Source organism: Bacillus sp. LUNF1 (genome assembly GCF_011008975.1).
Lineage (GTDB): Bacteria > Bacillota > Bacilli > Bacillales > Bacillaceae > Bacillus > Bacillus velezensis.
Map to the genome: position 1 here is coordinate 1264448 of NZ_CP048876.1, position 113833 is coordinate 1378280.

Annotated in this window: 118 protein-coding genes, 2 pseudogenes, 7 riboswitches and 1 other annotated feature (2 of these 128 cut by a window edge); of the genes and pseudogenes, 85 read left to right on the forward strand and 35 right to left on the reverse strand. The window is 45.5% G+C overall.

The window, feature by feature from the left end; genetic code table 11:
- On the reverse strand, positions 1-698 hold the 5' portion of the coding sequence (locus tag G4O42_RS06570) for a dimethylarginine dimethylaminohydrolase family protein (RefSeq protein WP_032874643.1). 163 nt of this gene lie to the left of the window's left edge; only the first 698 of its 861 coding nucleotides appear in the window; the start codon lies at positions 696-698; its stop codon lies beyond the left edge, outside the window.
- Between the two features lie 189 nt (positions 699-887).
- Here G4O42_RS06570 and G4O42_RS06575 point away from each other — a divergent pair, with 189 nt between their 5' ends.
- From G4O42_RS06575 to G4O42_RS06610, 8 genes are all read left to right on the forward strand, one after another.
- The gene (locus G4O42_RS06575) at positions 888-1406 is read left to right on the forward strand and encodes an acyl-CoA thioesterase (protein WP_021493808.1); all 519 of its coding nucleotides are present in this window, start codon (positions 888-890) and stop codon (positions 1404-1406) included.
- A gap of 99 nt (positions 1407-1505) precedes the next feature.
- A complete protein-coding gene (locus tag G4O42_RS06580; RefSeq protein ID WP_032874645.1) occupies positions 1506-2051 on the forward strand; it encodes a GNAT family N-acetyltransferase in 546 nt (181 codons plus the stop codon).
- A gap of 12 nt (positions 2052-2063) precedes the next feature.
- A riboswitch (guanidine-I (ykkC/yxkD leader) is annotated at positions 2064-2172 on the forward strand.
- Positions 2173-2238: 66 nt separating this feature from the next.
- Complete coding sequence (locus G4O42_RS06585; protein WP_032874647.1) at positions 2239-2577, forward strand: DMT family transporter; 339 nt, start codon at positions 2239-2241, stop codon at positions 2575-2577.
- Positions 2577-2891 carry a DMT family transporter gene (locus G4O42_RS06590; protein WP_032874649.1) on the forward strand — a complete coding sequence of 105 codons (315 nt, stop codon included), beginning with the start codon at positions 2577-2579 and terminating at the stop codon, positions 2889-2891. The genes G4O42_RS06585 and G4O42_RS06590 overlap by 1 nt, the downstream gene beginning before the upstream one ends.
- Positions 2892-2965: 74 nt before the next feature.
- Entirely contained in the window at positions 2966-3868 is a 903-nt protein-coding gene (purU, locus tag G4O42_RS06595) for a formyltetrahydrofolate deformylase (RefSeq protein ID WP_007407234.1), read from the forward strand.
- A gap of 86 nt (positions 3869-3954) precedes the next feature.
- Positions 3955-4168 (forward strand) — a binding site (T-box leader).
- A 69-nt stretch (positions 4169-4237) separates the two neighbouring features.
- Complete coding sequence (proB, locus tag G4O42_RS06600; RefSeq protein WP_032874651.1) at positions 4238-5350, forward strand: glutamate 5-kinase; 1113 nt, start codon at positions 4238-4240, stop codon at positions 5348-5350.
- Positions 5347-6594: a glutamate-5-semialdehyde dehydrogenase gene (gene proA / locus G4O42_RS06605; protein WP_015417313.1), complete on the forward strand. Its 1248-nt coding sequence runs from the start codon at positions 5347-5349 to the stop codon at positions 6592-6594. The genes proB and proA overlap by 4 nt, the downstream gene beginning before the upstream one ends.
- A 113-nt stretch (positions 6595-6707) precedes the next feature.
- Positions 6708-7133, forward strand: a complete 426-nt coding sequence (locus tag G4O42_RS06610; protein ID WP_007407231.1) for an organic hydroperoxide resistance protein — start codon at positions 6708-6710, stop codon at positions 7131-7133.
- A gap of 27 nt (positions 7134-7160) precedes the next feature.
- On the opposite strand, the gene G4O42_RS06615 is transcribed toward G4O42_RS06610, so the two are convergent.
- Positions 7161-7670, reverse strand: coding sequence for a MarR family winged helix-turn-helix transcriptional regulator (locus G4O42_RS06615; protein ID WP_032874653.1), 510 nt, complete (start codon positions 7668-7670; stop codon positions 7161-7163).
- A 75-nt stretch (positions 7671-7745) separates the two neighbouring features.
- Here G4O42_RS06615 and ohrB point away from each other — a divergent pair, with 75 nt between their 5' ends.
- The 4 genes from ohrB (at position 7746) to G4O42_RS06635 (ending at position 10496) form a co-directional block, all read left to right on the forward strand.
- Positions 7746-8156, forward strand: coding sequence for an organic hydroperoxide resistance protein OhrB (gene ohrB / locus G4O42_RS06620; RefSeq protein WP_029325869.1), 411 nt, complete (start codon positions 7746-7748; stop codon positions 8154-8156).
- A 140-nt stretch (positions 8157-8296) separates the two neighbouring features.
- Positions 8297-8881 carry an alpha-helical endospore appendage domain-containing protein gene (locus tag G4O42_RS19940; RefSeq protein WP_029325870.1) on the forward strand — a complete coding sequence of 195 codons (585 nt, stop codon included), beginning with the start codon at positions 8297-8299 and terminating at the stop codon, positions 8879-8881.
- 21 nt (positions 8882-8902) lie between these two features.
- Entirely contained in the window at positions 8903-9364 is a 462-nt protein-coding gene (locus G4O42_RS06630) for a hypothetical protein (RefSeq protein WP_032874655.1), read from the forward strand.
- Positions 9365-9368: 4 nt separating this feature from the next.
- The gene (locus G4O42_RS06635) at positions 9369-10496 is read left to right on the forward strand and encodes a glycosyltransferase (protein WP_032874657.1); all 1128 of its coding nucleotides are present in this window, start codon (positions 9369-9371) and stop codon (positions 10494-10496) included.
- 20 nt (positions 10497-10516) lie between these two features.
- Here the strand turns inward: G4O42_RS06635 and G4O42_RS06640 are convergent, their stop codons facing one another.
- A complete protein-coding gene (locus G4O42_RS06640) occupies positions 10517-11554 on the reverse strand; it encodes a BclA C-terminal domain-containing protein (RefSeq protein WP_032874659.1) in 1038 nt (345 codons plus the stop codon).
- A gap of 775 nt (positions 11555-12329) precedes the next feature.
- On the opposite strand from G4O42_RS06640, the gene G4O42_RS06645 reads away from it, so the two are divergent.
- Positions 12330-14108 carry an AAA family ATPase gene (locus G4O42_RS06645; RefSeq protein ID WP_032874661.1) on the forward strand — a complete coding sequence of 593 codons (1779 nt, stop codon included), beginning with the start codon at positions 12330-12332 and terminating at the stop codon, positions 14106-14108.
- Between the two features lie 260 nt (positions 14109-14368).
- Here G4O42_RS06645 and metE read toward each other — a convergent pair whose 3' ends face one another.
- Positions 14369-16657, reverse strand: coding sequence for a 5-methyltetrahydropteroyltriglutamate--homocysteine S-methyltransferase (metE, locus tag G4O42_RS06650; RefSeq protein WP_032874663.1), 2289 nt, complete (start codon positions 16655-16657; stop codon positions 14369-14371).
- Positions 16658-16740: 83 nt separating this feature from the next.
- Positions 16741-16895, reverse strand: a riboswitch (SAM riboswitch).
- 139 nt (positions 16896-17034) lie between these two features.
- Positions 17035-17994 carry a S8 family peptidase gene (locus G4O42_RS06655; RefSeq protein ID WP_032874666.1) on the reverse strand — a complete coding sequence of 320 codons (960 nt, stop codon included), beginning with the start codon at positions 17992-17994 and terminating at the stop codon, positions 17035-17037.
- A gap of 219 nt (positions 17995-18213) precedes the next feature.
- On the opposite strand from G4O42_RS06655, the gene G4O42_RS06660 reads away from it, so the two are divergent.
- Positions 18214-19047: an STAS domain-containing protein gene (locus G4O42_RS06660; RefSeq protein ID WP_032874668.1), complete on the forward strand. Its 834-nt coding sequence runs from the start codon at positions 18214-18216 to the stop codon at positions 19045-19047.
- A gap of 45 nt (positions 19048-19092) precedes the next feature.
- Here the strand turns inward: G4O42_RS06660 and G4O42_RS06665 are convergent, their stop codons facing one another.
- From G4O42_RS06665 to G4O42_RS06675, 3 genes are read right to left on the reverse strand one after another with little or no spacing between them, the layout of a single operon-like run.
- Entirely contained in the window at positions 19093-19854 is a 762-nt protein-coding gene (locus tag G4O42_RS06665) for an energy-coupling factor transporter transmembrane component T family protein (RefSeq protein ID WP_032874670.1), read from the reverse strand.
- The gene (locus tag G4O42_RS06670) at positions 19829-21466 is read right to left on the reverse strand and encodes an ABC transporter ATP-binding protein (RefSeq protein ID WP_032874672.1); all 1638 of its coding nucleotides are present in this window, start codon (positions 21464-21466) and stop codon (positions 19829-19831) included. The genes G4O42_RS06665 and G4O42_RS06670 overlap by 26 nt, the downstream gene beginning before the upstream one ends.
- On the reverse strand, positions 21453-22052 hold the full coding sequence (locus G4O42_RS06675; protein WP_032874674.1) for an ECF transporter S component: 600 nt from the start codon (positions 22050-22052) through the stop codon (positions 21453-21455). Before G4O42_RS06675 ends, G4O42_RS06670 begins: the two co-directional genes overlap by 14 nt.
- A gap of 179 nt (positions 22053-22231) precedes the next feature.
- A riboswitch (TPP riboswitch) is annotated at positions 22232-22345 on the reverse strand.
- A gap of 148 nt (positions 22346-22493) precedes the next feature.
- Between G4O42_RS06675 and G4O42_RS06680 the strand changes: the two genes are divergently transcribed.
- From G4O42_RS06680 to mgtE, 3 genes are all read left to right on the forward strand, one after another.
- Positions 22494-23756: a glycoside hydrolase family 18 protein gene (locus G4O42_RS06680; RefSeq protein WP_032874678.1), complete on the forward strand. Its 1263-nt coding sequence runs from the start codon at positions 22494-22496 to the stop codon at positions 23754-23756.
- Between the two features lie 87 nt (positions 23757-23843).
- Positions 23844-23981 (forward strand): transcriptional regulator SplA domain-containing protein, encoded by a 138-nt coding sequence (locus G4O42_RS06685; protein WP_003154740.1) that lies wholly within the window; start codon positions 23844-23846, stop codon positions 23979-23981.
- Positions 23982-24087: 106 nt separating this feature from the next.
- A riboswitch (M-box (ykoK) riboswitch) is annotated at positions 24088-24253 on the forward strand.
- Between the two features lie 234 nt (positions 24254-24487).
- Positions 24488-25843 carry a magnesium transporter gene (gene mgtE, locus G4O42_RS06695; RefSeq protein WP_032874679.1) on the forward strand — a complete coding sequence of 452 codons (1356 nt, stop codon included), beginning with the start codon at positions 24488-24490 and terminating at the stop codon, positions 25841-25843.
- A 35-nt stretch (positions 25844-25878) separates the two neighbouring features.
- On the opposite strand, the gene G4O42_RS06700 is transcribed toward mgtE, so the two are convergent.
- A complete protein-coding gene (locus G4O42_RS06700; protein WP_003154734.1) occupies positions 25879-26211 on the reverse strand; it encodes a MerR family transcriptional regulator in 333 nt (110 codons plus the stop codon).
- Between the two features lie 193 nt (positions 26212-26404).
- Between G4O42_RS06700 and G4O42_RS06705 the strand changes: the two genes are divergently transcribed.
- The 4 genes from G4O42_RS06705 to G4O42_RS06720 all read left to right on the forward strand — a co-directional run bounded on the left by G4O42_RS06705 (position 26405) and on the right by G4O42_RS06720 (position 28174).
- A complete protein-coding gene (locus G4O42_RS06705; RefSeq protein ID WP_003154733.1) occupies positions 26405-26560 on the forward strand; it encodes a hypothetical protein in 156 nt (51 codons plus the stop codon).
- Positions 26561-26648: 88 nt separating this feature from the next.
- Complete coding sequence (fbpA, locus tag G4O42_RS06710; RefSeq protein ID WP_003154731.1) at positions 26649-26831, forward strand: Fur-regulated basic protein FbpA; 183 nt, start codon at positions 26649-26651, stop codon at positions 26829-26831.
- Positions 26832-26973: 142 nt separating this feature from the next.
- Positions 26974-27438, forward strand: a complete 465-nt coding sequence (locus G4O42_RS06715; protein ID WP_007610911.1) for a MarR family winged helix-turn-helix transcriptional regulator — start codon at positions 26974-26976, stop codon at positions 27436-27438.
- A gap of 181 nt (positions 27439-27619) precedes the next feature.
- Entirely contained in the window at positions 27620-28174 is a 555-nt protein-coding gene (locus G4O42_RS06720) for a YkoP family protein (protein WP_007407215.1), read from the forward strand.
- A 9-nt stretch (positions 28175-28183) separates the two neighbouring features.
- Here the strand turns inward: G4O42_RS06720 and G4O42_RS06725 are convergent, their stop codons facing one another.
- The 3 genes from G4O42_RS06725 to G4O42_RS19815 all read right to left on the reverse strand — a co-directional run bounded on the left by G4O42_RS06725 (position 28184) and on the right by G4O42_RS19815 (position 31333).
- Positions 28184-30019 carry a DNA ligase D gene (locus tag G4O42_RS06725; RefSeq protein ID WP_032874681.1) on the reverse strand — a complete coding sequence of 612 codons (1836 nt, stop codon included), beginning with the start codon at positions 30017-30019 and terminating at the stop codon, positions 28184-28186.
- Positions 30020-30021: 2 nt separating this feature from the next.
- On the reverse strand, positions 30022-30903 hold the full coding sequence (ku, locus tag G4O42_RS06730; protein WP_007610913.1) for a non-homologous end joining protein Ku: 882 nt from the start codon (positions 30901-30903) through the stop codon (positions 30022-30024).
- Between the two features lie 214 nt (positions 30904-31117).
- Positions 31118-31333 carry a hypothetical protein gene (locus tag G4O42_RS19815; protein WP_032874683.1) on the reverse strand — a complete coding sequence of 72 codons (216 nt, stop codon included), beginning with the start codon at positions 31331-31333 and terminating at the stop codon, positions 31118-31120.
- Between the two features lie 131 nt (positions 31334-31464).
- Between G4O42_RS19815 and G4O42_RS06735 the strand changes: the two genes are divergently transcribed.
- The 4 genes from G4O42_RS06735 to G4O42_RS06750 all read left to right on the forward strand — a co-directional run bounded on the left by G4O42_RS06735 (position 31465) and on the right by G4O42_RS06750 (position 35326).
- Positions 31465-32100: a DedA family protein gene (locus tag G4O42_RS06735; protein WP_369878818.1), complete on the forward strand. Its 636-nt coding sequence runs from the start codon at positions 31465-31467 to the stop codon at positions 32098-32100.
- Between the two features lie 245 nt (positions 32101-32345).
- Entirely contained in the window at positions 32346-33128 is a 783-nt protein-coding gene (locus G4O42_RS06740) for a TerC family protein (protein WP_032874684.1), read from the forward strand.
- A gap of 276 nt (positions 33129-33404) precedes the next feature.
- The gene (gene sigI, locus G4O42_RS06745) at positions 33405-34160 is read left to right on the forward strand and encodes an RNA polymerase sigma factor SigI (RefSeq protein WP_003154719.1); all 756 of its coding nucleotides are present in this window, start codon (positions 33405-33407) and stop codon (positions 34158-34160) included.
- Complete coding sequence (locus G4O42_RS06750) at positions 34157-35326, forward strand: anti-sigma factor domain-containing protein (protein ID WP_014417566.1); 1170 nt, start codon at positions 34157-34159, stop codon at positions 35324-35326. The genes sigI and G4O42_RS06750 overlap by 4 nt, the downstream gene beginning before the upstream one ends.
- 6 nt (positions 35327-35332) lie before the next feature.
- Here the strand turns inward: G4O42_RS06750 and G4O42_RS06755 are convergent, their stop codons facing one another.
- Together G4O42_RS06755 and G4O42_RS06760 are read right to left on the reverse strand one after the other, a co-directional pair.
- Positions 35333-35527 (reverse strand): alpha/beta-type small acid-soluble spore protein, encoded by a 195-nt coding sequence (locus G4O42_RS06755; protein WP_003154717.1) that lies wholly within the window; start codon positions 35525-35527, stop codon positions 35333-35335.
- 134 nt (positions 35528-35661) lie between these two features.
- Complete coding sequence (locus G4O42_RS06760) at positions 35662-36363, reverse strand: DUF1836 domain-containing protein (RefSeq protein WP_032874687.1); 702 nt, start codon at positions 36361-36363, stop codon at positions 35662-35664.
- Between the two features lie 147 nt (positions 36364-36510).
- Between G4O42_RS06760 and htpX the strand changes: the two genes are divergently transcribed.
- The 4 genes from htpX to G4O42_RS06780 all read left to right on the forward strand — a co-directional run bounded on the left by htpX (position 36511) and on the right by G4O42_RS06780 (position 39856).
- Positions 36511-37404: a protease HtpX gene (gene htpX / locus G4O42_RS06765; RefSeq protein WP_007407207.1), complete on the forward strand. Its 894-nt coding sequence runs from the start codon at positions 36511-36513 to the stop codon at positions 37402-37404.
- Positions 37405-37562: 158 nt separating this feature from the next.
- The gene (locus tag G4O42_RS06770; protein ID WP_007610933.1) at positions 37563-38915 is read left to right on the forward strand and encodes a TrkH family potassium uptake protein; all 1353 of its coding nucleotides are present in this window, start codon (positions 37563-37565) and stop codon (positions 38913-38915) included.
- A 94-nt stretch (positions 38916-39009) separates the two neighbouring features.
- Entirely contained in the window at positions 39010-39684 is a 675-nt protein-coding gene (locus tag G4O42_RS06775) for a DUF421 domain-containing protein (RefSeq protein WP_032874689.1), read from the forward strand.
- 1 nt (position 39685) lies between these two features.
- Positions 39686-39856, forward strand: a complete 171-nt coding sequence (locus G4O42_RS06780; RefSeq protein ID WP_007610936.1) for a hypothetical protein — start codon at positions 39686-39688, stop codon at positions 39854-39856.
- A gap of 40 nt (positions 39857-39896) precedes the next feature.
- Here the strand turns inward: G4O42_RS06780 and G4O42_RS06785 are convergent, their stop codons facing one another.
- Positions 39897-40919, reverse strand: a complete 1023-nt coding sequence (locus G4O42_RS06785; RefSeq protein WP_032874691.1) for an acyltransferase family protein — start codon at positions 40917-40919, stop codon at positions 39897-39899.
- A 255-nt stretch (positions 40920-41174) separates the two neighbouring features.
- Between G4O42_RS06785 and G4O42_RS06790 the strand changes: the two genes are divergently transcribed.
- Both G4O42_RS06790 and G4O42_RS06795 read left to right on the forward strand, forming a co-directional pair.
- Positions 41175-43394 (forward strand): PAS domain-containing sensor histidine kinase, encoded by a 2220-nt coding sequence (locus tag G4O42_RS06790; protein ID WP_032874693.1) that lies wholly within the window; start codon positions 41175-41177, stop codon positions 43392-43394.
- Positions 43391-43888 (forward strand): methylated-DNA--[protein]-cysteine S-methyltransferase, encoded by a 498-nt coding sequence (locus G4O42_RS06795; RefSeq protein WP_032874695.1) that lies wholly within the window; start codon positions 43391-43393, stop codon positions 43886-43888. Before G4O42_RS06790 ends, G4O42_RS06795 begins: the two co-directional genes overlap by 4 nt.
- Positions 43889-44129: 241 nt before the next feature.
- Here G4O42_RS06795 and mtnA read toward each other — a convergent pair whose 3' ends face one another.
- The 3 genes from mtnA to G4O42_RS06810 form a co-directional block, all read right to left on the reverse strand.
- Positions 44130-45191 carry an S-methyl-5-thioribose-1-phosphate isomerase gene (mtnA, locus tag G4O42_RS06800; protein WP_007610944.1) on the reverse strand — a complete coding sequence of 354 codons (1062 nt, stop codon included), beginning with the start codon at positions 45189-45191 and terminating at the stop codon, positions 44130-44132.
- Positions 45192-45197: 6 nt separating this feature from the next.
- Complete coding sequence (gene mtnK / locus G4O42_RS06805) at positions 45198-46382, reverse strand: S-methyl-5-thioribose kinase (RefSeq protein ID WP_014417574.1); 1185 nt, start codon at positions 46380-46382, stop codon at positions 45198-45200.
- A gap of 109 nt (positions 46383-46491) precedes the next feature.
- Positions 46492-46646, reverse strand: a riboswitch (SAM riboswitch).
- Between the two features lie 92 nt (positions 46647-46738).
- Positions 46739-47518 (reverse strand): carbon-nitrogen family hydrolase, encoded by a 780-nt coding sequence (locus tag G4O42_RS06810; RefSeq protein ID WP_032874697.1) that lies wholly within the window; start codon positions 47516-47518, stop codon positions 46739-46741.
- 91 nt (positions 47519-47609) lie between these two features.
- Here G4O42_RS06810 and G4O42_RS06815 point away from each other — a divergent pair, with 91 nt between their 5' ends.
- From G4O42_RS06815 to spo0E, 6 genes are all read left to right on the forward strand, one after another.
- A complete protein-coding gene (locus G4O42_RS06815) occupies positions 47610-48806 on the forward strand; it encodes a pyridoxal phosphate-dependent aminotransferase (protein ID WP_014417575.1) in 1197 nt (398 codons plus the stop codon).
- Between the two features lie 36 nt (positions 48807-48842).
- Positions 48843-48942: riboswitch (SAM riboswitch) on the forward strand.
- Between the two features lie 81 nt (positions 48943-49023).
- On the forward strand, positions 49024-50238 hold the full coding sequence (gene mtnW / locus G4O42_RS06820) for a 2,3-diketo-5-methylthiopentyl-1-phosphate enolase (RefSeq protein WP_032874699.1): 1215 nt from the start codon (positions 49024-49026) through the stop codon (positions 50236-50238).
- Entirely contained in the window at positions 50235-50939 is a 705-nt protein-coding gene (gene mtnX / locus G4O42_RS06825; RefSeq protein ID WP_032874701.1) for a 2-hydroxy-3-keto-5-methylthiopentenyl-1-phosphate phosphatase, read from the forward strand. The genes mtnW and mtnX overlap by 4 nt, the downstream gene beginning before the upstream one ends.
- Complete coding sequence (locus G4O42_RS06830) at positions 50897-51526, forward strand: methylthioribulose 1-phosphate dehydratase (protein ID WP_032874703.1); 630 nt, start codon at positions 50897-50899, stop codon at positions 51524-51526. Before mtnX ends, G4O42_RS06830 begins: the two co-directional genes overlap by 43 nt.
- A gap of 15 nt (positions 51527-51541) precedes the next feature.
- On the forward strand, positions 51542-52078 hold the full coding sequence (locus G4O42_RS06835) for a 1,2-dihydroxy-3-keto-5-methylthiopentene dioxygenase (protein WP_032874705.1): 537 nt from the start codon (positions 51542-51544) through the stop codon (positions 52076-52078).
- Positions 52079-52357: 279 nt separating this feature from the next.
- Positions 52358-52618, forward strand: a complete 261-nt coding sequence (spo0E, locus tag G4O42_RS06840) for an aspartyl-phosphate phosphatase Spo0E (RefSeq protein WP_003154690.1) — start codon at positions 52358-52360, stop codon at positions 52616-52618.
- A gap of 210 nt (positions 52619-52828) precedes the next feature.
- Here spo0E and G4O42_RS06845 read toward each other — a convergent pair whose 3' ends face one another.
- Positions 52829-54346: a sporulation kinase KinD gene (locus G4O42_RS06845; RefSeq protein ID WP_046559543.1), complete on the reverse strand. Its 1518-nt coding sequence runs from the start codon at positions 54344-54346 to the stop codon at positions 52829-52831.
- A 198-nt stretch (positions 54347-54544) separates the two neighbouring features.
- On the opposite strand from G4O42_RS06845, the gene mhqR reads away from it, so the two are divergent.
- Positions 54545-54991: a MarR family transcriptional regulator MhqR gene (gene mhqR, locus G4O42_RS06850; protein WP_003154686.1), complete on the forward strand. Its 447-nt coding sequence runs from the start codon at positions 54545-54547 to the stop codon at positions 54989-54991.
- A 35-nt stretch (positions 54992-55026) separates the two neighbouring features.
- On the opposite strand, the gene motB is transcribed toward mhqR, so the two are convergent.
- The 3 genes from motB to clpE all read right to left on the reverse strand — a co-directional run bounded on the left by motB (position 55027) and on the right by clpE (position 58865).
- Entirely contained in the window at positions 55027-55812 is a 786-nt protein-coding gene (gene motB / locus G4O42_RS06855) for a flagellar motor protein MotB (RefSeq protein WP_003154685.1), read from the reverse strand.
- Positions 55784-56599, reverse strand: a complete 816-nt coding sequence (gene motA, locus G4O42_RS06860; protein WP_007408461.1) for a flagellar motor stator protein MotA — start codon at positions 56597-56599, stop codon at positions 55784-55786. Before motA ends, motB begins: the two co-directional genes overlap by 29 nt.
- A 169-nt stretch (positions 56600-56768) precedes the next feature.
- On the reverse strand, positions 56769-58865 hold the full coding sequence (gene clpE / locus G4O42_RS06865; protein ID WP_032874707.1) for an ATP-dependent protease ATP-binding subunit ClpE: 2097 nt from the start codon (positions 58863-58865) through the stop codon (positions 56769-56771).
- Positions 58866-59265: 400 nt separating this feature from the next.
- Here clpE and G4O42_RS06870 point away from each other — a divergent pair, with 400 nt between their 5' ends.
- The 6 genes from G4O42_RS06870 (at position 59266) to queF (ending at position 64108) form a co-directional block, all read left to right on the forward strand.
- On the forward strand, positions 59266-60303 hold the full coding sequence (locus G4O42_RS06870) for a YkvI family membrane protein (protein ID WP_032874708.1): 1038 nt from the start codon (positions 59266-59268) through the stop codon (positions 60301-60303).
- A gap of 97 nt (positions 60304-60400) precedes the next feature.
- Positions 60401-61522, forward strand: coding sequence for a hypothetical protein (locus G4O42_RS06875; protein ID WP_032874709.1), 1122 nt, complete (start codon positions 60401-60403; stop codon positions 61520-61522).
- 108 nt (positions 61523-61630) lie between these two features.
- A riboswitch (PreQ1 riboswitch) is annotated at positions 61631-61675 on the forward strand.
- Between the two features lie 96 nt (positions 61676-61771).
- Positions 61772-62431, forward strand: coding sequence for a 7-cyano-7-deazaguanine synthase QueC (gene queC / locus G4O42_RS06880; RefSeq protein ID WP_003154679.1), 660 nt, complete (start codon positions 61772-61774; stop codon positions 62429-62431).
- Positions 62432-62872 carry a 6-carboxytetrahydropterin synthase QueD gene (gene queD / locus G4O42_RS06885; protein ID WP_007611020.1) on the forward strand — a complete coding sequence of 147 codons (441 nt, stop codon included), beginning with the start codon at positions 62432-62434 and terminating at the stop codon, positions 62870-62872.
- Positions 62865-63596, forward strand: a complete 732-nt coding sequence (gene queE, locus G4O42_RS06890; RefSeq protein ID WP_003154676.1) for a 7-carboxy-7-deazaguanine synthase QueE — start codon at positions 62865-62867, stop codon at positions 63594-63596. The genes queD and queE overlap by 8 nt, the downstream gene beginning before the upstream one ends.
- Before the next feature lie 17 nt (positions 63597-63613).
- Entirely contained in the window at positions 63614-64108 is a 495-nt protein-coding gene (gene queF / locus G4O42_RS06895; RefSeq protein WP_003154673.1) for a preQ(1) synthase, read from the forward strand.
- Positions 64109-64374: 266 nt separating this feature from the next.
- Here the strand turns inward: queF and G4O42_RS06900 are convergent, their stop codons facing one another.
- Both G4O42_RS06900 and G4O42_RS06905 read right to left on the reverse strand, forming a co-directional pair.
- Positions 64375-64629 (reverse strand): hypothetical protein, encoded by a 255-nt coding sequence (locus G4O42_RS06900; RefSeq protein WP_032874710.1) that lies wholly within the window; start codon positions 64627-64629, stop codon positions 64375-64377.
- Positions 64613-64954, reverse strand: coding sequence for a winged helix-turn-helix transcriptional regulator (locus tag G4O42_RS06905; protein ID WP_007611023.1), 342 nt, complete (start codon positions 64952-64954; stop codon positions 64613-64615). Before G4O42_RS06905 ends, G4O42_RS06900 begins: the two co-directional genes overlap by 17 nt.
- A gap of 168 nt (positions 64955-65122) precedes the next feature.
- On the opposite strand from G4O42_RS06905, the gene G4O42_RS06910 reads away from it, so the two are divergent.
- The 3 genes and pseudogenes from G4O42_RS06910 (at position 65123) to G4O42_RS06920 (ending at position 66843) form a co-directional block, all read left to right on the forward strand.
- Positions 65123-65869: an SDR family NAD(P)-dependent oxidoreductase gene (locus G4O42_RS06910; protein WP_032874711.1), complete on the forward strand. Its 747-nt coding sequence runs from the start codon at positions 65123-65125 to the stop codon at positions 65867-65869.
- Positions 65870-66005: 136 nt separating this feature from the next.
- A pseudogene (locus G4O42_RS06915) lies at positions 66006-66218 on the forward strand (7-cyano-7-deazaguanine reductase); the annotation flags it as partial.
- 349 nt (positions 66219-66567) lie between these two features.
- On the forward strand, positions 66568-66843 hold the full coding sequence (locus tag G4O42_RS06920) for a DUF3219 family protein (RefSeq protein ID WP_032874712.1): 276 nt from the start codon (positions 66568-66570) through the stop codon (positions 66841-66843).
- Between the two features lie 73 nt (positions 66844-66916).
- Here G4O42_RS06920 and G4O42_RS06925 read toward each other — a convergent pair whose 3' ends face one another.
- Positions 66917-67102 carry a YkvS family protein gene (locus G4O42_RS06925; RefSeq protein ID WP_003154669.1) on the reverse strand — a complete coding sequence of 62 codons (186 nt, stop codon included), beginning with the start codon at positions 67100-67102 and terminating at the stop codon, positions 66917-66919.
- Between the two features lie 163 nt (positions 67103-67265).
- On the opposite strand from G4O42_RS06925, the gene G4O42_RS06930 reads away from it, so the two are divergent.
- The 6 genes from G4O42_RS06930 (at position 67266) to G4O42_RS06955 (ending at position 73736) form a co-directional block, all read left to right on the forward strand.
- Positions 67266-67460 (forward strand): hypothetical protein, encoded by a 195-nt coding sequence (locus tag G4O42_RS06930; RefSeq protein WP_014304905.1) that lies wholly within the window; start codon positions 67266-67268, stop codon positions 67458-67460.
- 275 nt (positions 67461-67735) lie between these two features.
- The gene (locus tag G4O42_RS06935; protein WP_032874713.1) at positions 67736-68359 is read left to right on the forward strand and encodes a cell wall hydrolase; all 624 of its coding nucleotides are present in this window, start codon (positions 67736-67738) and stop codon (positions 68357-68359) included.
- Positions 68360-68474: 115 nt separating this feature from the next.
- Positions 68475-69815, forward strand: a complete 1341-nt coding sequence (locus G4O42_RS06940) for a polysaccharide biosynthesis protein (protein ID WP_007409593.1) — start codon at positions 68475-68477, stop codon at positions 69813-69815.
- A gap of 62 nt (positions 69816-69877) precedes the next feature.
- Positions 69878-70372: an endospore biogenesis thiol-disulfide oxidoreductase StoA gene (gene stoA, locus G4O42_RS06945; protein WP_007611032.1), complete on the forward strand. Its 495-nt coding sequence runs from the start codon at positions 69878-69880 to the stop codon at positions 70370-70372.
- Between the two features lie 242 nt (positions 70373-70614).
- Positions 70615-72528: a heavy metal translocating P-type ATPase gene (locus G4O42_RS06950; protein WP_032874714.1), complete on the forward strand. Its 1914-nt coding sequence runs from the start codon at positions 70615-70617 to the stop codon at positions 72526-72528.
- A 113-nt stretch (positions 72529-72641) separates the two neighbouring features.
- Positions 72642-73736 carry a M24 family metallopeptidase gene (locus G4O42_RS06955; RefSeq protein WP_017417665.1) on the forward strand — a complete coding sequence of 365 codons (1095 nt, stop codon included), beginning with the start codon at positions 72642-72644 and terminating at the stop codon, positions 73734-73736.
- Between the two features lie 57 nt (positions 73737-73793).
- On the opposite strand, the gene G4O42_RS20085 is transcribed toward G4O42_RS06955, so the two are convergent.
- Positions 73794-73919, reverse strand: a complete 126-nt coding sequence (locus G4O42_RS20085; RefSeq protein WP_014721086.1) for a hypothetical protein — start codon at positions 73917-73919, stop codon at positions 73794-73796.
- Positions 73920-74018: 99 nt separating this feature from the next.
- On the opposite strand from G4O42_RS20085, the gene G4O42_RS06960 reads away from it, so the two are divergent.
- The 9 genes from G4O42_RS06960 to G4O42_RS07000 all read left to right on the forward strand — a co-directional run bounded on the left by G4O42_RS06960 (position 74019) and on the right by G4O42_RS07000 (position 84791).
- Positions 74019-74984, forward strand: a complete 966-nt coding sequence (locus G4O42_RS06960; protein WP_015417354.1) for a LacI family DNA-binding transcriptional regulator — start codon at positions 74019-74021, stop codon at positions 74982-74984.
- Between the two features lie 50 nt (positions 74985-75034).
- Positions 75035-75901, forward strand: coding sequence for a glucose PTS transporter transcription antiterminator GlcT (gene glcT, locus G4O42_RS06965; RefSeq protein WP_007611051.1), 867 nt, complete (start codon positions 75035-75037; stop codon positions 75899-75901).
- Positions 75902-76131: 230 nt separating this feature from the next.
- On the forward strand, positions 76132-78228 hold the full coding sequence (gene ptsG / locus G4O42_RS06970; RefSeq protein WP_003154656.1) for a glucose-specific PTS transporter subunit IIBC: 2097 nt from the start codon (positions 76132-76134) through the stop codon (positions 78226-78228).
- Positions 78229-78324: 96 nt separating this feature from the next.
- Positions 78325-78591 carry a phosphocarrier protein HPr gene (locus tag G4O42_RS06975; RefSeq protein WP_003154654.1) on the forward strand — a complete coding sequence of 89 codons (267 nt, stop codon included), beginning with the start codon at positions 78325-78327 and terminating at the stop codon, positions 78589-78591.
- Positions 78591-80306 (forward strand): phosphoenolpyruvate--protein phosphotransferase, encoded by a 1716-nt coding sequence (gene ptsP, locus G4O42_RS06980; RefSeq protein WP_007611069.1) that lies wholly within the window; start codon positions 78591-78593, stop codon positions 80304-80306. The genes G4O42_RS06975 and ptsP overlap by 1 nt, the downstream gene beginning before the upstream one ends.
- Before the next feature lie 87 nt (positions 80307-80393).
- On the forward strand, positions 80394-80633 hold the full coding sequence (gene splA, locus G4O42_RS06985; protein ID WP_003154646.1) for a splAB operon transcriptional regulator SplA: 240 nt from the start codon (positions 80394-80396) through the stop codon (positions 80631-80633).
- Between the two features lie 84 nt (positions 80634-80717).
- Positions 80718-81746: a spore photoproduct lyase gene (splB, locus tag G4O42_RS06990; RefSeq protein WP_007611071.1), complete on the forward strand. Its 1029-nt coding sequence runs from the start codon at positions 80718-80720 to the stop codon at positions 81744-81746.
- 128 nt (positions 81747-81874) lie between these two features.
- Positions 81875-83842: a methyl-accepting chemotaxis protein gene (locus G4O42_RS06995; protein ID WP_032874715.1), complete on the forward strand. Its 1968-nt coding sequence runs from the start codon at positions 81875-81877 to the stop codon at positions 83840-83842.
- Positions 83843-83924: 82 nt separating this feature from the next.
- Positions 83925-84791, forward strand: coding sequence for an NAD(P)-dependent oxidoreductase (locus G4O42_RS07000; protein WP_032874716.1), 867 nt, complete (start codon positions 83925-83927; stop codon positions 84789-84791).
- 35 nt (positions 84792-84826) lie between these two features.
- On the opposite strand, the gene G4O42_RS07005 is transcribed toward G4O42_RS07000, so the two are convergent.
- Positions 84827-85603, reverse strand: coding sequence for a CAP domain-containing protein (locus G4O42_RS07005; protein WP_032874718.1), 777 nt, complete (start codon positions 85601-85603; stop codon positions 84827-84829).
- Between the two features lie 337 nt (positions 85604-85940).
- Here G4O42_RS07005 and G4O42_RS07010 point away from each other — a divergent pair, with 337 nt between their 5' ends.
- Entirely contained in the window at positions 85941-88073 is a 2133-nt protein-coding gene (locus tag G4O42_RS07010) for a peptidoglycan D,D-transpeptidase FtsI family protein (protein WP_032874720.1), read from the forward strand.
- 177 nt (positions 88074-88250) lie between these two features.
- Positions 88251-90071 carry a PAS domain-containing protein gene (locus G4O42_RS07015; RefSeq protein WP_032874722.1) on the forward strand — a complete coding sequence of 607 codons (1821 nt, stop codon included), beginning with the start codon at positions 88251-88253 and terminating at the stop codon, positions 90069-90071.
- On the opposite strand, the pseudogene G4O42_RS07020 reads toward G4O42_RS07015, so the two are convergent.
- Both G4O42_RS07020 and G4O42_RS07025 read right to left on the reverse strand, forming a co-directional pair.
- Positions 90052-91265: pseudogene (locus tag G4O42_RS07020) on the reverse strand (aminotransferase A). The gene G4O42_RS07015 and the pseudogene G4O42_RS07020 sit on opposite strands and share 20 nt — an antisense overlap.
- A 200-nt stretch (positions 91266-91465) precedes the next feature.
- A complete protein-coding gene (locus G4O42_RS07025; RefSeq protein ID WP_007409608.1) occupies positions 91466-91627 on the reverse strand; it encodes a hypothetical protein in 162 nt (53 codons plus the stop codon).
- A 188-nt stretch (positions 91628-91815) separates the two neighbouring features.
- Between G4O42_RS07025 and cheV the strand changes: the two genes are divergently transcribed.
- The gene (cheV, locus tag G4O42_RS07030; RefSeq protein ID WP_014417604.1) at positions 91816-92727 is read left to right on the forward strand and encodes a chemotaxis protein CheV; all 912 of its coding nucleotides are present in this window, start codon (positions 91816-91818) and stop codon (positions 92725-92727) included.
- A gap of 42 nt (positions 92728-92769) precedes the next feature.
- Here cheV and G4O42_RS07035 read toward each other — a convergent pair whose 3' ends face one another.
- The 4 genes from G4O42_RS07035 to G4O42_RS07050 all read right to left on the reverse strand — a co-directional run bounded on the left by G4O42_RS07035 (position 92770) and on the right by G4O42_RS07050 (position 96157).
- The gene (locus G4O42_RS07035) at positions 92770-93234 is read right to left on the reverse strand and encodes a YkyB family protein (protein ID WP_003154622.1); all 465 of its coding nucleotides are present in this window, start codon (positions 93232-93234) and stop codon (positions 92770-92772) included.
- Positions 93235-93356: 122 nt separating this feature from the next.
- Entirely contained in the window at positions 93357-94649 is a 1293-nt protein-coding gene (locus G4O42_RS07040) for an MFS transporter (RefSeq protein WP_007611093.1), read from the reverse strand.
- Positions 94650-94724: 75 nt separating this feature from the next.
- The gene (locus G4O42_RS07045) at positions 94725-95219 is read right to left on the reverse strand and encodes a L,D-transpeptidase family protein (RefSeq protein ID WP_087920795.1); all 495 of its coding nucleotides are present in this window, start codon (positions 95217-95219) and stop codon (positions 94725-94727) included.
- Between the two features lie 74 nt (positions 95220-95293).
- Positions 95294-96157: a metallophosphoesterase gene (locus G4O42_RS07050; RefSeq protein WP_032874726.1), complete on the reverse strand. Its 864-nt coding sequence runs from the start codon at positions 96155-96157 to the stop codon at positions 95294-95296.
- A gap of 143 nt (positions 96158-96300) precedes the next feature.
- On the opposite strand from G4O42_RS07050, the gene fadH reads away from it, so the two are divergent.
- From fadH to G4O42_RS07120, 14 genes are all read left to right on the forward strand, one after another.
- The gene (gene fadH, locus G4O42_RS07055) at positions 96301-97065 is read left to right on the forward strand and encodes a 2,4-dienoyl-CoA reductase (protein WP_032874727.1); all 765 of its coding nucleotides are present in this window, start codon (positions 96301-96303) and stop codon (positions 97063-97065) included.
- Positions 97066-97178: 113 nt separating this feature from the next.
- Complete coding sequence (locus G4O42_RS07060; RefSeq protein WP_032874729.1) at positions 97179-97727, forward strand: hypothetical protein; 549 nt, start codon at positions 97179-97181, stop codon at positions 97725-97727.
- 141 nt (positions 97728-97868) lie between these two features.
- Positions 97869-99089: an EAL domain-containing protein gene (locus G4O42_RS07065; RefSeq protein WP_014417611.1), complete on the forward strand. Its 1221-nt coding sequence runs from the start codon at positions 97869-97871 to the stop codon at positions 99087-99089.
- 443 nt (positions 99090-99532) lie between these two features.
- Entirely contained in the window at positions 99533-99772 is a 240-nt protein-coding gene (locus G4O42_RS07070) for a YkuJ family protein (RefSeq protein ID WP_003154613.1), read from the forward strand.
- A 122-nt stretch (positions 99773-99894) separates the two neighbouring features.
- The gene (locus G4O42_RS07075) at positions 99895-100413 is read left to right on the forward strand and encodes a ribonuclease H-like YkuK family protein (protein ID WP_007409617.1); all 519 of its coding nucleotides are present in this window, start codon (positions 99895-99897) and stop codon (positions 100411-100413) included.
- A gap of 140 nt (positions 100414-100553) precedes the next feature.
- A complete protein-coding gene (gene abbA, locus G4O42_RS07080) occupies positions 100554-100745 on the forward strand; it encodes an antirepressor AbbA (RefSeq protein ID WP_003154609.1) in 192 nt (63 codons plus the stop codon).
- 143 nt (positions 100746-100888) lie between these two features.
- On the forward strand, positions 100889-101332 hold the full coding sequence (gene cbpB / locus G4O42_RS07085) for a cyclic-di-AMP-binding protein CbpB (protein WP_003154608.1): 444 nt from the start codon (positions 100889-100891) through the stop codon (positions 101330-101332).
- 139 nt (positions 101333-101471) lie between these two features.
- Positions 101472-102353, forward strand: a complete 882-nt coding sequence (gene ccpC, locus G4O42_RS07090; protein ID WP_007611101.1) for a transcriptional regulator CcpC — start codon at positions 101472-101474, stop codon at positions 102351-102353.
- A 111-nt stretch (positions 102354-102464) separates the two neighbouring features.
- On the forward strand, positions 102465-102938 hold the full coding sequence (locus G4O42_RS07095; RefSeq protein WP_032874731.1) for a flavodoxin: 474 nt from the start codon (positions 102465-102467) through the stop codon (positions 102936-102938).
- Positions 102928-103821, forward strand: coding sequence for a WD40/YVTN/BNR-like repeat-containing protein (locus tag G4O42_RS07100; protein WP_032874733.1), 894 nt, complete (start codon positions 102928-102930; stop codon positions 103819-103821). The genes G4O42_RS07095 and G4O42_RS07100 overlap by 11 nt, the downstream gene beginning before the upstream one ends.
- A gap of 26 nt (positions 103822-103847) precedes the next feature.
- Positions 103848-104303: a flavodoxin gene (locus tag G4O42_RS07105; RefSeq protein ID WP_032874735.1), complete on the forward strand. Its 456-nt coding sequence runs from the start codon at positions 103848-103850 to the stop codon at positions 104301-104303.
- Positions 104304-104384: 81 nt separating this feature from the next.
- Positions 104385-105095: a 2,3,4,5-tetrahydropyridine-2,6-dicarboxylate N-acetyltransferase gene (gene dapD, locus G4O42_RS07110; RefSeq protein WP_007409623.1), complete on the forward strand. Its 711-nt coding sequence runs from the start codon at positions 104385-104387 to the stop codon at positions 105093-105095.
- Between the two features lie 70 nt (positions 105096-105165).
- A complete protein-coding gene (locus G4O42_RS07115; protein WP_032874737.1) occupies positions 105166-106290 on the forward strand; it encodes an N-acetyldiaminopimelate deacetylase in 1125 nt (374 codons plus the stop codon).
- 60 nt (positions 106291-106350) lie between these two features.
- Positions 106351-106596 (forward strand): YkuS family protein, encoded by a 246-nt coding sequence (locus G4O42_RS07120; RefSeq protein WP_003154596.1) that lies wholly within the window; start codon positions 106351-106353, stop codon positions 106594-106596.
- Positions 106597-106630: 34 nt separating this feature from the next.
- On the opposite strand, the gene G4O42_RS07125 is transcribed toward G4O42_RS07120, so the two are convergent.
- The gene (locus G4O42_RS07125) at positions 106631-107437 is read right to left on the reverse strand and encodes a mechanosensitive ion channel family protein (protein WP_032874739.1); all 807 of its coding nucleotides are present in this window, start codon (positions 107435-107437) and stop codon (positions 106631-106633) included.
- A gap of 288 nt (positions 107438-107725) precedes the next feature.
- On the opposite strand from G4O42_RS07125, the gene G4O42_RS07130 reads away from it, so the two are divergent.
- Complete coding sequence (locus tag G4O42_RS07130; RefSeq protein ID WP_032874741.1) at positions 107726-108184, forward strand: TlpA disulfide reductase family protein; 459 nt, start codon at positions 107726-107728, stop codon at positions 108182-108184.
- A gap of 452 nt (positions 108185-108636) precedes the next feature.
- Positions 108637-109233 carry a transcriptional regulator Rok gene (rok, locus tag G4O42_RS07135; RefSeq protein WP_003154591.1) on the forward strand — a complete coding sequence of 199 codons (597 nt, stop codon included), beginning with the start codon at positions 108637-108639 and terminating at the stop codon, positions 109231-109233.
- A gap of 23 nt (positions 109234-109256) precedes the next feature.
- Here the strand turns inward: rok and G4O42_RS07140 are convergent, their stop codons facing one another.
- Complete coding sequence (locus G4O42_RS07140; protein ID WP_032874743.1) at positions 109257-110249, reverse strand: coiled-coil domain-containing protein; 993 nt, start codon at positions 110247-110249, stop codon at positions 109257-109259.
- A 145-nt stretch (positions 110250-110394) separates the two neighbouring features.
- Here G4O42_RS07140 and G4O42_RS07145 point away from each other — a divergent pair, with 145 nt between their 5' ends.
- The 4 genes in view from G4O42_RS07145 to mobB are tightly spaced (at most 51 nt apart) and all read left to right on the forward strand, a layout consistent with a single transcriptional unit that may run on beyond the window.
- Positions 110395-110997, forward strand: a complete 603-nt coding sequence (locus tag G4O42_RS07145) for a molybdenum cofactor guanylyltransferase (RefSeq protein WP_032874745.1) — start codon at positions 110395-110397, stop codon at positions 110995-110997.
- A 51-nt stretch (positions 110998-111048) separates the two neighbouring features.
- Complete coding sequence (locus G4O42_RS07150; RefSeq protein ID WP_032874747.1) at positions 111049-112068, forward strand: molybdopterin-synthase adenylyltransferase MoeB; 1020 nt, start codon at positions 111049-111051, stop codon at positions 112066-112068.
- Between the two features lie 17 nt (positions 112069-112085).
- On the forward strand, positions 112086-113378 hold the full coding sequence (locus tag G4O42_RS07155; RefSeq protein WP_032874748.1) for a molybdopterin molybdotransferase MoeA: 1293 nt from the start codon (positions 112086-112088) through the stop codon (positions 113376-113378).
- Positions 113339-113833, forward strand: the 5' portion of a protein-coding gene (gene mobB, locus G4O42_RS07160) for a molybdopterin-guanine dinucleotide biosynthesis protein B (protein WP_007409631.1). The gene runs 27 nt beyond the window's last position; the window shows 495 of its 522 coding nt (coding positions 1-495); it begins with the start codon at positions 113339-113341; the stop codon falls past the right edge of the window. The genes G4O42_RS07155 and mobB overlap by 40 nt, the downstream gene beginning before the upstream one ends.

Here is a 113833-nt window from a genome sequence, read left to right on the forward strand (position 1 = left end):
AGGATATTCGGGCCGAGCGTGAATTGCTCTTCTTCAGGCACTTCTATCATCTCAAAACGTTCGGAGAGAAGATCAATTTCTTTCTGCCGCAAGCCATTTTTGCAGTATAGCGCTTCCGTTTCCGAGATCATATTAAATACACAGTCCAAATGTAAGAAATCCTCCTTGAGAGGGATCGGCACAACCGTCATCTCCGGCAGCGCCTCCCGCAGCTCCCGGACAGCCGCTTTATCCGTGCGCTTGCTCAGCCCGGCGTAAACGGTGCCGTCTGCGATCAAGATGTCGCCGCCTTCAATGTTCGCTTTTTTCAGTCGCGTATAGGGGATTTTCTTATTGTCAAGCAGGTCTTGAAACACTTTTTCTTCCCCCTGCCGGACTGAAGCCGCCATGTTTGAAATAAACGCCGTCTCGCCTAAGACAAATCCGATATCCCGGGTGAATACCTGCTCAGGCAATGCGGGATCGGCAGGCAGCAGGACGACTTCAATCTGATGAGATCTTAAAATGTCAATAAACTCACTATGCTGTTTGAGGGCAACGGGTATGTTAATATTTTCTTGTTTGAAATGTTTCTGCGTTCCGTTAATAATATCCTTGATGGCCATGTGTTCCGGCCGGCATAAGATGACTGTCTGCAAAGCATCAAACTCACTGCGGCAAGCCGGTTTTCGCGTGGATTTGGGAATGGATACGTTCATGTGATATCCTCCTATCGGTATTCAATGTGCGTTTATTATTCCCGGATGTGATGAATAATGAAACATTTATGAGAGAATATCTAACCAACTTAATATTTAAAATTTTAGACAAAACGGTCAAAGTATTGTTTAATAGGGTACAGATGAATGAGTCAAAACGACCAGACACCAAAGGGGAGTTTAAATAATATGAAGTTGCCAGAATCAAGATTTTGCAAAGAAACAAGGGTTGTTAAAACAAGCAGGGTTTTTCCGCTTGATACGAATAATCACAATACGCTGTTTGGCGGAAAGCTGATGAGCTACATTGATGATATCGCTTCAATTTCCGCGGCCCGCCACTGCCGGTGTGAAACAGTCACGGCCTCAATGGATTCTGTAGATTTTTTGCGCCCCATCGGCCAACAGGATTCCGTATGCCTTGAATCTTACGTCACATGGGTCGGCACATCGTCTATGGAGGTGTTTGTCAAAGTCATTAAAGAACATCTGATGACGGGCGAACGCGAGCTTGCGGCAACGTCGTTTCTGACCTTTGTCGCGCTTGATTCAAACGGGAAATCGGTACCCGTTCCGCGGATCGTGCCGGAAACCGAGGAAGAAGTCATGCTTCACAATACGGCCGTTCAGCGCGCCGGAGAACGAAAAAACCGCTTAAAACACAGCAAGGCCCTGGCCGAGGCGCTCGGAACAGATAAACCTTGGTAATCGTCAAACCGCTTTTTTAAAAAGCGGTTTTTTTATGCTGAGAAAGGACTTTTCCTGCCGGATCCATAATCTATTACAGGGAAAGGAGACGTGGCGTGCATGATGAAACATAAGTCTTCCGGCACCATCCTGACAACCGGGCGTATCCGTCTGCGGACTATGCGGGATGACGATGAAGAAAATTTGTACAGGCTGTTTACCGACAGAGAGGTCATGAAATATTATCCTTCTCTTAAAAGCAGACGGGAAACGAAGGAATGGATTGCCTGGAACAAACGATTGGCGAAAGGATACGGCGTCAGTCTTTGGATCGCAGAGGATAAAGAGACGGGCGCATTTCTCGGTCAATGCGGAATCGTTCCGCAGACGGTAAACGGGAACACTTTGATGGAAATCGGCTATATGTTTGCCCGCCGCCGCTGGGGCTGCGGCTATGCGACAGAGGCGGCGAACGCCTGTCTGGACTACGGTTTTCACACGCAGCAATACGGACGCATAGCGGCGCTGATTGATCCGGAAAACGCTGCCTCCGTCCGCGTCGCGGAAAAAATCGGCATGGTGCCCGGTGAGACCGTTACCAAATGGGAGAGGCAGCTGACGGTTTTTGACATCACATCTGACGTTGAACGTTTCGGCGAAATGTAGTATGATACGAACAGACATGTTTTCTAGGGTTCCGCATGTTCATACATGGCCTGGTCCGAGAGAAAACACATATGCGGACATATCCCGCATATGCGCACGGAGGGAAAAAAGCCCGGGAGAGTCAATCTCATGTGAGACGACTATCCGGGCTTTTTTGTATTGTCCGGATACAGAAAGGGTGAAGAACATGAAATGGGGTTTAGTGGTCATAGCGGCCGTATTTGAAGTGGTATGGGTCACCGGCCTGAAACATGCTGATTCGGCACTGGCGTGGAGCGGCACGATTACGGGAATCATCATCAGTTTTTATCTATTAATCAAGGCGACAGACAGCCTCCCCGTAGGAACGGTATATGCGGTCTTTACCGGGCTCGGAACAGCGGGCACCGTGCTCAGTGAAATCCTGCTTTTCAAAGAACAGGCCGATCCGGTGAAAATCGTGCTGATCGGCGTTTTGCTGATCGGTGTCATCGGGTTAAAGCTGGTCACACAGGATAAGCCTGAGACGAAGGAGGAGAAGGTGTAATGCATTGGATCAGCCTGATAGCCGCGGGTCTTTGTGAAATGCTCGGGGTCATTTTAATGAATCAATTTCAAAAAGAAAAGAAATTCAAGTGGATTCTCTTCATAATCGTCGGATTTGCGGCTTCTTTTTCCCTGCTTTCTTATGCGATGGAGACGATTGCGATGGGCACGGCCTATGCGATCTGGACCGGTATCGGCACAGCGGGCGGCGCACTAGCCGGCATTCTTTTCTACGGCGAGCAGAAGGATGCGAAGCGCATCTTTTTCATTGCGCTTATTTTATGCGCTGCCGTAGGGCTGAAAATTCTTTCGTAAATTGATTTTTATCAAATCTTCAGTATAATCTATTAGTAAGTTACGAATTATGAAGATACGAGGGATTAAAACAGATGAATTCATATATGACACAGCGGCTGAAAGAATACCGCCGCGGGAATGAGGAAAAAGGGCGCCTGCTCGTCAGCTGCCCTGACCAGCCGGGAATTGTATCGGCCGTGTCGGCGTTTTTGTTTGAACACGGCGCGAATATTATTGAATCAAATCAATATACGACTGACCCTGAAGGCGGACGGTTTTTTCTTAGGATCGAATTCGACTGCAAGGGCATTCGTGAGAAAAAAGAGGACTTACAGCAGGCTTTCGCCTCAATCGCCCAGACATTCGGCATGACATGGAGCCTGTCTCTGGCAAGTGAGCTGAAGCGAGTGGCGATCTTTGTATCGAAGGAGCTGCACTGCCTTCATGAACTGATTTGGGAATGGCAAAGCGGCAATATGATGGCCGAAATTGCGGTCGTCATCAGCAACCACGAAGAGGCCAAAGAAGTGGTCGAACCGCTGAATATTCCGTTCCATTACATGAAAGCTAACAAAGACATCCGCGCCGAAGTGGAGCGGCGCCAGCTTGAGCTGCTGGAGCGGTATAAGATTGATGTGATCGTTCTTGCCCGCTACATGCAGATTTTGACGTCTGATTTTGTATCTGCCCATCCGAATCGGATTATTAACATCCACCATTCATTTCTGCCGGCCTTTATCGGCGCTAATCCGTATAAACGGGCTTATGAGCGCGGAGTGAAATTAATCGGCGCGACTTCTCACTATGTGACGGACGATCTTGACGAAGGGCCGATTATTGAACAGGATATTGAACGCGTCGATCACAGAGATCACGCAGAGGATCTGAAGAATATCGGGAGAACGATTGAGCGGAGCGTGTTGGCAAGAGCCGTAAAATGGCATCTGGAAGACCGCGTCATCGTTCACGGAAACAAAACGATCGTATTTAATTAATGACGGTCCGCCGGGGAGGCGGACTGTTTTTTATGGATGAAAATGTCTTGACAAGAACCTGTTTTCTTTGCATAATATAAAAAAATCATTGAGCGTTGAAGAGGATCAGTACGCAGAACTTTCTGTGACAGAGAGCAAAATGGCCCGCTGAAACATTTTGCCGCATGAAACCTGCCGAACCTGCCTTGGAGTCCTGAGGGGAAAACTCAGGCGCGATAACCTGGCGTTACAGGAAAGCGGGACGCGTGAAAAACGCGTTCAAACAAGGTGGTACCACGGAAAGCCCATTTCGTCCTTATTTTTCAGGACGGAATGGGCTTTTTTTATTGACGAGAGCCGGTTTGGATTGATTGCCACGGAGGAGAAACGATGAAAAAACAAAGAATTGTTGTGAAAATCGGGAGCAGCTCGCTCACCAACAGTAACGGAAGTATTGATGAAGCAAAAATCAAGGAACATACGGAAGCCATTTCTTTATTAAAAGAAAACGGGCATGAAGTGATCCTCATTACCTCAGGCGCGGTGGCAGCGGGTTTTTCCGCTCTCGGCTATCCGTCGCGACCCGTTACGATAAAAGGAAAGCAGGCAGCTGCCGCAGTCGGCCAGACGCTTTTAATGCAGCAATATATGGACCATTTAAAAAGATACGGTCTGACGCCGGCACAAATTTTATTAACAAGAAATGATTTCTCAAAAAGAGAGCGGTACAGAAATGCCTATGCTACTGTAATGGAACTGTTGGAGCGCGGCGTCGTGCCGATTATTAATGAGAATGATTCCACATCAGTTGAAGAGCTGACGTTCGGTGATAACGACATGCTGTCGGCGCTTGTAAGCGGTTTGATTCATGCAGACCAATTAATGATTCTCACAGACATTAACGGGCTGTACGATGCCAATCCGAATGAAAACCCGGACGCAAAGCGGTTCGACTATCTGAATGACATCACACCAGAATTGCTCGGGTATGCCGGATCAGCAGGCTCAAAGGTCGGCACCGGAGGCATGAAGTCAAAACTTCTCGCCGCCCAGACCGCATTGTCGCTCGGGGTGAAGGTGTTTATCGGAACCGGCTCCGGACGGGAAAAACTGATGGGAATTTTAGACGGAAAAGGCGACGGCACATATATCGGCGATAAAGACCTGTCCTCAGTGAATAATACACGGCAATGGATCATGTTTCATTCTCCGATATCAGGGGAAATCATCATTGATGGGGGAGCGGAGCAGGCGATGATCCATAACGGGTCAAGTCTCCTCCCGGCCGGTGTCGCCGATGTCTGCGGCAGTTTTCCGAAAGGGGCCGTAGTGGAAGTCAGAGGACCCGGCGGCATTATCGGCAAAGGGCAGACGCAGTACTCATCCGATGAAATTTTAGAAGTCAAAGGGAAGCGGAGCGACCAGCTTTCAGGAACGAAGCAGGTGGAAGTGATTCACAGAGATGATTGGGTGAATTTATTTGACGAGGGGGAACACAAATGAGTGAAGTATTGCAAAAAGCGGCTTTGGCAAAAGAAGCGGCTGCCGAAATGGTCATGAAAACGACGGCTGAAAAAAACGAAGCGCTCCAATGTATTGCAGACGGACTCAGAAATGAACGCCGGCTGATTTTAACAGAGAATCAGAAAGATATTGAAGCGGGACGGAACAGAGGACTGACACCTGACATTATTGACAGGCTGACTCTTGATGAAAAACGCCTGCTCGATATCGCGGACGCCGTGGAACTGTTAATCGGTCTTGAAGATCCCGTCGGTGAGTCGCTGGAGACCATTCAAAAAGAGAATGGATTATCCATTGAAAAAATCCGCGTGCCCCTCGGAGTAGTGGGCATGATCTATGAGGCCAGACCGAACGTTACCGTAGACGCGGCCACACTCTGCTTAAAAACCGGAAACGCGGTTGTGCTCAGAGGAAGTTCTTCCGCCATCCACAGCAACATAGCGCTTGTCAGTGTGATGAAACGCGCACTCGGGCTGTCAAAGCTTCCGATTGATGCCGTTCAGCTCATAGAAGATACAAGCAAAGAAACCGCCAAACAGCTCTTTACATTAAATGACGGGCTGGATGTATTGATCCCGCGCGGCGGTAAAAATTTAATTGATCTTGTGGTCAGGGAATCAACCGTACCCGTTTTAGAAACCGGAGCGGGCAATTGCCACGTGTACATAGATGAGTCAGCAGATCCTCAAATGGCAAGCGAGGTCGTCATCAATGCCAAAACACAGCGTCCTTCGGTCTGCAACGCGATTGAATCTCTTTTGATTCATGAAAAATGGGCTGAAGAACACGGCCGAAAGCTGCTGAATCAGCTGACAGAAAAAGGCGTGGAGCTCCGAGGAGATCAGGTGATTTGCGGGCTGGAGCCTCAAGCGAAACAAGCAGAAGAAGCCGATTGGGGAGCGGAGTACCTGGCGCCGATTCTCAGTGTGAAAACGGTGCAGGACGTACAGGAGGCGGTCCGCCACATTCAGCAGTACGGCACAAACCATTCAGAAGCCATTCTGACGGAGAACGCCGAGCATGCAGCTTACTTCCAGACCGCCGTTGATGCCGCCGCCGTGTATCATAATGCTTCAACCCGGTTTACGGACGGTTTTGAATTCGGATACGGAGCCGAAATCGGCATCAGCACGCAAAAGCTTCACGCGAGAGGGCCGATGGGACTTCCGGCGTTAACATCTACAAAAATCATCATTAAAGGAAACGGACAAATCCGGGTATAATCTTTTAAGCTTATCCTTCAAAAAGGGTAGGCTTTTTTTATGCGGAAAGATTGACGCCCTCTATTATATTGTGTAATATTAAATTGTACACAATATAATAGAGGTGAATTTAGATGACAAAACCATTATTTACTGCAACCGTATCAGCCGCTGGCGGACGTGAAGGGAAAGTCACGTCTTCTGACGGAGTGCTGAATCTTGATGTTGCCATGCCGGGAACGCCAAGAGCGAAACGGCTCGAACATGCTACAAACCCTGAACAGCTGTTTGCCGCAGGATATTCAGCCTGCTTTGACAGCGCTCTTCAGCTCGTAGCGAGAAAAGAGCGTCTGAGTATTGAAACAGAGGTCACTGCGCATGTCAGTCTGCTGAAAGATGAAGCAGACCAAGGATATAAACTAGGCGTTACGCTTGAGGTCAAAGCATCCGGCATTGATAAACAGGAGCTTGAAGCCCTTATCCAAAAAGCGCACGGTGTCTGTCCGTATTCAAAAGCGACAGCGGGAAATATTGAAGTGAAGCTTCTGGCAGCAGAATAAAAATAAGGATGCCCATTCGGGGCATCCTTATTTTTTGCCGTGCAGCGTATTCAAAACCTCATAAAGCGACTGCTTTAACTGCTTTAATTCCTCTTTTGACCGTCCCGTCTGTTCCAGCATGGCAATGGGAATATCCGCCGCTGTTTTCTGCAAGGCCCGTCCTTCATCTGTGAGCCTGATCGTCACGGACCGCTCGTCTTCAGCCGATCGCTTTCTCATGATGATACCGTGCTGCTCCATCCGTTTCAGCATCGGTGTCAGCGTTCCGGAATCCAGGTACAAAAGCTCACCCATCCGTTTCACATTCAGTTCTTCGTGTTCCCATAATAAAAGCAGCGCCAAATACTGGGGATAAGTTACGTTGAGCTTATCAAGCAGCGGTTTGTACCGCTTCGTCATTTCCCTTGAGCTTGCGTACAGCAAAAAACAAAGCTGATTCTCCAGTTTCATATGTTCAAATTCTTTTTCTGCCATTACTTCTTTCACCAACTCTTTGTTTGTTAACGTTACCCCTATTGTAGCCGAAAAACGGCCCATTTCCTATTGCAATCATGTTTAAAAATATGAGCAGGGGCAATATATACAGTAAGTACAATGAGGAGGCTGATAATAATGGCATTATTTACTTCAAAAGCGACCGCAGTCGGCGGACGGGCAGGACATATTAAATCCGAAGACGGGGTGCTGGATTTTGACATCATCATGCCGAATGCAAAAAAAGACGGAGAAACCGGCACAAACCCTGAACAGCTCTTTGCGGCAGGATATGCTGCCTGCTTCGGGGGAGCGCTTGAGCTCGCCGCTCAAAAACAAAAAATCGACATGACCTCTGAAATTGAAGGACAGGTCAGCCTTTTAAAAGATGAGAGTGACGGAGGTTACAAAATCGGCGTAACGCTCGTCATTGATACAAAAGATCTTGACAAAGAAACGGCGGAGAAGCTTGTGCAGGCTGCTCACGAGTTCTGTCCGTATTCAAAAGCAACAAGAGGAAATGTAGACGTCAAACTTGAATTAAAATAAATCAACGAACGAATATCCCGGATTTTATATCCGGGATATTTTATTAACGAAAACATCAGTAATGATCTCTTCTCTCCCGGAATAAGAATACGATATAGCACTTTTGCATAATGACACCAAGAGAAAAGAGGGAGATATCGATGTCTCTTCCAAACATACCGAACATCACCCCCGACATTACACTCTCCAGATGTGAGACCCTGAACCTCCTTCTTTCATCCGTGGCTATGGAAGAAATCGGACTATCCCATATTCTGCAGGCGGAAGCGGAAAGGATTCAAATGTTTCTCGGCGCTTCCGGCGATCCCTCTTTGGAGGAATTGTCATCAATCAATAGAAGCACTGAACGGCTCCTGCGCACCGTCATGAAATCACAACTCCTTTTGCAGACGAAGCTTGAGGACATTATCTTCTTACAGGATTCTGAAGCCTGTATGGACCCGGACGACCCAAGCAATCCGAGTAATCCGGGCGATCCTGATGACCCGTGGAATCCGGACGACCCAAGTAATCCGAGTGATCCGGGCGACCCTGATGACCCGTGGAATCCGGACGACCCAAGTAATCCGAGTGATCCGGGCGATCCTGATGACCCGTGGAATCCAGACGATCCCAGTGATCCGGAAGATCCGTGTGACGGCCTGTTTTACGGCCGCATTGGCTGCTGTGAGTGCGGGGATTGTGAGGACTGCGGTTGGAAGAAAAAAGGCGGGGAGCGTTCATAAAAAAAGAGACGGGTGAAGCATATGCCGTATCCAAGCATTTCAAAAGCGAAACAGGCATCTTTTGAAGCCATGCATTGTCTCACGATTGCGCTGTTACATATATTATCTGTGACCGTGGATAAAAGAAGGGGTTCAAATTACAAAGAAGAAATCAGGCTGTTCTCCGCATTGTGCCGCTGGCAGATGGAAACAGGCGGCCGTCTGTTTTTAATGATCAGCCTGGAAGAAGAGCAGAAGCAGATGTATGAGCGGCACTTTCTTGAAATGAAGACAGTTACGGAACGAACGAAAAAATTCATTTTTGAAAGCCCGCGCGAATTCCGGGCGCATCCCATTACGAAGCGGGCTGTCAGGCAGCTTCAGGAATGGGATGCGGAAACTGCCGAACCTGCCGTCAGATGGGTGCGGCCTGTCATCATAACGATGAACGGCACTCCTGAACGGCCTTGGTTCAATCAACAACTCCAAAATCGGGAAAGGTGAGAAAATGAGCGGAAATGCTGAATGTAAACTGACTCTTTGCATGATTGTGAAAAACGAGGAGAGATACATCTCCCGTTGTTTATCAAGTGTACAAGACATCGTTGATGAGATCGTCATCGCAGACACCGGATCACAAGATAATACAAAAGATATATGCAAAAGCTTTCAGGCAAGAGTGTTTGATTTCGAATGGGAGAATGATTTCGCAAAGGCCAGAAATTACGCCCTGCAGCATGCCGAAGGAGATTGGATTTTAGTGCTTGACGCGGATGAAGAGCTCGATCAGGAGACGGGCCGCTTTTTAACTTCGCTGCTTCATGACGGATTACCGAGCCGGGGGCTTTTGAAAATCATCAATTATACGGGGAAGCAGCTCGATGAAAACGAAGCGTTTGAAAGCATGCAGCCGAGACTGTTCCGCAATCATAAAGGCCTTCTGTATCAAGGCAGAATTCACGAGAATATCTCGGCTCCCAATGAGGAAGAAAACCATGCTTTTTTCACGCTCCCATGTGTGATTCATCACTACGGCTACTTGGAGCAGGAAGAAAAGATCAAGCAAAAACATAAACGGAATATCAGCATTTTAAATGAAGAGCTTTCAGAGGAAAATCCTGATCCGTGGCTTGTCTATCATTTGGCAAGTGAATGCTACAGAATAAAAGACTATGAAAAAGCATTACATCTTGTCAACGGCTCAATTTTTCAATTTTTAAGCGAAAAACGAATGCCTCCGTCTCTCCTGTATTATTTGAAATATACAATATTGCTTGAGCTCAAACGGTATGAAGAAGCCGAACAAGGGATTGAAAAAGTGCTCAAGCTATATCCTGATTACAGCAATCTTCATTATTATAAAGGCCTTGTATTATATCATTTGGAAAAGTACAGAGCGGCAATCAAAGCATTTGAAAACGGAACGCAGGTTGAAGGAGAAAACGCTGATCACTTCATTTTAAAAGGTGCCGCCGATTTCAGAGCTTTTTATTATATGGCGAAATGCCATGCTGCATTAAACCATGATATGACGGCCATCGCTTACGCCAAAAAATCGGTGAAGTTCAATCCTCAATTTAAACCCGCACAAGAGCTTCTGTCTCAATTAAAAAAGGATCAGCGGACAAACGCCTGATCCTTTTTTTGCATGTTCCATTAAGATAATCGAATAATGTTTAAAGCTGCACCGGCGCTTCCTCCGAGCAATGTGGCCGCACCCAATAATCCGAACAGCTGAAGCTGGATGGTGCTGCCTGCTGGCAAAGTCACAATAAAGGAGTTATTAAAGTTTGCCAAAGACGCGACCGGGGCGATAATCGAACTTGCAGGAGGAGTGCCGTTGATTAAAATACGCGAACTTACAAGCAGGCCGGCCGTTAAATTAATATGGTAGGAGATATAGTACCGTCCCGCCGGAGCAACGGTAAATATGGTATTTGCGGCATTAGCCGTAATATCTGCAGAAAGGTTTTGTTCATTCGGTAAGGAAATGGTCGTGCCGCCGGCAATAACTGCGACAACACCGCCGCCCGTATTGCTCGCATAGCCGGAAGTTGCTGTCAGACTTGTTCCGGTGATCCCGGTCGGTCCGGTGCCGCCAGTAGCGCCGGTGCTTCCCGCCGCAGCTAAAAGTGTATAGTCAGCTGAGGCTCCAGGGGTTCCCGCCGGGCTGTTTACATTTGCGACGTAAGAGCTGCCGTTATACAAGACAACCTGTCCGGTTGTGTAAGTGGGGGCGATCAGCGGATTAAAAGCAACAATCCCTTGAAGACCCGCACCGGTGACCCCCGTCGGTCCGGTTGGCCCCGTCGCTCCGGCCGGTCCGATTGCTCCCGTAGGTCCTGCGGGCCCGCCGGCTGGTCCCGTCGGCCCCGTAGCACCAGTCGGTCCCGCCAGTGTAGGGATATTTGAGATACTGTCCAATTTTGAACCGAGAAGAAGCTCCTGTTTCATTAAGCTGTCAAGCGTATCACGGACGCTCTCATTCAGGTTAAGAATATCAGCAAGACTTGACGGGGGTCCTGTTAATCCGGGAATCGTTCCGAGCGCGTATTGGATTTTTTTCCCTTCTGCATTCAGAATATGTGCCATTTCCAGTTCTTCCATAGCAATTGACGAAAGAAGAAGGTTAATGGTATCGTCTCTGGAAAGTGTAACGACAGGGGTGATATTGGGCAAATTAGGCTGTGACACAATGTCCCTCCTTATGAGTTGGCTGAAAATCATTTTATTACGAACAAAGTTCCCCGAAATGAGCGTAAGCAGTACTGTATCATTATATTCACGGATTCTGTCCAAGTTTCTGATTCCCTTCATTAACCAATTGAGCATACAAAAATAAACCTGCAATTGAGCAGGTTATACCACAGTTTTTGATTTCATCATATATGAGTGTCATTGAAGCCTGCTTCGGAGGCATCTGGGTGGCTGGAAGCGTAATAAATTGCTTATGGTTTCACCTAATAAATGGTACCTAAACACATGGCAGGGTTCACAGCTTGTGTAAATCACGTAATCGTCAAGCTGATATGTTTGAAGCGTCCGGACCGCATCTGAATCGCGGTTACTTCAGCATGGGATGTCGGATCATTGCTTACATGTATTGAGCATGGCATTAATAAAAATTAATCAGTTAAACAACAAAAAGAATATAGATTTCTAAGAGGTTCTAAACCATGAATCTTATAGATTAGTTTATACTCACCCAAGTTTGGAGGAGGTTTATATGTAATAGTACTACTAACTTTTTAAAGAGATAGGGATATGTTTTGTTAGGAAATGTTCTTGGAATAACTCTTTAGGTTATCTTTAAAAACAAGGTATACAATGGGACGTTTTAAATCTATATGATGGAAAAACTTATTTAAATGCTTCAAATAATAGACTTAAAAGTAGGAATCCCTCTTATTTCAACGGGAATAATTTCATGGTAATATTATCATAAAACAATTTAGTGAGGGTGCTTTAATTGCTAAAATCAATTAAATTTAAAAACTTTAAGACACATGAGAATTTCTCTGTTTCATTTAATGATTTCAATATATTGGTGGGTCCTAATAATAGTGGAAAATCAACTGTAATTGATGGGTTAAAGGTGTTAGCAGGGTCATATAGATATGCTTCTAAGTATAAACTAAAGACTTTACAAAATACTAGAGGTAAAGTGGTATCTGGACTTTATATCCCAGAAACAAGTATACCAATCAATTTGAAATTTATTCATACTGACTATAGTGAGGAGCCTACTGTAATAGAGTATAGATTTTCCGGCAAAAAGACATTGATAATAGAATTTACTAAAGATAATGAACCCTTACTATACACTGAAGGAGAGACTAAGACGATAAAAAGTACAACTGCCTTTAAACAGACGTTTCCTTTAAATCTTTCAATAGTACCCACTTTGGGACCATTGGAAGAAGATGAGAAAGTAAGGGAAATAGACTACGTTAGCAGGTTCAAAAGTAGCCATCGCGCACCTCGACTATTTAGGAACATTTGGTACCACGATGAGGAGGATTTTAATGAATTTAAAGATATTTTAGAAAAAACATGGTCAGGTATGAGTATAGAACAGCCTAAAAGGACTGATCTGCTTTCAAATGATTTAACTATGTTTTGTTATGAAAACAGGATACCAAGAGAAGTTTTTTTATCAGGTAATGGTTTTCAAATTTGGTTACAATTATTGACACATTTAATTAAATCTAAGAGTGCAGACTTGATTGTAATTGATGAACCAGAGATATATTTACATCCAGATTTGCAAAGAAAGCTCATTACAATATTAAGGGATTTGCAAGTGAATGTTGTTATAGCTACACATTCAATTGAAATTATAAACGAAGTAGAACCAGATGAAGTTCTAGTTATTGAAAAAAGAAAGAAGTTTGCAAAAAGATTAACTGATCTTATAGGATTGCAAGATGTTGTTGAAATATTAGGATCTACCCAGAATATTCATTTAACACGATTGGCAAGGGGTAAACGAGTGTTGTTTGTAGAAGGTCAAGATAGTAAATACTTAGAAAAGTTCGCAAAGATATTAGGGTATCTTACGTTATTTAATAGTGGTGAGTTAACCGTTATACCTATTAATGGGGCTTCGCAATGGGAGAAAATTGGACACGCAGATTGGGCTTTTTCAGGAGTTTTACGTGAGAAAATAATGGTTTCATGCTTGTTTGATAGAGACTACAAAACTGTTGAACAAGTAAATGACCTTAAGAGAAATCTTAGTAATAAAGTTTCGTTTATTCATGTGCTAGAGAAGAAAGAGATAGAAAACTATTTATTGATACCTTCAGCAATAGGTAAAGCTATCACAGCAAAATTAAAAGCAAGAGCTAAGAGAATTCAAACAGAGGTAGTTCAAGAATTCAATACGGAAAATATTCTTTTAGAAGTTACAGATGATAAAAAAAATTATGTTATGGGACAATTAATCCATAATGAAATTGAAAGGAAAAAGAATAGCGGAATCTCAGTGGCAACCATAATTGCTAATAAAACTAATGAATTTGAGGAAAATTGGAGCGATTTATTTTACCGCTTGTCTGTTGTACCTGGAAAAGAGTTAATTTCAAGTATAAATAAATATATACAAAGCGAATGGAAAATCTCTATTTCTCCTGTACAGATACTTCAATTTATTACAAAAGATGATCTCCAAGTTGATGGGGAAATTCCAAGTTTAATTAAAAAAATTGATTTATTTGTTAAAGATGATGAAAGAGTCAAGTCTTAACACTCTAGTTTCATAACAAAGAGGCGCTTCACAATTTAACCAGCGTCAACTATTCGCTAACCTTGTTATCATCATTTTATCTTTATTTTAATGCTTTTAAATATTGTGAAACAGTTGGAGTTTTCTCAATTTGAAACATCTCTGATTGTACTGGTAGTTGGGAACACGGAAACCTCACGTTTGAGAAAAAAGAGTAGATATCCTATTCCCCCCTTGTATAATGAAAACAGCCACCCGCGATTTGCGGATGGCTGTTTTCATTATACAAGCTGAGCTTGTTTTTTTCGTGCCTGTTTCGCGGCGTCGACCATATTTTTTAATGCCGCAACGGTTTCTTCCTGCTGTCTTGTTTTCAGTCCGCAGTCCGGGTTTACCCAGAAGCGGTCAGTCGGACACACTTCAAGCGCGTCATCAATAATTTGATAGATTTCTTCAGTTGCCGGCACACGCGGGCTGTGAATGTCGTATACACCGAGTCCGAGGCCTTTCACGTAAGGATGTTCTTTCAAGTATTCTAAAAATCCTCCGTGGCTTCGGCTGTGTTCGATTGTAATGACATCCGCGTCAAGATCATTGATCGTATCTACGATATCTTCAAAGTTGCTGTAACACATATGCGTATGAATCTGCGTCTCATTTTGCACAGAAGACGTCGTTAACCGGAATGCTTCTGCGGCCCAAGTTAAATATTCATCCCAATCCTGCGTTTTTAACGGCAGTCCTTCGCGGAGCGCGGGTTCATCCACTTGGATAATCTGAATACCGGCATCTTCAAGCGCTTTTACTTCTTTTCTGAGGGCAAGCCCGATCTGGAAGGCGATTTCTTTTCTTGAAATATCCACACGCGGGAATGACCAGTTTAAGATGGTGACAGGTCCCGTCAGCATGCCTTTCATGTGTTTTTCCGTCAGCGATTGGGCGTAGACCGTATCTTTTACCGTCATCGGTTCGATAAATTCGACATCTCCGAAAATGACAGGCGGACGTACGCAGCGTGAACCGTAAGACTGCACCCATGCATATTTCGTAAAGGCGAATCCGGCCAGTTTTTCACCGAAGTATTCGACCATGTCCGTCCGCTCAAATTCTCCGTGAACGAGCACGTCTAAGCCGATTTCTTCCTGAATGTCAACCCAGCGCTTCGTTTCCGCATTAATAAAGGCTTGGTACTGTTCATCAGTCCAATCTTTTTTGCGCCATTTTTGCCGTGCGCTCCGCACCTCGGCAGATTGAGGGAAGCTTCCGATTGTCGTCGTCGGCAGAAGGGGGAGACCGAGTGATTCATTCTGCAGCGCCAATCGTTCTTCAAAGATTGCCGGACGGGAGAAATCTTTTTCCGTCAGCTGATTCAGCTCTTCTTTTTGAGCTGAGTTCGCTCCTGTTGCGAATGCTTTTAAAGCCTTAAGTGCCGCTTTTGATTCTTCGATCTGCTCACTGACGGCCGCTTTTCCGGACAGAAGCCCTTCTTTTAAGACGCCGAGTTCCGCCAGTTTTTCTTTAGCGTATGACAGGCCGTTCAGCAAATCCTTTTCAAGATGCTCGTCAGGGTGTTTCGCCACCGGCACGTGCAGAAGGCTGCTTGAAGGCTGAATCCATAACTCCTCAACATCAGCGTGGCTGAGGATATCCGAAGCCGCGTCAAGGCGTTCTTCAACATCGATTTTCCAAATGTTCCGGCCGTCGACCACACCGGCTGCCAGTACTTTATCTTTCGGGAAGCCGTGCTTTTTCAGCTGCTCAAGGTTTCTGCCTTTATCATGTACGAAGTCAAGCCCGATTCCCTGTACAGGATAAGAAACGAGTTCTTCATATGCATCAACCGAATCGAAGTATGTCTGCAGGAGGACATTCAGTCCTGAAAGCTCTTTTGTGATCGCCTCATAGAGGTCTTTGGCGGCGCGGACATCTTCAGAAGAAGCTGTCACAAGGGCAGGCTCATCAATCTGAACCCATTTGACGCCTTCTGCTTCAAGCTCTTTCAGCAGCTGCACATAAAGAGGAACAAGGCGCTTTTGAATCGCTTTCGCTTCTGATTCTTCGTATCCTTTCGCAAGTGTGACGAATGTGTACGGACCGACGATGACAGGTTTTGTTTCCGCTCCGAATTCTTCTTTGATCCGGCGGTAGTCGTCAAGCTGTTTGTTTCTCGTCAGACGGAATTCAATGCTTTCGTCATATTCAGGAACGATGTAATGGTAGTTGGTATTGAACCATTTCGTCATTTCACTGGAAACGGCGTCTTTTACACCGCGGGCAATCGCAAAGTATGTATCAACGGGATCCGTGATGCTGCGGAATCTTTCCGGAATCCAGTTAAAGCTGACGGCTGTATCAAGCACATGGTCATAATGGGTGAAATCAGAGACCGGCACGATATCGATATGTTGGTCAAGCTGTGTTTTGACAGCTGATAAGAATAAACCGTCAAGCTCTTTAAGAAACGTTTCTTTATCAGTGTTACCTTTCCAATAAGCCTCAAGCGCTTTTTTCCATTCTCTGTTCAAGCCGATTCTCGGAAAACCGAGGTTCGAAGTTTTGATTGTTGTCATTAAGTTTCCTCCTTTAAGTGAGATGTAACAAAAAAGCCTCTTTCTCATGAGAGAAAGAGGCTTTAACTTCAAAATGCAAGCCTCTCTTATCTCTCAGATCACGTCTGATGGAATTAGCACCGTGCCTTATGAGACAGTCGTCTCGGCGCAAAAATCACGCGCCCCATTTCACAATGGAATTACGGTCGGTTGCTGTTGGGGTCAAAAGGCCAATCCCTCGCCCAACTCTCGATAAGAGAAAATATTTCAATTTTTTTGAAAAGTTACATCATTTGTTGGTTATCTTATCAGCTTATTCAGATCACTGTCAATAGAAAATCTCACAATTTAAAAATTGGTGATATGACAAGCTGATTAATCATTATACGAGAAAAATATCAGAAAGACAGCAGCTGGGCCTGTTCGGCTCTTTCCATCAGCACTTCAGGCGCGTCTAAATACAGAAATCCGTTCCCGGCCAATGTTTTGGAGATGTCCAAAGGAAGGGTCCGCCGCACGAGCTGGGCGTAGACTTCAGCCTCAGAAAGCGTCCGCTGAAACGCGTCCTGTTCAAGCCCTTTTATTAAGGCAAGTGCTCCGCTCACATGCGGGGCGGCCATTGAAGTGCCCGTCAGCTTCCCGTATTTATGGTTGGGAAGGGTGGAGAGAATATTTTCTCCCGGAGCCACCAGGTCAATCTCTTTATTTGCGTTTGAAAATTCAGACGATTTACGGGCGATTGAGACTGATCCGACTGCGATCACTTCGTTGTAAGCGGCCGGATACGACAGTTCCTCTGTACGCTCGTCTCCGTCGCCTTCGTTTCCTGCTGCGCAAACGACCAGAACACCGCTTTTTACCGCATTTGTGACGGCTTCTTTCAATTCAGGCACATCGCTTGGCCCGCCGAGTGACATGGAAATGATATCGGCCTTTTGTTCAACGGCGTAGTTGATGCCGTTAATGATCCATTCGTATTTGCCGCTGCCGTTTTGACCGCCGAGAACTTTAACGATTAAAAGGCTTGCTTCCGGCGCGACACCCGAAATTCCGCCGTTTGAATCATTGGCGGCAATCGTTCCGGAAACGTGTGTCCCGTGTCCGTTATAATCGGAAATCGCGTCTTCTTTGCCTCCGTCATCATCGGTGAAGTTTTTCCCGCCGACAATCCGGTCTTTCAAATCAGGATGATTGATGTCGCAGCCTGTGTCAAGCACCGCGATTTTAATATCCTTGCCTTTAAACCCTTTTGCCCACAACTCTGGCGCCTTAATCACTTTAATCCCCTCAGGAAGCTCGTTCACATCCATGATCTGTTCATCCGTGACATAAGGAATCAAATGCATTTCACCATTCATAAAAAAGCCCTCCTTTTTTATGCTTGCGAGTGGATACAAGGGTGTTGCTACTATTTTATGGCAGAGCATGCCGGCCGGAAAGAGTCATTTGAAGCATTTTCATAAAAAAGGCGTAATCTATCGTACTAAAAAATTTCAAATATATGGATAGTTTGACAGCTTTCATTTTCATTCATGACCCGCTGACGCTATAATTGGAAATGGGAAAGGAGAAGAGATATGAAGATAAGTGAAGCATTATACAACTATTTTTCAGAACAAGTGGATCAAATTGCGAAAGAGTGGATCGAAACGATGGAAGATTCGGATCCGAATTCGATTTATTCTTTGACAAATCCTGTCATCACAGAAGAACTGACGGAGCAGGATAAAGAATTTTACCGGCATATTAATAAAATGTATATTATGCCGCAAAAAGAATTTTTAGAAGAGTTCGAGCAGTGGGTGATTGAGCTCGCGAAAGACCAGAAGCATCTGGATACACCCGTCCAGTATGTGGTCCGTGAATTTATGAGAAACCGGAGACTATACATCAGTTATTATGATGCGTTTGCCGATAAACATGAATCTTCGTTTGCACAGGGAGAAAGGAAGAAATGGGAGAATTTAATTGTACAAGTATTTGATTTTACGATTTACACGTTTGTCGATCATGCCGAGCATAACTCAAAAATGCAGCTGAACGCGCAAAGAGAAATGATTTTGGAGTTAAGCTCGCCGGTTATCACGCTGAGCAAACGGACGGCGCTGCTGCCGCTTGTCGGCGATATTGACACGGAGCGCGCCAAATTCATTCTTGAAAATACGCTGAGCACATGTGCCAAACGGCTGATTGAACATCTGTTTATTGACCTGTCGGGTGTAGTGGTTGTCGATACGATGGTGGCGCATCAGATTTTTAAATTAATTGAGGCGCTGAACCTGATCGGCGTCACGTCCACTTTATCCGGAATCAGGCCGGAAATGGCTCAAACCGCCGTACAGCTCGGCATTAATTTCTCAGATATTACGATCAAGTCCAATCTCGCTCAGGCTCTCAATTATCATCAATAACATACATAACAAAACAGGCTGCCGAATCACTCCGGCGGCCTGTTTTTATATAAACAACAATGAAATGAGCCAGCTTGCGCCGAATAACAGAAGCACGAGCAGGAAAAAGCACCAGTCGGCGCGGCGCACAGTAACAGTTCTGTAAAACGTGCGGTTTCGGCTCCCCGTAAAGCCTTTAGATTCCATCGCGATCGCCGTGCGTTCCGCCTTTCTGATTGCGCCTGCCAATAGCGGAATGGTGAAGCGCCTGACGGCGGAGAGCTTTCCTTTCAGCCCGGAATCAGACGCCGCGCCCCTGATTCTGTGCGCCTGCCGGATGATCAGGATTTCATCTTTCAGAAGAGGGAGAAACCGGAACCCCGCGATAACGCCGTATGCAAGCTTGGGCGGCAGCTTACACTGCTGAATCAGACTGAGCATGAACAGAATCGGATCGGTTGTGAAAAGAAACATCATCGACAAAGCGGAAAAACATAAAATACGAAACGCGATAGAAATCCCGAGCGCCGCGTTATCACTGTTGACGGCAATCGGCCCGAGCTTAAACAGCAGGTTGCTTCCGGTTGTCGGGATGTTTCCGAATACGGCGGCTGTCCATAAAGAACCGAAGGCCAGAATGACAAACGGAATCGTGAACAGCAGCCATTTTTTCAGCGGCACACGCCCCGCCGAGAGGACGCCTCCCGCAATGATGATATAAAATAAAGCAGGGGTGTACGGATTATAAATAAACGACAGCATAATGACGCATAACAATACAGCCGCCGCCTTTATTGACGGGTTAACAGCCTCCAGCCGCAAGTTCATTTCTCCGCCTCCTGTCGTGTTTCATCCATTCATACCGCAGCGGCAAAGCCAAATGCGCCTGCTCGGCGATCCCGGTGTTATCAGAAAACAAAGCGTCGGGAGTTCCCCGGAATACCAGTTTCGTGCCGCAGAGCACAAGGATCGTGTCGGCATAATCTGAGACGAGTTCCATATCGTGTGTCACCATTAAAACAGCCGTTCCTTCCTTTTGAATCTCACGGAGCATTTGCATACACTCCCGCGCCGTTTTGGCATCCTGTCCGAAAGTCGGTTCATCAAGCATCAAAACGTTCACATTGTGCATAAGCATCGTCGCGACGCTGAGCCTGCGTTTTTGTCCTTGGCTTAAAGAAAACGGATGCTGTGAGGCATGGCGTCTCAGGCCGAATCGGGTTAACAGCTGAAGAGCTTTCTCCTTTGCGGCTCTGCTGCTTTCAAAACCGAACATCAGCTCTTGAATGACGGAATCTGTGACAAACTGGTGTTCAGGATTTTGGAAAACATATCCGATCAGCCGCCGCAGCTCTTTTTCAGAATAGGAATCAATCGGTCTGCCGTCTATTTTGATGTCTCCGCTCAGCGGACGGATGAGCTTGGCCGCGGCAGAAAGGAGCGTGGATTTTCCTGTTCCGTTAGGGCCGGCAATCGCGGTGATTGAACCTTTTTTTACGGAAAAGCTCACATCCTGAAAAATGACGTCTGCTCCTCTTGAGAATGACAGCTCGTGAACGCTCAGCGCGTCTTCTGCCGAAAGCGCGGCGGGCCGGTGTTCGGGCAGAGATGGTGCAGGTTCGTGAAACAGCTTTTCTTTACACAATGTAAAAGGAATGCTGACGTGCTTCTGCAATGAGATCACACGCGGGATCGGAATGCCGAGCTCCTTCAGCTCTTCAATCTTTGTTTCAAAGATAATGTCCGTCTCTCCGTCCATCACCTTCTGACCCGTTTCGTCAAGGACAATCGTCCTGTCCATCCACGGCGCCCAATGATCAAGCTGATGTTCGATAACGAGAAGGCCGAAGCCTTTTTTTGCTTGAAGATCTTTGATCAGCCGCACTAATTCACGTGCGGAATATGGATCAAGCTGTGCCGTCGGTTCGTCCAAAATAATGAGTTCCGGTTCCATCGCAATGATACAGGCAAGCGCCACTTTTTGTTTTGAACCGCCTGACAGCGAAGCGATCGTTCGCGTTTTCAGATGAGTGATCTCTAATTTTTCTAAAACGTCATCGATGATTGCGTCCATATCTTCTTTTGTATATTGCAAATTTTCCAGGCCGAAGGCGATTTCGTCTTCAACCGTCAGCATGCAAAACTGCTGGTCCGGATCTTGAAACACGACGCCGATGGATCTGGCGGCGGGTTCTGTCAGATGTGAAAGAGGTGTTCCGTATAAAGAAACGGTTCCCGATTGAACCCCATCGCATGCTTCCGGGTACAGACCGTTTAAACAAAGAGCGAGCGAGCTTTTGCCGCATCCGCTCGGCCCGAGCAATAAAGCCCGCTCTCCTTTGCGGAGCTGAAAGGACACGTTTAGAAGAATCGGCTTTTCATCCTGATCATAAGAAAAGGTAAGACGGCCGGCCGATAGAAGGGGCTCAGATGCCTGCATCTTGGTTCACCTGTTTCTTTTTCTTCTTGAATTGTTTTCCGAGCGCCATGCCGTTCAGCACCCCTGTGTAAGCCAGCGCATCACTGATCGCTTTGCCGAGAAGGCCGGCAAGAAGCGCACCTGAGACCAGACGGATGAGAAGCATGACGGCTAATAAACCCGGATTCAAAACAGAGTATCCGGAAACGAACAAGTCATAAATGAAGCTCGTCACAGAAGACCCCATACCGGATAAAAGAAGCACGGGCAGGGTATAAATCCGCCAGCGTGTCGCTAAAAAGACCGCTTCCGCACCGATTCCCTGTGCGATCCCGATCAGAATCACCATCGGTCCTGACGGATTTCCGAGTAAGCACTCCACAAACGCGGCGATGATTTCAGAAACGAGAGCAGCTCCCGGTTTTTGAATAATGTACGCGGCAATCACCGAGACGATAAACCAGATACCGTAAATCGGTTCGTAGCTCATCCGGCCGAAAAATCCTGCCGCTATATTGCTTGCATGAGTTGATACTAAATAAATGACAGCAAATACAACACTGATGACGGACATGACGACAATTTCTCTCATTTTCCAATTTTTCATTGTGATCTCCTGCTTTCTTATCGGATAGTCGTATGTATGAAAGAGATGATTTTACAGGCAGTTTATATTCAGTTTCATATTGCGGTGTCCTCCCCCGTTTTTTAATGAAAAATAAAAAACTGCATATCCGAGGGAATATGCAGCAGCAGAACGAAAACGCATGGGGAAAAACCCTGCGCTCCGGTCAATCTGCACTTCCCCACGCTGGTATTATCCAGATCGGGTTATAAGGGATCAAAACACGCCTGCCGCATGTTTTATCTCAGCCGATAACAGCACCCCTAGTGCGTTTCCTATACAGTTTTTTATGATGACATCATCATAGTTGATCATGTCTGTTTTGTAAACAGCCTTTCTCCAAACAGTGTTTGGAATCGGACCGGAAGATCATTCATAAAGATAAGTAGAGCCCTTTTGATCAAAAGGAAACGGAGGACATCTATGTTTGTTCATACAGTGCAGTCTGGCGACTCGTTATTTTCCATCAGCAGAAAGTACGGATACCCTGTTGACAGCATCAGAAGCGTCAACGGGCTTGAGGAAACGAATATCGTTCCGGGGCAGGCGCTTTTAATCCCTCTTAATGAATATACGGTTCAGCCGAATGATACGTATGCCGTTATCGCAGGTAAGGCTTATGTGCCGCAGATGCAGCTGATGCAGGCAAACCCGGATATTCCGCCGAACCGGCTGCGGGCGGGTATGAAAGTGAAGATCCCTGATATCTCTAACTATCTTGCGGGGACCCTGCAATTTTATGTCATTCGGACGCCTGAAGCGGATAGAGAGTTAATTAATGATTTTGCGCCGTATTCTTCGGCGATTTCTTTGTTTGAATATCATTTTGGCCCGAATGGAGATATCATTAACGATTTAAACGACAGAACCGCAATAGAAACCACATGGCAAAACAGAGTGCGCCCGCTTGCCGTCATTACGAATCTGACAGAAGGGGGATTCAGTCCGGAATTAGCCCATCAAGTGATGCAAAATCCGACGGCAAGAACGAATCTCGTCAACAATATCGTCTCCTTAACCGTAAGAAAGGGATACGGCGGTGTAAATATCGATTTTGAACGGGTCAGAGAAGCTGACAGGGACCTCTTCACAGGATTTCTCCGGCAGTTAAAAACCCGGCTTTCAGAGCATCACCTCGCGTTAACGATATCGGTTCCGGCGAAAACAAGTGATGCAGTGCCGTGGCTGAGGGGATATGATTACGGCGGAATCGGAGCTGTCGTCGATTATATGTTCATTATGGCGTACGACTGGCACCACGCCGGCAGTGAGCCGGGACCCGTGGCGCCTTTGACAGAGGTCAGGCAAACGATCAATTTTGCTATCAACAGGGTGCCGAGAAGAAAAGTGATTCTCGGTGTTCCGCTGTACGGGTATGATTGGGTGATTCCGTACCGTCCGGGAACGATCGGATCCGCCATCTCCAATCAGCGCGCCATGGAAACGGCCATGAAGCATCAATCAGTGATCCGTTATTCCCAGCAGGAGCGTTCCCCTTACTTCCGGTATACTGATGAAAATGGAAGAACGCATGAAGTGTGGTTTGAGGATGTGCGAAGCATGAGTGAAAAAATGGTTCTCGTTCGGGAGTTCGGACTGCAGGCGATCGGCGCGTGGCAATTAACGCTCGGTTTCAAACCGGGCCCGTGGCTGCTTAGGAACTTTTTCACGATCCGAAAAATATAGCTGCATGTCCCGCTCTGCAAGTGATTTTTTTCCTATGATAACGGGTCTTCTTTTGGACAATCTAAAATTGAACAGGAGGTCTGTCATATGAAGAAAAGGGAAGAGCAGTATATCAACGAGGCTGAGTATGTACCGCATCCGACAAAAGAAGGGGAGTACGCGCTCATGCTGCATGAATCCTATCATTTCCTTTCAGAAGAGGATGAAAGCGATTTGCCGGAATAAGGGCTTTATGCCTTTATTCCGTTTATTTTATAGGCATGTGCTGAAATCACAAATTTAAGGTTGACACATTCCTTTTTTTTCTGTAATCTCAGTGTGTCAATTCAAATAAGAACTTCGTTAGGTGAGGCTCCTGTATGGAGATACGCTGCTGCCCAAAAATGTCCAAAGACGCCAATGGGTCAACAGGAATCATCGACATAAGGTGATTCTTAACGCAGCTGGATGGCTGTCCTATGCCATACAGTGCTAAAGCTCTACGATTGGAGGCCCCGCACGTTTATTTGCCGTGCTTGTTTTCGCCTTCATATCAGAAGGTTTTTTTTATGCCTCAAAACGTACACGACTGAGCATGATAAGGAGGTGCGGAGTATGGATTCTCCCCATTCGAGTATGTCAGAAGAAGTACCCATATACAGCCAGATAACCAGTGACGACATGATGAGGAGACAAACCGCCGCACTTCCCTTGACGGACGGCGCGTCTCCGTAAAGGAGGTACGAGTCCCGATGGTCCAAAACATGACCTATGACGAACTCATATTACGCATTATCATTTTATTGCGGGACGGAAAAATAAAAGAATTCCGAAACATGATAGATGAGCTTCAGCCCTATGATATGGCATTTTTGTTTAAAGAAATGCCGGAAAAGCACCGGGCCCGCTATCTGTCATATATGACGGTTGATGACATCACCGACATGATCGGAGAGCTGGAGCGGGAATTTCAGCTTGCCGTTTTGCATAAAGTCGGTAAAACGAAAGCCACTCTCGCAATGAATAAAATGGATAACGACGATCTCGCCGCATTGCTGGAAGAGATGGATGAAGAACTGAAAGAACAGCTTTTATCCAGCATGGAAGCTGAGGAATCAAAGGCCGTACAGCTTTTGATGAATTATCCGCAAGAATCGGCGGGCCGGATGATGACGAACCGCTTCGTCTGGATTCCGCAGCATTATACAGTAAAAGATGCGGTTGTGAAGCTGAAAAGCTTTGCAGAAATCGCAGAATCAATAAATTATTTGTACGTGATTAATGACAGCAAGCAGCTTGTCGGAGTGCTCTCATACAGAGATTTAATTCTCGGCGAGCCTGAGGATAAAGTGCAGGATCTCATGTTTACGCGTGTCATCTCGGCCGGGGTGCTCCAAGACCAGGAAGAAGTCGCCCGGCTGATCCAGCGGTATGACTTTTTAGCCATTCCCATCGTGGAAGAAAATCATGTGCTTGTCGGTATTGTCACTGTCGATGATATTATTGACGTCGTGATTAAAGAAGCCGATGAAGATTACGAAAAATTCGCAGCCTCCGGTAAGGCGATTACATTTGATACGAAAGCGTACGTTGCGGCGTACCGCCGTTTGCCGTGGCTCATTCTGCTTTTGTTTATCGGATTAATTTCCGGAAGCATTCTGAATCATTTTGAAGATACATTGCAAAAAGTAGTCGCCCTCGCATTTTTCATGCCGATGATCGCGGGAACGACGGGTAATACAGGCACACAGTCACTCGCCGTCGTCATCAGAGGACTGGCTAAAGAAGAAATGAATAAAAAAACCATCTTTAAACTGATTTTCCGTGAACTAAGAACCGGTATCTACATCGGCATCGTCTGTGCGATCGCGATTACGATTGTCGCAACCGTCTGGCAGAAAGACTTAACGCTCGGTTTTGTCGTCGGTTCATCGCTGCTTGCAACGTTGATTATCGGTACGATGGCCGGAACGATCGTCCCTATTATTCTTCATAAACTGAACATTGACCCGGCGATTGCATCAGGACCGCTGATTACGACGCTGAACGATATTTTGTCCTTATTAATTTATTTCGGCATTGCAACTGCATTTCTTCATGCTTTATAAAAAAAGTCCGTCTCACAGGAGGCGGACTTTTTTTATCAGCGGTTTTTATACTTAAAATGAGCATTAAGCTGTCCTTCCAGCATTTTTTTGCGGAGCTGCGGGTCGTTTTTGAGAGCCTGTTCTTTTTTTCGCATGTCTTTTAAAATCTCAGCCGTCTGCACGCCGTCTTCCCGCTTGTTGGCAATATCCATGAGCCGCTCAACGTCCGCGAAGGAATACTTTCTCGTTCCCCGTGATGAACGCTGCGGGTAGATTAATTTCCGTTCTTCATAGTATCTGATCTGTCTGACTGACAATCCGGTTAATTCGCTTACAATGCCGATCGAGATTACTTTTTTATCTTTGTAAGATTGTTCGTCTGTCGTCATTTTTCCACCCCTGGATGTCTTTTACTCATATTATATAAGAAAAAAAGAGAAAAAACCTGACGCTTGTCAGGTTTTCTGACGCGAAATAGAAAATTTTAGAAAAAAAGCGGCAGAAAAATTGACAAGGTTAATGCATGCTCCTGTGCCCCGTTTTATGCTTACTGTACAGACACAATGAGGAGGAAGGATAGGAATGGAGAAAGAAAAAGCGGTTTCGCTGGCAAAAGAAATCATTGAATTAGATATGAAACGCGATGAAATGCTGGAGGCGTTCATGCAGCTTGCCGGGGAACACGCTTTTCCGCTGCTCAGAGCCGTCCAGAACGGACTTTACCGAAAAACATCATAATCTACAGAAGTTTTACAATGGCTTTATACGTCTTTGATATAAAAGCGTTATTCTGATCATAGAATAACGGAAAACAAAGGAGGGCGCCATGAGTCGTTTGCTTCAAAATGCATTGGACAAAGAGAGAAACCATTATTCCAAAAAGCTTCTGCAGATCGGAGTCTATACGAAAGAAATACTCAATTCCATGACAATTACGGAGCTGAGAAAGGAATACGCGTATTTTTTTCGGAACATTCCCTATAAAGAACGGAACCCTTATACAAATTAAATGATGTATAAGGGTATTTTTTTATATAAAAAAGAAGGAATTCTGAAAAACGGCACGAATAGAATATAAAACAAAGAACGACTCTTATGAATTGTAAGGGTTTACATTATTTTTTTATAAAAATCTTAAATACGGGGTAGATATGATGAGATTATCATTTAACGAAGAAGAAGTGATGCGTTCGATGAATTTGTACAAAGTTTTTGCAAGGGCTTTCAAGAGTGTGTCTGAACACAGCATCCGAGACAGTAAAGAACACGGTTTTAATCCGACTGAATTTGCCGTTTTGGAGCTGCTCTATACGAGAGGACCGCAAAAGCTTCAGCAAATCGGGTCGCGTCTTTTGCTTGTCAGCGGGAATGTCACCTATGTCATCGACAAGCTTGAAAGAAACGGGTTTTTGGTCAGAGAACAAGACCCGAAGGACAAACGTTCTGTTTACGCCCATTTAACTGATAAAGGAAACGAGTATTTGGATAAAATTTATCCGATTCATTCATTGAGAATTGCGAGAGCGTTTTCAGGACTTATGCCTGAGGAACAGGAACAGCTGATAGCCCTACTGAAAAAAGCGGGAATTCACAGCCAGCATTTGCTTTTCCGTTAAAAGAAAGCGGATACAGACACTCTTCTTCACGAAGAGTGTTTTTTTTTTCTGTTCCGGACAGTAGAGCCTGAAGCGGTTTTTGCATAAGCTGATACAGGTCGGCATCATTATTTACCAATCATAATGTGACATGCCCCATGCCAAAATATGAGGGTGCTTTGAATATAAAGAAGGTGAACATGTGAGAAGCTGTCTGCTGTCTATATGGTACTTACTTGATCCGCTTTATTTCTTCTTTACCCGGCTGACGCTGATTGATAAACGGCAATCGAATGTATTCCGCGTCCGTTTGACTAGATATAAAGGAAAAGAAGTCATCCTGAGCGACGGAACCAGAATTAAAAAAAACGACGTGTTAGTTAAGATTCATCTTCATAATGTCAAACTCCTGAAAGAGCTGCAGCCTATTGAAAGCGCGGTCAGAAGGGGGATTATGCTATATCAGAAGGTATATCAATCCATGCCTCATTTAGCGGATTATATTAACCAGCATAAACGGAAAGACGAGATTAAGGGAGTCGTCGGCATTACAATGCTTCATAAAGGAGCGGCGAGACTCGGTTTTGATGTGATAAAACCGTCCAGCGGCTGCTACAGGCTGTTTAAGAAAGCGGCCCATATTCCCATTTTATACTTTACTGCAAAACAGCTCACCCTCAAAAACATTCCTTACTCCTGCTATTTATTTATTTCCAAAGAAAAATTGATGTGCACGTATCAGACTGAAAAGAGCTGACAAAAAGCGTCAGCTCTTTCTCTTGATTTGCTCAAGCACGATTGAAAGCGGGCCGTCCTGCGGATTCCGGTAAAAATCATAAAACGGATCTCCCTCTGTCCTGACGCGGTTCACTACTGTATCGATCGTATAATCATCAGGTGTTAAAGAGGAGTTGACTTCGCTCCAATAAAGGGGAGCCGCAACCGTTCCCAATTCGTTGCCCCGGGTCGAATAGGGGGCGATAATGGTTTTCCCTTCGGCATGCTGCAAATAATCTAGGTAGAGCCTGCCGTTTCGGTTTTTGATAAACCGCTCTGTCGTAAAAAGATCCGGCCGCGTCCTGACGCAATAATCGGCGATGAGCATTGTGAACGCACGGGTTTCTTCATAGGTGAATGCTTCCGGTGAAAGCGGGATGTAAAGCTGGATGCCCTTATTTCCGGAGAGCTTCGGGAATGACGTAATGCTGAATGAGTCAAACAGCTGTTTCAGCACATGCGCAGCCTCCACAGCCATAGGGAAATCATTCCTTGACGGGGGATCAAGGTCAATGACAATCTCTGCGGGCCTTTCGGAATGCACTGTCTGAAACGGAACGTGAAATTCAAGCGCCAGCTGATTAGCCAGCCATAAAAGTGACGGTATGCTGCTGCATACGATGTGCTCATGGCTCCCGTCAAACACGCTTGAGACAAAGTCCGGCGTGTAGTCCGGTTTGTTTTTTTGAAAAAAAGATTCGCCGGGCGCGCCGTGCGGATAACGGATCACCGTGACGGCCCGATCTTTAAGAAAGGGCATAAGAAAATCGCTCATTTTCACCATATAACTAAGGAAATCTGCTTTCGTTTTTTCACGTTTTTTAAAAACAATCTTATCCAGGCTTGTGAACTGCAGCTTCGGCGGCAGCGTTTTAGAGTGAAGGATAAGCTGCTGATACGTGCATTCCGTCCAATCCATTTCAAACTGAAAAGACACAAAAGATACTTCACGCAGCGTGTCCTGCAATATGGTTAAATACTGCACGGTCATGCAGATAGAAGGCTCAAGTGTATACTCGCCGCTTTTTTGTTTTTTTCCGTGGGTCTCCATAATGGTTCTGACGGCGTTTTTTTCTTCCGCCTGCATGCCGTGGGAAACGGAAGCGATCGGGACGGCGGTGCCGTCTTTTAAAACAGAGGCCGTTACATACCCGTTCTTCGGGTTAAACCCGGTTAATAGCACATGTGCCGTTTTCATATGTTTATACTTCTGCCAGTCGGGAGAGCGTTTATTTTCCGCCCAGCCGCTGGAAGCCCTTTTTGCTACGATACCTTCTCCGTCATGGCGGACGACCTTGTCCCAAAGCGCATCAAAGTCAGTGTGTTCCGGAATGTATTGAATCGCTTCTTCCGCTAAGTGATGAGGGCAGGCGGGAAGATTTGCTTCTTTAAGCAGTTTGGAAAGGGCGCGTTTCCGTTTCACATACGGTAATGAGACGGTGCCGGCGCCTTCCAGAACGAGGAGATCAAATGCCAGAAAGCGGCACGGCCGTCTATCAGCGGTGCTTTCAATTGCTTCCTTCCGTTTTAAACGTCCGCGGATTTGAAGATGCTCAAAGTCCGCTCTGTACGGATTGATTAAATAGACAAGCTCTCCGTCAAGCGTAATGGGGAACCTGTCTTTCATGTGCTGAAAACACCGGGCCGCAAAAGCCGTGATTTCCGGAAATTGATTCGTCAGCGTCTGTCCGTTTCTGCTGGTTAATGTAACGCCGCTTTCGTCTATGCGGAGAAGACAGCGGAATCCGTCATACTTTACCTCATAGCGCCACTCACTGCCTTCAGGCGGTACAGAGGTCAAAATCGGCTGCATCGTCAGCACCATGATTAAGACGTTCCGGCTTTTTGTCTGGTCGTCTTCTGCTTTTTGCCTCCGCCGCCTGCTGACGCGGCGTCTTTTGTCCGCGCCGGTGCAGCCTGTTCGCGATCCGGCCGCTTCGTCCGGTCAATGCTTGCCTGAAGCGCGCTGACAAGATCGATGACATCTTCGCGCGGGCCGGCAGCAGCCGGTGTCACGCCCGCTTCTTCATGTTCGAGCTTATCGTTAATTTTAGCGAGAAGGGCTTTCCGGTATGTGTCTTCGTATTGTTCCGGGTCAAACTCGGTTGTCAGCTCATTAATTAACGTAATCGCCGTCTGCAGCTCTTTTTCATTAACGGCTGTCTGCTCGGGAACGCCCGGCACATGTCCGGCATTTCTGACTTCATCCGGATAATGAATGGATTCCATCACGATGCAGTTGTCATACACGCGAAGAATCGCAAGCTGCTGTTTAGAGCGGATCGTAATGGAGGCAATCCCGATTTTACCCGTCGTTCTCAGCGCTTCCCGCAGAAGTGTATAGGCTTTTGTGCCGTTATCTCCCGGCCCGACATAATACGACCGGTTAAAATAAATCGGATCAATTTCCTGCAGCTGGACAAAGTCAACAATCTCAACCGCTTTTTCTTCATGTTCCTGTTTTACGTCTTTCAAGTCTTCGTCTGTCATAATGACGTATTTCCCTTTTACATACTCATAGCCTTTCACGATTTCATCAGGTTCCAGACTTTTTTCACATCCGGTGCAGATTTTTTCGTATTTAATCGGCGCATGGTCTTCTTTATGAAGACTGCGGAATTTTATATCTTTATCTTCAGTGGCCGCAAAGAGCTTGACCGGGATATTGACGAGACCGAAACTGATCGAACCCTTCCACATCGTGTGCATGAATAAAAACTCCTTTTTGTCTTTATTGTGGATAAACGGGTCCGTTCCATGTGTAGCAACTTATGGGTGATGCGGCGCTTCATGGAGCGGCTGTTCCATTTCCTCAGGCGACAATGGTCATCGCATTCTTATTCATCGTTTTTTCGCGTCGCATTCTCTATTTACAATCAGTGAATCGATAAATTCTTTAAAGCGCTGAAGTCCCTGAAAATCATCAGCGGTAATCAAAAAGATTATCCAAAATCATTCCCCGGGAAATGCCCCGCATTCCCATGTAGTGACTGAGAAAATTTCCCGCTCCCATATGAACTGAATCCGCGGTCAGCCGCCGCTTATCGCGAGGGGTGATTTTTCCGGAGAACTTCAGTGATATAACCGCCGCCAGACAAGCAATCAGGAGACAGGCGGGACGTTGTATTGCGCTTGTCATTCCCTCCCGCTTTACCGATCTGAAACGACTCACATTTATAACGGGCATGTCTTAAAGATATTTCAGACTCAAGGTTTTGTGTTAAAATCATTCTTAAGTTTCGGAATATAGACGTAAGCCGGGAGTGATAGATCATCGAAGATTTCATCATATCAATAATAGAGGCGTTTAAAAGCTTATCTTACGCCGGGATTTTTTTGGCGCTCAGTATAGAATTCATCCCGGCGGAAATTGTTCTTCCGCTTGCGGGCTATTGGGTCTCAAAAGGGGATATGACGCTTGCCGGGACCGTGTTTGCCGGTTCGCTCGGCGGTGTTTCAGGTCCGCTTGTCTTATATGGAATCGGCAGGCTGGGCGGTCGGCCGTTTTTGCTGAAATATGGAAAGTATATATGGATAAAACCCGAATCCCTGCAGAAATCAGATGATTTCTTTCAGAAGCACGGAGGTTTGGTCGCGTTCAGCGGCCGTTTTATACCGGGGGTCAGGACGCTGATTTCTTTGCCGTGCGGCATTGCGAAGATGAATGTCTGGGTGTTCTCTCTATATACATATGCAGCGATGCTGCCGATTACATTTGCTTACGTATACCTCGGAATGAAACTCGGGGAAAATTGGAAAAGCGTCGGTTCCATTCTCGATCAATATATGCTGCCGCTCGGTATATTCATTGTGTTGCTTCTCATTCTTTGGATGTTTTTAAAGAGAAGAAAACAGCGGGCCAAAACAGAAAAAATTTCTCAATTTGTTAAAAAAGTTAAGCGTTGACAAATGATGAAACAGGCTTTATCATGAGCGTATAAACAAATATTTCTTGAAATCCCAAAGGGGAGTAGCGTCCGGATATTCCGGAAACAAAGTCGTCAATTCATGGATCATATCCATCGGCTTTGTTGGCATGCCAATCATTCATGTCTAGCAAGACCTTTGCCTTATATCGGCAAAGGTCTTTTTTGCGTAAAAAACCGCCGGTATAAGCTCGGATGATAGAAAAAAGAAACGGAGGGAATGGATTGGACTTTGCATTATTATTGGAGTACGGATGGGTTCTTCTCGTTTTAATCGGGCTGGAAGGGATTTTGGCGGCGGATAACGCGCTGGTGATGGCTGTGATGGTGAAGCATCTTCCTGAAAAACAAAGGAAGAAGGCTTTATTTTACGGATTGGCGGGCGCATTTATTTTGCGTTTCGGGTCGCTGTTCGCCATTTCTTTTCTGGTGAATGTTTGGCAGGTCCAGGCCGTCGGCGCTTTATATCTGTTTTACATTGCGGTCAGCCATTTGCTGAAGCGGTATGTATTTAAAGATAACAACGGTCAGAAAACGCAGAAAGAAAGCGGGTTTTGGCAGACTGTCTTGAAAGTGGAGCTCGCGGACATCGCTTTTGCCGTTGACTCCATTTTAGCGGCGGTCGCGCTTGCCGTAACGCTCCCGGGAACACAGCTTCCTGCCATCGGCGGCTTGGACGGCGGTCAGTTTCTCGTTATTTTAGCCGGCGGCGTAATCGGTTTAATCATTATGCGTTTTGCGGCATCAATGTTCGTATCCTTACTGAAAACAAGGCCGGGCCTTGAAACGGCGGCATTTGTAATTGTCGGATGGGTAGGCGTGAAGCTCGCTCTTTATACATTGGCCCATGAGGAACTCGGTATCATTCCGGCAGATGTCATCCATTCGGCGGCCTGGAAAATCATTTTCTGGGCGGTTCTGGCTGCCATTGCGGTTTGCGGATGGTTTATGTCAGGAGCAAAACAAATAGAGTCTGGCGCGGAATCGGAAAAAAGAGAACACGCGTAAAATGATCAAAAAGGGAGTCTGGCTTTTTAAAAAGCAGGTTCCCTTTTTTGTTTGAAACGCTTACATTTAAGACATATGATAACAATTTTATAACAGCATTGTTACAAAAAACACAGAGAAAACCCCCTTAATTCTGCATGGGGGCACGAAATCATGTATAGTACGTCTTATTGGCTTGTCATAATTGAGACAAATGAAATCGATTTCTCTTTTTCTTCCTTTGCGAATCCCTACTAAATTAGCTATGATTATGAGTAGTTATAGGGAGGAACTGAGGTGAAACCAGTGCTTAGCCTTTTGTTTAAATTGGGAAAAAAGAAGCAAACGCTTGAAACATCTGTTGAAAAAATACAAAAAGGCGACAAAGATCTGCAGAACGATTTAATACAGCAATATAAGCCTTTTATCGCGAAGACGGTTTCATCCGTTTGTAAACGATATATAGATGAAAAAGACGACGAATTCAGCATCGGGCTGATCGCTTTTAACGAAGCCATTGAAAAGTATTCGGCTGAAAAAGGTAATTCGCTGCTTGCATTTGCAGAGCTGATTATAAAAAGAAAAGTGATAGACTATATCAGAAAAGAAGCAAGAACCGCTCAGCATATCAATATGGATGTGCAGGAAGGCGACGACCAGGAATCTTCGCAGAGCCTTATCGAAGCGGAGCTTTCCATTGATGAATACCGCAAACAGATAGAACAGGAACAGCGCCGGGAAGAAATTCTTTTTTTTCAGAAGCAGCTGAAAGAATACGGCCTGTCTTTTAAAGAGCTGCTGGAACAATCGCCGAAGCATACAGATGCGAGGCAGAATGCGATTAAGGTAGCCTACACGCTTGTTGAAAATGAAGAGCTGGCGTCCATTTTGCACCAGAAAAAACAGCTTCCTGTCAAACAGTTGGAGCAGCTCGTGTCGGTCAGCAGAAAAACGATCGAACGGAACCGAAAATATATCATCGCCATGAGTATTATTATTACCGGTGATTATATTTATTTAAAAGATTATCTTAAAGGGGTGTTGCACTCATGAGAAGAGGGATCATAGTAGAGAAAAATAAAAAATTCGTCACGTTGCTAACCCCTGACGGACAATTTTTAAAAACAAAAAATGATCACCGCACTTGTGAAATCGGAGAGGAAATTACGTTCGAAGGCGAAACGCGTATGGGAAGAAGGGCCAGCTTTTTTGATTTTCTGAAACTGCGCCCTTTTAAATTGGGAGTGTTTACGATGACTGCTATTATTTTGTTTATTTTAATTTTGCTCCCGGTTTTTTCTGATAACAAAGCTTACGCGTATATGACGCTTGACATTAATCCCAGCATTGAAATGGCTTTAAACAGCAAATATGAAGTCATTGAACTGACACCGCTGAACCATGACGCCAAACAGGTCATCAGTGACATTGGAGATTGGAAAAGCAGCGATTTTAAGGAAGTCATCAGTAATATTATTACCGATTGCAGCAAGCATGGATATGTAAAGGAATCAAAAGAGATTTTAATTTCCACGGTTTATGAAAATACAGATGACAATACATATAAAAAAGGCGTTAAAAAACAGCTGGCCGACATGACTGAAAAATATAAGGGCACCTACCAGGTCCAATCGCTTGAATCTGATATGGAAACAAGAGAAAAAGCAAAACAGGAAGGGATGTCAACAGGCAGCTACATAAGAAGAAACGAAAAGAAAACAGAAGAAAAACAGCCTGAAAAGCAAACCGACGGCAATGAAACAGATCAAAAAGATACCGAAACAGACGCTGATCAAAGCGAGCAGCCGGACACAGACAAGCCGGCGGCTGATGAAAAGACAGCTCCTGATGAAGAAAAGGCAGCAGAGAAGCCGGGAAACAATGAAACAACGCCCGGTACGGAAGAAGCGAAGCCGGACAGTCAGGACGGCAATCAGCAAACCGAAAAAAATGCAGCTTCCGGATCAGAGGAAAACACACAGAAGGAACAAGATGGGGAAACAGAGCAGCCCCCAACACAAAATCCTCAGGAAAACGGAAATGACAAAGAGCCTAAGCAAAAGTATTACAATCATTACTGGAATCATGATCGCAATGAACATTGGGAATCCTATCGGCATCATGAAGATTCGTCAGACCGGAGGAATCCGAACGGCTACCGGCACGGAAAGGAGAATGCCGATAAATATCAAAATTCGCCGAGAAGTCCCGGCGAATAAGCTGCATTATTGATTTTTCCCGTTTAATTGTGATTGAGCCTGCTGTACAAGACGTTTTGTCATTTCCCCGCCTACAGAGCCGTTTGCGCGTGCTGCTGTATCAGAGCTAAGGTTCACGCCGAATTCTTGAGCCACTTCGTATTTAAATTGGTCAAGAGCCTGCTCAGCCCCTGGAACTAAGAGTTTATTTCTGCTCGCCATCTTTTTCATCTCCTTTTCTCTGGCAAGATGTGTTTTCGCATTTTAGTTTCAAACGGAACGGTATTGATTATGCTGGCAATTGTTGTACAGCAAAAAAACCCGGCGCAGACACCGGGGCGAAGAAGCGTTATGAATTATAATAAATGGCTGATCATTTTGTAGGCTGAGGCTTGAATATGGAAAGTCAAAACGGAGAGCACCGTGACGGCGATTATGGATCTGATATCGTTCCATTGTCCGTTTCCGAGTTCTTTAAAGCAGCCTTTGAGCTTGTCCGTCTGCTCTTCGACGAGCTCCTGCAGGCTCGTTTCCTTCATCGGCGGGTTTGCCTTATGATGAAGATAATCAATCACTTGGGCGCAGCTTTCATAGTAGCTGATCGGGCTGATGACGTCATCTGATCTGTCTGTTATCGTGTTAAAAGCGATTTTTAATATGCCGCGTATATGTTCGAAGTCATAAATTGATTTTAAATCACGTACAATGAGAAGGATGACAGCTTGTTCAATTGTATATTTTTTGCCGAGTAAGGGGTGGCCGATTAAATCTTTAATATCGCGCTTCACCCAGTTTTGGACGGCGGTTGATTTTAAAGACGTCAGCTCGCACAGATTTCCCAGCTCGACAATCTCGTTAGTTGAAAGCCCGTATTCCTTTTTCTCTTTTTTTCGTTCGAATCTCGTCAGAAATTCAGGGATATGCAGACGGCTTTCCGCTTCATCCAAGGTCATATCCGCTGATTGCAATAAGATTTGGAGAGGGGTTGCGTCTCCTTGGCCTTTTAACGCGTAAAGAAGCCGGACCATATCAGTTCGGGTCAGTTTAAACGTGTTCATGGTTCACCTCTGATTGATTACGTGTTACTTTCTAATATCAATGAGAATTACATTAACATCATACGTCGAAATTGTTGCATTTTCAAACAGATCATTTATAATTTAAGTAAATAAGTTCTTTTGATCTTAAAAAAGACGGAGGTAATTATGGCGAAAAGAATATTTCTGTTTATTTTAACGAACCTTTTGGTCATTACGACAATCGGAATTGTGCTTACGATTATTACAAGCGTTACCGGTGTCGGCTCATATATTCAAAATGGGCGCATTGATCTGATGGCATTGCTCGTGTTCAGTCTTGTCGTCGGTTTTGTCGGTTCTTTTATTTCTCTCGGAATGTCCAGATGGATGGCCAAAACGATGATGGGCGTCCGGGTGTTAAATCCGAAGAAACAGTCGCTCAGCTATGAAGAACAGCAATTGGTTGACCGTGTGCACAGATTGTCCCGTGCCGCAGGGATGACGAAAATGCCTGAAGTCGGCATTTATCATTCCCCGGAGGTCAATGCTTTTGCGACCGGGCCTTCTAAGCGCCGTTCGCTTGTCGCGGTTTCTTCAGGTTTATTGCAACAGATGGATGATGCTGCGGTGGAAGGGGTTCTTGCCCATGAAGTCGCACACATCACAAACGGTGATATGGTCACGATGACGCTGCTGCAGGGAATCGTCAATACGTTCGTCGTATTCCTTTCCCGAATCGCGGCATGGGTTGCAAGCCGCTTTGTCAAAGAAGACCTCGCGCCGGTCGTTCACTTTATCGCGATGATCGTGTTTCAGATTATCTTTTCCATTCTCGGCAGTCTTGTCGTCTTCGCCTACTCGCGTCATAGAGAATTTCACGCTGACCGCGGCGGTGCAGACCTTGCCGGCAAGGATAAAATGATTCACGCCCTGCGTACGCTGAAGTCTTATACAGGACATGTGAATGAAGAGGACCAGACGGCGGTGCAGACGTTAAAAATTAACGGCAAAAAGCATTCGTCACTGTTCTCCACACACCCTGATCTCGATGAGCGCATCCGCAGGCTGGAAGCAAAATAATCAACAAAACCTCTGACAATCGTTTCAGAGGTTTTTTGTTTAAAGATCGGCAAATTACATAAGGTAATGAAAAATCTTTCTAAAAAGACCTTTAAAAATTCTCCCAATATCATTAGAATAATTACGTACTACATTTGAGAGGCAGAAGGAACTATCTTATGAAATTAAAACTGAAGAAATTCATACAGATCTTGTCGCCTGCACAGCTGATTGCATTATATTATTTTCTTGCTGTAACGGTGGCATTTATTTTGCTAAGTCTGCCGGCCGCCCACAAACAAGGGGCCAGCTGGTCGTTTATAGACGCGCTGTTTACGGCTGTCAGCTCAGTCAGTGTCACCGGTTTAACGGTCGTCAACACGGCTGATACATTCAGCACGGCCGGGATTGTCATTTTGGCTTTCGTGCTTCAATTCGGCGGAATCGGCATCATGACGCTCGGAACATTCGTCTGGCTCATTATGGGCAAACGGATCGGTCTGCGGGAACGGAAGCTCATCATGGTGGATCAGAATCAATCGCAGTTTTCCGGTATCGTCAACCTGATGAAGCAAGTGCTGTTTTTGATTTTATTAATCGAGTTTTTAGGCGGCATCATCTTAGGAACATATTTTTTAACGTATTATGATTCGTTTGAACAGGCGTACTTGCACGGATTCTTTGCGAGCGTCAGCGCCACGACAAACGGCGGTTTTGATATTACGGGAAATTCACTCGTCCCGTTCAGACATGACTATTTCGTGCAGTTTATTACGATGCTTCTGATTATTTTCGGTGCGATCGGTTTTCCGGTGCTCGTAGAAGTAAAAGACTTTTTGTTTTCAAAACAGCGCAGATACTCATTCACGCTGTTTACGAAAATTACGACCGTTACGTTCGGAATGCTCGTTTTGTTCGGAGCCGTGGGCATTTACGCGCTTGAAGCAAGCCATGTCATGAAGGGGAAAAGCTGGCATGATGTTTTATTTTTATGTCTCTTTCAATCAACCGCTACGCGAAGCGGCGGGCTTGCGACAATTGATATCAGCCAGCTGTCGGCGCCGACATTATTTTTCATCTGTGCCCTCATGTTTATCGGCGCATCACCGAGCTCGGTCGGCGGCGGAATCCGTACGACGACATTTGCGCTTAACCTGCTTGCCCTGTTTCATTTTGCCCGGGGGAATAAAGCGGTCAAGGTCTTTAAACGCGAGCTTCATCAGGCTGATGTCATGAAGTCGCTGGTCGTCACGATGATGGCGATTTTGCTCGTGTTCGGATCGACGCTGATTCTGTCCGTGACGGAGAAAAATCAGACGCTCCTCGGACTGCTTTTTGAAGTGTGTTCCGCATTTGGAACGACCGGCCTGTCGCTTGGGATTACTCCGCATTTAAGCGACATCGGAAAATGCGTGATCATGATTGTGATGTTTATCGGCCGGATCGGCATTTTGACGTTCCTTTATTTGATCGGCCGAAAAGAAATCGAAGCAAATTATCACTATCCGAAGGAAAGAATGATTATCGGCTGACACCGCTTTTCAGAAAGCGGTGTTTTTTATTGCCGTAAAATGGATGTGTGGAAACAGTTTTTTTGGAGATTCTACTTGTAAAGAGGTGACGTCATTGTTTGCCGTATTTTGGAAGTCGGTAATTATGATAGCGGTCGGTACCTTTTTATTGCGGATTGCCGGACGGAAATCAATCAGCCAGCTGTCGGTGACCCAGACAGTCATCATGATTTCGATCGGCTCGATTATTATTCAGCCGTTTATTGAACATAATTTATGGGAAACCATTTTCGCGGCGGCGATTTTTATTGCGGTATTAATCCTGATGGAATATTTAGAAATCAAATCAAGTTTTTTTGAGTTTTTATTTTCAGGAAAAACCGTCGCCGTTGTCAGAAACGGAAAAATCATCCCGGAAAACTTAAAAAAAATGCGTTTTACCGAAGCTCAGCTGTCAATGAGGATCAGGCAGGAAGGCCTCGGAGACATTCAAGATTTTAAATATGTGCTGCTTGAGCCGAACGGACAGATCGGCTATGAACTCATTGATGAGGCCAAAAACGTGACAGTGCGCGACTTGAAAGAAATGCTTGATGAATTCAAAACAGATTTGCTGACAGAAGGAGGAAATCAAATGAAACGCAAAGCAGCAAAGAATGAAGCTTTGACCAACAACAACACACCGACTGAGAGCATGGACAAAGATGCATACAAAACACAATATGACGGTGATCCCGGACTGAGAGGCGCAAACCGCAAATCAAAACACGGCAAACAAGGAGGCGAGTAACATGACGAAAAAAAACCGCCACAGCAAAGACATGCAAAACCATAAAAAGCCGATGGACCCTAAATTGCTTGAAGAAGAGTTTGCAAGCGAGCTCGGTGATTATAACGCCGGAAAATGGATTGAAACGCTTGAACAGACGAAGCCAAAGAAAAAAGAAGACGGCAAACAATAAAAAATACCTCTTAGGCGGCAACGCTTAAGAGGTATTTGCATTATTTCAAATAAGCACCGTTTCTTGTTCCTTTCACCGCTTCAAGCAAACCGGTTATCCGCAGCTCAATAAACGGCTGTGCGGCCGTTTTCACCGCATTGCTGGAGAGAATGGACGTAAGAGCGGCCGTTAAAATTAAGAGCATGACTAAATTCTGATAATCAGACAAGTGATCTTCAAGCCCGATCTGCCGCAGCGTTTTTATAATGAATCCATGCAGCAGATACACGTAAAACGTTCTCGTACCCCATTTCGTAAAGAAATAACGCCTTTGCGGAACGAGCGCTAAAAAGCTGAAAGTGGCGGCAAAGGCCAAAACATACCAGCCGATGCGCGACAGACCGCTCAACAGCGACACTGTGCCGAATGTAGAATAAGGCTCCGATCCGAACAGCCACGAGTAATCAAAATCAATACACCAGCATAAGAGGAAAACAATCCCCAGTACGCCCGCGGCAATCTGCCTGCCTCTTTTAGCCCGAAGCAAATCAAAGTGCTGTTTCTTTAAATAAAACCCGACGAGAAACATCGGAAGAAAGACAAACGTCCGTGAAAGACTCAGTGTGCTGCTGATAAAATCAAGATACCCGATCATGACGGCAAGCCCGCAGCTCGCCCCAAGCGCCCACATTTTCGGCAGCTTCGTAAAGGGATAAAGTAGCAGATTCCAAAAGAATAAGCTGACTAAAAACCAGAGAGACCACTGCGGATCAATCGGATTGACGCTTGCCATGCTTTCATCCTGAATCAAATAGTAAAAAACTGAGTAAATGCCCTGAAAAATCAAGTACGGAATAATCAGCTTCACAGCCAGCTTCTTCACATAACCTTTCCGCTTAAAGTTTTTTGCGAAATAGCCGGAAACCAGGATAAAGGCCGGCATATGAAAAGTATAAATGAATTTGTAGAGATGGAGCATAAACTCATTTCCGTTAATAAATGACCGGAGGATATGGCCGAACACCACCAGAAAAATCAAGATAAACTTGGCGTTGTCAAAGTAACTGTCTCGCGATTTTGTCATAGCATCACCTTCTCTTCAAAAATCATCCACTGCATGATTATTTCCTGTTGTTGTTCATTTTAAAATAAAAAATAAAAAATTGAAGGAGGACAAAAGGGATTGTTAGGATGATGTAATGGGGAGGTAAGGATCGTAGAAAAAGACTTTAACTTGTCATATCATTGAAATTTTCTGAAATGTATAGGGCGAATGAAGGAAGATGAGGTATTTTGTAGAAATATTGAAGGATAGGTTTTTGAAGAAGGAGTGTACTGAATGGCTGAAACTCTGGATTTGCAAACAAAAGAGTCGCTGAAAGAGCAGCTGAAGCGGATGAAAGAGGAAAATGACCGCCTGAAGAGTGATTTGAACCGGTATCACGTGATTATGAATAACACGCTTGATGCCATTTTTATATGCCGTAAGGAAATGAAAATCGTCCAGGCGAACGAGGCTGCGGCCCGGATGATGCAGATTGAGGCAGAGAGCCTCATTAACCGCTCCGTCCTGGATTTTTTATATTCCGTGCCTCAGGAAGAACTGAATAAGGCCGTGAAAAAGTTTTTAAAAAAAGGCCATCTGTGGAAAGAGGTGCCGATTAAGCTTGACAGCGGCGCGACGAAATACATTGAATTCCTCGCCAGAGACGGAATTGGGGAGGATTATTTTTTTGTGGTGATGAGGGATATCTCCTCTAAAAAAATATTAGAGCGCGAATTCTCCATGAACGAGCAGCTGTTTAAAGATTTGTTTGACAGGGCTGTCGACGGCATCGTGCTGTTTGATAAGGACGGCGGGTTTATTGATGCGAACCTCTCTTTTTGCAAAAGCTTTGAGATCGGCCAGAATGAATTGTCCCATCTGTCGCTCCGCCATTTTACCGACGGAGAAAACAAAAAGCATCTGAAAGAAATCTGGGAAACCCTCCGCAGAAAAGGAAACGCCAAAGGAGAACTGCCTGTCAAGCTTCGGTCCGGCGAAGAGAAGCTGTTTGAATTTACGATTACGTCCAACTTAATCAGCGGGTTCTACATGTCTATTATGAGAGACATAACAGAGAAACGGTTGATGGAATTGAAACTCTTTAAAAGCGAAGAGCGATTCCGCGAAATTTTTGAAAACGCCATGGACGCGATTGTCATTTGGTCTGATGACGGAAAGATTGCCAAAGCAAACGAATCGGCGTGCCGCATTTTCGAACTGCCGATGGATAAGCTGGTGGAGCGGAATTTATGTACGTTTATCGTTGATCCGCAGAAAAAATACAAGCAGATTAAGAAGAAATATGAAAAATACGGAGAAATCCGTGAAGAAATGCTGTTTCAGATGGCAAACGGCCAATTTAAAGAGCTTGAGTTCACATCAAAACGAACCATACTTGAAGGTCAGCATTTAACCATTTTAAGAAATGTCAGTGATCGTAAGCGGATGGAAAAAGAATTGCGGGAAAGCGAGCTGAAATTCAGAAAAGTATTCAACGGCTCAATGGACGGCAAGGTCTTATTTGACAACCAATTCCGCATTATTGACGCGAATCCTCTCGCAAGCCGTATACTCGGTATGCCGGATGAGGAGCTGAGAGCGTACACCGTTCCGGATATTCTTTCTTTATTTGATATTGAAAACGCGGGTGTTCCCGCCAGAAAGATTGATTTAGAAGGAATGGATAATGAAATCCCCTTCCTGTTAAGCAGCAGCGACAGCCGCAAACTGGAATTCTCCTTCAAAAGAAATATCATTCAAAATATGAATCTGGCCATCTTTAAAGATGTCACAGAGGCCAAAGAGCTTGAAGAGAGGCTGCGGAAATCCGACACTCTTCATGTTGTAGGGGAGCTGGCGGCGGGTATCGCCCACGAAATCAGAAACCCGATGACGGCGCTGAAAGGGTTCATTCAGCTTCTTCAAGGAAGCATTGAAGGTGAATATTCTCTGTACTTTAACGTCATTACCTCAGAATTAAAACGCATCGAGTCTATCATCACTGAATTTTTAATTTTAGCGAAACCTCAGGCGATATTATATGAAGAAAAAGACGTGACGCAGATTATGAAAGACACGGCTGATCTTTTGAATGCCCAGGCCAATCTTGTTAATGTGCAGATCCATCTGAACCTGACCGGAAACATCCCGCCGATTTACTGTGAACCGAATCAATTAAAACAGGTGTTTATCAATATTTTAAAAAACGCAATTGAAGTCATGCCGGGCGGCGGCAATATCTACGTGACCATTCAGTCTTCTGATCAAGACCACATTTTGATTTCTATTCAAGATGAAGGAACAGGCATTTCCGAAGACAAATTAAAACGTCTGGGTGAACCATTTTACACGACAAAAGACAGGGGAACGGGCCTCGGCCTCATGGTCAGTTATAAAATCATCGAAGAGCATCAGGGCCGCATTCATGTGGAAAGTGAAGAAGGGAAGGGCACGGTTTTTCATTTGACGCTTCCGGTCCGGCAGAATACGGAAGAAAGAAGGAGCGGGGAATGATCTGTTTTACAAGTGTGAAAGCGCCGTTTGGAACCGTCATCGTAACAGAGGAAGAGAGCTTTATTACCGGCCTGTTTCTCACCGGGGAAGAGTTTGAGAAATGGCGGAAAGGCGCGCCCGGCGTAAAGCCGTGCGAAACCGCTTTGCTGTCGGAGGCGAAACAGCAGCTGACAGCATATTTTTCAGGAGAAAGAAAGCAATTCTCTCTGCCTCTGAGACAAAAAGGCACACCCTTTCAGGAAAGGGTATGGAACGCGCTGACGATGATTCCTTACGGGGAATCCCGAAGCTACGGCGATATGGCTGAAGCGATCGGAAAACCGAAAGCGGTGCGCGCCATCGGACAAGCCAATAAACGAAACCGGCTGCCGATTTTGATCCCGTGCCATCGGGTAATCGGCAAAAACAGCGCCTTAACGGGATACGCTGGCACGAAGACGGATGTAAAAGCGGTGCTGCTGAACATCGAACAAATATCCTATAAAGAAAAATAAAGCGTATGGCACGTTCCGTTTTTTCACGTCCGACATATCATTTTATTAAGTGAAAAAAGTTGGTCTGATGAAAAAGGAGGACGAAGCCTGATGAAAATGAGCCGTCCGCAAAAGATAGCCGGTTATGCAGAGCTGTTTTTTAAAATGCATCTCATTACAGCCGTCCAAAAAGATGAAGTGATTACATTGTGCAGACAAAAAAACCGCTGACATTGCCTGAGGCAACATCATCAGCGGTTTTTCAGCTCAGCTGGCAGTCAGCGAATAATTGTTCAATTTCTTCCGTGTAAGAACCGGTCACAATTCCTTTCTCGGTTATAATGCCGGAAATCAGGCTGCCCGGTGTGATGTCAAAGGCCGGATTGAAGACCGGCACATCCTCGGGAGCGGTGCGTATGCCGGAGATCTGTCTGACTTCATCCGGATCTCTTTCTTCAATCGGAATCTGATCGCCGTTTTCAATCTGCAAGTCAAATGTCGAAAGCGGTGCGGCCACAAAAAACGGAATTTGAAAGGCGTTTGCCAAAATAGCGAGGCCGTACGTTCCGATTTTGTTGGCCGTATCACCGTTTTTTGCAATTCTGTCAGCGCCGACAATGACCGCAGAAATATGTTTTTCCTTCATTGTATGGGCGGCCATGCTGTCGGTAATGAGCGTGACATCAATTCCGCCCTGCATCAGCTCCCACGCCGTCAGCCGTGATCCTTGGAGAACGGGTCTTGTTTCACATGCGTAGATATGAAGGCCGAGGTCTTTTTGTTTTGCTAAGTAAAAGGGAGCAAGCGCCGTACCGTACCGGCTTGTGGCGATCGAGCCCGCATTGCAGATGGTCATGATCTGGTCGCCTTTTTTAAAAAGGTGCAGCGCATTTTGGCCGATCATACGGCATGTTTCTTCATCCTCAATCTGAATTTGAATGGCTTCATGGACGAGCGTTGTCTTCGCTTCATTGATTGAGATCGCATCCCTGATGGAATCCGTCAGTCTGTCAAGCGCCCACGCGAGGTTGACGGCAGTGGGCCTTGAACTGTTTAAATACGCTTTGACGTCGGCGAACTGACGTCGAAAATCTGAAAGGTCGCGGGCTTCAAACGACTTGGCGGAGAGCGCGAGCCCGAACGCCGCGGTTATACCGATGGCCGGGGCGCCCCTTACTTTCAGCGTGACAATCGCGTCGAATACATCTTCCTTTGTTTCAAGTTCCGCATATTCAGTGACGTCGGGAAGCTTTTGCTGATTTAAAATGCGAATGTAGGTTTCTTTCCATTCTACAGAACGGGGGATGGCAAATTCATTGGTCATGCTGCATCATTCCTTTACACGGAGCTTAAATTGGTCCAGAACCTCGGTGATATGCTTCAGTTTTTTTCTGTTTTCGATATAATAGGCGCCGATGTCAAGCGCCAGCTTCTTCCGTTCGATTCGTTTGTCAAACGGAGTGATTTCATCTAAGTCAGCCACGTGGGCGAGTCCGATCGTGCGCCGGATCAATTCGCATCCCGCAAAACCGACCGCTTCCTCAAACGCGTTTTTCAGTGTGTCTTCCAGCAGGTGTCTGCGGGAAGGCAGGCAGTCTTTCTCCCATGCTTCACTGAATGTTTTCACAAATGTATCCCATACGGCGGCAGTATGGTCATATAACGGCTGTCTGTCGTCACCGTCGCGGCTGAGGGCGTTTAAGAGCAGATTGGCGATAAATTGGCCGATGTCAAACCCGATCGGTCCGAAGAAAGCAAACTCGGGATCAATCACCTTTGTTTCATGTTCATCTGCGAAGATGCTTCCCGTGTGCAGATCGCCGTGAACCAATGTTTCCGCGGAATTCAGAAAGATGGCTTTCAATTCGTCAGCGCCTTCTTTCAGCCGGGAATTGTTCCAAACTTTTTCTGCGTATGGGCGCAGCTCCTCTTCAAAATCGTTTGTCTCATGGTCGAGAAACGGTTCTGTAAACACAAGCCTTTCTGTAATATTGCAAAGCTCAGGATTTGTAAACTGCTTTGCGAGCTGCTGCTTTACTTTCGCATCAAGCGCATAATCGGATGAGTAAAAAAGCGTTTTCCCTAAAAATTCACCGATATGAACCGATAAGTTCGGATAATGCTGCCCTTCCAGCAGCCCTTTTCTTGAAATCCGCAAATGGGAGAGGTCTTCCATTACCGTGACGGCCATCTCAGTATCGGAATAGTAAACGGCCGGAACGAGGTGCGGCACGTGTTCGCCCTGGCGGATGAGGGCGCTGCTTTCGATTCTCGCCCGGTCAATGGTAAGCGGCCAGCTTTCACCGACGACTTTCGCGTAAGGGATTGCCTGTTTAATAATCAGTCCTTTTTTGTTTTCTTTATCGTAAACATGAAAGACGTAATTTAAATTGCCGTCGCCGATTTCACGGCATGTCAGAGTGCTTTTGCTTTGGAATAAGCCGAGCTTGACGGCTAACGCGGCGGCGGAGCTTTCTGTTAATTGTTCATAAAGACTTGTTTTAGTTGCTGACATGGATTTACCCTCCAATTATGTAGTGGCAGTAAGAGATCGTGACGGAGAATACGCCCGAAAAAAAGCCTCCTTCTCTGAAAGAGAAGGAGGCTGAAACAGTGCAGTCCGCCTCTTATCTCTCAGATAACATCTGATGGAATTAGCACCGTGCCTTATGAGACAATCGTCTCGGCGCAAAAATCACGCGCCCCATTTCACAATGGAATTACGGTCGGTTGCTGTTGGGGTCAAAAGGCCAATCCCTCGCCCAACTCTCGATAAGAGAAAAATATATTGATTTGTATCACAATTCGGATTAATCAGTTGATGAAAATATTAGCAGGTGCCGGATATTCTTGTCAACATTTTTTTGGAAATTAATATAAATCACGCCGCAAGTCTTGGAAAACCGGAATAGTTCCCCGCACGTCCGCGCTTTCTGACACATCGATTTCCGCCCGGACTGCGCCTTCCGTCCGGTCTCCTTCGGCTAAAATCCGGCCCCACGGGTCAATAATCAGGCTGTGGCCGGCAAATTCATTATCGGGATTGGACCCCGTGCAGTTAGAGGCTGCGACAAAACATTGGTTTTCAATTGCTCTGGCGATAAGCAGGCTTCGCCAATGATCAAGGCGGGGCAGAGGCCATTCCGCAGAGATAAACAGGACATTCGCGCCCTGGGACGTATGCTTTCTGATCCATTCGGGGAAACGGATATCATAGCAGATCAGCCCGGCGCACTTGACACCGTCAAGCTCAAAGGAACCGTCGCTGTTTCCTGCTGCCAAGTAAAGGTGTTCATCCATCAGCTGAAACAGATGGGCTTTCTGATACCGCTTCACGATCTGTCCGCTGTTATCGGCGATGTACATGGTGTTATAGACATTTTCGCCTTCTTTAACCGCAAAAGATCCGGCAACGAGGTGTACGTTGTATGTTTTTGCCGTTTCTTTAAGCCATTGTTCCGAAACTTTGCCGTTTTCATCCGCCAGCTGGTCTAGCCGTGTGAGATCATAGCCGGTCGTCCACAACTCAGGAAGCACGATTACATCCGCATGGCGGCTTTCTTGCTTAATCAAAGATTCTGCTTTTTTAAAGTTTTCTGAAGGATTTCCGTATGAAATATCAAATTGCAAACAGGAAACGGTCCATTTCATTTTTTAACACCTCAAGTTTCTCTTTACTTTTTTTATTTAACCATATATGATGATGGACTATCATTTCAAGACATTTTTAGAAGGTGAAAATATGAACTTTGAAATCTCAGATGTACTCAAACAGCTGCCGGAACAATTTTTCGCATCATTGGTGCAAAAAGTGAATCAAAAGCTGAAAGAAGGCAGAGATGTCATCAATTTAGGGCAGGGAAACCCTGATCAGCCGACGCCTCAGCATATCGTTGAAGAAATGAAGCGCGCCGTCGAAAGGCCGGAAAATCATAAATACTCATCATTCCGGGGCGCTTACAGCTTCAAAAAAGCAGCCGCTGCATTTTATGAAAGGGAGTACGGGGTCACGCTTGATCCGGAAACGGAAGTCGCCGTGCTGTTCGGAGGCAAGGCGGGACTTGTTGAGCTTCCGCAATGTCTTTTAAACCCGGGAGATACCATTCTGGTGCCTGATCCCGGATATCCTGATTACTGGTCAGGCGTCGCCCTTGCGAAAGCGAAAATGGAAATGATGCCGCTGACAGAAGAAAGAGGGTTTCTCCCTGATTACAGCGTAATTCCTGAAAAGGTGCGGAGCGAGGCGAAGCTGCTGTATCTCAATTATCCGAATAATCCGACCGGCGCTGTGGCAACAGAGGCGTTTTTCGAGGAGACGGTCGGTTTTGCGGAACAAAACGGCATTTGTGTCGTTCATGATTTCGCGTACGGAGCCGTCGGCTTTGACGGGCATAAACCGCTGAGCTTTTTGCAGACCGAAGGCGCAAAAGAGACGGGAATCGAAATCTATACCTTGTCCAAAACGTATAATATGGCGGGCTGGCGGGTCGGATTTGCCGTCGGAAACGCTTCTGTCATCGAAGCGATCAACCTTTATCAGGATCATATGTTTGTCAGCCTGTTTCCCGCGGCGCAGCAGGCGGCGGCAGCCGCTCTTTTAGCGGATCAGGCATGCGTCGCAGCGCAAAATGACAGATATGAATCGAGACGTAATGCATGGATTGAAGCCTGCCGCGATATCGGCTGGGATGTGACGGCTCCGGCGGGCTCCTTTTTTGCATGGCTCCCTGTGCCTGACGGTTATACGTCACAGTCGTTTTCAGACCTGCTGCTCGAGAAAGCGGATGTCGCGGTCGCTGCGGGAAACGGGTTCGGAAAATGGGGGGAAGGCTATATAAGAGTCGGTCTTCTGACAAGTGAAGAAAGACTTAAAGAAGCTGCGGAACGGATCGGGAAACTGAATCTTTTCACCCGAAAAAGCATTGACATATCAGGATAACAATGCGATAATTCAAAATACTTTATAAAATCATTATTCTTATCAAGAGCAGGCAGAGGGACGAGCCCGATGAAGCCCGGCAACCGACTGATAAAGCACGGTGCTAATTCTTGCAGCAGGAGCTGAGAGATAAGATTCGGACATAACACGAAGCCTCTTTCTGCTCATACGGAAGAGGTTTTTTTATGTTTTGCGAAAGAAAGAGAGGCGTTCACGCATGAGCGAAGTATTGGCAACATATCTTCTGACAGACACAACGGACAGTGAAAAGCGGGCGGAACAGATTGCGGCGGGGCTGACGGTAGGCTCCTGGACTGAACTGCCCCTGGTGAAGCAGGAACAGCTCAGAAAACATAAAGGGCGGGTCGTAAAAGTTGAGGAGAAAGAAGGAACCTCAGAAAACGAAACACAATCCGTCATCACCATCGCCTATCCCGAGGCGAACTTTTCAAGAGATATCCCGGCCGTCCTGACGACGGTATTCGGAAAGCTGTCACTGGACGGAAAAATAAAATTGACTGATCTTGAATTTTCCGAAGGGTTTAAACGCTCCCTTCCCGGGCCGAAATTCGGTATATACGGCATCCGCAAACTGCTGGGCGAATTTGAAAGACCGCTTCTGATGAGCATATTTAAAGGCGTGATCGGACGGGATCTCGCCGACATTAAAGATCAGCTCAGACAGCAGGCGCTCGGCGGCGTGGATCTGATTAAAGATGACGAAATTTTCTTTGAAAATGAACTGGCTCCGTTTGAAACCCGCATTATCGAAGGAAAACAAGTCCTGAAGGAAACCCGGGAGGAGACGGGGCATAAAACGCTGTATGCCGTAAACCTTACGGGAAGGACCGCTGAATTGCGGGATAAAGCGAGGCGCGCGGCAGAACTCGGGGCGGACGCGCTTTTATTGAATGTGTTCGCTTACGGTTTAGATGTGATGCAGAGCCTTGCTGAAGACAGGGAAATCCCGCTTCCGATCATGGCGCATCCGGCAGTCAGCGGCGCGTTCACATCATCTCCCGTTTACGGCTTGTCGCATGCGCTTTTGCTCGGCAAGCTGAACCGCTATTGCGGCGCTGATTTCAGTTTATTTCCGTCACCTTACGGATCCGTTGCTCTTCCGAAGGAGTCCGCACTTGCAATCCATGATGAATGTGTAAAAGACGATGTCTTTCATCCGTCGTTTGCCGTCCCGTCAGCAGGCATTCACCCCGGTATGGTGCCATTATTGATGCGCGATTTCGGCATCGATTACATCATCAATGCCGGCGGAGGCATTCACGGCCATCCGAAAGGAGCCGAGGGCGGCGGAAAAGCGTTCCGCGCCGTCATTGATGCGGTGCTTGAAGCACAGCCGATTGAAGAAAAAGCCGCGTCGTGCAAAGATCTTCAGCTCGCGTTAGACAAATGGGGAAGGGTGGAAGCCGTATGACCCGCACACCGCTGATTATTTGTGATTTCGACGGAACGGTCACCATGAACGACAACATTGTCAGCATGATGAAAGAATTCGCGCCTCCTGAGTGGCTTGAAATAAAAGACGGTGTTCTGTCTAAAAGCATATCAATCCAAGAAGGAGTCGGACGGATGTTCGGACTGCTGCCGAGCAGCTTAAAAGAAGAACTGACCGGTTTTATCCTGAAGGATGCGAAAATACGGGACGGCTTTTTGGATTTTGTCTCGTTTGTCCGGTCAAACGGCCTCCCGTTTTATATCGTAAGCGGGGGAATGGACTTTTTTGTGCATCCGCTTTTGGAAGGGATCGTAGAAAAGGAGCGGATTTTCTGCAATCATGCATCCTTTGACAATGAATATATTCATATAGACTGGCCGCACGCCTGTGACGGAGAATGTACCAATCAATGCGGCTGCTGCAAACCGTCAGTCATCCGTAAGCTATCCGATCAGCAGAAATTTCTCGTTATGATCGGTGATTCGGTCACGGATGTCGAGGCTGCAAAGTTATCGGATATGTGCTTTGCGAGAGATTATCTTTTGACTGAATGCAAAGAACTCGGCCTCCGGCATCTGCCTTTTCAAGATTTTCATGAGGTGAAAACAGGCATTGAAAACATCGGGGAGGTGCAGGCATGGCTGCAAAAGAAGAACGCTGGCGCGAACTTGCCGAGGTAAAACGCGAACTGGCCGAAAGAGACTGGTTCCCGGCAACGAGCGGGAATCTTTCCATCAAAGTATCCGACGGGCCGCTGACTTTTCTCGTTACGGCGAGCGGAAAAGACAAACGAAAAGAAACAGACGAAGATTTTCTCTTAATCGATAAGAACGGGAAGCCCGCTGAGACCGGCCATTCTTTAAAACCCTCAGCGGAAACGCTTCTCCATACTTACTTATACCAAAAGACAGACGCCGGCTGCTGTCTGCATGTCCATACCGTCAATAATAATGTCATCTCAGAGCTTTACGGGGATGAAAAACAAATCACTTTTCAGGGGCAGGAGATGATTAAGGCGCTCGGATTATGGGAGGAAAACGCGTCCGTGACCGTTCCGATCATTGACAATCCGGCGCACATCCCGGCATTGGCCGAAAACTTCGCACACCATGCGGACGCCGGCGCAGGCGCGGTGTTAATCCGCAATCACGGCATTACGGCATGGGGGCGGACCGCATTTGAAGCGAAAAGGGTGCTGGAAGCCTATGAATTTTTATTCAGCTGTCACCTCAAGCTTCTGTCACTTCGTCCGCAGCTGGTAAAATAAAAGGAGGAATAGAAAATGGCGACCATCAGAATTCATGACGAAAAGAATACGCTCATTGAAAAACAGGAAGAAGTAGCGCGCTTCTTAGACGAACAAGAGGTGATCTATGAGCAGTGGAACATTGAAAAACTTCCGTCTGGGCTTTCGGAAAAATTCGATCTAACCGAAGATGAAAAAGAACGGATTCTCGCGGCGTTTGACACGGAGATTCAGGACATTTCAGCCCGGCGCGGATATCAGTCTCAGGATGTCATTTCTTTATCAGATACCACGCCGAATCTTGATGAATTATTAAAAAATTTCCAAAGAGAACATCACCACACGGATGATGAAGTCCGCTTTATCGTCAGCGGACACGGCATCTTCGTCATTCAAGGCAAAGACGGCACATTTTTCGACGTTCGTTTAAATCCGGGAGATTTGATTTCAGTTCCGGAGAACATCCGCCACTACTTTACGCTTCAGGAAGACCGCCGGGTCGTCGCAATCCGAATCTTCGTGACGACTGAGGGCTGGGTGCCGATTTACGAGAATGAAAGTGTGCAAAACTGATAGACGTCCGAACCTCTCATGCCCCCGCCGGCATGAGAGGTTTTTTATTGTAATGTAAAGTCAGCTGTGGCTGTTTTTTAAATCTTGAATATGCCGCATTCTGTTTATATCATTACCCGAATGGGTATTATTCTCGTATTCATGCAAAGATTCCAATACGAAATGAAAAAATAAGTTATTTAGTAAAAAAATGTTTACAAATAAAGTATAATCTGTAATAATGCTCAATAACCCAATCAAACTTGTTTCCTATTCTTTTAGCGGTGAGGGGTGAAGTGAATGGGCAGTTATTCTGAACAAGAAAAATTGCTTGTATCTATTGATAAAAAAAGAAAAATGATGATAGATGCGGCTAACAGGCAAGGGTTTACAGGATATGACACGATCAGGCACAGCCAGGAACTGGACTGTCTGATGAATGCGTATCAGCAGCTGGTAAACCGTGATCGCACACATCACCAAGGAATACAGGGCCTTGTGAAGAAAATAGGCTTGTTCTCCCGCGGTGACGTCATGCCTGCATATGAAGCAAACAAATGATTGATGATAAAACAGATAACGAAGACTGAATGCGCTTCCTGATCAAGCGCCGCATCCGAAAGATGACCGCGTACAGTCAGCACATTTTTCCGCTGGCACGGCTCACGAAGCGCCTCGTACTATCTGCCGGCCATGATGCCGTTCCTCTGGTATATCCTCTTACACATATTCTTCTTTAAATGAAAAACACCCCGATCCAGGGTGTTTTTTTCATCGAGAAGCGGCAGGGAGGGTAATGGTGACCTCTGTGCCCTTATCGACTTCGCTTTGAATGTCAATTGAACCGCCGTACATCAGCATGATTCGTTTACATACGACAAGGCCGAGGCCGGTGCCTTTTTCCTTTGACGTTACAAACGGAAGAAAAATGTGTTCAAGCATATCTTCAGAAATGCCCATTCCGTTGTCGGCCACCTTAATGACTGCTTTATGATCGCGGGCTTCTAAATAGATGGACAGCCGGCCGCCTTCCTGCATGGATTCCAAAGCGTTTTTCGCGACATTTAAAATCACCTGTTTAATATGGTCTTTCGTGCAGTTGACCTTGAGCGGCCGATTGACGAGAATCTCCACATTCACTTCCACATTATACAGATTCCCTTCAGAATAAATAATCGGCATAATCTCATCAAGAATATCCTGCAGCGAGTTCACTTCCAACCGTTCAGCAGTGGGTTTTCCAAGCACTAAAAACTCACTGACAATCTGATTGATCCGTTTAATCTCCTGCTCAATAATTGAGAAATACAGCTGATCTTCCTCCGATTTGTATTTTTTCTGCAAAAGCTGAATGAAGCCGCTGATCCCTGTAAGCGGGTTGCGGATTTCATGGGCGGTGCTGGCGGCAAGCGTTCCGATCAGCTCCAATTTCTGCGCTTCATTTTGAGCGCGCTCCAGCTGGGTCTTGCGCTTAAGCAGATAATATTGAACGAGAATGAACAGAATATTCAGCAGCACGGCAATACTGGACATCGGCAGCAGCACGCTTTTGGTCAGCTCATTCAGCTCAACCGGTTTCGGATAAACATTGATATTCCAATTAATATCATCCAGATAGCCGCTGACCGGTTTCACACCTTCTGATTGATCAGCCCGTCCGCTGGCAAATATCACTTTATTCTGATTGGTTGCCTTGACATAAACGTCAGGGCTCAGCATATTGATCATATTTCTCAAATAATCGACTTGTATGGCGGCTACTAAATAATCCGTGACTTCCCGTTTTGCGTCTAACACCGGCACGCAGATCGTGAAGATGCGCTGGCCTGTAATTCTGCTGGAGTAGTCATTTGTGATGACCGTTTTTTTCGTCTTTTTCGCCTTCGTAAAATACGGTCTGTCGGCCAAATTCACCTTTGATTTCAGATCAGTCGTGCTTGCGATGACATCACCTTTGGAATTCAGCATATACAGTCCGCTGAATCTGGGTTCATCCTCAAAAGCCTGATCGAGAATGTCAATGATCTTTTCTTCATTGACAGGCTTATCGACAGCGATCGCAAGTGTTGTCATCCGGGCTTTTGTTTCACCGATTAAATAATTGAGCTTATTGCGGTGAAGGTTGAGCATCATACTGGCTTCCTGTATGTGTTTATCGGCTATTTTCTGCTTTTCTTTTTCATAAATGAAAAAGCTGATAATAAGTGCCGGGATGATCACCAATATGAGATAAAGCTTGATCTTTCCCCGGGCACCTTTAAATGTATTCACTCTGCATCGCTCCAACATTACACTTGAATAGAGGTATTATATCATCTTTATACTTCTTTAATAAGAAAAAATAACCAAAATGATAGAAAAACAAATTATTTTATTAAGGTCAGACAAAAAGAAGAGAAATTTTGGAAACATTTTTGTTGACATTTTTCATTTTGTTTATTAATGTTTCTCTGTAACGGTTTCTTTTGTAAAAGGATGATTGAATGTATGACGGATAAAACAGAAAACTCATTGAAATTATTTATTGTACTGTCACGTGCGTACCGATCTATTAACGACCATATGAATAAACATATTCATAAGCACGGTCTGAACCCGACGGAATTTGCGGTGCTTGAGCTGCTGTACCACAAAGGCAACCAGCCGCTTCAGCAGATCGGCGACAAAATTTTATTAGCGAGCGGAAGTATTACATACGTTGTTGACAAATTAGAGAAAAAAGAACTTCTCATCAGAAAAGCCTCGCCGACTGACAGAAGAGTGACTTTCGCACAGATTTCTGAAAAGGGAATCCGTCTTTTGGACGATATTTTCCCTGATCATGCTGAAGAAATTAAGGAAATGATCAGTGTGCTGAGTGATGAAGAGATAGAAATGTGTACGGAAATGCTGAAAAGAGTGGGGTTAAACGCAAAACATTTTCATCAGAAATAAAAAAGGAAGCCATTTGAAAGGCTTCCTTTTTTATATTACTGATTTTGGTCAGTCGCGGCGTTTCTAGGCTGTATCAATACCTCGACGCGCCTGTTTTTGCTGCGCCCTTCAGCGGTTTTGTTCGACACGGCCGGTTTATACTCTCCGAAACCTTTGGCGCTGAATACTTTTGCGTCAAGTTTCGGGTTTTCCGTGAGAATAGCCATGAAGTTGACGGCCCGCATGACGCTTAAATGCCAGTTAGATTGATATTGTGAGTTTTTAATCGGCACATTGTCCGTATGTCCGCTGATGATAATGTTCCTCGGCGGATTCAGCACAAGGAGATTCGAGATTTCCTTGGCAAGCGGAATATCTTCCTGACGGATATCCGCCCGTCCGGAATCAAAAAAGATACTGTCTTTAATGGTAATTAAGAGTCCTTCTTTAGTCAGCTTTGTTTCCAGCTGAGTTTCAAGCTTTTTATTTTTTATAAATTGATTGACTTGCTTTTGCACGCCTTCAAGTTCTTCGCGGTCGGCTGCTTCTCTTTCTTTCTTTTTCTGTTCTTTATCTTTTTCCTTGTCTTTTTTTAACTGATCAACGCCGTCTTTTTCGTTTTCAGGAGGAGTGACGCTTGAATATTCAAGAACACCCGTGCCTCCGGTAAACACGGCGTTAAATGATTTAGACAGCATTTGGAATTTCGCCGCATCGACCGAGCTCATGGCGAACAATACAATGAACAGAGCCAAAAGAAGGGTGAGCAAATCCGCGTACGGGATCAGCCAAGACTCATCCACATGCTCGTCATCATGCTTCTTCTTCTTTTTTCTCGCCATTGTTTGCCTCTCCTTCTTGTTCAGCGACTTTTGCGCGTTCATTCGCAGGAAGATACATGAGAAGTTTTTGTTCGATCACTTTCGGGGCCTGTCCTTCAAGCACTGACAGAACGCCTTCGATCATGATTTCACGCAGTTTGACTTCCTGCTTTGATTTGCGTTTCAGTTTGTTGGCGAAGGGATGCCATAGTACATATCCTGTGAAAATCCCGAGAAGGGTGGCGACAAACGCCGCACTGATGGCATGTCCGAGCGCCTCGGTATTGTTCATGTTGGAAAGAGCGGCGATAAGGCCGATGACCGCACCCAAAACGCCGAGTGTCGGCGCATATGTGCCGGCTTGTGTAAAGATGGCTGCGCCGGCCTGGTGTCTGTCTTCCATCGCTTCAACTTCCTCAGTCATAATATCTCTGATAAATTCTGCGCTTTGTCCGTCAACCGCCATGCTCAGGCCGTTTTTCAAAAATGCGTCATCCACGTCTTCAATGCTTGCTTCCAATGCGAGCAGACCTTCACGTCTGGCGATTTGCGCCCATTGAGAGAACATAGGAATTAATTGCGCAATTGTCAGCTGTTTGTTTTCTTTAAACAGCACTTTAAAAAGGGCAGGCACTTTTTTGATTTCTTTTCCGGGGAATGCGATGATCACCGCAGAAATCGTACCGAACAAAATAATCAGAATAGCTGCCGGGTTAGCGAGTGCGCTTAAGCTGACCCCTTTCAGCACCATGCCCACGCTTAAAGCAATCAAGGCGAGGATGATACCGATAATCGATGTTTTATCCATAGTTTTCACCAAATCCTTTATACTAGCTTTCTATGGTTAATATCGGTGGCAGTGCATGGAACTTTAGGGTGATTGAGAAATTGTTCCCGAATTCTTCACAGTTTCTCCCTTCCGGCATGGAGATAGAAACAAAAAAGCGGCTCCCCGCGAGAAGGGAACCGCTTTTTTGTTATTGTGCCCGGACTTTGATGCCGTCCTCTTCCATTACGACATGGAAGGCTTTTATTTCGTTGTCATCCAATAAGAGATCTGTCATTTCGTCCTCGATCAATTCTTGGATGGTTCTTCTGAGCGGGCGTGCTCCGAAAGCTGGGTGGTAGCCGATTTCAGCGATTTTTTCTTTCGCATCATCGGTGACGTTCAGGCTGATGCCGCGCTCTTTTAATGTGTCTTCAAGCTCTGTGAGAAGCAGGCTGACGATTTTCACGAGATGTTCTTTTTTCAGGGATTGGAATTCAATAATGCTGTCAAACCGGTTTAAAAACTCCGGTTTGAAGAACGCGCTCAGTGAATCAATCAGCGTTTGTTCTTCCAGGACGCTCTCTTCAGATTGGAATCCCACTTTCACCTGTTTTTCGCCGGTTCCAGCGTTGCTTGTCATAATCAAAACGGTATCTTTGAAGCTGACCGTTCTGCCCTGGCTGTCTGTCAGACGGCCGTCCTCCATAATCTGCAGAAACATATGCTGGACATCAGGGTGGGCTTTTTCAATCTCATCGAGCAGCACGATGCTGTACGGATTGCGGCGCACTTTTTCCGTTAATTGCCCGGCTTCATCGTGTCCGACATATCCCGGCGGTGAACCGATAATTTTTGATACGGCGTGTTTTTCCATGTATTCACTCATATCGAGACGGATAATGGAATCTTTTGTACCGAACAGTTCATCTGCGAGTGTCTTTGATAACTCGGTTTTTCCGACTCCGGTCGGTCCGACAAAGAGGAAGGAGCCGACAGGTCTGTTTTTGGATTTTAAGCCGGCGCGGCTTCGTCTGACCGCTTTCGCCACTTTTTTCACGGCTTTTTCCTGACCGATGACGCGCTGATGAAGATGCTCTTCAAGTTCCTTCATTTTGACTTGTTCATCAGCCTGGAGTTTTCCGACCGGAATGCCTGTTTTCTGTTCAATGATGGCTTGAATATGCTCCGCCCCGATTTCAGGTGAAGAGGCCGGTGTTTCATGCGCCAGCTGCTTTTCCAACGCCGCTTCTTCATCACGCAGTTTCGCGGCAAGCTCATAATTTTCTTCATGAAGCGCTTTTGTTTTCTCCGCGTCAATTGCTTTGAGTCTCTCAGCCGCATCTTCTTCATTTACGGTATCAAGCTCCAGGTTCGCCTTAGAGCCGGCTTCATCTAATAAGTCGATCGCTTTATCCGGCAGGTGGCGGTCCTGAATGTAACGGGATGAAAGCGTAACACAGGCGTTTATCGCTTCATTGCTGAATGTGACGCCGTGGTATTTCTCGTATTTATCTTTAATGCCTTCCAGAATGCTGATGGCTTGTTCTATTGTAGGCTCGTGAACCATGACAGGCTGGAAGCGTCTTTCAAGCGCCGCATCTTTTTCAATCTGGCGGTACTCTTTCAGCGTTGTCGCCCCGATGACCTGCAGCTCGCCTCTGGCAAGCGCCGGTTTCAGGATGTTCCCGGCATCCATTGATCCCTCGGCAGAGCCGGCGCCTACAAGAAGGTGAATCTCATCAATGAACAAGATAACGTTTTTCCGTTCTTTTAATTCGTTCATTAATTGTTTCATTCTTTCTTCAAACTGGCCTCTGATCCCTGTATTGGCGACGAGAGAAGCGACGTCAAGCAGGTAAAGCTCTTTGTTTTTCAATTTGTTCGGCACATCGCCCTCAGCGATTTTAAGCGCGAGGCCTTCTGCAATAGCCGTTTTACCGACGCCCGGCTCACCGATCAGCACCGGATTGTTTTTATTCCGGCGGTTCAAAATTTCAATTACGCGCGCCACTTCATTATCGCGGCCGATCACAGGGTCAATCAGACCTGCTTTTGCGCCGTTTGTGACGTTTTGAGCGAGCTCGTCGAGCAGGCCTTTTTCAGGGCCGGCCTGCTGTTTATTTTGATTGGGAGCGAAACCTTGCTCAAACGGGAATCCGAATGATTGCGGCCCCATGCTCATAGACGGTTTTCGGGTTAATTCTGTATAACATGTTTCACATAAAACGAATTGTTTTTGAATGGAATTGACTTGCATGTTCAGGCGAATCGTCGCCTCGTTTTTCTGACAATGTTGACAACGCATTTGCCAAAACCTCCTCGAAAAATGTTTGATCATCTTTGACCAAACGGATTAGAAAATAAGGTCTTAACTTTGACCTTCTTTGATTAATAGTATAATCTGACCTTCTTTGACTTTCAAGTGTTTTGTTTTAAACCCCGAAAACAAATGTTTACAGCATGATAAGTGATATTTATAAGGTTTGATTATTTTTGACCAATATAGTCAGAAAGGAAATGAAATGCTTTGACCTTTCTTGATGAAGAGTATACGCAGGCCCTTTTTTTCTTTCAATATTTTTGCTTAGAGGAGAGAGCTGAATCTGTTTTCTTCGGGGAAGGACGATTTGTTCGTCTTTTCGGGCGACTTGTCTCATAAGCATATATAAAGGCCTGGACAAATCTGCGCTTAGCCGGAGGGTGAAATGGGACAAACAAAAGGTTCTGCGAGTCAGCTTGCATTTGTATACGTAGGAACGGTTGTAGGAGCCGGTTTTGCCACGGGACGGGAAATCGTTGAGTTTTTTCTGAAGTTTGGCTGGATCGGTCTGTTGGGTATCGTGTTAAGCGGTCTGATGTTTACATATTTAGGCGCCAAAATCATGATCATTTCCAAACGGATTCACGCAGCATCTTATCAGGAATTGAACACATATTTATTCGGCCAGTCCATCGGCCGCGCCGTAAACATGTTTATGATGTTTATATTGCTGGGAGTGACCTCTGTCATGCTGTCCGGAGCGGGAGCGCTGTTTCATGAACAGCTTGGCTGGCCCGCACAAGCGGGGATCCTTCTGACGATCGTACTGAGCTTTGCCGTCATGACAAGCGGCGTTAAAGGTGTGTTCGGCGTCAATATATTGGTTGTGCCGCTTTTAATTTCTTTCTCTTTTATCGTGACAGCTGATTCATTTGTATTTACAAGCACGAGAAACGCGGACGAATGGGTATGGCCTGACAAGTGGAATTGGCTTTTGTCCGCCGTCTCTTACGGCGCGTTAAATTTATCGCTCGCCCAAGCCGTCCTTGTGCCGCTTGCGAACGAAATGTCTTCAGAGAAGGTGATCAGAAGGGGGGCTTATATAGGCGGCGTTCTGTTGACACTGGTGCTTGCCGCGAGCTTTTTATCATTATCGGTGCTGCCGGATGTGCTGGAGTTTGACATTCCGATGGCTCAAGTTGTCTATTCGTATTCGCGTTCGCTTCATATCATTTATTTGTTTATTATTTTCGGGGAAGTGTTTACGTCGGTCATCGGCAATTTATACGGATTGGAAAAACAATTAAACAGTTTTCTTCATATAAGAAGTACATATATTTACGGCGGCATTTTGGCGTTTGCTTTCATTATCAGCCAAATCGGCTACGGACAGCTGATTTCCACCGTTTATCCGGTGTTTGGATATGTGAGCCTCGCTTTCATCGGCGCATTGATTTGCAAAAAAATCCCGAAAGAAAAATAAGGATATAAGGAAAATGTCTGTATTTTTTGGGAATTCCCCTTCTTTTTTCCTGACATTTCTGTATAATGAATTGGGAAATGATGGGGAGGAGTAAGAGATGAAAGCTCGACGTGTATTATTGGGATTTATTTTTATTTGTATCGGCATTGCGTTTTTTTTGCAGAAGGCGGGAGTTATACATATATCCGCAGGTTCGGCGTGGCCGTTTCTTTTCATTATAATGTCCGCAGGGTTTCACGCCGGATTTATTTTTGCGAAAAAAACGCCTGACCAGGCGGGACTGCTCGTTCCGGGCGGTATGTTTCTTGTGCTGGGCTGCCTCTTTTGTTTTGAGACCGCAACAGGATGGACGTATTCAGGCGTGACGTGGCCTGTTTATATATGGGCGCCTGCTCTCGGTCTGTTTGAGCTGTGGTATTTCGGCGGGAGGAAGTTAGGTGTATTGATTCCTGCTTTCATCCTGACAGCCGTGGGAGCTCTATGCTTTGCCGGTATGCTGATGACGGGGCTGTGGCCGCTTTTGATCATCGCCGCCGCGCTTTTGTTTCACGCCGCTGCCTTTATGCAGCCGAAAAAAAGATCGGGCCTTCTTATTCCGGGCGGCATTTTGCTTGTGACGGGCGGGTTGTTATGGTTTGAAACGCTGACGGATTGGACATACGCAAATGTGACATCGCCTGTCTACCTCTTTGCCGTTGCGTTCGGCCTGTTTGAAGCCTGGCTGTTCGGCAGAAGGCAAAGAGGGCTTTTGACTGCTGCTGCGGTTCTGTGCGCCGCGGGCATTTTCGGCATATTCACCAATGCAAATGAAGTCATCAGCGAACGCGGCTGGCCCGCTCTCATTCTTTTGCTGGGCGCCGCTTTTCACATTCCGATTTTCGGCCCGAAACCTGTCAAAAACGCGGGACTTCTCGTACCGGGCGGCATCTTATTGATTACGGGGATCTTGTTTGTCTTTGAAACGGCAACCAATTGGTCCTACTCCGGTGTGACATGGCCTGTTTATCTGCTTGCAACGGCATTCGGTTTATTTGAGCTGTGGCTGTTCGGCGGGAAAGAGAAGGCGCTGCTCATCCCGGTTGCGGTGCTGACCTTGACAGCACTTTCTTTTATGATGACGAATCAGCCGATCATTCCGGTTTCTGTTTTCTGGCCTGCTTTATTTGTTCTGATCGGGATTGCGCTGATGGTATTTCCCGGGAAAAAACGCGGGGCTTAATCCCGCTTTTGCAGCCTGACACAGGGTTCAGGCTGTTTTTTTATTGTCACGGGAAACAACATTATGGTATGATAGCAAAAGTGAAAAAAGAAGAAAATCCGTATTGATGCGGGAGAGGTTCTAGCTACACCCTCTATAAAAAACTAAGGACGAGCTGTATCCTTGGATACGGTTTTTTTATGTTTTTTAGGGCGCCTTCTCCGAAAAAGGCGCTTTTTTTATGGAATGATAGATAAGGGAGAGAAAGACATGAAAAAAGAAAAAGCAGTTGTGGTGTTCAGCGGAGGCCAAGACAGCACGACTTGTTTATTATGGGCTTTGCAAAACTTTGAAGAAGTGGAAACCGTTACATTCCATTATAATCAGCGTCACCAAGAAGAAATCGATGTGGCAAAATCGATTGCTGAAAAGCTCGGTGTCAAAAATCACTTGCTTGATATGTCTCTTTTAAATCAGCTCGCGCCGAATGCGCTGACAAGAGATGATATCGAAATTGAAGCGAAGGACGGGGAACTGCCGACAACCTTTGTACCGGGACGCAACCTTGTATTTTTATCCTTTGCATCGATTCTTGCATATCAAATCGGCGCGCGCCACATTATCACCGGTGTTTGCGAGACTGATTTCAGCGGCTACCCGGACTGCCGTGACGAGTTTGTCAAATCCTGCAACGTCACCGTCAACCTGGCGATGGAAAAGCCGTTCGTCATTCATACGCCGCTTATGTGGCTGAACAAAGCAGAAACGTGGAAACTTGCGGATGAGCTCGGCGCGCTTGATTTTGTAAAGAATAACACACTGACTTGCTATAACGGCATCATTGCAGACGGATGCGGCGAATGCCCGGCATGCCTGCTCCGCAATAAAGGATATGATGAATATATGAAAATGAAAGGAGAGCGGAACTAATTGCTTTCTCAAATTTACCCGCAGGTTCAGCATCCTTATTCGTTTGAGTTGAATAAGGATATGCACATTTCAGCCGCGCACTTTATTCCCCGCGAAAGCGCCGGAGCGTGCAGCAGAGTCCACGGGCACACGTATACAGTAAATATTACAGTTGCGGGGGATGAACTGGACGATTCAGGCTTTCTCGTGAATTTCAGCGTGCTGAAGAAATTGGTGCACGGCGCTTACGATCATACATTGCTGAATGACCATGACGAATTTTCTGAAGATGACAGATATTCACTGCCGACGACCGAGGTCGTGGCCAAAACGATTTACGATAAGGTGCAGTCCTACCTTGAAACACTGGAGAATCAGCCGGTCTGCGTGCAGATTTTTGTCAGGGAAACCCCGACAAGCTATTGCGTATACCGCCCGAAAAAAGGTGATAGGAATGGCTAAAGGAATTCCGGTATTAGAAATTTTCGGACCGACGATACAAGGGGAGGGCATGGTTATCGGCCAGAAAACCATGTTCGTCCGCACGGCGGGCTGCGACTACTCCTGCAGCTGGTGCGACTCCGCTTTTACATGGGACGGCTCAGCCAAAAAAGATATCCGCTGGATGACGGCGGAAGACATTTACCGCGAGCTGAGAGAAATCGGCGGAGACGCCTTTTCCCATGTCACCATCTCAGGAGGAAACCCGGCGCTGTTAAAGCAGCTTGACGCGCTGATTCTGCTGCTGAAAGAGCACGGGGTGCGCGCCGCTTTAGAAACGCAGGGAACGGTCTATCAGGATTGGTTCACAATGATTAACGACCTGACGATTTCACCGAAGCCGCCAAGTTCGGGGATGACAACCGATTTTGCAAAGCTCGATCACATTGTGTCTTCGCTTGATGCGGCAGAAAGGCTTAACGCGGTCAGCTTAAAGGTCGTCATTTTTAATGATGAAGATCTGCAATTCGCGAAAACCGTGCACAAGCGGTATCCGAATATCCCGTTTTATCTTCAGGTCGGAAACGATAACGTCCATACGACGGACGACCGGGCATTGATCGCACATCTGCTCGGAAAATACGAAACACTCGTTGATAAGGTTTCAGCCGATTCGGATCTGAATCTCGTCAGAGTCCTGCCTCAGCTGCATACATTGCTTTGGGGCAATAAACGGGGAGTTTAATAGAAAGGGAGATTTATATGACAAGAAAAGAATCAGAATTAGAAGGAGTTACGCTCCTGGGGAATCAAGGGACAAACTATTTATTTGAATATGCGCCGGAGGTTTTGGAATCATTTCCGAATAAACACGTGAACCGTGATTATTTCGTTAAATTCAACTGCCCGGAATTTACGTCGCTTTGCCCCAAAACGGGACAGCCGGACTTTGCAACCATCTACATCAGCTATATTCCGGACGAAAAAATGGTGGAAAGCAAATCGCTGAAGCTGTATCTTTTCAGCTTCCGCAACCACGGAGATTTCCACGAGGACTGCATGAACATCATCATGAATGATTTGATCGAATTAATGGACCCCCGCTACATTGAAGTATGGGGCAAATTCACGCCAAGAGGCGGAATCTCGATAGACCCGTATACAAACTACGGCAGACCGGGAACAAAATATGAAAAAATGGCCGAACATCGGATGATGAATCATGATATGTACCCGGAGACGATTGATAATCGGTAATTATTCCGTTGTGTGATACGGAGTGTGAAAACGAAGTGGAGTCACAGTAAAATCCGAACATTCAGTGCTGATTTTCAGCGGAATTGTGACCGAGTCACAGCGAAGTGTGACCCGCACTAAGCTCAATAAAAGTGTGACCTGGTGCAACCTGAACTGTGACTTTTATGAGTGAAAAATTGATAGTACAGAGGCAGATTAAGGCGTACAATTTGTACGTCTTTTCTTTTTTATCCGAAAGAAAAATGCCTATTTAGAGATCACAGGCATTAAATATGATTATCAATATCTTCATTTATTTTTTGGCTAAGTTTCTGAACCTTCTCTTTAACATTTGAAACAGCTCTTTTTTGAATTTCATCAAAGTTCTCCTGAATATAGTCCATGACACTTCTTATTAGAACTTCACTTTCAAAATTGAATATCTCATTTATTTCTGACTGTTCTTCATCTGTTAGGCGATGGTATTGAAGTTGTTTAGCATTTACTCCAGCAGCTACATCAATCCTAACGTACAATTTCATATTCACCTTCTGCATACTCTTGCTCCGCATAATGGCTTCCCCATTGACAGAGCTCCTGCAAGATAGGTTTAAGAGATTCTCCAAGTTCAGTGGATGAATATTCAACCTTCGGCGGTACTTGATTATACATCTTTCTGCTCACAAGTCCACTGGCTTCAAGCTCTCTAAGTGTTTGAATCAGCATTTTCTGAGTTATATTTGGAATAATGCGCTTTAATTCACTCGTTCTCTTTGGTCCATTCATTAAAAAGTATAATACAAGACCTTTCCATTTTCCGCCAATCACTTCCTTTGTCACTTCAAACCCACAGCTAAATTTTTTCATGTCTAAAGCTCTCCATTCCACATTTATTACTTTTTAGTTACTATATCACAAAAAAGTGGGTACTTCCGATAGTGTGCTTACTGAAGGATACTATATCTTGTAAGTTGTTCTTCAAGTACTTAAAGGTACTAGACGTAAAATAAAATGAATTCTAAAGGAGTGTTAAGTATGGGTAAATTTGAAGGTAAAATAGCGCTTGTAACGGGTGGAACAAGTGGGATTGGTCTTGCTGCAGCACAAAAATTTGTAAACGAAGGTGCATATGTTTATATCACGGGACGCAGACAAAACGAACTTGATAAAGCTGTTAACCAAATTGGCAAGAACGTAACCGGTGTTCAAGGTGATATTTCTAAGCTTGAAGACTTAGACAAACTATATGACATGATAAAGCAGGAAAAAGGTAAGTTGGACATTCTTTTTGCTAATGCAGGCATCGGCAACTTCCTTCCATTAGGTGAAATTACTGAAGAGCAGGTTGATAGAACGTTCGACATTAACGTTAAAGGAACCATCTTTACTGTTCAAAAAGCGTTATCACTATTCCCGGACAAAGCAGGTTCTATTATTGTAACGGGCTCTACTGCTGGATCAATTGGCAACCCAGCGTTTAGTGTATATGGAGCGTCTAAAGCAGCATTAAGAGCACTAGTTCGCAACTGGATTCTTGACCTAAAAGATACTGAAATCCGTGTAAATGTGGTTAGTCCAGGAGCTATTCTTACACCTGCATATGATGAGCTTTTTGGTGATGCACTTGAAGGAGCAATGGAAAATGCCAGAAATACTGTTCCAGCTGGAAAAGTTGGGACACCTGAAGAAGTAGCAAACGCTGTATCTTTCCTTGCTTCAGACGAAAGCAGTTACTTGACGGGTGTTGAATTGTTCGTAGATGGCGGGCTGGCACAGGTATAATTTCACTGCGCAGAGATTACAAATAGTCCCCAAAAAAGGTTAAAATCAATCGTTTGGTAAGGTGTAAAATTGGTGTGACTTCATGCTTAATGTCTAGAGCAAGTACTTATGGGACAAGACTTTGACCTGCCTTTTCTTCCACGAGGACTGCATGAACATCATCATGAATGATTTGATCGAATTAATGGACCCCCGCTGCATTGAAGTATGGGGCAAATTCACACCTAGAGGCGGAATCTCCATTGACCCGTATACAAACTACGGCAGACCGGGAACAAAATATGAAAAAATGGCCGAACATCGGATGATGAATCATGATATGTACCCGGAGACGATTGACAACCGTTAATTTTCAGACGGAGTACAGTCTCGGAATATAACCTAAATACCCCCGCCTTTTAAGCGGGGGTATTTTTCGTCTGTGCCGCGCAGCCAAAAAGGTGCATGATATTTGCACAGAACTTCTATAAGGAAAAGAGAGATCATTTGGAGAAAAGAAAAAGACGAGTAAACCCGGGGGGAGTGTACTCGCCGCTTCAATACGTGACGGGTGCTGGATGGCAGCTCGTCTGTTTCATTATAAAATAGGGAACATACGTTTGTAAAGGCCTGCGCTGTTTTTTCTCATTCGGAGCGGATCAATTGTAAAGGAATGGTCAGCATGATAGCATGTCCTGTAAAAAGAAGGAGTGTTCGTTATGGAGCCGTTAGAGTTAAACGGTGTAAGGCTGAAAATGTATGATTGTAAAGAAAGTGCGGGCAAAAACGGCCGCATGATTTCATTTGTATTGAAGGTGACCTCTGAAACGTATCATGATATTGCCGTTCTTTTGTATGAAAAAACATTTGACATCAAGGCGCCCGAGCGCGGGCTTGAATTCCGCGGTAAAATAACCAACTACCATACATCCGTCACAAATCTTTACAATAAAGATCAGACCGGTGATTTTTTTGTAGAAATGACGGAGATCTGAGTTCATTTGAAAAAGCTGCCGGGCGGCAGCTTTTGTGCGGGATATGTAAATGGTTCGGATTGTTCGAGGGGGTTTAATAGGAGTCTCTGATGATTTTATAATTCTTATGGTTGACGACAGTGAGGGAATCTAATTCAAGATCACGATAATTATCCATGATGGTTACATCAACGATGACGGAATTTTCATTTACTTTTTCAACAATACCGGTTAATCCGTTTTTAAATTCAATGACGTTTCCAACCTTAGCAATTTTCACGAGCTTCCTCTCCTTTATCATAAATCCTGTTTGAAAATATTTTGCAGTATTTTCTTTAAGAAGTAAAGCGATATGGGTATCAGCCCGCTCAATCATTGTCCCGGCGGGGGAAAGATGGTATATTGATTTTCGGGAAAAAGCCGAGAAAAGGAGGCTGTGTTCGTTGCTGCCTGAGGAAATTTCAGAACGTATCAACCAAATGCGCACCGGTGAAATCAAAGAATTCAGGGTGCAGAAAGAACATTTTCTTGCATTTCGAGCAGTTTTATCGAAGCAGGAAGATTTTAAGCATTTCCGCGGTATTGCCCAGCAGGGCGGGGATGTTATATTCCAGTATTTAGAACAGCCAAGAAGCTGACGGCTCCTCGCACTTGAGGAGTCTTTTTTTTGTTTTTTAGTTTCTCATTTCATCTGGCTGTAACAGATGTAAACAAAATGTAAAATCCCTCCGATGGATACTTTTACTGCTATTTGGTTAATGTTGTGAAAATGATGGCTGTTTTCCTGCCAATAACAAGGCTGTTAACGAACTTCTTCCATCATAAAAGCTGATTGGGAGCACTGGAAAATCTTTAACCGTGAATTTGCGCACAGCTCTTGTTAAGGTAGTGAAGTATTTAAGGAGGAAATCGTATGACGACAAAATTTGCTGCCTTGGCTGTCTTTTTTCTATGTTTTATGCCTGCATCAAAAATTGAACATACAGAAGCTCTGTTTACTTTTGCGAAGAAGCCAAAGCAAGAACCCAGCACACTGGTTGCTGATTTAAATAAAAAAAGCTCGGTTCCGAAGCTTTCAAAAACGGATCATAAGCATTCTATCCAACCGATAAAGCTGTCATCTCACCAAGAGAAGGAAGCCAAACCGGAGGAGACGGCTTATCAGCCGCCGAAAAAAACGTATTCCCGCGCTGACAGACAGCTTCTGGCACGTCTCGTTCACGCAGAAGCGAAAGGTGAATCTTATAAAGGGAAGGTTGCGGTAGCCAGCGTAGTGCTGAACCGCACTGAAAAAAACGGCTTCCCGGATACCATTCGGGGTGTGATCTATCAAAGGAGCGCATTTGAACCGGTAGCAAACGGAAGCATTAATCAAAAGCCGGATAAGGATTCCATCGCTGCCGCAAATGAGGCGCTTGACCATCCGGGCAGAGAAACGAACGCGTTGTTTTTCTACAATCCGAAAACGGCATCTGACCACTGGATCCGTTCCCGAAAAATTATCGAACGGATCGGCAGACACGTATTTGCGATGTAAGCATAGCGGGATTAAAAATATCCCGGCTATGCTTTTTTCAATTTTGAGAAATCGAAAATATTTTCAGAACTTGTCTCATATGATGATGGAAGAACGAGAGACAAGGAGAGACACCATGAATCGATTTGTGAAAGGGATCATTCTTTTATCCATCGCCGCCTTTTTCGCGGAATGTCTGGAATTTGTCGTGAATATGATACTGGCGCGGGAGCTTGGCGAGCATGGGATGGGACTTTACATGAGCATTCTGCCCACCATTTTTTTAATTATCGTCATCGCCAGTCTGGAGCTTCCGATCTCCATTTCAAAATTCATCGCGGAATCCAATCAGAAGCTGCATGAAAGCATGCTCCGGCATGCCTTCAGAATGACCGCCGTTTTTACCGCGTTTTCAACCGCGGCCGCAAGCATCGCGCTGCCGTTCATTCCTGTATTCGATACGTATCACCCGTTTATTAAAGGGATTGTCATCGGGCTGATTCCAGTCGTCGCTTTTACATCCATCGCCAGAGGTTATTTTATGGGTGTGCAGCAAATGGGAAAAATCGCGGTTGCGAATGTCATGAAAAAAATCATTCAAGTGCTTTGTCTGTTTATCTTTTTTCAATGGTACTCTTTTGAAATTGATATGGCCGTGCTCATTTCATTATTTGTGCTGGTCGCAAGCGATGTCGTGGTGTTCGTTTACTTGTATACGCAGTTTATTTTGGCGCGGAGGGCGCTTTCCGGCCATCAGCACATTCATCTTCGCGGGAAAGACGTGCGGAAACGCCTCCTGGCCGTATCCATCCCGACAACGGGACTTCGTATATTTCATGCGGTGACAAACGCAATTGAACCCTTCTTGGTTAAAGGAGCGCTGCTGGCGTCCGGGGCAGCCGGGACAGCCGCGATTGATCAATACGGCATGCTTGCCGGTGTAGCGATGACAATCGGTTCGTTTCCCGCATTTATCGCCCATTCGCTGATGGTCGTCATGATTCCCAGCATTTCAGAAGCATATGCGCTGTCCCAATATGATATTGTGCTGAAACGGCTGAGACAAGCGATTTTTATTACATTCGGCTACGGCATTCCGGCAGTCTGGGTCATGTTTCAGTTCGCGGGCCCGCTGACCCATTTGTTTTTTCAGTCTCCGGAAGCGCAGTATTATTTGCAGCTTTTGTGGCCGTTTTTTCTTTTTCATCTGTTTGTGATGCCGCTTCAGGCCTGTCTGATCGGTATCGGCCATGTGAAAACGGCGTTTTATCATAACGTATGGAGCAGCATTGTGGGGCTTTCGATGATGTATGTGCTCGGTTCTATGCCTGAATTGCAAATGCTCGGCATTATACTCGGCATGAATACCGGCATGATTCTTCTGACAAGTTTACATTACGCGACGATCTGCAAAGACCTCGGTGTCTCCGTGTTTTTGACGGGCGGCGGAAGAACAGCGCCCCGGATCGAAAGCTGAAAAGGCTGATACATTTCAATAAGCAAGGGCAAGCTATCCGAAACGCGTGAAAGGAAGATCATATGCATAAAAACCGCCTAATTGTATGTGCAGTCCTTTTGATAGCTGCCGCCGTCTGGATGCCTGAAGCAAAAGCCTCATCAGAAAAACAGGCAGTTCCCGCCGTGTTTCTGATGAAGACGATTGAAGGAGACGAGATATCGATTCCGAATAAAGGGCAGAAAACGATTTTGCATTTTTGGACATCGTGGTGTCCGCCGTGCAAAAAAGAACTGCCGCAGTTCCAAACGTATTTTGAACAGCATCAGTCCGATGATGTAAGCCTTGTAACGGTAAATTTGATGAATGCCGAGCGGAACAAAAATACCGTTCAAAACTTTGTCAGTCAGCATCATCTCACATTCCCGATTGTTCTTGACACGAAAGGCGAGCTTATGAAGGAATACGATGTCATGACGATTCCCACGTCATTTCTGCTGAATGAAAAAGGAGAAATCGAAAAAAAGATCGTCGGTCCGATGACCGCCTCACAATTAAAAGAATGGTCAGAGAAATAAAAAGGTGCGGGAGGAATTCCTCCCGCACCTTTTTTGCATATAATGAACAGCTGAAGAAACACTATTGATAATTATTATCAAAAAGAAATTAAAACAATTATAATTGAAATCTTCCGTCGGCATGCTATAATAAAGAAAACACTGCGATAACACTGTGAAAATGCTGCCTGTCAGGCGGCTGTTTTGCTTTTATCGGGGAATTGAAGATGATTTGCGTTCTCAATTAGAGAGGAGAATTCATAATGAATGAACAAGTGATGACACAAACCCATTCACAACAGCACATACAAGAAGAGCGGGCCGGAAAAAAGTGGCTCCAGCATGCAGAACTCATTGCGGCGCTCGTATCCGGCGTCCTTATTCTTGCGGCCTGGTTTTTTACCGAAACAAAAGGCCTGTCCGTCACTTTGTATACCCTTGCCTTCCTGATCGGGGGATTTGCAAAAGCGAAAGAGGGAATCGAGGATACCATTGAGACGAAGGCGTTAAATGTGGAACTGCTGATGATTTTTGCGGCGGTCGGCTCCGCCCTGATCGGTTATTGGGCTGAAGGCGCTGTTCTTATCTTTATTTTTTCATTAAGCGGCGCGCTCGAAACATATACGATGAATAAAAGCAGCCGTGATTTAACCTCTTTGATGAAACTGGAACCGGAGGAAGCGACCCTGCTTGCGGACGGACAGGAAAAGCGGGTGCCGGCTGCTGAACTTAAGATCGGTGACATGATCGTCATTAAGCCGGGCGAACGCGTAGCAGCAGACGGGATCATTGAGTCTGGCGTGACGAGCCTCGATGAATCGGCGCTTACGGGTGAAGCGATGCCGGCGGAAAAAACAGCCGGAGATTCTGTGTTTACAGGAACGGTAAACGGAAACGGCTCCTTAACGGTCCGTGTGACGAAAACAAATGAACAGTCTTTATTCAGAAAAATCATCCGGCTGGTGGAATCAGCCCAAAACAGCGTGTCACCGGCTCAGGCATTTATTGAACGATTCGAAAGTGTCTATGTAAAAGGCGTGCTGTTAGCCGTGGCTTTGCTTTTATTCATTCCTCATTTCGCTTTAGGCTGGAGCTGGAGTGAAACCTTTTACAGGGCGATGGTGTTTATGGTGGTCGCCTCCCCGTGCGCGCTTGTCGCTTCTATTATGCCCGCTGCGCTTTCCCTTATCTCAAATGGGGCCCGCAACGGATTATTGGTTAAAGGAAGTGTGTTTTTAGAGCAGCTGGGAAGCGTCCGGATGATCGCTTTTGACAAAACCGGCACGGTAACAAAGGGACAGCCGGCAGTCGCGGCGTTTCAAGCTGCCGAAAATGTGAGTGAAGATGAGATCATGCAAGCGGTGTATGCGATGGAAAAGCAATCAAGCCACCCGCTTGCAAAAGCGATAGCTGAATTTGCCGAAAGCCGGGGCGCCGCGCCCGCAGGACATCTATCGATTGACGAGACGTCCGGATTCGGTGTTCAGGCTGAAATAGAAGGCGTCAAATGGATGGTCGGAAAAGCGGGGTTTGCAGGTGAAGATGCGGCAGATGCTTTTTTGCAGACATCGGGAAAAGAATTAAAGGATAAAGGTTTTACACTGGTCTTTGTTAAAAAAGATGACCGGATTGCGGGCTGCTTTGCCTTAAAGGATCAAATCCGACCTGAAGCCAAAGCCGTGATGGCTGAGCTTGAATCAATGGGCATTCAAACAGCCATGCTCACCGGCGATCAGTCTGAAACTGCGGCTGCCATTGCAAAAGAGGCGGGCATGACGACGGTTGTTGCCGATTGTCTGCCGGACCAAAAGGCAAAAGAAGTGAAGAAGCTGAAAGAAACGTACGGCACAATCGCCATGGTGGGAGACGGCATTAATGACGCGCCCGCTCTGAAAACCGCTGACGTCGGTATTGCGATGGGCGGGGGAACGGACGTGGCCCTTGAAACGGCTGACTTAGTCCTTATGAAAAATGATCTTCACAAGCTTGTGAAAATGTGCAGACTCTCAAGGAAAATGAACCGGATTATTAAGCAGAATATTGTTTTCTCGCTCTCGGTCATCTGCCTTTTGATCTGCGCTAACTTTCTGCAGGTGATGGAACTGCCGTTTGGTGTGATCGGGCATGAGGGGAGCACGATTCTGGTCATATTGAACGGACTGAGATTATTAAAATAAACATGACAGCCGCACATCGGGCGGCTGTTTTTTTAATGTTCGTTCACAGCATAAACGCCGGAAAACTGATAGAATGAATAAAGAGTCACTTTGGTAAGGAGGAAAAGCAAAAAATGAACAGATTAGAACGTGTTTCATCTTGGCTGAAAAAAGAAGGACATGATGCGGCATTTATACATACAAAGGAAAACGTATTTTATTTAACTGATTTTTACACGGATCCGCATGAGCGGTTAATGGGATTGTTCCTGTTTCAGGAACAGGAGCCGTTTTTCGTTTGTCCGGGAATGGAAGCCGGACAAGCCCGCAGCGCCGGGTGGGAGCATGGTATTATCGGCTACGGCGATCACGAAGATCCGTGGGAGCTGATCAAAGCCGAGCTCACAAAACGAAATGTGCGGCTTGATTCCATCGCGGTTGAAAAGGATTCGATCTCTCTTTCCCGTTCAGAACAGCTCAAACAAGCTTCAGGGGGCGCGGCATTTGTTTCGGCAGAAGAAACGCTCAACCAATTCCGTCTCGTGAAAGATGAGAAGGAAATCAGCATTCTCAGGGAAGCGGCAAAACTCGCGGATTACGGAGTTGAAGTCGGTGTCGCGGCGCTTAAAGAGGGTGTGAGTGAAACGGAAGTACTTGCGCAGATTGAGTTTGAGCTGAAGAAAAAAGGTGTGCAGGGCATGTCATTTTCAACGATGGTGCTGTTCGGAGAAAAATCAGGTCAGCCCCATGGGAATCCGGGTGCAGACCGGTTGAAAAAAGGCGATTTCGTTCTGTTTGATCTGGGCGTTATTCTTGACGGCTACTGTTCAGACATTACGAGAACATTCGCATACCAATCAATCAGCCCGAAGCAGGAAGAGATTTACGAAACGGTGCTTAAAGCTGAACAGGCGGCGCTTCAATTAAGCAAACCGGGTGTCAGAATCGGCGACCTTGATTTAAAAGCCCGCGGCATTATTGAAAAAGCCGGATACGGAGACTATTTCCCGCACCGCCTCGGCCACGGACTCGGGATTTCGGTTCACGAATATCCATCAATGAGCAGCGCGAACAACACACTCCTCAAAGAAGGCATGGTCTACACGATAGAACCGGGGATTTACGTGCCGGATGTCGGCGGCGTGCGCATTGAAGACGATGTGTTCGTCACAAAAGACGGCGCCGAAGCATTAACGCAGTATCCGAAAGAATTAACGATTCTGAAATAGAAAGCTTTGTGATAAAAAAGGACGGTTCTGGAAGGCAGCGTCCTTTTTTATCACCTTTTAAATGAAAAAATCATCAAAATGCTGAAATGGTTTGATGTCATGCTTTTCATTCAGGGGCCGCATGGCAAGGTAACTGCCGCCGACTATGGCCAGACACAAACCGATTAAGCAAAGAATCCCCATCGCTGTTCTTCTCCTTTCAAACGAATAGGATGTATCTGTTTCTAGCTTACTGTATGAAACGCATTCCAGATCAAGGGAAAAAAAGAAAGGGGGGACGCCATGGCTACGATCAGAGACATTGCCGGCGCTGCCGGGGTTTCCGTTACAACGGTATCAAGAGTGTTAAACGATCATCCTTATGTAAGTAAGGACAAAAGAGAAAGAGTGAAAAAAGCGATGCAATCGCTCGGATATACGCGCAACATTCATGCTGTGCATTTATCCAAAGGTTTTTCCGATATGATCGGCGTTGTGCTTCCGTCGGTGAATCTTCCGTATTTTGCAGACCTTGTTGCAGGTATTGCCGAGGCTGCCGAAGCGTCAGGCGTGCATCTTTCTTTATACCAGACAGATTATCAGCAGCAAAAAGAACGTTTTGCTTTATCACAATTACAGGAGCGCCAAGTGGACGGCCTGATTATCTGCTCCAAAGCAATTCCTGATGAGCATCTGCTTACCGTGAAAGAACCGCTCATCCTCTGCCAGTACACTGATGCGGCAGGGCTTTCCTCCATCAGTAATCCGCATCGGGAAGCATTTCGGCACGGTCTGGATTATCTGATAGAAAAGGGACACCGGAAAATAGCGATCAGCCTGGCCAGAAAAAAGGGAAAAAACAGTCAAGTCCGCATCGCCGCGTACAAAGAGGCGCTCAAGAAGATCGGACAGCCTTACAGGGAAGAGCTGGTTGTGGAAAAGGCGCTGACGCTGCTTGACGGGAAAGCCCTTTTTCATAGATGGAAGAGCTGGGATGACAAACCGACTGCGCTGTTTGCGGCGAATGATCAAGTATCCGCAGGTCTTTACCTTGAAGCCAAGGCAAATGGGACACGCATCCCGGAAGAGCTTGCGATTTTGAGCATCGACAATCATGATATCAGCAAGATGTTAGGTATTTCTACAATAGATATACAAACAAAAGAAATGGGAAAGCAGGCTTTTCACATGCTTGAGAACCGGATCAGCGGCGGGCCTCCGGCAAGGAAAGTTCTTGATTACCGCCTTATTGAACGATCAACCGTCTAAAAAAAGAATTGACGCGCTTTCCGTTCGTTTTGTACGATATGATGTATTGAATGACAAAGGAGCTGAGGATCATGAAGGGGTCCTTTACAGTTGAAAAGGTATTAAATAACAATGTGCTCATCGCAACACATGATAGATACAATGAGGTCGTCTTAATCGGAAAAGGGATCGGCTTTGGAAAAAAACAAGCGGATGTCATTGAAGATAAAGGGTATGACAAGATGTTCATCTTAAAGGATGAAAAAGAACAAAAACAATTTAAAAAGCTCCTCGGTTATGTGGACGAGACACTTGTCGACATCTCCAATGACGTCATTTATCATATCAAGAAGCGGACAAGCCAACCGTTAAATGAGCACATCCATATTGCGCTGACTGACCATATCGCCTTTGCGGTAAAGCGGCTGCAGCAGGGTTTTGACATTAAAAACCCGTTTCTCATGGAAACCGAAACGCTTTATCCGGAAGAATTCCAAATTGCCCGTGAAGTCGTCGGCATGATTAATGAAAAGACGGGAATCTGCCTTCCGGAAGGAGAGATCGGCTTTATCGCTCTGCATATCCACTCCGCCTTGAGTAATCGGCCCCTTTCAGAGGTCAATCAGCATTCACAGCTGATGTCCCGGCTCGTTCAGGTGATTGAGGAATCTTTCCAGATGAAAGTGAATAAAGAAAGCGTCCACTATTTGCGGCTGATCCGGCATATCAGATTTACCATAGACAGGATTAATCGGGAAGAGCAGACAAAAGAACCAGAAAAGTTAATGTTATTATTGAAAAATGAATACCCGCTATGCTACAATACTGCTTGGAAACTGATAAAAATCTTGCAGCAAATACTGAAAAAACCAGTTCATGAGGCGGAAGCGGTTTATCTCACGCTTCATTTGTACCGATTAACCAATAAAATTTCATAATTTCAGTTGAAACCTTAAAAACGTGTCACTGATTCGATCAGGCATGAGTGATTGAGGGTAAAAAACGGGAAGAACGATCCCGTTATTTTGCACACCCTTTTTACTCATGCCTTTTTTGTTGTGTAAAAGGGCAAATGTAAACGGTTAAACTGAAGACTTGCGCCAGTGAATTCGTTGTCATGAATTTTCGCTGTAAGGTCACACTAGCTAACAGAGGAGGTACATCTTTTATGTTTAAAGCATTATTCGGCGTTCTCCAGAAAATCGGCCGTGCTCTTATGCTTCCGGTTGCGATTTTACCGGCTGCGGGGATCTTGCTTGCGTTAGGGAATGCCATGCAGAACAAAGATATGATTCAAGTCATGCATTTCTTAAGCAATGATAACGTTCAGCTTGTGGCGAACGTCATGGAAAGCGCCGGCCAAATCGTATTTGACAACCTGCCGCTTCTTTTTGCAGTAGGGGTTGCGATCGGTCTTGCCAACGGAGACGGTGTTGCCGGAATCGCGGCTATTATCGGATACTTGGTCATGAACGTATCCATGAGCGCCGTGCTTATGGCAAACGGCAGTATTCCGTCTGACAAAATTGAACGGGCAAAGTTTTTTGCGGAAAACCATCCGGCCTATATTAACATGCTGGGGATACCCACTTTGGCGACGGGCGTGTTCGGCGGTATTATCGTCGGGGTTCTGGCCGCGTTATTGTTTAACAAGTTTTATAAAATTGAACTTCCGCAGTACCTCGGATTCTTTGCGGGTAAGCGGTTCGTCCCGATTATCACATCAATTTCCGCATTAATTCTCGGTCTTATTATGTTAGTGATCTGGCCTCCGATCCAGCACGGTCTGAATTCCTTCTCCACGGGTCTTGTGGAAGCGAATCCAACCTTGGCGGCCTTTATTTTCGGGATGATTGAGCGGTCATTGATTCCGTTCGGTCTTCATCACATTTTCTACTCGCCGTTCTGGTATGAATTTTTCAGTTATAAAGATGCCGCAGGAGACATCATCCGCGGAGATCAGCGGATTTTCATGGCTCAGATCAAAGACGGCGTACAGCTGACGGCGGGAACATTTATGACGGGGAAATATCCGTTTATGATGTTCGGTCTTCCGGCGGCAGCGCTTGCAATCTATCATGAAGCGAAGCCTGAAAAGAAAAAACTTGTAGCCGGAATCATGGGTTCTGCCGCTCTGACAAGTTTCTTAACGGGAATTACCGAGCCGCTTGAATTCTCATTCTTGTTTGTGGCTCCTATCCTGTTTGCGATTCACTGCGTATTCGCGGGACTTTCCTTTATGGTCATGCAGCTGCTGCATGTAAAAATCGGTATGACGTTCTCAGGCGGTCTGATTGACTACTTCCTGTTCGGAATTCTGCCTAACCGGACGGCTTGGTGGCTTGTCATTCCGGTCGGCTTAGGATTAGCCGTCATTTACTACTTCGGTTTCCGGTTTGCGATCAGAAAGTTCAATCTGAAAACGCCGGGCCGTGAAGAAGAGGCTGCGGATGAAGGTGCGGGCGCCTCAGGCGAAGCCGGCGACCTTCCTTATGAAATCCTGCAGGCAATGGGTGATCAGGAAAACATTAAGCACCTTGACGCTTGTATCACGAGACTCCGCGTTACGGTCAACGACCAGAAGAAAGTGGATAAGACTCGTTTGAAACAGCTTGGCGCCTCAGGCGTTCTTGAAGTCGGAAACAACATTCAGGCCATTTTCGGCCCGCGTTCTGACGGTTTAAAAACACAGATGCAGGATATTATCGCCGGACGCACGCCGCGACCTGAACCGAAAGTATCCGCGCAAGAAGAAGTCAGCCAGCAGGTTGAAGAGGTTATCGCAGATCCGCTCCGAAACGAGCAGGGTGAAGAAGTGTTCGCTTCTCCGATCACCGGCGAAATCCATCCGATTACCGATGTGCCTGACCAGGTGTTCTCAGGAAAAATGATGGGTGACGGTTTTGCGATTCTTCCTGAAGAAGGAATCGTCGTATCGCCTGTCCGCGGAAAAGTGCTGAATGTTTTCCCGACAAAACATGCGATCGGCCTTCAGTCTGACGGCGGAAGAGAGATCCTGATTCATTTCGGAATCGACACAGTCAGCCTGAAAGGCGAAGGATTCACTTCTTTTGTTTCTGAGGGTGACCGGGTTGAACCGGGGCAAAAGCTGCTTGAAGTTGATCTTGAAGCGGTTAAACCTCATGTTCCTTCATTAATGACACCGATTGTCTTTACAAATCTTGCCGAGGGTGAAGCGATTTCCCTTTCGGCCGAAGGTACCGTAAAACGGGAACAAAAAGATATTGTGAAAATCGGAAAATAAGCATATAAATACGCCGTGCTTGTCAGATGACAAGTACGGCTGTATGATATAATATTGTGTAGTAAAATAGCTTTAATTTAAAGGAGAATGATAATCATGGCACAAAAAACATTTAAAGTAACAGCAGATTCCGGAATCCACGCTCGTCCTGCGACAGTTCTTGTACAGACTGCAAGCAAATACGATGCTGACGTAAACTTAGAATATAACGGCAAAACAGTAAACCTTAAGTCAATCATGGGCGTTATGTCTCTAGGTATTGCTAAAGGCGCTGAAATCACAATTTCCGCTTCAGGCGCTGACGAAAACGATGCTCTTAACGCTTTAGAAGAAACAATGAAAAGCGAAGGACTCGGCGAGTAATGCAAGAATTAAAAGGAATAGGCGCTTCAGCCGGAATTGCGATTGCGAAAGCATACCGGCTTGAAGAGCCGGACTTAACGGTTGAAAAGAAAAACATTGCTGATGCTGCGGCTGAAGTAAGCCGTTTTGATGAAGCGATTGTACGTTCTAAAGAAGAGCTTGAAAAAATTAAAGAGCATGCTTTAAAAGAACTGGGACAAGACAAAGCTGACATTTTCTCCGCGCACCTTTTAGTTCTGAGTGATCCTGAGCTGTTGAACCCGGTAAAGGAGAAAATCAGCGCAGATTCAGTCAATGCTGAATTCGCTTTGAAAGAAACAGCTTCCATGTTCGTTACTATGTTTGAATCAATGGATAACGAATACATGAAAGAGCGTGCGGCGGATATCCGTGACGTAACAAAACGTGTGACGGGGCACCTGCTGGGCGTGGAAATTCCGAACCCGAGCATGATCTCAGAAGAGGTTGTTATCGTGGCTGAAGATTTGACACCGTCTGATACGGCGCAATTAAACCGCCAGTTTGTAAAAGGTTTTACAACTGATATCGGCGGACGCACTTCACACTCCGCGATCATGGCCCGTTCGCTTGAAATTCCGGCTGTCGTCGGCACAAAAGCGGCTACAGGGACAATTGAAAACGGTGTTACGGTAATCGTAGACGGCATCGATGGTGATGTAATCATCGATCCTTCCAGTGAAACGTTAAAGAAATATGAAGAAAAGCACAGTGCTTACCTGGCGCAAAAAGCTGAGTGGGCGAAGCTCGTCAATGAACCGACTGTTTCAAAAGACGGCCATCATGTAGAGCTTGCCGCAAACATCGGCACCCCGGATGATGTAAAAGGCGTTCTTGAAAACGGAGGAGAAGCTGTAGGGCTTTACCGTACGGAATTCCTTTACATGGGACGCGACCAGCTTCCGACGGAAGACGAGCAGTTTGACGCTTATAAAACGGTTCTTGAGCGTATGGAAGGAAAATCAGTTGTCGTTCGGACATTGGATATCGGCGGCGACAAAGAGCTTCCTTACCTGCAGCTCCCTAAAGAAATGAACCCGTTCTTAGGCTACAGAGCCATCCGCCTTTGCCTTGAAGAGCAAGAAATCTTCAGAACTCAGCTTCGTGCGCTGCTTCGTGCAAGTACATACGGAAACTTAAAAATCATGTTCCCGATGATTGCGACAGTAAACGAGTTTAAACAGGCGAAAGCGATTCTTCTCGAAGAAAAAGAAAAACTCGTCGAAGCCGGCGTAGCGGTTTCTGACGATATTGAAGTCGGTATGATGGTAGAGATTCCGTCTACAGCCGTTATCGCAGATCAGTTTGCCGCAGAAGTTGACTTCTTCAGTATCGGAACAAATGACTTGATCCAATACACGATGGCTGCTGACCGCATGAACGAGCGCGTAGCTTATCTGTATCAGCCATACAATCCGGCGATTCTCCGTCTGATCACCCTTGTTATTGAAGCCGCTCACAAAGAGGGCAAATGGGTCGGCATGTGCGGAGAAATGGCGGGAGACGAAATTGCGATTCCGATTCTTCTCGGCTTAGGCTTAGATGAGTTCTCGATGAGCGCTACATCCATCCTTCCGGCAAGAACGCAGATCAGCAAGCTTTCTAAAAAAGAAGCTGAATCATTCAAAGAAACAATCTTGTCTATGAGCACGACAGAAGAGGTTGTCGCATTCGTTAAAGAAACATTCAATAAGTAATACAACAGCCAGACGGTGTAAGCCGTCTGGTTTTTTTCATATTCGGAAAAAAGGGGGGAACAATAACTTTCAACAGGAGGGATTATCATGACAAAATCATTTGCAGCGGGGGATACGGTCTATGTGATTTACCGCAATCCGCATGCCGCCAATGTTGCCCATATTAAAGAGGCGGAGATCGTCCATCACCCGTATCATGAGGGAGAACTGTCTCTGTTTTTATACGAAACCTATCATCCGCTGGCCGAAGATGACGCGGTCTTTTCGACATATGAGGAAGCGGAAGCGCTTTACAGCGAGCTTTTTGAAGAAGACCGGTATCATTGATCAAAGGAAATGTTTACAACGCATATTCACTCTCTTTTAAACGGAAAGTAACAACATGAGAATATGTAAAGGGAGTGTCTGTCTATGCTGAAGCCGTTTGTGCCCCAGCTTGTTTATATTGAACCGAGAGCGCTCGAATACCCGTTAGGACAAGAGCTGAAGAATAAGTTTGAAAACATGGGGCTTGAGATCAGAGAAACGACATCGCATAATCAAGTCCGGAATATTCCGGGGAAAAATCACTTGCAGCAATACCGGAACGCGAAATCAACATTGGTAATCGGCGTCCGGAAAACACTGAAATTCGATTCTTCAAAGCCGTCCGCCGAATATGCCATTCCGTTTGCGACGGGCTGTATGGGGCATTGCCACTATTGCTACCTGCAGACGACGATGGGGTCAAAGCCTTACATCCGGACATATGTCAATGTGGAAGAGATTCTGGATCAGGCTGATGAGTATATGAAAGAACGGGCGCCGGAATTTACAAGATTTGAAGCCTCTTGTACATCTGATATCGTCGGAATTGATCATCTGACACATACATTAAAAAGAGCCATTGAACATTTCGGACAAAGCGAATTGGGACAGCTCAGATTCGTGACTAAATTTCACCACGTCGATCATTTGCTTGACGCAAAACATAACGGAAAGACAAGGTTCAGATTCAGCATCAATGCGGACTATGTCATTAAAAACTTTGAACCGGGAACTTCTCCGCTCGACAAACGGATAGAAGCCGCCGTCAAAGTCGCTAAAGCGGGCTATCCGCTCGGTTTCATCGTGGCGCCGATTTATATTCACGATGGCTGGGAGGAAGGCTATAAGGAACTGTTTGAGAAACTTGACGCGGCGCTTGATGAAGACGTTCGGCATGACATCACATTTGAACTGATCCAGCACCGTTTTACAAAACCGGCCAAACGGGTGATTGAGAAGAACTATCCGAAAACAAAGCTTGAGCTTGATGAAGAGAAGCGCAGATACAAATGGGGACGCTACGGAATCGGCAAGTATATATACCAAAAAGACGAAGAACATGACTTAAGGGAAACACTCGAATCTTATATCGAAACCTATTTTCCGAAAGCGAAAATCGAATATTTTACGTAAGGCGGAGCTGTCGACATGACGGCTCTTTTTTTTTGCTGCGCCAAAGGACGGAAATGTTTGATATTTATTTCAAGGTTTATTCATTTTCTTGGCCGAAAGACCGATATAACTCTCAGGAGGGGATGGTTATGTTTAAAAAAATGCACATCAAAATTGCTGTGTTTGTATCGGCGATGCTTATCGTAACGGTTGTTTTTTTAACGGTTTCTTCATATTTGACATTAAAGCCGATGATGACGGAGGAAGCAAAACGTACGACAGAGAATGTCACCAATTCACTCGGTCAGAACATTGAGCTTCAGCTGAAAAATGATGAGACCGTATTATTGAGATTAGCAGGCGGTGAATTGTCCCGGTCTTTTTTATCAGATGGGAAGAAAGAAACCGCGCTGCTTTTTAACGATGAGTTAAAGCAGATCGGACAGAATGACAAATATGTCGCGCTTGCGTATGTCGGAACCGCAAACAAACAAATGTTTACATATCCAAAGGCCGATTTTGCCAAAGACTATGATCCGACAAATAGAACGTGGTATAAGATGGCGGCTGAAAAACCCGATAAGGTTGTCTGGACTGACCCTTATAAAGATGCAGTGACGGGAGACATGATCGTGACGGCGTCAAAAGCCATTCAAAACAGCGGAACCGTCGTCGGAGTGGCGAGCTTAGATCTGAAGCTGTCCTCCATTCAGAGCATGGTCAACGAGCAAAAGGTCCCGTATGAAGGATTTGCCTTTTTAGCGGATGAAAACGGTTCTCTACTGGCGCATCCGGAAAAACAGGGGAAAAATATTTCGGAAGATCAGACGTTAAAAGACATCACTGCGGATAAAGAAGGTGTCAAAGAGCTGCAGGGGAACATGGTCGTCTACCAAACGGTAAAAGAAACAGGGTGGAAAGTCGGAACGCAGTTTGAAAAAGATCAGCTGATGGGAGTAGCCGATAAAATGAACACGGTGAGCATTTTTATGTCACTGATCGCCCTTGTGATTACGATCGGACTCAGTTATTTCCTAGCAAAAACGATAACCGGGCCGATTCAGCAGCTGATCGCCAAAACAAATTCAGTCTCAGCGGGAGATTTAACCGTCCGCGCCCAGACGAAATCAAAAGATGAAGTAGGCGAGTTAACAAAAGACTTTAACCAAATGGTTGAAAATATGAAAGAGATGGTCGAACAGGTCAAGACCTCTTCGGAAAATGTGTCCGATACATCTGACCAATTAACCGTCATTTCACAAGAAACAAATGAAACGAGCGGACAAATCGCAAAAGCGATAGAGGAAGTCGCCGCCGGAGCGACAGAGCAAGCGTCAGAGGTTGAGACGATCAACGAAAAATCAGAAAATCTCTCGGTCAAAATAAAAGGAATCGCAGATCGCGCAGGCAGCATAAAACAACTCTCAAAATCTTCAGAGGATGCCAGCTACAAAGGATTGGACGCGCTCGGGCAGCTGCTGATGAAGTCAAACGAAGCCAATTCAGAAACGAAAAAAGTAGAGGCAATGCTGAATGACCTGGAAGAACAAACGAAAAACATAGAAGAAGTCGTGACGGCAATATCCGCCATTTCAGACCAGACGAACCTCTTGGCGCTGAATGCGAGCATTGAAGCCGCAAGAGCGGGAGAAAGCGGCCGGGGCTTTGCCGTCGTCGCTGAAGAAGTCCGCAAGCTTGCTGAGCAATCAGCTCTTTCTTCCGGCCATATCAGTGAAACGGTCCGTCTGATTCAATCTGAGACAAAAGAAGCGTCACACGCGATGATTGAGGCAAGCAGAATGAATGATGAACAAAACAGCGCCATTCATGAAACGGGTGAGGTTCTCAATCTGATTACGACGGAAATGCAGTCTCTCGTTCAAGGTATAGATCATATTTACAATGACATTCAAAAAATGAGTGAAGAACAAGCCGCAATTCAAGAAGCGATTCAAAGCATCTCCGCCATTTCTCAAGAATCTGCGGCAGCGGCGGAAGAAGTGAATGCTTCTACTGATGAACAGCTCGTTACGCTTGAAAAAGTGAAGCAATCGACTGATATGTTAAAGAGCGCGAGCGAAGATCTGATCAGCGCCATTTCTAAATTCACTTTGTAATGCGGTCTCTATCAGCCTATAATATGGTAATATAGACATGAAAGAATAAATACTATGAATCGCATCAGGGGAGGAAAGCGCAGTGAACAAAACGGTCGGATTTATCGGTTTGGGCGTCATGGGAAACAGTATGGCATCGCACATTTTAGAAGCGGGCTATCCTGTTTTAGTCTACACGCGGACGAAACAAAAAGCGGAAGAGATTCTGAATAAGGGAGCGGTCTGGCAGGAGACGGTCAAAGACCTTTCAGAGAAAGCTGACATTATTATTACCATGGTCGGCTACCCGAGTGATGTCGAGGAAATCTATCTCGGCGAAAACGGCATTCTCCGCCACGCAAAAGAAGGGGCGTTTGTCATTGACATGACGACATCAAAACCGTCTCTGGCGAAGAAGATAGCGGAGAAAGCCAAAGAAAAGTCCATTCACGCCTTGGATGCACCCGTTTCCGGCGGAGACATCGGCGCGAGGAACGGAACGCTTGCCATTATGGCCGGAGGAGAAAAAGAAGCGTTTGAAGCATGCCTGCCGCTTTTCTCCGTTATGGGGGAAAACATTCAGTATCAAGGGCCGGCTGGCAGCGGCCAGCATACGAAAATGTGCAATCAGATCGCGATTGCAACGGGAATGGTCGGAGTGGCTGAAGCGATGGCTTATGCTGAAAAATCCGGTCTGAACCCGGAACAAGTGCTGAAAAGCATTACAACCGGAGCGGCTGGCAGCTGGTCATTGTCAAATCTCGCCCCCCGTATGCTGAAAGGCGATTTTGCGCCGGGATTCTACGTGAAACACTTTATTAAAGACATGGGCATCGCCCTAGAAGAAGCGGAGCTCATGGGAGAAGAGATGCCCGGATTGGCGCTTGCCAAATCATTATACGACAAGCTTTCCGCGCAAGGTGAAGAAAACAGCGGAACTCAAAGTATTTATAAGCTTTGGGTGAAATAAAAAAGATTGCCCGCAGGGGCAATCTTTTTTATTATTTATTTTCCGATGAATTGCTGTGTCCAGATGTTTCCTGATTCTACGTAACCGACACCGATTTGAGTGAACTCAGGATTCATGATGTTCTTTCTGTGGCCTTCACTGTTCATCCAAGCTTTAACGACAGCTTCAGGAGTCGGCTGTCCTTTGGCGATATTTTCACCGGCAGTTTTATAAGTGATTCCGAAAGACTTCATCATATCGAAAGGTGAGCCGTAAGTAGGGCTTTGGTGATCGAAATAGTTTTTGTCTTTCATATCTTGTGATTTTGCGTGAGCTGATTTGCTTAATTTTTCATCAATCTGCAGAGGTTTTAAGCCTTGCTTTTGTCTCTCTGCATTTGTTAATTCAACGACTTTCTTTTCGTACGCACTGACTGATGAAGGAGTTTTCTCGCTGCTGTTGTTTGTGTTATCTGTCTGCTTTGCATTGTCAGCCGTCTGGTTTTGATCGGCTTTCGGTTTTTCGGCAGCTGTCGGAGCCGTTTTTGCCGGTGTTTCTTTTTGAACATTTTTAACTGTCATGTCAGAATGCTTTGCGTGTTTTTGCAGCAGCTGAGTCAGTTCTTTCTCATTTTTAACGTTCAGCTTTTTCACGCTCGTTTTCATATGTAGTTTTTCAACAGCCTCTTGAAGAGTCAGATGCTGTACGGTGTTTCCTTTTTTCACAGTAACGACGTGCTGGCATGACAGCTCTTTTGCAGATGCCTGCTGAATGCCTCCGAATGTAATCAAACTGACTGCCGCGGCGGCAGATAAGAGAAATGCTTTTTTCATAAGATAATAGCCTCCCAGAGAAGTTTTTTTCTACATGAAAAATCTTATCACAGCTTTTTTGTCATAATGCAGGCAGCCATTTCCTTTGACAACAAACTCTTGTCATAATTGTAATTGAGCGCAGAAAAATGGCTCTATACCGGGAAAAACGATCTGTATTTATTTTTTAAAATCCGTTACATCTCTTCAAATTATTTGAAGTGTTAGATATATTTTAAGATAATTTGATCTTGACAGTTTTTTTTACCCGTTTTCGCTGTAACAACTTTTACAAAAATGTTACAATTAAAATCTGTTTATGTAAATATATTCAATGATTTGAGAGGTGTAACAGAAAGTGGCTGAAGTTGCGCGCGAACCAAAGAAAAAAACGAAACGTTACAGAGCGCTGAGAATGAATCTCTATTTTTTGATTGTTTTTCTTCTCTTTACGGCACTGATTTTTAAACTCGGCATCGTCCAGATTGTCGAAGGGGATAAACACCGCCAGGATGCGGAGAAGGCAAATGCAAAAACCGCCTATTATCCGACACCGCGGGGAAAAATGTATGACAAGCGGAACAGAGTGGCGGTTGATAACCAGGCTGTGCCTGAAATTGTATACGTTTCTACCTCAAAAACCTCGGCAAAGGACAAATTGAAAACGGCAAAAAATCTCGCCGCACTGATTCATATTGATACTGAATTTATGAAGGATCGAAATATCATTGATTACTGGCTTGCCGCACATCCAAAGAAGGCGGAAAAGCTTATGAAGGACTCAGAAAACAGCCTGAAGCCGCAAGAAGTGTACAAACGCCAGATTGAACGCGTCCCGAAGCAGGAGATTGATGCGATCAAACAAAATAAAAAAGAGCTGGAAATCGCGGCGATTTATACGCGTTTTTCAAGCGGCAACGCCTATCAGCCGCAAGTCGTCAAATCAATGGACCCGAATAAGCTGAACGGAAACGGAAACAGCGGTTCACTGCTTGACGAGCATGACAACAACAAGCAAAAACCAAAAAGCGACCTGACATATGAAGAAGTTTCCGTCGTATCCGAGCACCTGAAAGAGCTCCCCGGCATTGACGTGATCAATGACTGGACGCGAAAATATCCATACGACAAAACGCTGTACTCTCTGTTCGGCGGTGTGACGACACCGGAACAGGGATTGTTGGGCGAACGGAAAGATTACTATGTCACAAGAGGCTACTCACTGAATGACCGGGTGGGAAAAAGCTACATCGAATATCAGTATGAGGACTATTTAAACGCGCATAAAGAAAAAGTAGAGTATGTGGAAAACAGCAAAGGTGAGGTCGTCAGCCAAAAGCCCGTCGATGAAGGCAGCAGAGGCTACGATCTGCAACTCTCGCTCGATATGGAATTACAGTCGAAAGTCGAAAAAGTCATTGAAAAAGAGCTGAGAAGAAGCCGCGCCGCAGGCAACTATATGGTTGACAGAGGATTTGCCGTCATGATGGACCCGAACAACGGGGATATTCTCTCAATGGCGGGGAAACGCATCGATCTCGAAACAAATAAAACACAGGATTTTGCGATCGGAGCATTTACGACCCAATATGAGATGGGCTCTTCTGTTAAAGGAGCGACTGTTCTCGCAGGTTACCAAAGCGGCCTCCCGCATTATAAAACGTTTGTCGATGCACCGCTTGTATTTAAAGGCGACACGAAAAAAAAATCGTGGACACAAATGGGAGCCATTACTGAGCTGACCGCGCTGCAAAGAAGTTCAAACGTATATATGTTTCATGTGGCCATGAATATCGCGGGCATTACCTACGTCCCGCACGGCACGCTGCCGGCCGGATTAGACGATATTAAAAAAATGCGCAACTACTACGCTCAATTCGGCCTGGGTGTGAAAACCGGGATTGATCTTCCCCAGGAATCAGCAGGCATGCAGTCGAATCCGCAAATGGTCGGGGGATTGCTGCTGGACTTTGCGATCGGACAGTTTGATACGTATACGCCGCTTCAAATGGCTCAATATATTTCAGCCATCGCAAACGGCGGGTATCGCGTCCAGCCGCGGATCGTCACAAGCATTCATGAACCGGACAGCAAAAACAAGATTGGAAAAGCGATTGAACAGCGAGATAGTAAAATTTTGAACAAAGTAAATAACAGCCCGAGCGATTTTGACCAAGTTCATAAAGGGATGAAATTGGTTACAAGCTCACCTCAAGGAACGGCTTATTCAACATTCCAGGGGTCCGGCGCTGATGTTTCCGGAAAAACGGGAACCGCGCAGACGCGCTATTACGGCACGAACAAAAACTGGTGGGGGAAAGACACTTATAACCTGACCTTTGTCGGTTACTATCCGTCAGAACATCCACGAGTGGCATTCAGCGTCGTCGTACCGACTGTTCAAGATGATCACGATCATGTCAGCAAAAACATTGCCAAAGGAGCAATTGACGCTTACAAAGAACTTGAAAAGAAATACAATAAAAAATAACAAATGAAAGGGCGGCCGAACATCTCGTGCGCCCTTTCTTTCATTCAGGAAAATTGACGTTCACAATAAGAATAGAAGGAGAATGCTCATTTTTTAGCGAATCAATCTAGTGGAATTTCTTTTTATATCAGTCCGTGTCCAGCCTGCAGTGCGAGTATAATGCAAAGGAGGGATTCTGTGGAACAGGATACTCAGCATGTCAAACAGTTTCAATCGAAAACCGATCTTCATGCCGTTTTGACGTCTAACGGGCGTATTATGTATATTTCTGCAAACTGCAAATCGTACTTCAGTTATTCTCAGGAAGAGATGATCGGGTCATTTCTCAAAACGTTCCTGCATGAAGAAGATCAATTTTTGGTTGAAAGTTACTTCTATAATGAGCATCATTTGATGCCTTGCACCTTTCGTCTTATTAAAAAAGATCATACCATCGTATGGCTTGAAGCGGGTGTGGAAATTGTCACACCGCAAATGGAGGGGACGGATCGGGAAATCATCCTCAAAATCAAGGTGCTTGAGGAGAAGACGCCCCGCCGGCCTTATATGTATGAACAAAAGAAGCAAAAGGCAGAACAACAGTCGGAAGATGCGGCTGGAAACGGCGAATTCGAGCGTCTTGTCGAAATGCTGCCGAATCCTTTATATGTCAGCATCAACGGCACAATCGCCTACGCCAACAACGCGATGCTTGCCATGCTGGGAGCCGAAAGCAAAGACGAGGTAATCGGCAGGCGCTCTTATGAGTTTATTGAAGAAGAGTATCACGACATTGTGAAAAACCGAATTGTGCGGATGCAAAAAGGAATGGAAGTCGGAATGATCGAACAGACGTGGAGAAGGCTCGACGGCACGCCCGTTCATTTAGAAGTAAAGGCGGCACCGACGACATATAAAAATCAGCGGGCGGAATTGCTGCTTCTGATTGATATTTCTTCACGGAAAAAATTCCAAACGATTCTGCAAAAAAGCAGAGAACGTTATCAGCTCCTCATTCAGAATTCAATTGACACGATCGCCGTGATTCACAATGATAAATGGGTATTCATGAATGAGTCGGGCATTTCGCTGTTTGAGGCTGAAACATATGAAGATTTAATTGGGAAAAACGTCTATGATCAGCTTCATCCCTGTGATCATGACGGCGTGAAACAGCGGATCCAAAATATTATCAACCGAAAGACCGAGTCAGAAATTATTAAGCAATCGTGGTTTACCTTTAAAAACCGGCTGATCTACACGGAAATGGTCTGCATTCCGACGACGTTTTTCGGAGAAACGGCCATGCAGGTCATTCTGCGTGATATTTCTGAGCGGAAGCAGACGGAGGAATTAATGCTGAAGTCGGAGAAGCTGTCTATCGCAGGGCAGCTGGCGGCGGGAATCGCTCACGAAATCCGCAATCCGCTGACGGCGATCAAAGGATTTTTACAGCTCATGAAGCCGACGATGGGGGAAAACGAACATTACTTTGAAATTGTGTTTTCTGAACTGAGCAGAATCGAATTAATTTTAAGTGAGCTTTTAATGCTTGCCAAACCTCAGCAAAACGCCGTGAAAGAGCGTGTAAACTTAAAGAAAATTATAAGTGAAGTGACCGCTCTTTTAGAGACGCAGGCAAATCTTAAAGGGATTTTTATCAAAACGGATTATGAACATGACAGCATGTATATTAACGGTGATCAAAATCAGCTGAAACAGGTGTTTATCAATCTGATTAAAAATGCCGTTGAGTCGATGCCGGATGGGGGAACGGTTCACATTCTTATGACAGAAGATGAGTATTCCGTTAATGTGACGGTGAAAGACGAGGGTGACGGGATACCGGAAAACGTGCTGAAACGAATAGGCGAACCGTTTTTGACAACGAAAGAAAAAGGAACCGGCCTGGGGCTGATGGTCACATTCAACCTTATTAAAAACCATCAGGGAGCCATCCAAGTAGACAGCAAACCGGATAGAGGCACGGCCTTTCATATTACATTCCCGAAACAATAAAAAACAACGGCGTTATGCCGTTGTTTAAATAGTCTGCATGGATTCTCTCGTTTTTAAAATAAATGCTTCCAGCCGGTCCAAGCCTTCTCTCAATGTATCCAGTGAATATGCGAATGACAGCCTCACATACCCTTCACCCAACTTTGAAAACGAGCTGCCGGGCACAAGAGCCACACCTGCATCCTCTAAAAGAGCCATACTAAAATCAAACGATGACATTCCGAATGACTTAATGGAAGGGAAGATATAAAATGCGCCTGACGGCTTTACGACGTCAAGCCCCATTGAAACTAGACGGTCATATACATAGTCAAGCCGCTTTTTATACTGTTCTCTCATAATAAGCGCATCATCAACACCGTTTGTCACCGCTTCAAGAGCCGCTTTCTGAGAGATTGAAGACGCGCATGTCACACTGTATTGGTGAACTTTTAAGATGTGCTTGGCAATTTCTTTCGGTGCGAAAATGAAACCGATTCTCCAGCCCGTCATGCTGTGTGATTTTGACAGGCCGTTGATGACGATCGTCTGGTCTCTCAAATAAGACGCGATCGAATAATGCGGTCTGTCATAGGTTAATTCGCTGTAAATCTCATCAGACAGGACAAAAACATTTCTGCCCTTCATGACGGCTGCGATGTTTTGCAGCTCTTCCTCAGACAATGTCACTCCGGTCGGGTTTGACGGATAAGGAAGAATGACGCATTTTGTTTTTGGTGTCAGCGATTCTTCAATGAGCCGCGCCGTCAGCTTAAATCCGTGTGTCGTCGTATCCACATGGACCGGAACGGCGCCCGACATGCGGATGATCGGTTCGTAGCCCGGATATATCGGTCCGGGGAGAATAACTTCATCGCCTGGAGATAAAATCGTCCGCAAAGACGCGTCAATCGCTTGGCTTGCCCCGGTTGTGACGATGATTTCAGTTTCAGCTTCATAATTCAAGTCAGCTTTTTTCTTCATATAAAGCTGTACGGCCTGTCTCAGCTCAAGTCCGCCCGCGTTCGGAGTATACGCCGTTGCGTTCTCGTCGATTGCCTTTTTGGCAGCCGCTTTGACATGGTGCGGCGTGAAGAAATCCGGCTGACCGATCGTAAGCGAAATGACATTGTCGTGCTGAGCTACAAGATTTGAGAATTTGCGAATTCCTGAAATTTCAATTTCTTTTACATTCGGATTAAGCAAATGTTCCATAATTCATCACCTTATACTATATATTGAGTTTATCCTATTTTACCACTAGCTGAGCATTTGTCATCTTTTTATTGAACTATCCCGAGTATATGTCCGATATGTGAAAACATACCTTCTTTCAGAAAAAAATAAGACAACCAGCTGAAATGATTGTCTTCATTGTATCATGATCTATCTATTGTGATATGTGGCGAATGTCATTAATACCCGTATTCAAAGCTGACGTCTTCCCGCCATAAGATGTATGGAGCGGGCTTGTCGGGACGCTCTTTCGCCTCTTTTTTCATTTGCAGGTAAGCCGTTTTGCTGATATCTTCTAACACTGTCATTTGATCTTGGTCGAATATGACTACTGTACCCATTTATTACACCCTTCTTCCTGAAAAATCCTTGACTATTTTACCACTCGATGTCAAAAAGTCAATGGGATATCAGAAAAAAGCATTTTTTTATAAAGAGTTCATGGCCAGTTGGACCGAATACATTCACTTTTTCCGTTTCCAGCCGATATATACAGTACAATACTGAATGCGGATAGCGAGGGATTGAATTGTCTTTACAACAATACGATATTTTATTGGATTCAGGCACAAACGAATTAGAAATCGTCAAATTTGAAGTAGGCGTCAATACATTTGGCATAAATGTGATGAAAGTCCGGGAAATCATTCAGCCGGTAGATGTTACATCTGTGCCTCAGTCTCATAAAGACGTAGAAGGGATGATTAAGCTGAGAGGCGAAATTCTTCCCGTCATCAGTCTGTATTCCTTTTTCGGCGTTGATGCCGAAGGAGCAAAAGACGATAAATATATCGTAACGGAATTCAACAAACGGAAAATCGTCTTTCACGTCGGTTCCGTTTCACAAATCCACAGGGTGTCCTGGGAGGCGATTGAAAAGCCGACTTCCCTGAACCAGGGCATGGAGCGGCATTTAACGGGAATCATCAAACTGGAAGACACGATGATCTTTCTGCCTGATTATGAAAAGATCATTTACGATATTGAATCGGCATCCGGAGTTGAGACTTATCATGTCCATCAGGAAGGATTTGATGAAAGACGGGCGGGTAAAAAACTGATCATCGTTGAAGATTCGCCGCTTCTGATGCGTCTTTTGACGGATGAGCTGACTGAGGCGGGGTACAGTGAAATCGTTACGTTTGAAAACGGAAAAGAAGCGTATGATTACGTCGTGGAACTGACGGATAACGGAGAAAACCTGTCAGACCATATTGACATGATTATCAGTGACATTGAGATGCCGAAAATGGACGGGCATCGTTTGACGAAGCTCCTTAAGGATAACCCGCAAAGCTCTGATGTGCCGATTATGATTTTCTCGTCCCTGATTACGGACGACCTGCGCCACCGGGGCGAAGTAGTCGGAGCGGATGAACAGATCAGCAAGCCTGAAATCAGCGAGCTCATTAAAAAAGTGGATACGTACGTGATTGAATAGAAAAAAGCCGATGCATGACGCATCGGCTTTTTTGCGGCGGAATTAAAAATAACTCTCACCAAGTTTTTTAAATACGGGTTTATGATAAGCGGGCTGCTGCCTGTTGGCGGCAAGCGGTTTTTCCTTTAAGCCCACATATTTTTGCAATACATTTTTCGCTTTTGTCAAAGACATTTGTGCTTTAGGATTGCGGTACGATTGATTTAACGTACCTAAATGCGGAAGATGCTGGAAGTCTTCTTTTGTTGGAGGCATGTGAAAATAGTAGTCTCCGATAGAGATAAGTACGTCTGACTGCTGTTGGCTAAACCTGGGATTATTTGAAAAGTGAAGCCCTATTTTTTTCCCTTTGCCTTCTTTCACAAGCTTTTGTAATGCCCGTTTTTTCAGCAGATAAAGGTATTTAGGGTTGGGGGCGGTTTTTGCATGGCGGTTCACAGTATAAACAGCTTTTGAAAGATTCTCGATGGTTGGCTGCAGCTCTTTCGAATAAGCGTGGTCGTCCATTATTTCTCTCCTTTGCATTGATCAAGTTCATATATAGATTATACTTTTTTAGCGTTGAAATGCAAATATTGATTATAAAAATACGCCTTTTTCTGATGAAAAGGGCGCATCTTTTTCCTTTATTAGACAGGATTCGCATGTTTTTCGGAATCAGCCTTTAATGATTGCTGCACATCGACCTCTGCTGCCTCGGCGCTGTATTTCGGAAGAGCGATAAAATAGAACACAAATACCGCTAAAATCACGATTCCCATGCCGTAATAAAGGTAATCAATATTGGTAACGAATTTCGGAAATAACAGGGCGACCAGTCCGAGTGTAATCGATTGGGCAAACATCATAAAAGGATCCTGCCAGCCGCTGACCCGGCCCATTATTTTCGGATGAACGATTTTCGGCATCCAGCCGCCGATGGCGATATTGACAGGACCGATGCACATGCCGAGGACGAAAGCCGCCGCATAATAAATCCACAGCTTATCCGTATAGCCGAGGACAAAAATGAGCAGTCCGGCTGCCAAAATAGGAATCGACATCAAATGATGCGGTTTGACTTTTTTTGCGATCATCGTTCCGATTACACTTCCTGCAAGCAGGCCGAAGCCGAGTGCGACGGTGAAGATGGAAGTATGTGATTCGTAATGATCAGGCGCAAGTCCGTATTTCATCGTAAACATCGGCAGTACGGCAAAGCCGCCGTTGACAAAACCAAAGATAAAAAAGCCGAAAATAAGGGAAGCAAGCAATTTGTTTTTAACAATATATACGATCCCTTCCTTAAAATCAGCGACCGAGTCTTTCAGAAACGAATCTCCCCATTTAAAAGGGCCATTCGGCTGACGGGCTTCTTTCGGAATGCGGCAGGCGCGGATCAGAAAGCCTGATACAATAAAGCTGACAAAATCAAGGATAATGGCTCCGTGAATACCGATCGTTTTATACATAAACGCGCCTATACCGACGCCGAATACCATGAAGATGCTGAACAGGATCTGGTTAAGTCCCGCCGCTTTCGCGTAATGCTCCTTAGGCAGAATAGCTTGTACAAGGCTGGCTTCCGCCGGGAAAAAGAACTTGGTCACGGCGCTTCTGATGAACAAAATACAGAACACGAGAGGGATGCTCCCGGTGTATAATGCGGCAAACAATACGATCGTCAGTCCGGCTCTGATCCAGTCACAATTCTCTGCGACCTTTTTCCTGTCAAGCCGGTCAGCTGCGACACCGACAATCAGAAATACGAAAACTGTCGGCAGTGAATACATCAGCTCAGCCAAAGTCGTGTATGCCGGCTGGTTTGAAAAATGGTCCAGCAAGTAAAAAGCAAAAGCCATATTACCTACAGTCGTTCCCATTTGAGAAGCGAGTGCTGCGAAAAAGAGACGGACAAAATTGCGATTTTTAAATATATCCATAAACACGCTCCTTACCCTAAAGGTCCCACTGTAATATATTATCATCAGCTCGTTCCATTAACAAATAAGATCTTTCTATCTTATAATAGTCACCCTTGTTCCATTAGGAACGGTAGCGGCAAGTTCAGTGACGTCCTGATTATACATCCGGATGCATCCTTTTGATACCGCTTTGCCGATGGAGGAAGGATTATTTGTTCCGTGAATGCCGTAATGAATTTTAGAGAGGCTGAGCCAATAAGCGCCGAACGGGCCGCCGGGCTTAGGCTGGCGGTTCACGATGTAAAATTCTCCGGTCGGCGTGGTCGTCAATATTTTTCCGACTGCGATGGGGTACGTACGGATGAGCCTGCCAAGGCGGTATAACTCCAGTTTCTTCGCTCCGATATACACGATGATGGAGTAGGGAATGGTGGATGGATCGGGAAGATTCGGTATGATAATATGCTGTCCCGCGTATATGGCCGATTGGATTGAGGGATTTGCCTGAAGGAGAGCAGCAGTGCTTATTCTGAAGTCTTGCGCAATGCTTGAGATGGTTTCTCCTTGTTTCACTTGATATGTCAGCAGTTTCATCACCCTCCTTTTTGCTCTTTTCCATATACATATTACGGAGGGGGTGTCTGTGCATCAGGATAAAAGTCTTATTTTTGCTCGGTTTTCAATGTGAACAGCGTGATTTCCGGTCTGGCTAAAAATCGATACGGCAGTCTTGTCGTACCGAGCCCGCGATTGACGTAAACGGCTGTGTCATGCAACGTATACATGCCGTCGGTATACGTTTTTCCGTAAGGAGGCGTAATGAGAGGGCCGAAAAACGGGAGCTGGACCTGGCCGCCGTGAGTATGTCCCGACAGCTGGAGGTTTACGGGATATCCGCCTATCTTGAGAGCGGCATCAGGCTCGTGGACGATTAAAATGGAAAACGCATCTTCGGAAAGGCGAGACAGGGTGGCTTCATAATCGGGTTTTCCAAGCATTACATCATCCAAAAACGCGAGTTCAATCCGGCTTCCGTCTGTCAGCTGCACCTGACGATAGCCGTTTCGAAACACTTGAAAATCAGCCGCTTTCATCAGAGCCTTGTACGTGTTCGTACCGTAGCCTCCGTGGTCATGGTTTCCGTAAACACAAAGTTTGCCGAAGGGAGCTTCAAGATTTTTCAGCACGGCGAGTGCACGCTGGTGATCATTAAATAAATGCGGCTTATCAATTAAATCTCCCGTAAAGATGAGCAGATCGGGTTTCAGCTGATTGATCTTTTCCGCTGCTTTATTCAAGTCACCGGATGTAAACACATCACTAAGATGCGTATCGCTGAATTGAACGATTTTAAAATTGTCAAAGCCGCGGGGGATCAGGCGGTTGGTGATTGTATGCCGGGTGACCTCAATCATGCGCGGTTCAATATACCGGGCATAGCCGTAACCTCCGCAAGCCATTGCGAGAGCTGCACCCAAAATGCCGAATCCTCTTTTTAAAAATGTTCTTCTGGTCATTTTCTCCATATGTAAAACCAACCTTTGTCAGAGTTGTTCTATTATATCATCAGCCGGGCTGAAAAATCCCTTCTCAGCATGTAATGACGCGGAAAGACATCTGTGATAAAATTATGAATGATTATTCATTCAATAAAAGGGGTGGGTTTGTTATGGATAAGAAAGCGGTAATCATTACAGGCGGTTCAAGCGGTATGGGAAAAGCAATAGCGAAAAAACAGGCTGAATTAGGATGGCACGTCATGGTGACAGGGAGGAACCATGAAGCACTTGAGGAAACAAAAAAAGAAATTGAGACCTTTGAGGGGCAGGTCGCCTGTTTTCAAATGGATGTCCGTTCTGATTCCGCCGCTTCAGACATGATTACAGAAGCGAAAAAAGTCTTTGGCCGGCTTGATGCGCTGATTAACAATGCGGCCGGCAACTTTATTTGCCCGGCAGAGAAGCTGACGCCCAATGGATGGAAAGCTGTTATTGAGATTGTTTTAAACGGCACATTTTTCTGCAGCCAAGCCGCGGCAAGGCATTGGATCGAGCAGGAGCAGAAGGGCGTCATCTTAAATATGGCCGCTACATACGCATGGGGAGCGGGAGCGGGTGTCGTTCATTCCGCTGCAGCCAAAGCGGGGGTATTGTCACTGACAAGAACGCTGGCCGTTGAATGGGGGAGCAAATACGGCATCCGCACAAACGCGATAGCCCCCGGCCCGATTGAACGGACAGGCGGTGCGGAGAAGCTGTTTGAATCGGAAAAAGCGGTGTCCCGCACTATGAACAGTGTGCCGCTCGGCCGGCTGGGCACACCGGAAGAAATCGCCGCGTTGGCAGCGTTTTTACTATCTGATGAAGCGTCCTACATAAACGGGGACTGTATCACAATGGACGGGGGGCAATGGCTGAATCCTTATCCGTTTTAATTTTTCATATATTGATTATTTTGCAAAACAAGCGAACGTTAAAGCCGCCGTTCGCTTGTTTTATTTTCTATTCAAAATTATGATATAATTTTGAAAGATTAAGGGGCGGTTAATTGAAGAAATTATTAAAATGGTTCGTTGTACTATTTGTAAGCAGTTTCGTTATCATCTTTAATATTTGGTACTTTATCATTTGCGCTTTTACTCCGGAGTATTATCAAAATACCAATCTTACATCTGATGAAATAATCAGATTTGAAAAGCTATATCACATAGATTTTCCTGATGAAACGAAATTTATTAAAGCCAGGGAGTATTTGAGTGGGCTCGGAGGCGATACATCGGCTGTATTATATGTGTCTCTGCCAACTAAGCTGGCGGAAACAATTTTATCTGATTATACGTATATGCCAATAAATCATACTGATCATGCCGGTTCAATGTATGGAGTTGACGTTTCCAAGAGTGTTGGCGGGTTAACAACTCTTACATTTGGCACTTTAGATAAAAAAGGAACTTTCTTTCAGTTGGAACATGAGGATGATTGGATATTTAACAGCACTGATTGGAGCCATTATTTTTGGACAGCTGCCGGTTATAATGCTCTTATATTTATCCTTTTATTTGTGATTGTGAAACAAATGAATAACGTCCTTAATTAACCGGTCTGAAGAGTGATCTTAAAAATATCCCCCTTTTATTTTAAGCTGCTGCCATACTGCCTCCTTTTCCCCTAATCTAAACATTTGTGGTGCTGATATAATTGTGTATAATCAGACAAAGATAGAGAAGCAGGTGATAACATGTTGGACCCACTTGATATACTGACGAATATTGATGATGTCATTCCGTATTACCAAGCGATTTTTAACGCTGAAGAACAAAGAGTCGTAGGCTATGAGGTGCTTGGGCGTATTTTGGCAGATGCGGAGATTGAGAGCCTCGGGTCGTTTTTCTTAGATTCCGGCATTCCGGAAGAATATAAGCTTGAGGTCGATGACAGAGTCATCAGGCAGGCGCTGGAGCGGTTTAAAGAAGCTGATCGTGATCTGTTGATTTTTATCAATCAGGATGCGAATGTATTGATGCTTGACCACGGCGAAAGCTTTCTTGAGCTTTTGAAAGAATACGAAGAGCAGGGCATCGAATTGAACCGTATTGTGCTTGAGATCACCGAGCACAATTTCGAAGGCGACATTGAACAGCTGTACCATATGCTTGCCTACTATCGTACATACGGCATTAAAATCGCGGTGGACAATATAGGTAAGGAGAGCAGCAACCTGGACAGAATCGCGCTCCTTTCACCGGACCTTCTGAAAATAGATTTGCAGGCGCTGAAGGTATCTCAGCCGTCACCATCATATGAGCATGTGCTGTACAGCATTTCATTGCTGGCGAGAAAAATCGGCGCCGCGCTGCTGTATGAAGATATAGAAGCTGATTTCCAGCTCCAGTACGCATGGAGAAACGGAGGCCGATTTTTTCAAGGCTATTATCTGCAGGCGCCGAGCGGGGATTTTATAGACCGGAGCCTGTTAAAAGCACGCTTGAAAACGGAGTTTCAGCAATTTATCACGAGAGAAAAAAAGAAGCTGGAAACGGTATATGAACACTCTGAGAATTTTTATAAGCGGGTCAATCAGGCAGTTTCCGAGCTGAAGAAAACCCATCAGGCGGACGATGAGTTTATTAAAAAACTGGCGGAAAACCTGACCGACTGCTGCTTCAGAATTTATATGTGTGATGAAGAAGGCTATCAGCTGACGGGAAATGTGTTCAAGCAGTCCGGCGAATGGCTTTATCAGCCTGAATACATGGAGAAAAACTGGAGCTGGCGTCCGTACTTTTTAGAAAACATCATGAAGATGCGGAATTCAAGAAAAGGCTTTTTCAGTGACCTGTACAGTGATATTGAGACGGGTGAGATGATCAGAACCTTTTCATACCCGATGGATGACAATATGTATTTATTTATCGATCTGCCTTACTCTTATTTATATGAACAGGACGGATTACTTTAAAGCGGCTGCTGTATGCCGCTTTTTTTGTTCATTTGAAAAAAGTTTTAAAAAACGTTTGACAATGATACTGATAATCATTATCATTTAGTTATAGAGAGAAGTTACTCTCTGTTCCCCAACCCCTCTATCAGATCAAGATCCGAAAAAACTTGGCGCTACCCCCGCCAAGTTTTTTTATGCTGTTTCCTCATAAAAGGGCTTCTCCTCACATACATCTGACAATGGCGGCTCAAAAAGCGAAAAATTATTTTTGAAAGGTGTATGACATTCCGAAAAAAGCTTCAAACTATTCGAAAACACGGTTTTCCCGTTTATTTCTTTTTGAAAATCCAGCGGGAAAATGCCATCCCGGTCTACTTTATGGTATGATGCTCTGTAGAACTTGTATTATAATAAATACTTGTTGATTTGAAGTTGTTTTTTGAAAGGAGTCTTTTTTTAGAATGTCACAATTAATGGGTATCATCACGCGGCTGCAAAGTCTGCAAGAAACAGCGGAAGCGGCTAACGAGCCGATGCAGCGTTATTTTGAAGTTAACGGCGAAAAAATTTGCAGTGTTAAATATTTCGAAAAAAATCAAACGTTTGAACTGACGGTTTTCCAAAAAGGTGAAAAACCTAACACATATCCGTTTGATAACATTGACATGATTTCTATTGAAATTTTTGAGCTCCTTCAGTAATTTGATTTGATTTTTCAGGCTGACCAAGCTTCCGGTCTTCCGCAAGCGGAGCTTTATTAAATTATGCAAAGGAACGTGCTTGTTCGTTTGGTTGTAGACTCTGGAAAGAGGAGTGTCCGTACATGGCTGATTCTTTTCTGTTTTATAATCTTTCTGAGGCACAGATGACCTTTCAAGACGTGACGGAGCGGCTGAAACGCTTTGTCAATAAAGACCCCCGTTCAGCATATGTGCTGTCTGTAGGGACTGATTCACAAGTTTACCGCGACTTCACAAAGTTTATTACGGCTATACACTTGCACCGTACAGGCAAGGGAGCTTGGGGCTGTTTGAAAAATCACGATCTTGCAAGACCGATACATAGCCTTCGCGAAAAAATTTCGCTGGAAACCGCGTTCAGCCAGGAGATGGCAGCGCATATCCTCGACGGCCGTCTTATGGAACTAACAGATTTGCTCTTGCCTTTTACGGATGAAGGGGCGGATCTTTCATTTGAAGTGCATCTGGATATCGGTCAAAAAGGGCTGACAAAAGAATTGATACAAGAAATGACCGGCCGCATTACCTCGATGGGCATTGAAGCGAAAATCAAGCCTGATTCCTGCACAGCATTCAGTTATGCCAATCGTTACACAAAATAATATTTCATACAGAATCCGCAAAATGTCGAATTATGCGGTTGACGATTTTTTTCTGTTTACTTATTCTAGCGGTAGAGCTGAAAGCAAATTTCACATTGCTTTCAGAGGTATTCAGTTAAAAATAGGGGGCCTGATTACGTATGAGTCTTATCAGTGAACGATTTACGGAAGAAGAACAGAAACTTCTGCTGAATATCCTGATCAATCAAGAATATGCCATTGAGCTTTTGACCAGCGAAATCAACGATATAGAAGCAGGGTCAAAAAGCGTTGATGGAACCACTTATAAAAAACTCGTAACGCTCTATGACCGTTTTCGGAACGAAAATTAATCAGCGGCCTATAAATTGATACTCGATTGCAAAGAGTATCTTTTTTATTGACGGAAACTTTTCGACAAAAAATGATAATGTTTATATTATTGCAATATAGGGAATACATGCTTTGATGAAAAATGTAAAGGGGTCGAAGTGACATGATTAGCTTACAATCAGATCAGCTTCTTGATGCAACAGTCGGACAATTTATGATCGAGGCGGATAAAGTGGCGCACGTTCAAGTCGGAAACAACCTTGAGCATGCTCTATTAGTGCTGACGAAAACCGGCTATACCGCCATTCCCGTCCTTGACGCTTCGTACCGTCTGCACGGTTTGATCGGGACAAATATGATTATGAACAGCATTTTCGGACTTGAACGGATCGAGTTTGAGAAGCTGGATCAAATTACGGTTGAGGAAGTCATGCTGAAAGACATTCCCCGTCTCCACATCAATGATCCGATTATCAAAGGGTTCAGCATGGTCATTAATAACGGCTTTGTCTGCGTTGAAAATGATGAAGGCGTCTTTGAAGGCATTTTCACGAGAAGAGTCGTGTTAAAGCAGTTGAGCAGCCATATCAGGTCATTGAATAAGTAGGCTCGCACGATCAGCCTATTTGTTCTTTTGCATGCCGGAAAAAGAAAACGCATACATATGAGTGGCGCTTGCCTCGGCAGCCTTTATTTTATTAGAATGGTAGATAAGAAATACGAAAGGCATTGAAAAGGAGGACGACATGCAGCTTCAAGAGCTTCATATGCTCGTAGTTTTAGCTGAGGAATTAAACATGAGGAAGGCTGCCGAACGGTTATTCGTGTCACAGCCGGCTCTGTCCCAGCGATTGCAGACCATTGAAAAAGCCTGGGGAACAAAGATCTTTCTAAGATCTCAAAAAGGACTTACGGTAACGCCGGCAGGAGAAAAAATCATACAATTTGCAAATGACGTCACGGATCGGCAAGAAAGAATCAGAGAAAATATTGATGAACTTGAGGGTGAGATTCACGGCACATTAAAGCTTGCCGTCGCCTCCATTATCGGGCAGCACTGGCTTCCGAAAGTGTTAAAAACATATGTGGAGCGTTATCCGAATGCAAAGGTCTCTCTCATTACAGGGTGGAGCAGCGAAATGCTGAAAAGTCTGTATGAAGATCAGGTACATATCGGCATTATCCGGGGAAATCCGGAATGGAAAGGCCGGAAAGATTATTTAATGACCGATCATTTATATTTGGTTGATACGGAAATTTCCTGTATTGATGATATAGCCCATACCGATCGGCCGTTTATCCAATTCAAAAGTGACAGTACATATTTTCAGGAAATTCAGCATTGGTGGCATCAAAAATTCAAAACCTCGCCGAAACAGACCATCCTCGTCGATCAGATTGAAACGTGCAAGCAGATGGCGCTGCACGGGATCGGTTATGCCATTCTGCCGTCAGTCACTTTAGAAGAGGAAGATAAAGTAAATAAAATGCCCCTGCTTGATACAAAGGATCATCCGATCGGCCGTGACACATGGCTGCTCGGATATGAGCCGGCATTTGAATTAAAACAGGTGCAGGCTTTTGTTTCTGTCATTAAAGATATGCTGAAGCAGGAACGCCCATTTTAGAAAGACAGCAATCATGCTGTCTTTTTTTATTTTTTATTGACAATGAAAATCATTATCATTTAAAGTGTTATATATGTTAATGAAAATCATTATCAATTACGAGGTGATCATATGCAGAAAGCATTAATGATATATGCAAGCATGTCGGGGAATACAGAGGATATTGCCGGCATTATAAAAGAAACACTGAGCGGGCATCAGATAGCAGTTGACTGTCTCGACATGGACGAAGCAGGTGCGGATTCTCTCGAAGCATATGATTATGTTTTTGTCGGCACGTACACATGGGGGGACGGTGATCTTCCTTACGAAGCGGAAGATTTTTACGAAGATATTCTGCACAGCCAGCTCAACGGACTGAAAACGGCCTGTTTCGGTTCAGGCGATCACGCCTACCCGAAGTTTTGCGAAGCGGTCACGCTGTTTTACGATGCGTTTGAACAGGCCGGAGCCAATTTATATCCGGAAACGCTGAAAATCGAGCTGGCGCCCGAGACGGCTGAAGATCAAGAATGCTGCAAAGAATTTGTCCGCGGTTTTCTTGCATGGGCCGCTCACCACGGAGACCGGTGCCATGTTTCATAAAGGCGCGACGGCTGTCATGGCATCAGTGACTTCAGGATATTTTGTCGCAGTGAAAGACGAAGGTATTTTTCATTTTTCCGCGGAAGAAGGCTGGAAAAGACTATTCCGAGTGAAAAGCAGGGTTCATGTGCTGACTTACATAGGGCCTTACATATTCGCCGCTGGAGAAAAAGGCGCCGTCCTCAGATCAGCCGATCAGGGAAAGACTTGGACGGCCTCCCGATTTCCGACCAGCGCCTCCGTATGGGCCGTTGCCGGGCGGAATGACGGGTTTGTCTGTGCGCATGGCACATATTGCCTCTACTTATCTGATGATTTCGGCGTCACTTGGCATGTGGCTAAGCCCTTTTCACAATTAAAGGAGCCGCCTGTCATCCGTTCGCTTTGTTTACACGGTCAGACGATTTATATAGGCACCCGGATTCATATGAATCATGGCGGCATTTGGGCGTATGAACTGACGGAAGACCGCATCCGGCGTATAAGCCGCGAAAGGCAGCGCATGACGGCTTCAATGATGATGTATCAGAATGAATGGCTCATTGCAGCAAAGGGCGCGGCAAAAGGAGAACGGGGCGAGATTGCCGTCCGAAACGTACGGACGCAAGAGGAGTTTGCCATTACAGCCGGGCCCGCCGTACGGGAAAAATCATTTCTCGACGTTTCTGAGGATAACGGGATTATTTATGTCACATCGTCACAGGACGAAAATGGATTTTCGCGTATTTATCAAGCTGATCTCGCCGCCGGTGAATTAAAGTGGTTTGATACGATCCGCGGTCACGGATGGCGGGTGGCCAACCGGGAAGAAAACTTTTTTTGCGCGGGCCTTTACGAAAGTAAGTTTGTCAGACCGTATGAGGCGGTACGGCTCGCACATTAGTTTTTATGCATAAAGGAGAGACGAAGATGGGGAATGTATTGCTTGTTTACGCTACAATGTCAGGAAACACCGAGGCGATGGCGGATTTAATTGAAAAAGGGCTGATCGAAGCACAAGCATCCGTAGACAGATATGAAGCGATGGATATTCATGCCGAACTTTTTAATGATTACGAGTATATTTTATTAGGCACATATACGTGGGGAGACGGGGATCTTCCTGATGAAATGCTCGATATTGCTGAAGATATGGAAAACCTGGAGTTTACGGGAAAAACATTTGCTTTGTTCGGTTCCGGAGATACGTCCTATGAGTTTTTTTGCGGAGCGCTTGACGAATTGGAAAAAGTAATCACGGCCCGCGGCGGGCGGGTAGTGCTGCCGTCGGTCAAAATTGAAAACAACCCTGAGGGCAGTGAGGAAGAAGAGCTCCGGGAATTCGGAAGACAGTTTGCCGCGCTGTGCAGCCAGCCGGCAGAATAAAGGCTTGTTCCTTTTTTTCTTGTCTTTGTATCCTTCCTTTGTTACAGTAATGAGGTAGAAAATCAGAGGAGGACAATACATATGAAAATGATGGATGCAAATGAAATTATTTCATTTATTCAAAATAGTACAAAATCAACGCCTGTAAAAGTGTATGTAAAAGGCGATCTTGAAGGAATCAGCTTTGGCGATTCCGCTAAAACATTCCTGAACGGCCAATCCGGCGTCGTTTTTGGCGAGTGGGCTGAAATTAAAAGCGCAATCGAAGAAAACAAAGACAAAATTGAGGATTACGTCATTGAAAATGACCGCCGCAACTCTGCGATCCCGATGCTTGATTTAAAAGATGTTAAAGCGAGAATCGAGCCCGGCGCTATTATCCGCGACCAAGTCGAAATCGGCGACAATGCCGTTATCATGATGGGTGCATCTATTAATATCGGTTCAGTCATCGGCGAAGGTACGATGATTGATATGAACGTTGTTCTCGGTGGACGCGCGACTGTCGGCAAAAACTGCCACATCGGAGCGGGTTCTGTATTAGCGGGCGTTATTGAGCCGCCTAGCGCTAAGCCTGTTGTCGTGGAAGACGACGTTGTGATCGGCGCAAATGCGGTTGTGCTTGAAGGCGTAACAATCGGTAAAGGCGCGGTTGTCGCTGCCGGAGCCATCGTTGTAAATGACGTCGAGCCATATACCGTTGTAGCGGGAACACCTGCGAAAAAAATCAAAGATATCGATGAAAAAACAAAAGGCAAAACAGAAATCAAACAGGAATTACGCCAGCTGTAAGGAATGGTTTGATAGAATGGGCGTGGATGATAAAATCCACGCCTTATTCTTATCTCAAGGAGGAATACATATGGAAAAAGAGCGGCTCATTGCCATCCGAAGAGATCTGCACCGCATTCCGGAGATCGGCTTTCAGGAATATAAAACCCAACAGTACCTGCTGAATCTATTGAACCAATATCCGGAGGAAAGAATTGAAATCGAAACTTGGAGAACCGGCATCTTTGTCAAAGTCAACGGCACGGCTCCGGAAAAAATGCTCGCCTACAGAGCGGATATAGACGCTCTGTCGATTGAAGAGCAGACGGGGCTTCCGTTTGCATCTGAACACCCCGGTTTTATGCACGCATGCGGCCACGATATGCACATGACCATCGCGCTCGGCATTATTGATCATTTTGTCCATCATCCCGTCAAACATGATCTGCTCTTTTTATTCCAGCCGGCTGAAGAAGGACCGGGCGGAGCGGAACCGATGCTTGAAAGCGATGTGCTGAAAAAATGGACACCGGATTTGATTACCGCTCTCCATATAGCACCTGAGCTTCCTGTAGGCACAATCTCCACCAAAAGCGGATTGCTGTTTGCCAATACGAGCGAACTCGTCATCGATCTCGAGGGGAAAGGCGGGCATGCGGCATATCCGCATACAGCAGACGACATGGTCGTCGCCGCGAGCACGCTTGTCACGCAGCTGCAGACAGTCATATCCAGAAATACGGATCCGCTTGACAGCGCTGTGATCACTGTCGGAACGATTACCGGGGGCACGGCGCAAAATATCATCGCAGAGCATGCTCATCTGGAGGGAACCATCCGGACGCTTTCCGAGGAATCAATGCGTATGGTGAAAAAGCGGGTTGAAGAGCTTGTCAAAGGAATTGAAATCGGCTTCCGATGCAAAGGAAAAGTCACATATCCGTCCGTTTATCATCAAGTTTATAATACAAGCGGCCTGACCGAAGAATTTATGCAATTTGTCAGCGATCATCAGCTTGCTGACGTGAGAACGGCGAAAGAAGCGATGACCGGAGAAGATTTCGGATATATGCTGAAAAAATATCCCGGCTTTATGTTCTGGCTGGGGGCCGATTCATCCCACGGGCTTCATCACGCAAAGCTGAACCCGGATGAAGAAGCGATGGAAACCGGGGTCAATGTCATGGTCGGATATTTTTCGAAGTATGCCAATTAAATCCGAAAAGAAGAATAATCTAACAAAAATTGAGCATTCTACATAACGGAGGTGTTCAATATGACGAAAAAAATTGGAATTGAACAATCTTTATCGGATGTAGAACAGGCGTTAAAACAAAAAGGATATGACGTAGTGATGATGAAGACTCCTGAGGATGCGAAGAATTGTGACTGCTGTGTCGTAACCGGACTTGACAGCAATGTCCAAGGAATTGCCGATACGTCAACTCAGGCTCCCGTCATTACGGCTTCCGGAATGACCGCCGACGAAATCTGCAGCGAAGTGGAAAAAAAATTTCATTAAAAAAGAAAAAACCGAAGCTTACGCTTCGGTTTTTCTATTCGGCGGATGCGGCGTTTTTAAAACGGTCGAGCGCGATTTTTATTTCTCTCCGCAGTACGCGTTCAACCCGCCATTGCTCCATATTTTCAGTTTTGGCAATGATTCTGATCACCATTTCTGACGAGCTTAAATCCTGAACCCCGATGACGTCCGGCCCTTCCTTAATCTGCGGGAGCTCAGCGGCTGCTTTGTCACACGCGGTTTGCAGGATTTGAATGGTTTCATCAAGATTTTTTTCAAGCGGCACTTTAATATCGACAAGCGCCTGCATCGTTCCGCGGGAATGGTTGCTCACATTCGTAATGCCCCGGTTGGGAAGATAGTGAAGCGTGCCGTCAAAGCTCCGGATTTGCGTCGTACGGAGACCGACCTGCTCGACAATGCCGCTGTAGCCGGCAACCGTAATATAATCGCCGACGTCGATCTGTTTTTCCAAAAGGATAAAAAATCCGGTGACGATGTCACTGACGAGCCCCTGAGCCCCGAAGCCGACTGCGAGACCGACCACGCCGGCGCCGGCAATGAGAGCGCTCGGATTGTAGTGAAATAAATCTAAAATCATTACGATAAAAACGAAAATCAGGATGTATCCATATACATTAAGCGCGAGGCTTCGCAAAGTATAAGCGCGGCCTTTGGAGAGGTTGTTTTGTTGCTCGAATTTCTGAAACAGATGCTTGATCAGCTTTTTTCCTGCCGTCCGGAAAATAAAGTACGCTAAAATAATGAGAGCCAGCTTTATGATGAAAATCCCGGCAGATGTGAGAAGCCCGGCCCAATCAAAGTGTTTTAAATCAATCATAGTGATGTCTTCCTTTCAAGTCTATTGCAGAAAAAGCTAAAAGTGATATACCCGTTTTTAAAATAAAATAAACCTTTTAATAGAAATCAGTTATTTCATTTAAGATTTGTTCATATTGCCCGGTTTCAATATCATCATTTTTGTGAAGATATGAACTAAGAAATCGCCACACTCATTTTAACATGGTGATTCAGCCAAATCATTTCCTTTGGAGGGAAAACAGGAGAACGTTGCCCGGCGAAACTGAAAGCCCCGGCAAAAAACCTTTTTCATAAGGAGGGTAATAAGATGAAATTACGTCAGCAAATGCCTGAATTGACAGGCGCTAAAGCATGGATTAACAGAGAAGTCACGAAGGAACAGCTGGTCGGCGGAAAACCGGCACTGATTCACTTCTGGTCCGCCAGCTGCCGCATGTGTAAAGAAGCGATGCCTGAGATGAACGAATTTCGTGATAAATATAAAGATCAGCTGAATGTGGTGGCCGTTCACATGCCCCGTTCCGAAGATGATCTTGACCTTGAGAAAATCAAGGAAACAGCGGCTGAACACGATATCTCTCAGCCGATTTACGTCGACAGCGATCATACGCTGACTGAAGCATTTGAAAATGAATATGTGCCGGCTTATTACGTTTTTGATAAAAGCGGACAGCTCCGCCATTTTCAAGCGGGAGGAAGCGGGATGAAAATGCTTGAAAAACGCGTCAGCCGAGTACTTTCAGAATCGGAGCAGGCTTCTGAGTAATCGGGACAATCTCCGTCGGACTATTGTCTCGGTTCCGCAAACCCTTTGCCGTTTAGGTAACAGGGTTTTTTTGTGCCTATTGGATAAAAAATTCCAATATGCCATGTGTGGCTTAAAAAATAAGAGAAACAGCCGTAAACACGCTGTACCGCTTGTTTTATCCATATCATAATCTTTTACATATTATAGTCGAAAATTGTAGATATTACGCTAATTTTCATTAAACAAGTAATTTCAAGTTATATTTTGAAATGGTTGAATAAATTGGAACTTTGTCCAGAATCCCCTATATGATAAGGGATTTTTGTATATAAAGTACCATTTTCAGAAAATAAGCAATTTTTCATAGAGTAAATAAAATAGTAAAATGATAAAATAATAGTTGATAAAATTACTTTTGTAATCTAATATCTTAATAAAAGCGTTTAAATTTTTGACAGGGGGTTTTACACATGTTTAATGAAAGAGAAGCGCTGCGCTTACGTTTAGAACAATTGAACGAAGCAGAGGTAAAAGTCATTCGTGAATATCAAATAGAACGTGATAAAATATATGCAAAACTGAGAGAATTAGACAATACAGGCAGCCTGTCCGATACAAAAAAAGAGTTTCGTCCGGAGAAAAAAAGTGACTCTCTCCCGGTGCTTGCAGAGCTTGCAGCACAGGAAATGAGAAGCTATCAAAAGCCGCAGACACAGCCTCAATCCTCCCAGCCGCAGATGCAGTCTATTACGTCTCTTCCCGCCGGCATTCCAGACGGTTCTACAAGAAGAAGAAGAGGGACGGCGAGACCGGGATCAAAAGCGGCAAAACTGCGCGAAGCAGCGATTAAAACATTGAAACGCCACAATGCAGCGATCAAAAGTTCCGAACTGCAAAAGGAAATTGAAAAGGAAAGCGGCCTTGAAATTCCTAATATGACAACATTTATGCAAAGCTTAATTAAAATGTATCCGGAAGTGAAAAAACCATACCGCGGCCAATATATTCTTGAGGGAGAAATTTCTCAGGAAACAGCAGAAACGGCAAATGATACGGCTGCTGAATAATAAAACAGTAAAAACTGCTTGCGTTACTCAAGCAGTTTTTTTGCGTTTTCCCGCTTATTCTGCGGAAGTGACGCATCTTTTCCCGGCTTTTTTTCAAGCTTGACGACATATTTTTGGAAAGGCTTTTCGCCGTCAGCACGTTCTTTCAACGCATCCAGTTTTTCATCAAACGACTGATCGCGGGACTCTGATTGTACAAATTGTTTTTGCAGGGAGATGACTTGTTCGGTAACGGCTTTAAGCAAGTCTTCTGCCTGAACAGTCTCTTTGGAAACAGAAGGGATTTCCAGAGCTCGTTCCGCCGGTTCCGCCGTGCGGCTGTCAATATCAGCAAAATGGCCGGCAATCCAAGCATCACTTTCGTCCAGCTGCCGTTTATACGAAAGAATGGTTTCTTGAAATAACTTTTCTTTCGTTTTTTCTATTTCTACAAGCCGTTCTTTTGTTTCTAGTATTCGATCTCTCATATGATTAATTTCTATTTTAATATGTTTGAGTTGGTATTCTTTTTCTATCATTTGTGTTTGGAGCCGGGTATTTTCGTCTGCAGCGGCATGATAACGCTGTTTCATATCTTCGTGAGAAGTCCGTTCAGTCTGAATGGCGGTCTCAAGTGAGCGGATGCGGGTATGTAAGTTTTTATTTTCTTCTTCAAATTTTACATTTGTAAGATGCAGACGGTGCTTTTCTTCCATCTCATTTTTCCGCCGAAACGTTTCCTGCTGAAGCAGTTCTTGCAGAATGACGATTTTATCGAGCAGCCCGGCTCTGATTTCATGCAAAGAACGTTCCGTGTCACTTGTCTGTTTGTGTTTTTGAACCATGGCTTTCAATTCGTCAGAAAGCTTGTGAAGCCGCTCTTTAATATTGGCGTTTTCCTCCTGAAGCTTATTATTTTTTTGATGGAAGTAGCTTGTTTCAAATTCTGAAATTAATTTTCTGCATCTGGAAAGTTCGGATTTCAAGTAAAGGTTCTCTTGAGAAGTGTCGTGGAAAAACGGACCGGATATTTTCATAAGAACCATCTCCCTCATGATGTTAACACTACAATATGGGAAAGGATCAACGGCTATTCCTCTTAATTAAACAGACAAGCACCGTAATATTGTATTTCGGCTGAGGCGTTTGCTATGCTTTTATATAGAATGGGAGAGAGATGACATGAAACGGGTGAATGTAATATTAGCGGGGGGAGCTTCCCGAAGATTCGGAGAACCGAAAGCTTTTGCAAAGTGGAAGGGCGGCATGTTTTATGAACAGGTGAAAAAAGCCTTCGGCGGCGGAGAAACGGTAATTATCAGCCGCCCTGAACATATAAAAAAGTTCTTATCAAACAGGGAGCGGCATGTTTTGGCCGATGAGCCGCGGTTTCGGGGAATGGGCCCGCTTGCCGGCATCTATACGGCAATGAAACAAACGGAAGGCGAAATATATACGGTCATATCCTGTGACACGCCGCTCGTAACAAGAAAAACGATGGCGGCGCTTGAAATGAAGCTGACCGGAAACCTGGACGCTGTCATACCGGTTTGTGAAAACAGAGAGCAGCCCCTCTTGGCGGTTTACCATAAGCGGGTGCAGGATGTGCTTTTTGATCAGCTGACACAAAACAAACTGAAAATGACAGACACGCTGAAACAGCTGTCTGTCTGTTATGTGCAGGCTGAAGACATCGGCGCCGGGCCGGAGGAGTTCGCTAATATCAACACACAGGACGATTACACCAGACTTTTGGCGCATGTCGAGTCTTCAAATCAAGACTGATCGGGAAGAAACATGGTATGATGGAAATAAAAATGCAAGGGGACAACACAGATGGAAGAGCGCTATTCGCGGCAGACAAGATTTAAGCCGATAGGGGAAAAAGGGCAGCAGGCGCTGGCTGACAGCAGTGTCCTGATTGTCGGAGCCGGAGCCCTCGGAACAGCAGCAGCAGAGGGTTTGGCAAGAGCCGGAGCGGGCCGTATGGCGATTATTGACCGGGATTATGTGGAATGGAGCAATTTACAAAGACAGCAGCTGTATACAGAAGAAGACGCGAGACAGCGCCTGCCGAAAGCAATGGCGGCCAAGGCGCGTCTTTTGGCGGTAAACAGTGATATACATATCGATGCTTACGCGGCGGAAGGTACGGCGGAAACGCTCGAACCGCTGATCGAACAAGCGGATTGCATCGTGGATGCGACAGATAATTTTGAAACGAGAATGGTCATCAATGATCTGGCGCTGAAAACGAAAACACCTTGGATTTACGGTGCCTGTGTCAGCAGTCAGGGAATGTGCATGACGATTATTCCGGGGGTTACGCCGTGTTTATCCTGCCTGTTTGAGCAAATGCCCGTGGGCGGAGCGACATGTGATACAGCGGGCATCATACCTCCGGCGGTTCATATCGTCTCCGCTTATCAGCAGGCTGAGGCGCTGAAATTGCTGACAGGAAATCATGCGGCGGTAAATCGGCGCTTTTTCACGTTTGACGTGTGGAATAACACCAATATGAGCATAAATGTGGATCAGATCAAACGGAATCATTGCCCTTCCTGCGGCGCGGAGCCCGTATATCCGTATCTGCAGCCTGAAAACAGGCCGAAAGCAAGCGTGCTGTGCGGAAGAGACACCGTTCAAATCAGATCGGAAGCCTTAAAGAGGCTGGATAAAGAAGAGCTTGTCAAACGTCTGAAGCAGATCGGTAAAGTGGAAGCAAATGAATTTCTGCTGCACATGGCGTATGAGCGCTTCAGAATCGTTATTTTTCAGGACGGACGGGCTCTGATTCACGGTACAAACGATATAAAAGAAGCAAATTCAGTTCTGGCCAGGGTGATCGGACTGTAGGAAGGGGAGATATTGCTATGCTTGAAAAAAGAACGCCGATTCAGGTGGACGAAGCAGTCCGCCGGGTGAGCCGGTATAAAAAACAGGGGGATACCGAATGGGTGGCGCTTGAGGACAGTCTCCACCGCTATTTGGCGGAGGATGTTAAGGCGGATCATGATGTGCCGGCCTTTAACCGTTCCCCATATGACGGGTTTGCCATCAGGGCGAGTGATTCAAAAACGGCTTCCCGTGACAATGCAGTCACCTTTGAAGTAATTGACCATATCGGGGCCGGCGCCGTGTCAGAAAAAGAACTCGGGCCTTATGAAGCGGTCCGCATTATGACGGGGGCGCAGATTCCAAAAGGTGCGGATGCCGTAGTGATGCTTGAGCTGACAAAAACGTTTTCTGAAAACGGGACGAATTACATGTCAGTGAAACGCCCTTTTCATGCGGGTGATAATATTTCATATCAAGGAGAAGACGCGAAAAAAGGCAGCCCGCTATTAAAAAAAGGGACGAAAATTACGCCGGGCGTAACCGCTCTTTTAGCAACCTTCGGCTATGCTTCTGTTCCAGTGGTCAGAAAGCCGGTTGTCGGCATTATCGCAACGGGAACCGAGCTTCTTCATGTCAGCGATCCGCTTGAGCCGGGGAAAATCCGCAACAGCAACGCTGCTATGGTGTATGCCCAGGTCATTGAAGCGGGCGCGGTACCGCTGAACTTAGGGAAAATTTCCGATGATTTTGATGACAGCTATGATGCGGTGAAGGAAGCTATGAAAAAAGTTGATTTTCTGATCACGACCGGCGGCGTGTCAGTCGGCGATTTTGATTTTCTTCCAGACATTTATAATAAGCTCGGAGCGGAAGTTCTTTTTAACAAAGTGGCAATGCGCCCGGGGAGCGTGACAACTGTCGCCCGGGCCGATGACATGCTGCTGTTCGGCCTTTCAGGCAATCCGTCCGCATGTTATGTCGGATTCACCCTGTTTGTCAAACCGATGATTCAGACGTGGCTTCTGAATGAAAAACCTCATTCCGGATGGACGGAAGCCGTGTTAACAAACGACTTTCCGAAACCGAATCCGTTTACGAGATTTGTGAGGGCATTTGTTTATCATAAGGACGGAAAGATGATGGCGTCACCGGTCGGTCTCGACAAATCAAGCTCAGTCACATCTCTTGCCGAAGCAAACGCGTTTATCCTTCTGCCGGGAGGAACGAGGGGGTATGAAGCGGGCCGGACGGTTCACGCGCTCCTCATCCGTGATGAGAATGGAAGTGAATGGCCGTGGTCAATTCTTTCCCGATCGTCCAGATCGTAGGTTTTCAAAACAGCGGTAAAACAACGTTTATTGAACGTGTGCTGAAAGCTGCGCCGAAAGAGTGCGATATTGGATGTTTAAAACATCACGGACATGGAGGAGAACCGGAGCCTTTTTCTGACGGAAAAGACTCGGAGCGTTTTTCAAAGGCCGGAGCCGCGGTTACGGCAGTAGAAGGGGACGGCGTCCTGCAGCTTACGGCGCGAAAAAAATGGGATTTGGCGGGCTTGATCAGTCTGTATGAATGTCTGGGAATTGACGGTCTTCTCATAGAGGGATTTAAACATGCGCCGCATCCGAAAATCATTATGATCAAAGACAGCGAAGATTGGCAAAAGCTGAAGCATTTGGAGCGCGTGATCGCAGTTGTCAGCAGAAATACGGAGCATATGCCGGCAGATGCAGGCATGCCCGTATTCCATGCGGACGATCCGGCTGCCATGATGTTTGTGCTT

Coding starts and splice junctions, on each gene's coding strand:
- G4O42_RS06575 (WP_021493808.1), top strand. CDS start 888: ATGAAGTTGCCAGAATCAAGATTTTGCAAAGAAACAAGGGTTGTTAAA.
- G4O42_RS06580 (WP_032874645.1), top strand. CDS start 1,506: ATGATGAAACATAAGTCTTCCGGCACCATCCTGACAACCGGGCGTATC.
- G4O42_RS06585 (WP_032874647.1), top strand. CDS start 2,239: ATGAAATGGGGTTTAGTGGTCATAGCGGCCGTATTTGAAGTGGTATGG.
- G4O42_RS06590 (WP_032874649.1), top strand. CDS start 2,577: ATGCATTGGATCAGCCTGATAGCCGCGGGTCTTTGTGAAATGCTCGGG.
- purU (WP_007407234.1), top strand. CDS start 2,966: ATGAATTCATATATGACACAGCGGCTGAAAGAATACCGCCGCGGGAAT.
- proB (WP_032874651.1), top strand. CDS start 4,238: ATGAAAAAACAAAGAATTGTTGTGAAAATCGGGAGCAGCTCGCTCACC.
- proA (WP_015417313.1), top strand. CDS start 5,347: ATGAGTGAAGTATTGCAAAAAGCGGCTTTGGCAAAAGAAGCGGCTGCC.
- G4O42_RS06610 (WP_007407231.1), top strand. CDS start 6,708: ATGACAAAACCATTATTTACTGCAACCGTATCAGCCGCTGGCGGACGT.
- G4O42_RS06615 (WP_032874653.1), bottom strand. CDS start 7,670: ATGGGCCGTTTTTCGGCTACAATAGGGGTAACGTTAACAAACAAAGAG.
- ohrB (WP_029325869.1), top strand. CDS start 7,746: ATGGCATTATTTACTTCAAAAGCGACCGCAGTCGGCGGACGGGCAGGA.
- G4O42_RS19940 (WP_029325870.1), top strand. CDS start 8,297: ATGTCTCTTCCAAACATACCGAACATCACCCCCGACATTACACTCTCC.
- G4O42_RS06630 (WP_032874655.1), top strand. CDS start 8,903: ATGCCGTATCCAAGCATTTCAAAAGCGAAACAGGCATCTTTTGAAGCC.
- G4O42_RS06635 (WP_032874657.1), top strand. CDS start 9,369: ATGAGCGGAAATGCTGAATGTAAACTGACTCTTTGCATGATTGTGAAA.
- metE (WP_032874663.1), bottom strand. CDS start 16,657: ATGACAACAATCAAAACTTCGAACCTCGGTTTTCCGAGAATCGGCTTG.
- G4O42_RS06655 (WP_032874666.1), bottom strand. CDS start 17,994: ATGAATGGTGAAATGCATTTGATTCCTTATGTCACGGATGAACAGATC.
- G4O42_RS06660 (WP_032874668.1), top strand. CDS start 18,214: ATGAAGATAAGTGAAGCATTATACAACTATTTTTCAGAACAAGTGGAT.
- G4O42_RS06665 (WP_032874670.1), bottom strand. CDS start 19,854: ATGAACTTGCGGCTGGAGGCTGTTAACCCGTCAATAAAGGCGGCGGCT.
- G4O42_RS06670 (WP_032874672.1), bottom strand. CDS start 21,466: ATGCAGGCATCTGAGCCCCTTCTATCGGCCGGCCGTCTTACCTTTTCT.
- G4O42_RS06675 (WP_032874674.1), bottom strand. CDS start 22,052: ATGAAAAATTGGAAAATGAGAGAAATTGTCGTCATGTCCGTCATCAGT.
- G4O42_RS06680 (WP_032874678.1), top strand. CDS start 22,494: ATGTTTGTTCATACAGTGCAGTCTGGCGACTCGTTATTTTCCATCAGC.
- G4O42_RS06685 (WP_003154740.1), top strand. CDS start 23,844: ATGAAGAAAAGGGAAGAGCAGTATATCAACGAGGCTGAGTATGTACCG.
- mgtE (WP_032874679.1), top strand. CDS start 24,488: ATGGTCCAAAACATGACCTATGACGAACTCATATTACGCATTATCATT.
- G4O42_RS06700 (WP_003154734.1), bottom strand. CDS start 26,211: ATGACGACAGACGAACAATCTTACAAAGATAAAAAAGTAATCTCGATC.
- G4O42_RS06705 (WP_003154733.1), top strand. CDS start 26,405: ATGGAGAAAGAAAAAGCGGTTTCGCTGGCAAAAGAAATCATTGAATTA.
- fbpA (WP_003154731.1), top strand. CDS start 26,649: ATGAGTCGTTTGCTTCAAAATGCATTGGACAAAGAGAGAAACCATTAT.
- G4O42_RS06715 (WP_007610911.1), top strand. CDS start 26,974: ATGATGAGATTATCATTTAACGAAGAAGAAGTGATGCGTTCGATGAAT.
- G4O42_RS06725 (WP_032874681.1), bottom strand. CDS start 30,019: ATGGTGCTGACGATGCAGCCGATTTTGACCTCTGTACCGCCTGAAGGC.
- ku (WP_007610913.1), bottom strand. CDS start 30,903: ATGCACACGATGTGGAAGGGTTCGATCAGTTTCGGTCTCGTCAATATC.
- G4O42_RS19815 (WP_032874683.1), bottom strand. CDS start 31,333: ATGACAAGCGCAATACAACGTCCCGCCTGTCTCCTGATTGCTTGTCTG.
- G4O42_RS06750 (WP_014417566.1), top strand. CDS start 34,157: ATGAGAAGAGGGATCATAGTAGAGAAAAATAAAAAATTCGTCACGTTG.
- G4O42_RS06755 (WP_003154717.1), bottom strand. CDS start 35,527: ATGGCGAGCAGAAATAAACTCTTAGTTCCAGGGGCTGAGCAGGCTCTT.
- G4O42_RS06760 (WP_032874687.1), bottom strand. CDS start 36,363: ATGAACACGTTTAAACTGACCCGAACTGATATGGTCCGGCTTCTTTAC.
- htpX (WP_007407207.1), top strand. CDS start 36,511: ATGGCGAAAAGAATATTTCTGTTTATTTTAACGAACCTTTTGGTCATT.
- G4O42_RS06770 (WP_007610933.1), top strand. CDS start 37,563: ATGAAATTAAAACTGAAGAAATTCATACAGATCTTGTCGCCTGCACAG.
- G4O42_RS06780 (WP_007610936.1), top strand. CDS start 39,686: ATGACGAAAAAAAACCGCCACAGCAAAGACATGCAAAACCATAAAAAG.
- G4O42_RS06785 (WP_032874691.1), bottom strand. CDS start 40,919: ATGACAAAATCGCGAGACAGTTACTTTGACAACGCCAAGTTTATCTTG.
- G4O42_RS06790 (WP_032874693.1), top strand. CDS start 41,175: ATGGCTGAAACTCTGGATTTGCAAACAAAAGAGTCGCTGAAAGAGCAG.
- G4O42_RS06795 (WP_032874695.1), top strand. CDS start 43,391: ATGATCTGTTTTACAAGTGTGAAAGCGCCGTTTGGAACCGTCATCGTA.
- mtnA (WP_007610944.1), bottom strand. CDS start 45,191: ATGACCAATGAATTTGCCATCCCCCGTTCTGTAGAATGGAAAGAAACC.
- mtnK (WP_014417574.1), bottom strand. CDS start 46,382: ATGTCAGCAACTAAAACAAGTCTTTATGAACAATTAACAGAAAGCTCC.
- G4O42_RS06810 (WP_032874697.1), bottom strand. CDS start 47,518: ATGAAATGGACCGTTTCCTGTTTGCAATTTGATATTTCATACGGAAAT.
- G4O42_RS06815 (WP_014417575.1), top strand. CDS start 47,610: ATGAACTTTGAAATCTCAGATGTACTCAAACAGCTGCCGGAACAATTT.
- mtnW (WP_032874699.1), top strand. CDS start 49,024: ATGAGCGAAGTATTGGCAACATATCTTCTGACAGACACAACGGACAGT.
- mtnX (WP_032874701.1), top strand. CDS start 50,235: ATGACCCGCACACCGCTGATTATTTGTGATTTCGACGGAACGGTCACC.
- G4O42_RS06830 (WP_032874703.1), top strand. CDS start 50,897: ATGGCTGCAAAAGAAGAACGCTGGCGCGAACTTGCCGAGGTAAAACGC.
- G4O42_RS06835 (WP_032874705.1), top strand. CDS start 51,542: ATGGCGACCATCAGAATTCATGACGAAAAGAATACGCTCATTGAAAAA.
- spo0E (WP_003154690.1), top strand. CDS start 52,358: ATGGGCAGTTATTCTGAACAAGAAAAATTGCTTGTATCTATTGATAAA.
- G4O42_RS06845 (WP_046559543.1), bottom strand. CDS start 54,346: ATGTTGGAGCGATGCAGAGTGAATACATTTAAAGGTGCCCGGGGAAAG.
- mhqR (WP_003154686.1), top strand. CDS start 54,545: ATGACGGATAAAACAGAAAACTCATTGAAATTATTTATTGTACTGTCA.
- motB (WP_003154685.1), bottom strand. CDS start 55,812: ATGGCGAGAAAAAAGAAGAAGAAGCATGATGACGAGCATGTGGATGAG.
- motA (WP_007408461.1), bottom strand. CDS start 56,599: ATGGATAAAACATCGATTATCGGTATCATCCTCGCCTTGATTGCTTTA.
- clpE (WP_032874707.1), bottom strand. CDS start 58,865: ATGCGTTGTCAACATTGTCAGAAAAACGAGGCGACGATTCGCCTGAAC.
- G4O42_RS06870 (WP_032874708.1), top strand. CDS start 59,266: ATGGGACAAACAAAAGGTTCTGCGAGTCAGCTTGCATTTGTATACGTA.
- G4O42_RS06875 (WP_032874709.1), top strand. CDS start 60,401: ATGAAAGCTCGACGTGTATTATTGGGATTTATTTTTATTTGTATCGGC.
- queC (WP_003154679.1), top strand. CDS start 61,772: ATGAAAAAAGAAAAAGCAGTTGTGGTGTTCAGCGGAGGCCAAGACAGC.
- queE (WP_003154676.1), top strand. CDS start 62,865: ATGGCTAAAGGAATTCCGGTATTAGAAATTTTCGGACCGACGATACAA.
- queF (WP_003154673.1), top strand. CDS start 63,614: ATGACAAGAAAAGAATCAGAATTAGAAGGAGTTACGCTCCTGGGGAAT.
- G4O42_RS06900 (WP_032874710.1), bottom strand. CDS start 64,629: ATGAAATTGTACGTTAGGATTGATGTAGCTGCTGGAGTAAATGCTAAA.
- G4O42_RS06905 (WP_007611023.1), bottom strand. CDS start 64,954: ATGAAAAAATTTAGCTGTGGGTTTGAAGTGACAAAGGAAGTGATTGGC.
- G4O42_RS06910 (WP_032874711.1), top strand. CDS start 65,123: ATGGGTAAATTTGAAGGTAAAATAGCGCTTGTAACGGGTGGAACAAGT.
- G4O42_RS06920 (WP_032874712.1), top strand. CDS start 66,568: ATGGAGCCGTTAGAGTTAAACGGTGTAAGGCTGAAAATGTATGATTGT.
- G4O42_RS06935 (WP_032874713.1), top strand. CDS start 67,736: ATGACGACAAAATTTGCTGCCTTGGCTGTCTTTTTTCTATGTTTTATG.
- G4O42_RS06940 (WP_007409593.1), top strand. CDS start 68,475: ATGAATCGATTTGTGAAAGGGATCATTCTTTTATCCATCGCCGCCTTT.
- stoA (WP_007611032.1), top strand. CDS start 69,878: ATGCATAAAAACCGCCTAATTGTATGTGCAGTCCTTTTGATAGCTGCC.
- G4O42_RS06950 (WP_032874714.1), top strand. CDS start 70,615: ATGAATGAACAAGTGATGACACAAACCCATTCACAACAGCACATACAA.
- G4O42_RS06955 (WP_017417665.1), top strand. CDS start 72,642: ATGAACAGATTAGAACGTGTTTCATCTTGGCTGAAAAAAGAAGGACAT.
- G4O42_RS20085 (WP_014721086.1), bottom strand. CDS start 73,919: ATGGGGATTCTTTGCTTAATCGGTTTGTGTCTGGCCATAGTCGGCGGC.
- G4O42_RS06960 (WP_015417354.1), top strand. CDS start 74,019: ATGGCTACGATCAGAGACATTGCCGGCGCTGCCGGGGTTTCCGTTACA.
- glcT (WP_007611051.1), top strand. CDS start 75,035: ATGACAAAGGAGCTGAGGATCATGAAGGGGTCCTTTACAGTTGAAAAG.
- ptsG (WP_003154656.1), top strand. CDS start 76,132: ATGTTTAAAGCATTATTCGGCGTTCTCCAGAAAATCGGCCGTGCTCTT.
- G4O42_RS06975 (WP_003154654.1), top strand. CDS start 78,325: ATGGCACAAAAAACATTTAAAGTAACAGCAGATTCCGGAATCCACGCT.
- ptsP (WP_007611069.1), top strand. CDS start 78,591: ATGCAAGAATTAAAAGGAATAGGCGCTTCAGCCGGAATTGCGATTGCG.
- splA (WP_003154646.1), top strand. CDS start 80,394: ATGACAAAATCATTTGCAGCGGGGGATACGGTCTATGTGATTTACCGC.
- splB (WP_007611071.1), top strand. CDS start 80,718: ATGCTGAAGCCGTTTGTGCCCCAGCTTGTTTATATTGAACCGAGAGCG.
- G4O42_RS06995 (WP_032874715.1), top strand. CDS start 81,875: ATGTTTAAAAAAATGCACATCAAAATTGCTGTGTTTGTATCGGCGATG.
- G4O42_RS07005 (WP_032874718.1), bottom strand. CDS start 85,603: ATGAAAAAAGCATTTCTCTTATCTGCCGCCGCGGCAGTCAGTTTGATT.
- G4O42_RS07025 (WP_007409608.1), bottom strand. CDS start 91,627: ATGGGTACAGTAGTCATATTCGACCAAGATCAAATGACAGTGTTAGAA.
- G4O42_RS07035 (WP_003154622.1), bottom strand. CDS start 93,234: ATGGACGACCACGCTTATTCGAAAGAGCTGCAGCCAACCATCGAGAAT.
- G4O42_RS07040 (WP_007611093.1), bottom strand. CDS start 94,649: ATGGATATATTTAAAAATCGCAATTTTGTCCGTCTCTTTTTCGCAGCA.
- G4O42_RS07050 (WP_032874726.1), bottom strand. CDS start 96,157: ATGGAGAAAATGACCAGAAGAACATTTTTAAAAAGAGGATTCGGCATT.
- fadH (WP_032874727.1), top strand. CDS start 96,301: ATGGATAAGAAAGCGGTAATCATTACAGGCGGTTCAAGCGGTATGGGA.
- G4O42_RS07065 (WP_014417611.1), top strand. CDS start 97,869: ATGTTGGACCCACTTGATATACTGACGAATATTGATGATGTCATTCCG.
- G4O42_RS07070 (WP_003154613.1), top strand. CDS start 99,533: ATGTCACAATTAATGGGTATCATCACGCGGCTGCAAAGTCTGCAAGAA.
- G4O42_RS07075 (WP_007409617.1), top strand. CDS start 99,895: ATGGCTGATTCTTTTCTGTTTTATAATCTTTCTGAGGCACAGATGACC.
- abbA (WP_003154609.1), top strand. CDS start 100,554: ATGAGTCTTATCAGTGAACGATTTACGGAAGAAGAACAGAAACTTCTG.
- cbpB (WP_003154608.1), top strand. CDS start 100,889: ATGATTAGCTTACAATCAGATCAGCTTCTTGATGCAACAGTCGGACAA.
- ccpC (WP_007611101.1), top strand. CDS start 101,472: ATGCAGCTTCAAGAGCTTCATATGCTCGTAGTTTTAGCTGAGGAATTA.
- G4O42_RS07095 (WP_032874731.1), top strand. CDS start 102,465: ATGCAGAAAGCATTAATGATATATGCAAGCATGTCGGGGAATACAGAG.
- G4O42_RS07100 (WP_032874733.1), top strand. CDS start 102,928: ATGTTTCATAAAGGCGCGACGGCTGTCATGGCATCAGTGACTTCAGGA.
- G4O42_RS07105 (WP_032874735.1), top strand. CDS start 103,848: ATGGGGAATGTATTGCTTGTTTACGCTACAATGTCAGGAAACACCGAG.
- dapD (WP_007409623.1), top strand. CDS start 104,385: ATGAAAATGATGGATGCAAATGAAATTATTTCATTTATTCAAAATAGT.
- G4O42_RS07115 (WP_032874737.1), top strand. CDS start 105,166: ATGGAAAAAGAGCGGCTCATTGCCATCCGAAGAGATCTGCACCGCATT.
- G4O42_RS07120 (WP_003154596.1), top strand. CDS start 106,351: ATGACGAAAAAAATTGGAATTGAACAATCTTTATCGGATGTAGAACAG.
- G4O42_RS07125 (WP_032874739.1), bottom strand. CDS start 107,437: ATGATTGATTTAAAACACTTTGATTGGGCCGGGCTTCTCACATCTGCC.
- G4O42_RS07130 (WP_032874741.1), top strand. CDS start 107,726: ATGAAATTACGTCAGCAAATGCCTGAATTGACAGGCGCTAAAGCATGG.
- rok (WP_003154591.1), top strand. CDS start 108,637: ATGTTTAATGAAAGAGAAGCGCTGCGCTTACGTTTAGAACAATTGAAC.
- G4O42_RS07140 (WP_032874743.1), bottom strand. CDS start 110,249: ATGAAAATATCCGGTCCGTTTTTCCACGACACTTCTCAAGAGAACCTT.
- G4O42_RS07145 (WP_032874745.1), top strand. CDS start 110,395: ATGAAACGGGTGAATGTAATATTAGCGGGGGGAGCTTCCCGAAGATTC.
- G4O42_RS07150 (WP_032874747.1), top strand. CDS start 111,049: ATGGAAGAGCGCTATTCGCGGCAGACAAGATTTAAGCCGATAGGGGAA.
- G4O42_RS07155 (WP_032874748.1), top strand. CDS start 112,086: ATGCTTGAAAAAAGAACGCCGATTCAGGTGGACGAAGCAGTCCGCCGG.